Source organism: Streptomyces sp. HUAS YS2 (assembly GCF_033343995.1).
In the GTDB taxonomy this organism is placed as follows: Bacteria; Actinomycetota; Actinomycetes; order Streptomycetales; family Streptomycetaceae; genus Streptomyces; species Streptomyces solicathayae.
In genome coordinates this window covers 4,522,888-4,633,470 of the sequence record NZ_CP137573.1, presented here as the reverse complement: position 1 = coordinate 4,633,470, position 110,583 = coordinate 4,522,888, and the positions used below count along the sequence as shown (strand labels likewise).

The 110,583-nt window shown below is 72.8% G+C and carries 108 protein-coding genes (1 of these 108 only partly in view); 48 read left to right on the top strand and 60 right to left on the bottom strand.

All coding sequences use genetic code 11. The features are described 5' to 3' along the window. Window positions 1-10: 10 nt before the first annotated feature. Window positions 11-844, bottom strand: coding sequence for an LLM class F420-dependent oxidoreductase (locus R2D22_RS21495; RefSeq protein ID WP_318106099.1), 834 nt, complete (start codon window positions 842-844; stop codon window positions 11-13). A 100-nt stretch (window positions 845-944) separates the two neighbouring features. Here R2D22_RS21495 and R2D22_RS21490 point away from each other — a divergent pair, with 100 nt between their 5' ends. The 3 genes from R2D22_RS21490 to R2D22_RS21480 all read left to right on the top strand — a co-directional run bounded on the left by R2D22_RS21490 (window position 945) and on the right by R2D22_RS21480 (window position 5,340). After that, a complete protein-coding gene (locus R2D22_RS21490; protein WP_318106097.1) occupies window positions 945-2,423 on the top strand; it encodes a CehA/McbA family metallohydrolase in 1,479 nt (492 codons plus the stop codon). 181 nt (window positions 2,424-2,604) lie between these two features. Continuing rightward, a complete protein-coding gene (locus tag R2D22_RS21485) occupies window positions 2,605-4,731 on the top strand; it encodes an FG-GAP repeat domain-containing protein (protein WP_318106094.1) in 2,127 nt (708 codons plus the stop codon). Window positions 4,732-4,869: 138 nt separating this feature from the next. Continuing rightward, window positions 4,870-5,340 (top strand): carboxymuconolactone decarboxylase family protein, encoded by a 471-nt coding sequence (locus R2D22_RS21480; protein ID WP_318106091.1) that lies wholly within the window; start codon window positions 4,870-4,872, stop codon window positions 5,338-5,340. Between the two features lie 83 nt (window positions 5,341-5,423). On the opposite strand, the gene R2D22_RS21475 is transcribed toward R2D22_RS21480, so the two are convergent. From R2D22_RS21475 to R2D22_RS21435, 9 genes are all read right to left on the bottom strand, one after another. Then, a complete protein-coding gene (locus R2D22_RS21475; protein WP_318106088.1) occupies window positions 5,424-6,995 on the bottom strand; it encodes an APC family permease in 1,572 nt (523 codons plus the stop codon). A gap of 237 nt (window positions 6,996-7,232) precedes the next feature. Continuing rightward, window positions 7,233-8,696: an aldehyde dehydrogenase family protein gene (locus R2D22_RS21470; protein ID WP_318106085.1), complete on the bottom strand. Its 1,464-nt coding sequence runs from the start codon at window positions 8,694-8,696 to the stop codon at window positions 7,233-7,235. Continuing rightward, window positions 8,693-10,420 carry an N-acyl-D-amino-acid deacylase family protein gene (locus R2D22_RS21465; protein ID WP_318106081.1) on the bottom strand — a complete coding sequence of 576 codons (1,728 nt, stop codon included), beginning with the start codon at window positions 10,418-10,420 and terminating at the stop codon, window positions 8,693-8,695. Before R2D22_RS21465 ends, R2D22_RS21470 begins: the two co-directional genes overlap by 4 nt. Window positions 10,421-10,618: 198 nt before the next feature. Then, a complete protein-coding gene (locus tag R2D22_RS21460) occupies window positions 10,619-11,743 on the bottom strand; it encodes an LLM class flavin-dependent oxidoreductase (RefSeq protein WP_318106078.1) in 1,125 nt (374 codons plus the stop codon). Between the two features lie 119 nt (window positions 11,744-11,862). Then, the gene (locus tag R2D22_RS21455) at window positions 11,863-12,624 is read right to left on the bottom strand and encodes an SDR family NAD(P)-dependent oxidoreductase (protein WP_318106075.1); all 762 of its coding nucleotides are present in this window, start codon (window positions 12,622-12,624) and stop codon (window positions 11,863-11,865) included. A gap of 14 nt (window positions 12,625-12,638) precedes the next feature. Continuing rightward, window positions 12,639-13,559 carry an LLM class F420-dependent oxidoreductase gene (locus R2D22_RS21450; protein ID WP_318106073.1) on the bottom strand — a complete coding sequence of 307 codons (921 nt, stop codon included), beginning with the start codon at window positions 13,557-13,559 and terminating at the stop codon, window positions 12,639-12,641. Between the two features lie 145 nt (window positions 13,560-13,704). Further along, entirely contained in the window at window positions 13,705-14,883 is a 1,179-nt protein-coding gene (locus R2D22_RS21445) for a hypothetical protein (protein ID WP_318106070.1), read from the bottom strand. Further along, window positions 14,880-15,710, bottom strand: a complete 831-nt coding sequence (locus R2D22_RS21440) for a class I SAM-dependent methyltransferase (protein ID WP_318106066.1) — start codon at window positions 15,708-15,710, stop codon at window positions 14,880-14,882. Before R2D22_RS21440 ends, R2D22_RS21445 begins: the two co-directional genes overlap by 4 nt. A 110-nt stretch (window positions 15,711-15,820) precedes the next feature. After that, window positions 15,821-17,041, bottom strand: coding sequence for an amidohydrolase family protein (locus R2D22_RS21435; RefSeq protein ID WP_318106063.1), 1,221 nt, complete (start codon window positions 17,039-17,041; stop codon window positions 15,821-15,823). Window positions 17,042-17,205: 164 nt separating this feature from the next. On the opposite strand from R2D22_RS21435, the gene afsR reads away from it, so the two are divergent. The 3 genes from afsR (at window position 17,206) to R2D22_RS21420 (ending at window position 21,060) form a co-directional block, all read left to right on the top strand. Beyond that, the gene (gene afsR / locus R2D22_RS21430; protein WP_318106059.1) at window positions 17,206-20,211 is read left to right on the top strand and encodes an SARP-family global regulator AfsR; all 3,006 of its coding nucleotides are present in this window, start codon (window positions 17,206-17,208) and stop codon (window positions 20,209-20,211) included. 197 nt (window positions 20,212-20,408) lie between these two features. Next, a complete protein-coding gene (locus R2D22_RS21425; protein ID WP_318106057.1) occupies window positions 20,409-20,609 on the top strand; it encodes a hypothetical protein in 201 nt (66 codons plus the stop codon). Between the two features lie 316 nt (window positions 20,610-20,925). Beyond that, window positions 20,926-21,060, top strand: coding sequence for a hypothetical protein (locus R2D22_RS21420; RefSeq protein WP_318106055.1), 135 nt, complete (start codon window positions 20,926-20,928; stop codon window positions 21,058-21,060). Between the two features lie 9 nt (window positions 21,061-21,069). On the opposite strand, the gene R2D22_RS21415 is transcribed toward R2D22_RS21420, so the two are convergent. The 3 genes from R2D22_RS21415 to R2D22_RS21405 are packed head-to-tail and all read right to left on the bottom strand — an operon-like array spanning window position 21,070 to window position 24,081. Continuing rightward, entirely contained in the window at window positions 21,070-21,825 is a 756-nt protein-coding gene (locus tag R2D22_RS21415; RefSeq protein WP_318106053.1) for an LppU/SCO3897 family protein, read from the bottom strand. Window positions 21,826-21,878: 53 nt separating this feature from the next. Continuing rightward, window positions 21,879-23,414 (bottom strand): sensor histidine kinase, encoded by a 1,536-nt coding sequence (locus R2D22_RS21410; protein WP_318106050.1) that lies wholly within the window; start codon window positions 23,412-23,414, stop codon window positions 21,879-21,881. Next, window positions 23,407-24,081 (bottom strand): response regulator transcription factor, encoded by a 675-nt coding sequence (locus R2D22_RS21405; RefSeq protein WP_318106049.1) that lies wholly within the window; start codon window positions 24,079-24,081, stop codon window positions 23,407-23,409. Before R2D22_RS21405 ends, R2D22_RS21410 begins: the two co-directional genes overlap by 8 nt. Window positions 24,082-24,176: 95 nt before the next feature. On the opposite strand from R2D22_RS21405, the gene R2D22_RS21400 reads away from it, so the two are divergent. Beyond that, on the top strand, window positions 24,177-25,592 hold the full coding sequence (locus R2D22_RS21400) for a DUF2079 domain-containing protein (protein ID WP_318106046.1): 1,416 nt from the start codon (window positions 24,177-24,179) through the stop codon (window positions 25,590-25,592). A gap of 7 nt (window positions 25,593-25,599) precedes the next feature. Here the strand turns inward: R2D22_RS21400 and R2D22_RS21395 are convergent, their stop codons facing one another. Beyond that, window positions 25,600-27,150, bottom strand: a complete 1,551-nt coding sequence (locus tag R2D22_RS21395) for a FadD3 family acyl-CoA ligase (protein ID WP_318106044.1) — start codon at window positions 27,148-27,150, stop codon at window positions 25,600-25,602. A gap of 86 nt (window positions 27,151-27,236) precedes the next feature. Here R2D22_RS21395 and R2D22_RS21390 point away from each other — a divergent pair, with 86 nt between their 5' ends. The 3 genes from R2D22_RS21390 to R2D22_RS21380 are packed head-to-tail and all read left to right on the top strand — an operon-like array spanning window position 27,237 to window position 29,605. Then, window positions 27,237-28,379 carry a lipid-transfer protein gene (locus R2D22_RS21390; RefSeq protein WP_318106042.1) on the top strand — a complete coding sequence of 381 codons (1,143 nt, stop codon included), beginning with the start codon at window positions 27,237-27,239 and terminating at the stop codon, window positions 28,377-28,379. Window positions 28,380-28,385: 6 nt separating this feature from the next. Beyond that, a complete protein-coding gene (locus R2D22_RS21385; RefSeq protein WP_318106040.1) occupies window positions 28,386-28,817 on the top strand; it encodes a Zn-ribbon domain-containing OB-fold protein in 432 nt (143 codons plus the stop codon). Beyond that, window positions 28,814-29,605 carry an enoyl-CoA hydratase/isomerase family protein gene (locus R2D22_RS21380; protein WP_318106038.1) on the top strand — a complete coding sequence of 264 codons (792 nt, stop codon included), beginning with the start codon at window positions 28,814-28,816 and terminating at the stop codon, window positions 29,603-29,605. Before R2D22_RS21385 ends, R2D22_RS21380 begins: the two co-directional genes overlap by 4 nt. Before the next feature lie 72 nt (window positions 29,606-29,677). Here R2D22_RS21380 and R2D22_RS21375 read toward each other — a convergent pair whose 3' ends face one another. Both R2D22_RS21375 and R2D22_RS21370 read right to left on the bottom strand, forming a co-directional pair. Then, a complete protein-coding gene (locus R2D22_RS21375; protein WP_318106037.1) occupies window positions 29,678-30,184 on the bottom strand; it encodes a hypothetical protein in 507 nt (168 codons plus the stop codon). Window positions 30,185-30,247: 63 nt separating this feature from the next. Continuing rightward, on the bottom strand, window positions 30,248-30,817 hold the full coding sequence (locus R2D22_RS21370; RefSeq protein WP_318106036.1) for a hypothetical protein: 570 nt from the start codon (window positions 30,815-30,817) through the stop codon (window positions 30,248-30,250). Between the two features lie 134 nt (window positions 30,818-30,951). Here R2D22_RS21370 and R2D22_RS21365 point away from each other — a divergent pair, with 134 nt between their 5' ends. Then, window positions 30,952-31,566, top strand: coding sequence for a hypothetical protein (locus tag R2D22_RS21365; RefSeq protein ID WP_318106034.1), 615 nt, complete (start codon window positions 30,952-30,954; stop codon window positions 31,564-31,566). A gap of 48 nt (window positions 31,567-31,614) precedes the next feature. On the opposite strand, the gene afsK is transcribed toward R2D22_RS21365, so the two are convergent. Beyond that, complete coding sequence (gene afsK, locus R2D22_RS21360; protein ID WP_318106031.1) at window positions 31,615-34,023, bottom strand: protein serine/threonine kinase AfsK; 2,409 nt, start codon at window positions 34,021-34,023, stop codon at window positions 31,615-31,617. Between the two features lie 106 nt (window positions 34,024-34,129). Next, window positions 34,130-35,020: a VOC family protein gene (locus tag R2D22_RS21355; protein WP_318106028.1), complete on the bottom strand. Its 891-nt coding sequence runs from the start codon at window positions 35,018-35,020 to the stop codon at window positions 34,130-34,132. A gap of 253 nt (window positions 35,021-35,273) precedes the next feature. On the opposite strand from R2D22_RS21355, the gene R2D22_RS21350 reads away from it, so the two are divergent. After that, the gene (locus R2D22_RS21350; RefSeq protein WP_318106027.1) at window positions 35,274-35,921 is read left to right on the top strand and encodes a TetR family transcriptional regulator; all 648 of its coding nucleotides are present in this window, start codon (window positions 35,274-35,276) and stop codon (window positions 35,919-35,921) included. 102 nt (window positions 35,922-36,023) lie between these two features. Here the strand turns inward: R2D22_RS21350 and R2D22_RS21345 are convergent, their stop codons facing one another. Beyond that, on the bottom strand, window positions 36,024-36,497 hold the full coding sequence (locus tag R2D22_RS21345) for a nitroreductase family deazaflavin-dependent oxidoreductase (RefSeq protein WP_318106026.1): 474 nt from the start codon (window positions 36,495-36,497) through the stop codon (window positions 36,024-36,026). Beyond that, the gene (locus tag R2D22_RS21340) at window positions 36,497-37,708 is read right to left on the bottom strand and encodes an acyl-CoA dehydrogenase family protein (protein WP_318106023.1); all 1,212 of its coding nucleotides are present in this window, start codon (window positions 37,706-37,708) and stop codon (window positions 36,497-36,499) included. The genes R2D22_RS21345 and R2D22_RS21340 overlap by 1 nt, the downstream gene beginning before the upstream one ends. Window positions 37,709-37,850: 142 nt before the next feature. On the opposite strand from R2D22_RS21340, the gene R2D22_RS21335 reads away from it, so the two are divergent. The 3 genes from R2D22_RS21335 to R2D22_RS21325 all read left to right on the top strand — a co-directional run bounded on the left by R2D22_RS21335 (window position 37,851) and on the right by R2D22_RS21325 (window position 41,079). Then, window positions 37,851-39,038, top strand: a complete 1,188-nt coding sequence (locus R2D22_RS21335; RefSeq protein WP_318106021.1) for a thiolase C-terminal domain-containing protein — start codon at window positions 37,851-37,853, stop codon at window positions 39,036-39,038. A gap of 122 nt (window positions 39,039-39,160) precedes the next feature. Further along, complete coding sequence (locus R2D22_RS21330) at window positions 39,161-40,390, top strand: FAD-dependent monooxygenase (protein ID WP_318106019.1); 1,230 nt, start codon at window positions 39,161-39,163, stop codon at window positions 40,388-40,390. An 8-nt stretch (window positions 40,391-40,398) separates the two neighbouring features. Continuing rightward, the gene (locus R2D22_RS21325) at window positions 40,399-41,079 is read left to right on the top strand and encodes a pyridoxine/pyridoxamine 5'-phosphate oxidase (RefSeq protein ID WP_318106017.1); all 681 of its coding nucleotides are present in this window, start codon (window positions 40,399-40,401) and stop codon (window positions 41,077-41,079) included. 21 nt (window positions 41,080-41,100) lie between these two features. On the opposite strand, the gene R2D22_RS21320 is transcribed toward R2D22_RS21325, so the two are convergent. Both R2D22_RS21320 and R2D22_RS21315 read right to left on the bottom strand, forming a co-directional pair. Continuing rightward, window positions 41,101-41,529 (bottom strand): Zn-ribbon domain-containing OB-fold protein, encoded by a 429-nt coding sequence (locus R2D22_RS21320; protein ID WP_318106015.1) that lies wholly within the window; start codon window positions 41,527-41,529, stop codon window positions 41,101-41,103. Next, the gene (locus tag R2D22_RS21315; RefSeq protein WP_318106012.1) at window positions 41,529-41,978 is read right to left on the bottom strand and encodes a DoxX family membrane protein; all 450 of its coding nucleotides are present in this window, start codon (window positions 41,976-41,978) and stop codon (window positions 41,529-41,531) included. Before R2D22_RS21315 ends, R2D22_RS21320 begins: the two co-directional genes overlap by 1 nt. Before the next feature lie 172 nt (window positions 41,979-42,150). Between R2D22_RS21315 and R2D22_RS21310 the strand changes: the two genes are divergently transcribed. Beyond that, a complete protein-coding gene (locus R2D22_RS21310) occupies window positions 42,151-43,317 on the top strand; it encodes a flavin-containing monooxygenase (protein ID WP_318106011.1) in 1,167 nt (388 codons plus the stop codon). Here R2D22_RS21310 and R2D22_RS21305 read toward each other — a convergent pair. Further along, window positions 43,314-43,856: an SMI1/KNR4 family protein gene (locus R2D22_RS21305; protein WP_318106009.1), complete on the bottom strand. Its 543-nt coding sequence runs from the start codon at window positions 43,854-43,856 to the stop codon at window positions 43,314-43,316. The two genes, R2D22_RS21310 and R2D22_RS21305, sit on opposite strands and share 4 nt — an antisense overlap. A gap of 216 nt (window positions 43,857-44,072) precedes the next feature. Between R2D22_RS21305 and R2D22_RS21300 the strand changes: the two genes are divergently transcribed. Next, window positions 44,073-46,295: an acetate--CoA ligase family protein gene (locus R2D22_RS21300; protein ID WP_318106007.1), complete on the top strand. Its 2,223-nt coding sequence runs from the start codon at window positions 44,073-44,075 to the stop codon at window positions 46,293-46,295. Window positions 46,296-46,387: 92 nt separating this feature from the next. After that, window positions 46,388-47,110, top strand: a complete 723-nt coding sequence (locus R2D22_RS21295; protein ID WP_318109908.1) for an enoyl-CoA hydratase/isomerase family protein — start codon at window positions 46,388-46,390, stop codon at window positions 47,108-47,110. Window positions 47,111-47,247: 137 nt separating this feature from the next. Here the strand turns inward: R2D22_RS21295 and R2D22_RS36145 are convergent, their stop codons facing one another. Further along, entirely contained in the window at window positions 47,248-49,731 is a 2,484-nt protein-coding gene (locus tag R2D22_RS36145) for a bifunctional serine/threonine protein kinase/MFS transporter (protein WP_411977057.1), read from the bottom strand. Window positions 49,732-49,825: 94 nt separating this feature from the next. Further along, window positions 49,826-50,434: a phosphoribosylanthranilate isomerase gene (locus R2D22_RS21280; RefSeq protein WP_318106005.1), complete on the bottom strand. Its 609-nt coding sequence runs from the start codon at window positions 50,432-50,434 to the stop codon at window positions 49,826-49,828. Window positions 50,435-50,538: 104 nt separating this feature from the next. On the opposite strand from R2D22_RS21280, the gene R2D22_RS21275 reads away from it, so the two are divergent. From R2D22_RS21275 to R2D22_RS21265, 3 genes are all read left to right on the top strand, one after another. Next, window positions 50,539-51,120, top strand: coding sequence for a flavin reductase family protein (locus R2D22_RS21275; RefSeq protein ID WP_318109904.1), 582 nt, complete (start codon window positions 50,539-50,541; stop codon window positions 51,118-51,120). A gap of 96 nt (window positions 51,121-51,216) precedes the next feature. Next, the gene (locus R2D22_RS21270; RefSeq protein ID WP_318106003.1) at window positions 51,217-51,888 is read left to right on the top strand and encodes an RNA polymerase sigma factor; all 672 of its coding nucleotides are present in this window, start codon (window positions 51,217-51,219) and stop codon (window positions 51,886-51,888) included. Next, window positions 51,885-52,898 carry a CU044_5270 family protein gene (locus R2D22_RS21265; protein ID WP_318105999.1) on the top strand — a complete coding sequence of 338 codons (1,014 nt, stop codon included), beginning with the start codon at window positions 51,885-51,887 and terminating at the stop codon, window positions 52,896-52,898. Before R2D22_RS21270 ends, R2D22_RS21265 begins: the two co-directional genes overlap by 4 nt. Here the strand turns inward: R2D22_RS21265 and R2D22_RS21260 are convergent. The 3 genes from R2D22_RS21260 to R2D22_RS21250 all read right to left on the bottom strand — a co-directional run bounded on the left by R2D22_RS21260 (window position 52,895) and on the right by R2D22_RS21250 (window position 56,533). After that, window positions 52,895-53,785 carry a hypothetical protein gene (locus R2D22_RS21260; RefSeq protein ID WP_318105996.1) on the bottom strand — a complete coding sequence of 297 codons (891 nt, stop codon included), beginning with the start codon at window positions 53,783-53,785 and terminating at the stop codon, window positions 52,895-52,897. The two genes, R2D22_RS21265 and R2D22_RS21260, sit on opposite strands and share 4 nt — an antisense overlap. A 61-nt stretch (window positions 53,786-53,846) precedes the next feature. Next, window positions 53,847-55,148, bottom strand: coding sequence for an MFS transporter (locus R2D22_RS21255; protein ID WP_318105992.1), 1,302 nt, complete (start codon window positions 55,146-55,148; stop codon window positions 53,847-53,849). 125 nt (window positions 55,149-55,273) lie between these two features. Beyond that, the gene (locus R2D22_RS21250; protein WP_411977056.1) at window positions 55,274-56,533 is read right to left on the bottom strand and encodes an MFS transporter; all 1,260 of its coding nucleotides are present in this window, start codon (window positions 56,531-56,533) and stop codon (window positions 55,274-55,276) included. Window positions 56,534-56,613: 80 nt separating this feature from the next. On the opposite strand from R2D22_RS21250, the gene R2D22_RS21245 reads away from it, so the two are divergent. Continuing rightward, window positions 56,614-57,615, top strand: a complete 1,002-nt coding sequence (locus R2D22_RS21245) for a GlxA family transcriptional regulator (protein ID WP_318105990.1) — start codon at window positions 56,614-56,616, stop codon at window positions 57,613-57,615. A gap of 265 nt (window positions 57,616-57,880) precedes the next feature. On the opposite strand, the gene R2D22_RS21240 is transcribed toward R2D22_RS21245, so the two are convergent. The 6 genes from R2D22_RS21240 to R2D22_RS21215 form a co-directional block, all read right to left on the bottom strand. Continuing rightward, on the bottom strand, window positions 57,881-59,158 hold the full coding sequence (locus tag R2D22_RS21240; RefSeq protein WP_318105986.1) for an MFS transporter: 1,278 nt from the start codon (window positions 59,156-59,158) through the stop codon (window positions 57,881-57,883). 33 nt (window positions 59,159-59,191) lie between these two features. After that, a complete protein-coding gene (locus tag R2D22_RS21235; protein WP_318105984.1) occupies window positions 59,192-59,584 on the bottom strand; it encodes a hypothetical protein in 393 nt (130 codons plus the stop codon). An 87-nt stretch (window positions 59,585-59,671) separates the two neighbouring features. After that, window positions 59,672-61,063, bottom strand: a complete 1,392-nt coding sequence (locus tag R2D22_RS21230) for an FAD-binding oxidoreductase (RefSeq protein ID WP_318105982.1) — start codon at window positions 61,061-61,063, stop codon at window positions 59,672-59,674. A gap of 114 nt (window positions 61,064-61,177) precedes the next feature. Then, a complete protein-coding gene (locus tag R2D22_RS21225) occupies window positions 61,178-62,227 on the bottom strand; it encodes a Zn-dependent alcohol dehydrogenase (protein WP_318105979.1) in 1,050 nt (349 codons plus the stop codon). Continuing rightward, entirely contained in the window at window positions 62,224-63,369 is a 1,146-nt protein-coding gene (locus R2D22_RS21220; protein ID WP_318105976.1) for an acyl-CoA dehydrogenase family protein, read from the bottom strand. Before R2D22_RS21220 ends, R2D22_RS21225 begins: the two co-directional genes overlap by 4 nt. Window positions 63,370-63,615: 246 nt before the next feature. Next, window positions 63,616-64,530 (bottom strand): SDR family NAD(P)-dependent oxidoreductase, encoded by a 915-nt coding sequence (locus R2D22_RS21215; RefSeq protein ID WP_318105973.1) that lies wholly within the window; start codon window positions 64,528-64,530, stop codon window positions 63,616-63,618. A gap of 96 nt (window positions 64,531-64,626) precedes the next feature. On the opposite strand from R2D22_RS21215, the gene R2D22_RS21210 reads away from it, so the two are divergent. Continuing rightward, window positions 64,627-65,565 (top strand): cyclase family protein, encoded by a 939-nt coding sequence (locus R2D22_RS21210; protein ID WP_318105972.1) that lies wholly within the window; start codon window positions 64,627-64,629, stop codon window positions 65,563-65,565. Window positions 65,566-65,765: 200 nt separating this feature from the next. Here R2D22_RS21210 and R2D22_RS21205 read toward each other — a convergent pair whose 3' ends face one another. From R2D22_RS21205 to R2D22_RS21190, 4 genes are all read right to left on the bottom strand, one after another. Beyond that, the gene (locus tag R2D22_RS21205; RefSeq protein ID WP_318105969.1) at window positions 65,766-66,224 is read right to left on the bottom strand and encodes an ATP-binding protein; all 459 of its coding nucleotides are present in this window, start codon (window positions 66,222-66,224) and stop codon (window positions 65,766-65,768) included. Window positions 66,225-66,644: 420 nt separating this feature from the next. Further along, a complete protein-coding gene (locus tag R2D22_RS21200; RefSeq protein WP_318105967.1) occupies window positions 66,645-67,526 on the bottom strand; it encodes an acyl-CoA dehydrogenase family protein in 882 nt (293 codons plus the stop codon). A gap of 7 nt (window positions 67,527-67,533) precedes the next feature. After that, window positions 67,534-68,667, bottom strand: a complete 1,134-nt coding sequence (locus R2D22_RS21195) for an acyl-CoA dehydrogenase family protein (protein WP_318105965.1) — start codon at window positions 68,665-68,667, stop codon at window positions 67,534-67,536. Further along, a complete protein-coding gene (locus R2D22_RS21190; RefSeq protein WP_318105962.1) occupies window positions 68,667-69,857 on the bottom strand; it encodes an amidohydrolase family protein in 1,191 nt (396 codons plus the stop codon). The genes R2D22_RS21195 and R2D22_RS21190 overlap by 1 nt, the downstream gene beginning before the upstream one ends. A 157-nt stretch (window positions 69,858-70,014) precedes the next feature. On the opposite strand from R2D22_RS21190, the gene R2D22_RS21185 reads away from it, so the two are divergent. Continuing rightward, the gene (locus tag R2D22_RS21185; protein WP_318105961.1) at window positions 70,015-71,517 is read left to right on the top strand and encodes a class I adenylate-forming enzyme family protein; all 1,503 of its coding nucleotides are present in this window, start codon (window positions 70,015-70,017) and stop codon (window positions 71,515-71,517) included. A 6-nt stretch (window positions 71,518-71,523) separates the two neighbouring features. Here the strand turns inward: R2D22_RS21185 and R2D22_RS21180 are convergent, their stop codons facing one another. Then, the gene (locus R2D22_RS21180; RefSeq protein ID WP_318105958.1) at window positions 71,524-72,045 is read right to left on the bottom strand and encodes an EF-hand domain-containing protein; all 522 of its coding nucleotides are present in this window, start codon (window positions 72,043-72,045) and stop codon (window positions 71,524-71,526) included. Between the two features lie 68 nt (window positions 72,046-72,113). Beyond that, window positions 72,114-72,488 carry an STAS domain-containing protein gene (locus R2D22_RS21175; protein WP_318105956.1) on the bottom strand — a complete coding sequence of 125 codons (375 nt, stop codon included), beginning with the start codon at window positions 72,486-72,488 and terminating at the stop codon, window positions 72,114-72,116. A 222-nt stretch (window positions 72,489-72,710) separates the two neighbouring features. Between R2D22_RS21175 and R2D22_RS21170 the strand changes: the two genes are divergently transcribed. Further along, complete coding sequence (locus tag R2D22_RS21170; RefSeq protein ID WP_318105949.1) at window positions 72,711-73,283, top strand: sigma-70 family RNA polymerase sigma factor; 573 nt, start codon at window positions 72,711-72,713, stop codon at window positions 73,281-73,283. Further along, window positions 73,280-74,587, top strand: a complete 1,308-nt coding sequence (locus tag R2D22_RS21165) for a zf-HC2 domain-containing protein (RefSeq protein WP_411977055.1) — start codon at window positions 73,280-73,282, stop codon at window positions 74,585-74,587. The genes R2D22_RS21170 and R2D22_RS21165 overlap by 4 nt, the downstream gene beginning before the upstream one ends. Window positions 74,588-74,645: 58 nt before the next feature. Here the strand turns inward: R2D22_RS21165 and purU are convergent, their stop codons facing one another. Beyond that, on the bottom strand, window positions 74,646-75,497 hold the full coding sequence (gene purU, locus R2D22_RS21160) for a formyltetrahydrofolate deformylase (RefSeq protein WP_318105947.1): 852 nt from the start codon (window positions 75,495-75,497) through the stop codon (window positions 74,646-74,648). Between the two features lie 46 nt (window positions 75,498-75,543). Beyond that, entirely contained in the window at window positions 75,544-75,990 is a 447-nt protein-coding gene (locus tag R2D22_RS21155) for an SCO4402 family protein (protein ID WP_318109898.1), read from the bottom strand. 203 nt (window positions 75,991-76,193) lie between these two features. Between R2D22_RS21155 and R2D22_RS21150 the strand changes: the two genes are divergently transcribed. Continuing rightward, window positions 76,194-77,444 (top strand): ABC transporter substrate-binding protein, encoded by a 1,251-nt coding sequence (locus tag R2D22_RS21150; RefSeq protein ID WP_318105945.1) that lies wholly within the window; start codon window positions 76,194-76,196, stop codon window positions 77,442-77,444. Window positions 77,445-77,706: 262 nt separating this feature from the next. On the opposite strand, the gene R2D22_RS21145 is transcribed toward R2D22_RS21150, so the two are convergent. Next, complete coding sequence (locus tag R2D22_RS21145; RefSeq protein WP_318105943.1) at window positions 77,707-79,080, bottom strand: hypothetical protein; 1,374 nt, start codon at window positions 79,078-79,080, stop codon at window positions 77,707-77,709. Between the two features lie 207 nt (window positions 79,081-79,287). Then, window positions 79,288-80,670: an NsdA family TPR-like regulatory protein gene (locus R2D22_RS21140; protein ID WP_318105941.1), complete on the bottom strand. Its 1,383-nt coding sequence runs from the start codon at window positions 80,668-80,670 to the stop codon at window positions 79,288-79,290. 278 nt (window positions 80,671-80,948) lie between these two features. On the opposite strand from R2D22_RS21140, the gene R2D22_RS21135 reads away from it, so the two are divergent. The 6 genes from R2D22_RS21135 (at window position 80,949) to R2D22_RS21110 (ending at window position 86,381) form a co-directional block, all read left to right on the top strand. Beyond that, window positions 80,949-81,614 carry a bifunctional DNA primase/polymerase gene (locus R2D22_RS21135; RefSeq protein ID WP_318105939.1) on the top strand — a complete coding sequence of 222 codons (666 nt, stop codon included), beginning with the start codon at window positions 80,949-80,951 and terminating at the stop codon, window positions 81,612-81,614. 57 nt (window positions 81,615-81,671) lie between these two features. Continuing rightward, window positions 81,672-82,586 (top strand): ABC transporter ATP-binding protein, encoded by a 915-nt coding sequence (locus tag R2D22_RS21130; protein ID WP_318105937.1) that lies wholly within the window; start codon window positions 81,672-81,674, stop codon window positions 82,584-82,586. After that, on the top strand, window positions 82,583-84,166 hold the full coding sequence (locus R2D22_RS21125) for a transporter (RefSeq protein ID WP_318105935.1): 1,584 nt from the start codon (window positions 82,583-82,585) through the stop codon (window positions 84,164-84,166). Before R2D22_RS21130 ends, R2D22_RS21125 begins: the two co-directional genes overlap by 4 nt. 270 nt (window positions 84,167-84,436) lie before the next feature. Then, the gene (locus R2D22_RS21120) at window positions 84,437-84,931 is read left to right on the top strand and encodes a phospholipase (RefSeq protein WP_318105932.1); all 495 of its coding nucleotides are present in this window, start codon (window positions 84,437-84,439) and stop codon (window positions 84,929-84,931) included. A 312-nt stretch (window positions 84,932-85,243) separates the two neighbouring features. Beyond that, window positions 85,244-85,687, top strand: a complete 444-nt coding sequence (locus tag R2D22_RS21115) for a subtilase-type protease inhibitor (RefSeq protein WP_318105930.1) — start codon at window positions 85,244-85,246, stop codon at window positions 85,685-85,687. Window positions 85,688-85,730: 43 nt separating this feature from the next. After that, window positions 85,731-86,381: a hypothetical protein gene (locus tag R2D22_RS21110; protein WP_318105928.1), complete on the top strand. Its 651-nt coding sequence runs from the start codon at window positions 85,731-85,733 to the stop codon at window positions 86,379-86,381. Between the two features lie 114 nt (window positions 86,382-86,495). On the opposite strand, the gene R2D22_RS21105 is transcribed toward R2D22_RS21110, so the two are convergent. Then, window positions 86,496-87,374 carry an NAD(P)-dependent oxidoreductase gene (locus tag R2D22_RS21105; RefSeq protein WP_318105925.1) on the bottom strand — a complete coding sequence of 293 codons (879 nt, stop codon included), beginning with the start codon at window positions 87,372-87,374 and terminating at the stop codon, window positions 86,496-86,498. Window positions 87,375-87,537: 163 nt separating this feature from the next. Between R2D22_RS21105 and R2D22_RS21100 the strand changes: the two genes are divergently transcribed. Both R2D22_RS21100 and R2D22_RS21095 read left to right on the top strand, forming a co-directional pair. Next, complete coding sequence (locus R2D22_RS21100; protein ID WP_318105921.1) at window positions 87,538-87,930, top strand: winged helix-turn-helix transcriptional regulator; 393 nt, start codon at window positions 87,538-87,540, stop codon at window positions 87,928-87,930. A 4-nt stretch (window positions 87,931-87,934) separates the two neighbouring features. Then, window positions 87,935-88,534: an SMI1/KNR4 family protein gene (locus tag R2D22_RS21095; RefSeq protein ID WP_318105918.1), complete on the top strand. Its 600-nt coding sequence runs from the start codon at window positions 87,935-87,937 to the stop codon at window positions 88,532-88,534. Here R2D22_RS21095 and R2D22_RS21090 read toward each other — a convergent pair. The 3 genes from R2D22_RS21090 to R2D22_RS21080 form a co-directional block, all read right to left on the bottom strand. Further along, complete coding sequence (locus tag R2D22_RS21090; protein WP_318105915.1) at window positions 88,524-89,114, bottom strand: GNAT family N-acetyltransferase; 591 nt, start codon at window positions 89,112-89,114, stop codon at window positions 88,524-88,526. The genes R2D22_RS21095 and R2D22_RS21090 overlap by 11 nt on opposite strands. Window positions 89,115-89,149: 35 nt before the next feature. Further along, window positions 89,150-89,689 carry a hypothetical protein gene (locus tag R2D22_RS21085; RefSeq protein ID WP_318105912.1) on the bottom strand — a complete coding sequence of 180 codons (540 nt, stop codon included), beginning with the start codon at window positions 89,687-89,689 and terminating at the stop codon, window positions 89,150-89,152. Between the two features lie 65 nt (window positions 89,690-89,754). Beyond that, window positions 89,755-90,159, bottom strand: a complete 405-nt coding sequence (locus tag R2D22_RS21080) for an SgcJ/EcaC family oxidoreductase (protein ID WP_318105911.1) — start codon at window positions 90,157-90,159, stop codon at window positions 89,755-89,757. 263 nt (window positions 90,160-90,422) lie between these two features. Between R2D22_RS21080 and R2D22_RS21075 the strand changes: the two genes are divergently transcribed. Continuing rightward, window positions 90,423-90,743, top strand: coding sequence for an immunity 53 family protein (locus R2D22_RS21075; protein WP_318105909.1), 321 nt, complete (start codon window positions 90,423-90,425; stop codon window positions 90,741-90,743). A gap of 229 nt (window positions 90,744-90,972) precedes the next feature. Next, window positions 90,973-91,704, top strand: a complete 732-nt coding sequence (locus R2D22_RS21070) for a hypothetical protein (RefSeq protein ID WP_318105907.1) — start codon at window positions 90,973-90,975, stop codon at window positions 91,702-91,704. Window positions 91,705-92,106: 402 nt separating this feature from the next. Here R2D22_RS21070 and R2D22_RS21065 read toward each other — a convergent pair whose 3' ends face one another. Further along, entirely contained in the window at window positions 92,107-93,339 is a 1,233-nt protein-coding gene (locus R2D22_RS21065; protein ID WP_411977054.1) for an MFS transporter, read from the bottom strand. 246 nt (window positions 93,340-93,585) lie between these two features. Here R2D22_RS21065 and R2D22_RS21060 point away from each other — a divergent pair, with 246 nt between their 5' ends. The 3 genes from R2D22_RS21060 to R2D22_RS21050 all read left to right on the top strand — a co-directional run bounded on the left by R2D22_RS21060 (window position 93,586) and on the right by R2D22_RS21050 (window position 94,754). Next, entirely contained in the window at window positions 93,586-93,999 is a 414-nt protein-coding gene (locus R2D22_RS21060) for a nuclear transport factor 2 family protein (protein ID WP_318105904.1), read from the top strand. A gap of 63 nt (window positions 94,000-94,062) precedes the next feature. Next, window positions 94,063-94,533, top strand: coding sequence for a DUF2975 domain-containing protein (locus R2D22_RS21055; protein ID WP_318105897.1), 471 nt, complete (start codon window positions 94,063-94,065; stop codon window positions 94,531-94,533). Continuing rightward, window positions 94,533-94,754, top strand: coding sequence for a helix-turn-helix domain-containing protein (locus R2D22_RS21050; RefSeq protein WP_318105894.1), 222 nt, complete (start codon window positions 94,533-94,535; stop codon window positions 94,752-94,754). The genes R2D22_RS21055 and R2D22_RS21050 overlap by 1 nt, the downstream gene beginning before the upstream one ends. Window positions 94,755-94,807: 53 nt before the next feature. Here the strand turns inward: R2D22_RS21050 and R2D22_RS21045 are convergent, their stop codons facing one another. The 4 genes from R2D22_RS21045 to R2D22_RS21030 all read right to left on the bottom strand — a co-directional run bounded on the left by R2D22_RS21045 (window position 94,808) and on the right by R2D22_RS21030 (window position 98,450). Beyond that, window positions 94,808-95,716, bottom strand: a complete 909-nt coding sequence (locus R2D22_RS21045) for an aminoglycoside phosphotransferase family protein (protein WP_318105892.1) — start codon at window positions 95,714-95,716, stop codon at window positions 94,808-94,810. An 18-nt stretch (window positions 95,717-95,734) separates the two neighbouring features. Beyond that, complete coding sequence (locus R2D22_RS21040) at window positions 95,735-96,283, bottom strand: GNAT family N-acetyltransferase (protein WP_318105889.1); 549 nt, start codon at window positions 96,281-96,283, stop codon at window positions 95,735-95,737. Window positions 96,284-96,337: 54 nt separating this feature from the next. Then, the gene (locus R2D22_RS21035; protein WP_318105887.1) at window positions 96,338-97,213 is read right to left on the bottom strand and encodes an alpha/beta fold hydrolase; all 876 of its coding nucleotides are present in this window, start codon (window positions 97,211-97,213) and stop codon (window positions 96,338-96,340) included. Window positions 97,214-97,769: 556 nt separating this feature from the next. Next, a complete protein-coding gene (locus tag R2D22_RS21030; protein ID WP_318105884.1) occupies window positions 97,770-98,450 on the bottom strand; it encodes a TetR/AcrR family transcriptional regulator C-terminal domain-containing protein in 681 nt (226 codons plus the stop codon). A gap of 95 nt (window positions 98,451-98,545) precedes the next feature. Between R2D22_RS21030 and R2D22_RS21025 the strand changes: the two genes are divergently transcribed. Next, window positions 98,546-100,114: an FAD-dependent oxidoreductase gene (locus R2D22_RS21025; protein ID WP_318105883.1), complete on the top strand. Its 1,569-nt coding sequence runs from the start codon at window positions 98,546-98,548 to the stop codon at window positions 100,112-100,114. On the opposite strand, the gene R2D22_RS21020 is transcribed toward R2D22_RS21025, so the two are convergent. Then, entirely contained in the window at window positions 100,115-100,807 is a 693-nt protein-coding gene (locus R2D22_RS21020) for an iron-dependent transcriptional repressor DtxR (RefSeq protein WP_318105878.1), read from the bottom strand. A 162-nt stretch (window positions 100,808-100,969) separates the two neighbouring features. Between R2D22_RS21020 and R2D22_RS21015 the strand changes: the two genes are divergently transcribed. Further along, window positions 100,970-101,761, top strand: a complete 792-nt coding sequence (locus R2D22_RS21015; protein ID WP_318105875.1) for an SIS domain-containing protein — start codon at window positions 100,970-100,972, stop codon at window positions 101,759-101,761. Between the two features lie 18 nt (window positions 101,762-101,779). Here the strand turns inward: R2D22_RS21015 and R2D22_RS21010 are convergent, their stop codons facing one another. Together R2D22_RS21010 and R2D22_RS21005 are read right to left on the bottom strand one after the other, a co-directional pair. Beyond that, entirely contained in the window at window positions 101,780-102,070 is a 291-nt protein-coding gene (locus R2D22_RS21010; RefSeq protein ID WP_318105873.1) for a hypothetical protein, read from the bottom strand. Further along, window positions 102,067-103,416, bottom strand: coding sequence for a PAS domain-containing protein (locus tag R2D22_RS21005; protein WP_318105869.1), 1,350 nt, complete (start codon window positions 103,414-103,416; stop codon window positions 102,067-102,069). The genes R2D22_RS21010 and R2D22_RS21005 overlap by 4 nt, the downstream gene beginning before the upstream one ends. 119 nt (window positions 103,417-103,535) lie before the next feature. Here R2D22_RS21005 and R2D22_RS21000 point away from each other — a divergent pair, with 119 nt between their 5' ends. From R2D22_RS21000 to R2D22_RS20985, 4 genes are all read left to right on the top strand, one after another. Continuing rightward, window positions 103,536-104,192, top strand: coding sequence for a hypothetical protein (locus tag R2D22_RS21000; protein ID WP_318105866.1), 657 nt, complete (start codon window positions 103,536-103,538; stop codon window positions 104,190-104,192). A 343-nt stretch (window positions 104,193-104,535) separates the two neighbouring features. Continuing rightward, complete coding sequence (locus tag R2D22_RS20995; RefSeq protein ID WP_318105864.1) at window positions 104,536-104,976, top strand: DUF3995 domain-containing protein; 441 nt, start codon at window positions 104,536-104,538, stop codon at window positions 104,974-104,976. Then, a complete protein-coding gene (locus R2D22_RS20990) occupies window positions 104,960-105,478 on the top strand; it encodes an RNA polymerase sigma factor (protein WP_318105862.1) in 519 nt (172 codons plus the stop codon). The genes R2D22_RS20995 and R2D22_RS20990 overlap by 17 nt, the downstream gene beginning before the upstream one ends. After that, window positions 105,475-105,918: a hypothetical protein gene (locus R2D22_RS20985; RefSeq protein WP_318105860.1), complete on the top strand. Its 444-nt coding sequence runs from the start codon at window positions 105,475-105,477 to the stop codon at window positions 105,916-105,918. Before R2D22_RS20990 ends, R2D22_RS20985 begins: the two co-directional genes overlap by 4 nt. Before the next feature lie 13 nt (window positions 105,919-105,931). On the opposite strand, the gene R2D22_RS20980 is transcribed toward R2D22_RS20985, so the two are convergent. The 3 genes from R2D22_RS20980 to R2D22_RS20970 are packed head-to-tail and all read right to left on the bottom strand — an operon-like array spanning window position 105,932 to window position 108,582. After that, entirely contained in the window at window positions 105,932-106,765 is an 834-nt protein-coding gene (locus tag R2D22_RS20980; protein ID WP_318105858.1) for an ABC transporter permease, read from the bottom strand. Beyond that, on the bottom strand, window positions 106,762-107,769 hold the full coding sequence (locus R2D22_RS20975) for an ABC transporter ATP-binding protein (RefSeq protein ID WP_318105857.1): 1,008 nt from the start codon (window positions 107,767-107,769) through the stop codon (window positions 106,762-106,764). Before R2D22_RS20975 ends, R2D22_RS20980 begins: the two co-directional genes overlap by 4 nt. 3 nt (window positions 107,770-107,772) lie before the next feature. Then, window positions 107,773-108,582, bottom strand: a complete 810-nt coding sequence (locus tag R2D22_RS20970; RefSeq protein ID WP_318105855.1) for an ABC transporter permease — start codon at window positions 108,580-108,582, stop codon at window positions 107,773-107,775. 130 nt (window positions 108,583-108,712) lie between these two features. Between R2D22_RS20970 and R2D22_RS20965 the strand changes: the two genes are divergently transcribed. Then, the gene (locus tag R2D22_RS20965) at window positions 108,713-109,600 is read left to right on the top strand and encodes a winged helix-turn-helix transcriptional regulator (RefSeq protein ID WP_318105854.1); all 888 of its coding nucleotides are present in this window, start codon (window positions 108,713-108,715) and stop codon (window positions 109,598-109,600) included. 4 nt (window positions 109,601-109,604) lie between these two features. Here the strand turns inward: R2D22_RS20965 and pdxH are convergent, their stop codons facing one another. Continuing rightward, on the bottom strand, window positions 109,605-110,267 hold the full coding sequence (gene pdxH, locus R2D22_RS20960; RefSeq protein WP_318109894.1) for a pyridoxamine 5'-phosphate oxidase: 663 nt from the start codon (window positions 110,265-110,267) through the stop codon (window positions 109,605-109,607). 261 nt (window positions 110,268-110,528) lie between these two features. On the opposite strand from pdxH, the gene R2D22_RS20955 reads away from it, so the two are divergent. After that, window positions 110,529-110,583, top strand: the start of a protein-coding gene (locus R2D22_RS20955) for a citrate synthase 2 (protein ID WP_318105851.1). It continues 1,046 nt past the right edge of the window; the window shows 55 of its 1,101 coding nt (coding positions 1-55); it begins with the start codon at window positions 110,529-110,531; the stop codon falls past the right edge of the window.

Genomic DNA, 110,583 nt, shown 5'->3' with positions numbered 1-110,583 from the left:
GAGAGCACGGTCACTGGACATACCGGGCGAACTCGTCCAGCACCCCCAGCACCTCCGCCTCACCCCCCGGCGGCAGCTGAAGGACCACCTCGGGGCAGCCCAGTTCCTCGTAGTGCTCGAGTTTGCCGGGGTTGGGGAGGACCGCGTACGGGACGACCTGGAGGGCCTCCGGGTCGCGGCCGGCCTTCTCCCAGGTCTCCCTGAGGACCGGCATCGTGGCCGTCAGGCCGCGGCCGCCGATCGGCATCCAGCCGTCCGCGTACTCGGCGATCTGCGCGAACAGCTTGGGGCCCGCGGCGCCGCCGAGGAGGGTGCGCGGGGCGCCACCGACCGGTTTGGGGTACGCGAACGAGGCCCCGACGGAGGCGAACTCGCCCTCGTACGCGGTCGGTTCGGCGGCCCACAGGGCGCGCATCAGGTGCATCCGGTCGCGGCCGAGTTCGCGCCGGGTCGCCCACCGGACGCCGTGGTCGGCGGCCTCCTCCTTGTTCCAGCCGAAGCCGACGCCGAGGGTGAAGCGCCCGCCGGAGAGGTGGTCGAGGGTGGCGATCTGCTTGGCGAGGACGATCGGATCGTGCTCGGCGATCAGCGTCACGCCGGTGCCGAGGCCGAGGCGCTCGGTGACCGCCGCGGCCTGGCCGAGGGCGACGAACGGGTCGAGGATGCGGCCGTACTCCGGGGGCAGCTCGTCGCCCGCCGCCGGGTAGGGCGTGGTCCGCTCGATGGGGATGTGGGTGTGCTCGGGCAGGTAGAGCCCTGCGAAGCCGCGCTGCTCCAGCTCGCGGGCGAGCCGCACCGGGCCGATGGTCTCGTCGGTCAGGAAGATCGTGGTCGAGATCCGCATAGGCGCAACGTAGGGGCTGGCGCGTGGATTTCCGAGAGGTGCGACACGAGGGCGTCTTGCGTTGTCCGGGAGTTCATGGCCTTCTACCAGGGTGCCGGACATGAGCGAACCGAGCAGACGAGCGCTCCTGGCGACGGGCGTCGCCTCCGCCCTTACCTTGGGGACCGTGAGCTTCGCGCACGCGGACACCCCCGACGGCGACCGGACGGAGACCGTCCGGGGCACGCTGCCGCCCGGCTCCCCCGACTTCGTGTACCTGCCCTTCGAGGTGCCGGAGGGGGTGCGGGAGATCCACGTCTCGTACACGTACGAGCGGCCCGCCGTGCCCGCCGGCACGCAGGGCAACGCCCTCGACATCGGCCTCTTCGACGAACGCGGCACCGAGCTCGGCGGGAAGGGTTTCCGGGGCTGGTCCGGAGGCGCGCGCAAGGAGTTCTTCGTGCGCGCTGACGACGCCACTCCGGGGTACGTCGCCGGGCCGGTGCGCGCCGGGACCTGGTACGTCGCGCTCGGCCCGTACACGGTCGCGCCGCAGGGGCTCGCGTACACCGTGACGATCACGCTCCGGTTCGGCGCGGCCGCGCCCGCGCCGAGGCCCGCGTACCCGCCGGAGCGGGCGAAGGGGCGGGGCCGGGCCTGGTACCGGGGCGACTGCCATCTGCACACCGTGTACTCCGACGGTCGCCGCACGCCCGCCGAGGTCGCCGCCCTCGCGCGCGCCGCGGGCCTCGACTTCGTCACCACCACCGAGCACAACACGCACGCCGGGCACGGCGCGTGGGCCGACCTCGCCGGGGAGGACCTGCTGATCCTGCTGGGCGAGGAGGTGACGACCCGCAACGGCCACGTCCTGGCGCTCGGCACCGACCCGGGGACCTTCGTCGACTGGCGCTACCGGGCCCGCGAGAACCGCTTCGGCCGCTTCGCCCGGGAGATCCGCCGGGCCGGCGGGCTGGTCGTCCCGGCCCATCCGCACGCCACCTGCATCGGCTGCAACTGGAAGTTCGGCCTCGGCGACGCGGACGCGGTCGAGGTGTGGAACGGCCCCTGGACCCCGGACGACGAGGTGTCGCTCCAGGCCTGGGACGCGGCCCTCGCGCAGGGCCGCTGGACCCCGGCGACGGGCAACAGCGACGCGCACCGGGACCCGGACGCGGTGGGCACGCCGCAGACCGTGGTCCTCGCCGACGACCTGACCCGCGAGGCGATCCTGGCGGGCCTGCGCGCGGGCCGCTCGTACGTCGCCGAGTCCTCGGCGGTCTCCCTGGAGCTCACGGTCACGGACGCCCGGGGCCGCACGGCGGGCCTCGGCGAGCGCCTGCGCACCGCCCCCGACACCCCGGTGACGGTCCGCCTCGCGGTCACCGGCGCCCCGGGCCGCACCGCCCGCCTCGTCACCGACCAGGGCGTCCTGCACACGGCGACGCTGCCGGCGGAGGGCCCCGGCACGGTGGAGTGGGTGACGACGAGCGCCTACGCGACCTACGTCCGCGCGGAGGTCCGCCACCCGGCGACCTGGCCGCCGCTGCCGGGGGCGATGGCGGCTTTCACCAATCCGTTGTTCCTGGAACGGGATTGAGCAGGCATCCCGGCAATTCGCATGTGCGGTCGAGGCGCCCTTGTTAGGCTCGGTGATCATTCGCCGGGGCGGGGGGAACGCCGGAGCGGGGAACCGGTTGCGGATGTCACCGGCGGGTGCGCGGCGTAGGCGCGCCCGCCTCCCGGCCCTGCCCGCATGCCTTCAGCAGGGGGATCTCTCAATGCGCAGGACCAAGAAGACGATCGTCGGCGCGGCACTGCTGCCCACGCTCACGCTGACCCTGGGGGTCGTCGGCGCGGGCCTGGCGACGACCCTCGTGACAGCGGCCCCGGCCGCGGCGACCGACCGGACGTGGGGCGCGCCGGCGGCCCTGACCGGGGAGCGGAACACGAGCGCCGGCGTGGTGGTCACCACGGACGGCACGGCCGTCACCGTGTGGACCAGCGGCACGTACGGCGACGGGCAGGAGCTCTGGGGCGCCACCCGCGCGGCGGGCGCCACGGCATGGAGCGCGCCGGTTCGCATCGCCGCCGGCCAGAGCAGGGTGCAGGGCGTGCACCTGGTCTCCGGTGACGACGGTTCCGCCACACTCGCCTGGGACCGCTACGACACCGAGAACCTCGCCGCGCACCAGACCTCGACGCTCCGCCCGGGGGCCACTGCGTGGACGGCGCCGGCACGGATCACGTCGGCACCGTCCGCCTACGAGCTCACGCTGGTGAGCGGCCCCGGTGGCCGCCTCACCGCCGTATGGCTGGGCGACCCGACCCCGGGAGAGAACGACGCGGACCAGGGGCTGTACGCCGCCGACCTGGCGTCGCCCGACGGCACGTGGTCCGAGGCAGTCATGATCGGCGCCGGTTACGCCTACGCGTTCAAGGCGACGGCCGACGCCGACGGCATGGTGACGGTCGCCTGGCAGCCAGGCGTCGTGGGCACGGACTCGCTGAACGTCTCGACCCGCGCGGCGGGTTCGGACCAGTGGAGCGCCCCCAAGGTCGGCGCCGTCGGAACCGGATACGTGGGCGAACTCGACCTCCGGACGGCCGCGAACGGCGCCACGCTGCTCAGCTGGACCCAGGACGGAGACCGTGCCTTCCTCCTCCGCCCGGCCGGCAGCACGACGTGGGGCCCGAGGGAGTACCTCCCGGCCGACCAGGACCGCACGGGCACCGCAGTGCCCCAGCTGGAGGCCGACGGCCGGGTGACGGCCGTATGGTCCGGCTACCGGAAGCTGCGGACGGCCACCCGTGCCGTGGACGGCACGTGGTCGCAGCCCCGGTCGCTGACCGAGAGCACCTCCGTGTCCAGGATCTGGGCCCCGGCCGCCGGCCGTGACGGCTCGCTCGCGGTGCTGTGGACGACGCTCGAGGACGAGCTCTGGGCCGTCACGCGCTCGGACGGCGCCTGGGGACGGCCCACGCCGCTGGGCCAGGTCGCCCCCTACACACGGCCGGGTTCCGTCGCCGCCGGCGCGGACGGCCGGGCCGTCGCCGCGTGGGACAAGCGGCTCGGGACGACCAGCGACCACCACGAGATCAACCAGGTGTGGTCGGCGGCCACCGGCGCCGCGAAGCAGCCGGCGAAGCGCCGGGACCACGTCGGCAACGACGGCTTCCCGGATCTGTACGCGCGCCGCACCGACGGCACGCTCGCGGTGTACCGGGGCAACGCGGTCGGGACGGTCTCGGCGAAGGTGGAGGCGGGCTTCTGGGGCACGACCTCCACGCTGGTCCCGTTCGGCGACCTGAACGGCGACGGGGTGAACGACACGATCGTCACCGACTACGGCGGCGCGATGTACCGCTACACGCCCGACCGCGGTCAGCCGGTCACCTCCCAGACCCCGTCCACGAAGATCGGCACCGGCTGGAGCGCCTTCGACGGACTCACCTACTCCGGCGACTTCACCGCCGACGGCCTGCCGGACCTGGTGGCCCGCCAGATCTCCACCGGCGACCTGTACCTGTACGCGGGAACGAAGTCCGGCGGCTTCCTGCGCACCGGCAAGATCGGCACCAGCTGGAAGTCCCTGACCATCGTCGGCGCCGGCGACCTCAACGGCGACAAGCACGCCGACCTGGTGGCCCGCACGGCGACCGGCGACCTGTACCGCTACTACGGCACCGGAAGGTCCACGATCGGCTCGGGCACGAAGATCGGTTCGGGCTGGGGCGGGATGGTCGACTTCGTCGGCATCGGCGACCTCACCGGCGACGGCAAGGACGACATCCTCGGTCGCACCACCGCCGGCGACCTTTACCGCTACGCGGGCAACGGTACGGGCGGCATCGGCTCCGGGGTGAAGATCGGCAGCGGCTGGAAGTCCTTCACGAGCATCCGCTGACGCGCCGGAGCGCGTGAGAAGACGCGCGCGAGACGCTGAAGAAGTTTCCCCGGGGCTGTCACATCCGTGTCGCGCGTTCCGTCAATTGCAGTGAGGCCGCCACCGGGGCGGCCGTACGGACCGCTGAGGAGCGATTCCATGCTGCACGAGCCGAAGGCCCGGATGACGAACCCCGCCTATGTCCTGCCCGGCGTCGGGCAGGCCGTCCAGGGCCTGATCGAGGCCGCCCGGCAGGGTGGTGTCCCGCAGGAGACGCTGGAGCTGGTGCATCTGCGGGCCAGCCAGATCAACGGCTGCGGGTTCTGCGTCGACTACGGGGTCAAGAGCGCGCGGAAGGCCGAGGTGTCGGACGAGAAGCTGTTCGCCGTCGCCGCCTGGCGCGAGGCGCCGTACTTCACCGAGGAGGAGCGGGCCGCTCTCGCGCTGGCCGAGTACGCGACCCGGCTGGCCGACACCCCGGACGCCGTGCCGGACGCGGTCTGGGACGCGGCCGCCGACCACTACGACGAGAAGCAGCTCGCGTCGATCGTCCTGATGATCGCCGTCACGAACTTCTTCAACCGGCTCAACGTCACCATCCGCCAGCCCGCCGGTGTCGGCCTGTCGTAGCCGGCCCGGCCGGACACGTGAAGAGACCCGCGCCGGGCGGGCGCGGGTCTCTCGTACGACTCAGGGGGCGGGAGTGGCGGCGGTCAGTCCTCGACCACCAGGGACGGGGTGTCCTTGGTGAGGACCTCGCCGCGGAAGAAGGCGGGGCTCTTGCGCTGCATGATCAGCATGAGCACCACGCCGAGCAGCAGCAGACCCACGCCGATGACGAAGACCGAGCCGACGCCGAAGACGGCGGAGCCGGAGCCGTAGGCCGGGTCCCACATGTCGTACAGCGTCTTGCCGAAGACGCCGGTCAGCATGAGGCCGCCGAGGGCCGGCAGGACGCCCTTGTAGATCGCGTCGCGGGCGGAGTTCGTCAGCTCGCGGCGGAAGTACCAGACGCAGGCGAACGCGGTCAGCGCGTAGTAGAAGCAGATCATCAGGCCGAGCGCGTAGATCGTGTCGACCAGGACGTTCTCGCTGAGCAGCGTCATGGTGGTGTAGAAGACGCCGGTGCCGACGCCCGCGACGATCGTGGCCTTGCCGGGGACCTTGTGCTTCGGGTGCACCTTGGCGTACGAGGCCGGCATGGCCTCGTAGGTGGCCATCGACAGGACCGTGCGGGCCACCGGGATGAACGTGGTCTGCAGGCTGGCCGCGGCGGAGGCGAGCACGGCGACGAAGAGCAGGATGCCGAGGGCCGGTCCCATGACCGGGCCGGCGAGGGCGGCGAAGACGTTGTCGGAGGTCTCCGGGTTGGCGAGGCCGAGGCCCTTGTCACCGGAGCCGACGAGCATCTGCGAGGCGATGGCGGTGGCCAGGTAGGAGCCGACCAGGACGATCATCGAGATCATCGCGGCGCGGCCGGGGGTCTTGGCGCTGCCGACGGTCTCCTCGTTCGCGGTGAGGCAGGTGTCCCAGCCCCAGTACATGAAGATCGACAGCGAGAGGCCGGCGGTGAAGGCGGCGAACGATCCGACGGCGAACGGGTTCAGCCAGGACCACGAGAAGTCGACGCCGGTGGTGAACTCGGCGCTGCCCGCCTTCTGGAAGGCCATGACCGTGAAGACGGCCAGGACCACGAGCTGCAGGCCGACCAGGGCGTACTGGATGCCCTTCGTCGCGGTCATGCCTCGGTAACTGATGGCCGTGGCGACGGCGACCAGGACGAGGACGGTCGCGATGTGCGCGAACTTGTTGCCGTCGAGGGCGGCGATCTGCTCACTGCCGGTGATCTCACCGGCGAGCAGCCAGAAGTAGGTGGTCGCGACGCCGGCGAGGTTCGAGAGCACGATGATCGTCGCGATCAGCAGGCCCCAGCCGCACATCCAGCCGACCTTGGGGCCGAAGGCCTTCACGGTCCACGTGAAGGAGGTGCCGCAGTCCGGCATGACCTTGTTGAGTTCCCGGTACGCGAATGCGACGAGGAGCATCGGCAGGAAGCCGGCGAGGAACACGGCGGGCATCTGGAGTCCGACCTCGCCCGCGGTGGAGCCGAGCGTGGAGGTCAGGCAGTAGACCGGGGCGACGGTGGAGATGCCGATGACGGCACTGCCCATGAGGCCGACGGAGTTCCCGCCGAGGCCCTTGCCGCGCACACCGTTGTCGTCACCCTGGGCGGCGACGCCCCTTACCGTGTCTCCGGCCTGGGGCCGTACATCCACCTGAGTCATGAACGGAACGTTAAGTGCTGCGGTTTCCACATCCGGAAGATCGCAATCCGCTCGGCCGGCCGATCTTCACCTTGCATTGCGAGGCGAAAGCGGACCGCTGCCCGATGATTGAAAGATCGACGATCCAACACGCCGGCCGATTGACCGGCATTCTCGATCACGTCCGATATACGGGAACCGCAGCACTGCCCTGAATGTCCGGTTTCAAATTTTCCCGAACTGGTTTTCCGCCGGCCGTCAGCCCGGCCAGACCACCGCCTGCGTCTCGCTGTACGCGTGCAGCGCGTACGAGCCCACGTCCCGCCCCACACCGCTCTTCTTGAAGCCGCCGAACGGCGCCTCCATGTTCCGGCCGACGGTGTTGATCCCCACCCCGCCGGCCCGCAGCCGGGCCGCGATGCGGAATGCGCGGGCGACGTCCCCGGACCACACGTAGTCGAGCAGTCCGTAGTCGCTGTCGTTCGCGAGCGCGACGCCCTCCTCCTCGTCGTCGAAGGGCACGACCACCACCACCGGGCCGAAGATCTCCTCCCGGACCACCCGCATGTCGTTGGTGCAGTCCGCGAGCAGCGTGGGCGCCACGTAGAAGCCGCGCTCGAGGCCGGGGCCGGACGGCCGCTCGCCGCCCGCGACGACCCGCGCGCCCTCCTTGCGGCCCAGCTCGATGTACGACTCCACCCGGTCGCGGTGCGCGGCCGAGATCACCGGGCCGACCACCGTGCCCTTCGCCCGCGGGTCGCCCACCTTCATGAAGGCCAGATAGCCGGTGAGCTTCTCGATCAGCTGCTCGTAGATCCCGCGCTGGGCCAGCACCCGGGTCGGGGCGGTGCAGATCTGGCCGCTGTAGAAGGCGAAGGTCGTCCCGATGCCCATCACCGCCGAGTCCAGGTCGGCGTCGTCCAGGACCAGCGCCGCGCCCTTGCCGCCCAGCTCCATCAGCTGCCGCTTCAGGGACTTCCCGCACACCTCGCCGATCGCCTGCCCGACGGCCGTCGATCCGGTGAAGGAGACCATGTCCACGTCCGGGGAGTCCACGGCCGCAGCCCCGACCGCCGGGGCGGAGCCGGTGACCACGTTGACCACGCCGGGCGGGACACCCGCCTCCTCCAGGGCCCGGGCCATCGCGTACACCGACAGCGGGTCCTGCGGGGCCGGCTTCACCAGCACCGTGTTGCCCATGGCCAGCGCCGGGGCGACCTTGCCCGCCGGGTTGGCCCAGGGGTTGTTGTACGAGGTGATGCAGGTGACCACGCCCACCGGGCGGCGCACCGCGACCGCGCCGAAGACCCCGGCCCTGCCCATCGGGCCGGCCTCGTTGATCTGCGGCGGCAGCGCCTGCTCGACCGGTTCCATGGCGCCGCGCGCGTAGCGCTTGAAGCGGGAGACGCCGACGGCGACCTGCATGCCGCGTGCGGTGCCGGTCGTCGCGCCGGTCTCCGCCTGGGCGAGGACCGTGTTCGCGTCGGCGTCCCGGGCCATGATGTCGGCGGCCCGGTCCAGGATCGCGGCCCGCTCCTCCGGCTTCGTACGGGACCAGGCGTCGAAGGCGTCCCGGGCCGCCGCGGCGGCCTCGTGCACCTGGACCCGGGAGGCCTCCGGCGCGAGGCCGACGATCTCCTCACTGGCCGGGTCGACCACCTCGTAGTGCCCGCCGTGCGGCTCGACCCACTCGCCGCCGATGAACAGCTTCTCGGTCCTCATCGCGTGGCCACCGTCCTCGTGTCACGGCCGGAGCGGAGCACCATCCCCGGCACCTCCCCCGTCACCTCGTCGTCCCGGATCGTCTCGACGCCGTTGACCCGTACCGACACCACGCCGATCGCCCTCGAGTCCAGCCGCGGGCTGTCGCCGGGCAGGTCGTGGACGAGGGTCGCCGGGCCGGCGTCGATCCGCTCGGGGTCGAACAGGACCAGGTCGGCGTGGTAGCCCTCGGCGATCCGGCCGCGCTCGCGCAGCCCGAACAGCCTGGCCGGGTCGTCGGTCAGCATCTTCACCGCCTGCTCCAGGCCGAGCAGCTTCCGGCCGCGCAGGCAGTCGCCGAGGAAGCGGGTGGTGTACGGCGCTCCGCACATCCGGTCCAGGTGCGCGCCGGCGTCCGAGCCGCCGAGCATCACGTCCTCGTGCTCCCAGGTCTCGCGGCGCAGGGCCCAGGAGTCCGGGTCGTTGTCGGTCGGCATCGGCCACAGGACGGTGCGCAGCTCGTCGTTGGCGCAGATCTCGACGAGGCACTGGAAGGCGTCCTGGCCGCGCTCGGCGGCGATGTCGCGGACGACGCGGCCGGTGAGGCCCTCGTTCTCGGGGCTGTACGTGTCGCCGATGACGTACCGGTCGAACTTGGCGAGCCTGCGGAAGACGCCGGCCTCCTTGGAGTCGGCGCGGCGCAGCATCTCGGCGCGGACGTCCGGGTCGCGGAGCTTCACGATCCGCTCGGGGACGGGAAGGCCCAGGATCTCGCCCCACCCCGGGATGAGGTTGAGCGCGCAGAACGTGCCCAGGGACATGTTCATGGGGGTGAGGATCGGCATGGTGAGGGCGACGATCCGGCCGCCGGCCTTGCGGGCCCGCTCGGAGGCGGTGAGCTGGCGCGGGACGCGTTCGGGGACGGCGGCGTCGATGGTGAGGACGTTCCAGTTGAGGGGCCGCCCGGCGGCGGCGGTCATCTCGACGAACAGCTCGATCTCGTCGTCGGAGAACTGGTCGAGGCAGCCGGCGAGGATGGCTTCGAGCTGGGTGCCCTCGTGCTCGCCGACGGCCTTCGACAGGGCGATCAGTTCTGCGGGGGCGGCGTGCCGGGAGGCGACGGGGGCGCCGTCGCCGTCGGAGTGGGTGGCGGACTGGGTGGTGGACAGCCCCCAGGCCCCGGCGCGCATCGCCTCGCGCAGCAGCTCGACCATCTGCTCCAGCTGCTCGGCGGTGGGCTCCCCGCCGACGGCGTCCGCCCCCATCACGTACCGGCGCAGCGCGCAGTGCCCCACCATGAACCCCGCGTTGACGGCGATCCGCCCGTCGAGCGCGTCGAGGTACTCGGCGAACGACGACCACGACCAGTCGACGCCCTCCTCCAGGGCCTTGAGGGCCATGCCCTCGACCTTGGACATCATGCGGCGGGTGTAGTCGGCGTCCTCGGGCCGGTCCGGGTGGAGCGGGGCGAGGGTGAAGCCGCAGTTGCCGCCGGCGACGGTGGTGACGCCGTGGTTCATGGACGGGGTGGCGTAGGGGTCCCAGAAGAGCTGGGCGTCGTAGTGCGTGTGCGGGTCGACGAACCCGGGCGCGAGTACGAGCCCGGTCGCGTCCTCGCTGGTACGGGCGGCGGCGCCGGGCTCGGGGAGGACGATCCGTCCGTCGCGGATCCCCACGTCGGCGGTGAAGGCGGGGGCGCCGGTGCCGTCCACGACGGTGGCGCCCTTGATCAGGTGATCGAGCATGACGGTCCTTTCTGCGCGTGGACACGGGCGTGCCCCGGCCGGCGCCGCCGCGGAACGGCCGCCGGCCGGGGCCGGTACGAGGCGGCGGTCCGGGAAGACACCACCCCGCGCTCGTGGGGGCGGGGAGATTCCCCCGGCGGCGCGCCGGGAGCGGGGTTCTCGGCGAAGCCCCGAAGGCGACCCGCCCCCGTCGCTCCCCTAGTTCCCTGCCGCCCCGCGGAAGCGGGTCGTGCGGTGCACCGGGTCGGTGTCGATCTCGGGGATGACGTGTTCGCCGATGAGCTTGATCGAGTTCATCGTGTCCTCGTAGGACACCCCGATCGGCAGGCCGAACGACAGCTGGTCCGCGCCCGCCTGCTCCCAGCGCTTGCACTGGGCCAGCACCTCGCTCGGGTCGCCGCAGATCATCAGCTCCTCCTGGATGAGGAGTTCGATGATCTCCGCCGAGTACTCCGGCAGCAGCTCCGGCCACTCCGGGATGCCCTCGGGCCGCGGGAACGTGTCGTGGTAGCGGAAGAGCAGCGACTGCAGGTAGTTCAGCCCGCCGCCGACCGCGATCTCGACCGCCTTCTCGTGCGTCTCCGCACAGATCGCCGTCGACGTCACCATGACGTTGTCGTTGACGAAGTCACCGATCGCCTTGGCCTCCTTGATCGCCGTCTTGTACGACTCGACGACCCACTCCATGTCGGAGACCTTCTGCACGCTGAAGCCGAGCACGCCCAGCCCCTTCTTGCCGGCCATCGCGTACGAGGACGGCGAGCCGGCCGCGTACCACATCGCCGGGTGGGACTTCCCGTACGGCTTGGGCAGGATCTTGCGCGGCGGCAGGGACCAGTGCTTGCCCTGGAAGCCGGCGTACTCGTCCTGGAGCCACATCTTGGGGAACTCGGCGATCGTCTCTTCCCAGAGTTCCTTGGTGTGGTTCATGTCCGTGATGCCGGGGAAGAAGCCCAGGATCTCGTGGGAGCCGGCGCCGCGTCCGGAGCCGAACTCGAAGCGCCCGCCGGAGAGGTGGTCGAGCATCGCGACCTTCTCGGCGACCTTGACCGGGTGGTTGACGGGGGCGAGCGGGTTGAAGATGCCCGAGCCCAGGTGGATGCGTTCCGTCGCGTGGGCGAGATACCCGAGGTAGACGTCGTTCGCCGAGAGGTGCGAGTACTCCTCCAGGAAGTGGTGCTCGGAGGCCCAGGCGTACTTGAACCCGGACTTGTCCGCCTGGATGACGTACTCGGTCTCCTCCATCAGCGCCTTGTGCTCGGCCTCGGGATCGGTCTCGGCGCGCTTGCCGACGTATCCCTGTACGAAGATCCCGAATTCCAAGGGGGTTCACCGTCCTCGTGATTTCTGACGTACCGTCAGATCCTTGATGTGCCCGACTGTCGCACCGCACGGCGGGTGCGTCAATAGCTGATGAAGCGTCAGATGATTCGACGCGAGGGTCAGAAGAGCTTGACGCCGGCCAGCCAGCCGCCGTCGATCACGAACGGCTGTCCCGTGATGTACGCCGAGTCCTCCGAGGTCAGGAACAGCGCGAGCGCCGCGACCTCCTCCGGCTTCCCGATCCGGCCCAGCGGCACCAGGCTCCGGTACAGCTCCGCCGTCGCCGCCGGATCCACGCCCTCCGGGTTGCTCATCGGGGTGTCGATGGCGCCCGGGCAGACCGCGTTCACCCGGATGTTCTTCCCCGCCAGCTCCACCGCCGCGACCCGGGTCAGGCCGAGCACCGCGTGCTTGGTCGCCGCGTACGCGCCCACCCCGGCCATGCCGGTCACCCCGGTGTACGAGGAGGTGTTGACGATCGTGCCGCCGCCGGCCGCCTCGATCTCGGGCGCGACCGTACGGATCCCCAGGAAGCAGCCGATCTGGTTGACCTGGATGATCGCCTGGAACTCCTCAAGCGGCGTCGACACCAGCTCGTTGAACCGCAGGATCCCCGCGTTGTTGACGAGGCCGTCGATCCGCCCGAACCTCTCCTTGGCCCGCGCGACCGCCGCCGTCCAGTCCGTCTCGCGCGTCACGTCGAGGTGGACGTACGCCGCCCGGTCCTCGCCCAGCTCCTTCGCCAGCGCCTCTCCGGCGTCGTCGAGCACGTCACCGAGGACCACCCGGGCCCCCTCGGCGGCGAACAGCCGGGCCTCCTGCTCGCCCTGCCCGCGCGCCGCGCCCGTCACGATCACGACGCGCCCGTCCAGCTTGCCCATGCCTGCCACGCTCCTCAGCTCAGGTGTGGTGCGACCTCCGCGGCGAACGCCGCCATCTGGTCGGTGAGTTCGGTACGGCTCCGGGACCGGAACCGGACCTGGATCTGGTGCACGCCCATCTCCCCGTAGGCCCGCAGCGAGGCCGCCAGCGCCTCCGGCGCGCCCGTCAGGGTGCGCCGGCCGACGTCCCAGCCGGCCTCCCCGACGTACAGCGCCTCGGTGATCGCGCCGACGGTGAACGGCGCCTCGATGCCGGCCTCCTCGCGCAGCGCGCGGAGCTTCGCGATCTTCTCCGGCAGCTTGTCGCGCGGGTCGCCCTGCGGCAGCCAGCCGTCGCCGCGCAGCGCGGCGCGCCGCACGGCGGCCGGCGAGGAGCCGCCCACCCAGAGCGGCACCCGCTGCTGCACGGGCCGGGGCTGCTGCCCCAGGTCCTTGAAGGAGAAGCGCTCGCCGCCGAACTCCGGGTACTCCTCCGGGCCCAGCGCGGCCCGGAGCGCGTCGATCGTCTCGTCGAGCAGCGCACCGCGCCGGGCGAAGTCCGCGCCGACCGCCTCGAACTCCTCCTGCACGTGCCCGGCGCCGACGCCGAGGATCAGCCGGCCGCCGGACAGGCGGTCGAGGGTCGCGTACGCCTTGGCGGAGACCAGCGGGTGACGCAGGCCGACGATGGCGACGTGCGACATCAGCCGGACCCGCTCGGTGGCGGCGGCGAGGTAGGAGAGCGTGGCGACCGGGTCGTACCAGATCGTGCTCATCGCCCCGGCGAGCCGCCGCGGGATGGCGACGTGGTCGCAGGAGGCGAGGTAGCCGAAGCCGGTCCGGTCGGCGACCCGGGCGATCTCCACCAGGTCGGCGGGGCCCGCGGCGGCCTCCCAGGACTCGGCGTACAGGGCGCTCTGCGACTGGACCGGGAGCTGCATCCCGTACATGACCATGGGAAACCCACCCCTCGACCGCGAGCCTGACGGCTCGTCAGATATGGACGCGAGCCCCCATCGTCGTCACTGACGGACCGTCAGGCAAGGGGTGGGACACGAGGGGGCTGCCGGGAACCGGGCCGGGCGGCCGTCCGGCGGCAACTCAGGAACCGGGCTGGGCGGACCTCCGGCGGCGGCGCTCCCGCGCCCGCGGGTGGATCGTGGCGTACAGCCCGGCCGAGCCCGCGGCGATCACGCCGACGACGGCGGCGAGCCGTCCCCACAGGGGTCCGTCCTCGCCGATCAGGAAGACCGCCGCGTCCAGCGCGAAGGCCACGACGGTGAACACGGCGAGCGCGGAGGCGACCCGGTTGAGCCGGTTGTCCAGCTCCTCGGTGCGCTGCATCGCCGACGCCACCATCGAGCTGCTCACGTAACTGAGCAGCTTGTCCGCCCGCTCCTGGGTGCCGTCGAGCCCGATGACCTCGCGCGCCGCGAGATAGGTGGCCCGGTGGTCCTGCGCGGACTCGATGCGGTAGCTGTCCAGGTGGTAGAAGCCGGCCCAGATGCCGTCCAGGAAGTGCCGGAAGGCGTGCACGTCGGCCCGGTCGGGATGGGTCCCGGCCAGGTCGACGAGGATCTCCCGGCCGGCCAGCAGCGCGCCGGCGAGCAGCGACTGCTGCGCCACCGCGATGTCGGTCGGCTCGGTCATGGTGAGCAGGTCGCCGATGGGGGCGCGCGGGTCCAGGTCCCAGGCGTACGTGAACGGGAGCAGGACCCGGCAGGCCGGGCCCATGATGAGCTCCGGCACCCGGGGGTCGGTGCCCCACGGCGGGTCCTGCGTCACGAAGTGGCAGTTGTAGCGGACCGAGCGGCGGTCGGTCGGCGACTCGTCGCCGTCCAGCATCCGGTCCGGCCGCAGCCGCAGGCCCCGCACGAGCCCGCTGCCGACGGAGGCGGTGAGCATCGCGGACAGGATCGGCGCGTCCGCCTCTCGCAGCGCGTTGTTGACCCGGGCGTCCAGCGCGTCGAGCTCGAACAGCGACAGCCCCCGCAGGTCCCGCTCGTGCCGCAGCGCGTAGACGACCAGCACCGACCCGCCGCTCAGGATGCGGGCGTGGCAGCCAGCTATCTCTATGCCCGGCAGGGATATCCCGGCCAGTGCCATGTCGGTGAGGTCTATCTCGATGGTCGCGTCGTGGTTGTACGCCAGCGACCCGAGCCGGCCCGCGACCGGCCGTAACTCGCCGTGCCCCGGGACCAGGACGGAGCCCTGGGTGAGGTCGGGCGAGCTGTAGTGGAGGGGGTACGCCCTGCTCTGCAGGTGCAGTACCTCCGTCATCTCTCACCGGCCCAGGACACCGCGACGTACTCGGGGATCAGATCGCTCTCCGGGACCTCCACGCGGTCCAGGTAGCGGCGCTGCAGGGACTCCGGCCCGTGGTCCTCGACCTGGGCGCCGCCGAGGAGGCCGGGCAGCTCGCCGTGGGTCAGGTAGCTGGCGTCCTCCGGGACGGAGCGGCGCCGGAACCAGAGCCGCTGGTCGGCGAGGACCCGGTTGTCCTCGGCCCAGTCCGGCCAGTAGCTGACGGCGGTGACCGCGTGGTCCCCGAACTCGGCGCCGAGCCGGGCGACCGCCCGGGCGTCGTCCGGCGACAGGTAGAAGACCAGGCCCTCGGCCACGTACGCGACCGGCCGCCCGGCGGCGAGCTCGCGCACCGCCGCGGCGACGGCCTCGCGGCCGGCCGGGGTGCCGAGGTCGGCGGCCAGGTGGTGCACGTCGCGGCGCGGGATCGCGCCCGCGTCCATCAGCTCGGCGGCACGCTGCCGCTTGGCCTCGATCATGGTGGGCAGGTCGACCTCGAGGGCCGTGCGGAAGGGCAGCAGCCAGGGGTACGAGGAGAAACCGGCGCCGCAGACGACGAGCACGGTGTCGGGGTCCAGCTCCAGGGCGCGTTCGAGCGTGTCCGCGATGTATCTGCCGCGCAGCGAGACCACCAGGTCGTCGTGCGGGTAGACGTCGCCGGCGAACTCCTCCCACAGGGCGCGGACGCCGCCCCGCTCTCCGTCCGGGATCCAGGCGGCTGCCAGGGGATCGCGGGCGAGTTCGGGCCGACGGGCCCGGGACTCGTTGACGAGGTACGCGGTCTGCTCCACTCCGGTGTGCATACACGTATGCAATCACGCGGGAGATCATTGTCAACCGGGCGCAGAATGCCGTCAGTTGTGGCGGAAGCGGGGCGCGCGCCGCGGTCCGGCACGCGCCCCCGACGTCCTTCCTACGCGCCCGGCCAGAGGCCGTCCTTCGTCAGCTGGAGCAGGTCGATGGCGTTGCCGCGCACGATCCGGTCCACGGTCGCCGGGTCCAGGTGCCCCATCTGGGCCTCGCCGACCTCGCGGGACTTGGGCCAGGTGGAGTCGGAGTGCGGGTAGTCCGTCTCGTACAGGACGTTGCCCACGCCGATCGCGTCCAGGTTCTTCAGGCCGAACGCGTCGTCGAAGAAGCAGCCGTACACGTGGTTCGCGAACAGCTCGGACGGCGGGCGCAGCACCTTGTCGGCGACGCCGCCCCAGCCGCGGTTCTCCTCCCAGACCACGTCGGCGCGCTCCAGGATGTACGGGATCCAGCCGATCTGGCCCTCCGCGTACATGATCTTCAGGTTGGGGAAGCGCTCGAACTTGCCGCTCATCAGCCAGTCGACCATCGAGAAGCAGCAGTTCGCGAAGGTGATCGTGGAGCCGACGGCGGGCGGCGCGTCCGCCGAGGTGGACGGCATCCGGCTGGAGGAGCCGATGTGCATGGCGACGACGGTCCCGGTCTCGTCGCAGGCGGCGAGGAACGGGTCCCAGTAGTCGGTGTGGATCGACGGCAGGCCCAGGTGCGGCGGTATCTCGGAGAACGCCACGGCGCGCACGCCGCGGGCGGCGTTGCGCCGGACCTCCTCGGCGGCGAGGTGCGCGTCCCAGAGCGGGACGAGGGTGAGCGGGATGAGCCGGCCCCGCGCCTCGGGACCGCACCACTCCTCCACCATCCAGTCGTTGTACGCGCGCACGCCGAGCAGTCCCAGTTCGCGGTCTGACGCCTCGGTGAACGTCTGGCCGCAGAAGCGGGGGAAGGTGGGGAAACAGAGGGCGGACTGGACGTGGTTGACGTCCATGTCGGCGAGCCGGTCGGGGACGGACCAGGAGCCCGGCCGCATCTGCTCGTACGTGATGACCTCGAGCTTGATCTCGTCCCTGTCGTAGCCGACGGCGGTGTCGAGCCGGGTCAGCGGGCGGTGCAGGTCCTCGTACACCCACCAGTCGCCGATCGGCCCGTCGTCGCCCTTGGCGCCCATGACGGGCGCGAACTTCCCGCCCAGGAAGGTCATTTCCTTCAGGGGGGCGCGGACGATGCGGGGGCCGACGTCGCGGTACTTGGACGGGAGCCGGTCCCGCCAGACGCTGGGGGGCTCCACGGTGTGGTCGTCCACCGAGATGATCTTCGGGAAGGTCTCCATGCTTTCACGGTAGCGCTGATCTGACGCTCCGTCAGCTCCCCGTCCGCCACCGGTTCGTGATCGGTGCGGCAGATCCTGTGCAGACAGTCACCCGATGCTGACGCGCCCCCTCCGGACAAGGCAGACTGTCTTGGGCGAAACCAGCGGTACGGGCAGGGGGAGCTATGGACCGTGAGAACGGCCCGCGAGTGCCGGAGCAGAGAGCTCCGCGAACGGGTCCCGAGGACGCGGAGCGCGGTGGCGTGCCCGAAGGCGCGCCCGGCGCCCCGGAACCGGTATCGGACCTGCGCTTCGCCGTGCTCGGACCCGTCCGCGCCTGGCGGGACGGCGAACAGCTGCCGTCCGGCTCCCCGCAGCAGCGGGCGCTTCTCGCCGCGCTGTTGCTGCGCGACGGCCGGACCGCCACCGCCGGGGAGCTGATCGACGGGATCTGGGGCGAGGAGCCGCCGTCGCAGGCGCTCGCCGCGCTCCGCACGTACGCCTCCCGGCTGCGCAAGGTCCTCGACCCGGGCGTGCTGGTCAGCGACGCCGGCGGGTACGCGATCCGCACCCACCGCGGGGCCCTCGACCTCGACGTCGCCCAGGACCTGGCCGCCGAGGCCGAGAAACTGTGGGCGTCGGGCGAGCGCAGCGAGGCACGCGCCCTGATCAACAAGTCGCTCGGACTGTGGGACGGCGAGGTGCTGGCCTCCGTACCGGGCCCGTACGCCGAGAACCAGCGGGCCCGCCTGGAGGAGTGGCGGCTCACCCTCCTGGAGACCCGGCTCGACATGGACCTGGAGATCGGCAACCACGCGGAGGCCGTCTCCGAGCTGACCGCTCTCACGGCCGCGCACCCGCTCCGCGAGCGGCTGCGCGAGCTGCTGATGCTCGCGCTGTACCGCAGCGGCCGGCAGGCCGAGGCGCTCGCCGTGTACGCGGACACCCGGCGGCTCCTCGCGGACGAGCTGGGCGTCGACCCGTGCCCCGAACTCTCCCGGCTCCAGCAGCGGATCCTCCAGGCGGACTCGGAACTCGCCCGCCCGGTCGAGGAGTCCGCGCCGGCCCCGGCGACCGTCTCACGGCCCGCCCAGCTCCCCGCGACCGTAGCCGACTTCACCGGCCGCGCCGCCTTCGTCCGGGAACTCGGGGACCAGCTCGCCACGGCGGAGGGCTCCGTCATGGCGGTCTCCGCGCTCGCGGGCATCGGCGGCGTCGGCAAGACGACCCTCGCGGTGCACGTCGCCCACGCGGCCCGCCCGCACTTCCCCGACGGCCAGCTGTACGTCGACCTCCAGGGCGCGGGGGCGCGGGCGGCGGCGCCGGAGACGGTCCTGGGCGCGTTCCTGCGCGCCCTGGGTGCGCCGGACTCCGCGATCCCCGACTCGCTCGACGAGCGGGCGGCGCTGTACCGCTCGACGCTGGACGGCCGCCGGGTCCTGGTCCTCCTCGACAACGCGCGCGACGCCGCCCAGATCCGGCCGCTGCTGCCGGGCACGGCGGGCTGCGCGGCGCTGGTGACCAGCCGGATCCGGATGGTGGACCTGGCCGGGGCGCATCTGGTGGACCTGGACGTGATGTCCCCGGAGGAGGCGCTCCAGCTCTTCACGAAGATCGTGGGCGAGGAGCGGGTCTCCGCGGAGCGGGAGGCGGCGCTGGACGTGGTGGCGGCGTGCGGCTTCCTGCCGCTGGCCATCCGCATCGCGGCGTCCCGGCTGGCGGCCCGCCGCACGTGGACCGTGTCGGTCCTCGCGGCGAAGCTCGCCGACGAGCGGCGCCGCCTGGACGAGCTCCAGGCGGGCGACCTCGCGGTCAAGGCGACGTTCGAGCTGGGTTACGGCCAGCTGGAGCCGGCCCAGGCCCGCGCCTTCCGTCTCCTCGGCCTCGCGGACGGCCCCGACATCTCCCTGTCGGCCGCCGCGGCGGTCCTGGACCTCCCGCCCCACGACGCCGAGGACCTCCTGGAGGCCCTCGTCGACACGTCCCTCCTGGAGTCCGCCGCGCCGGGCCGGTACCGCTACCACGACCTCGTCCGCCTCTACGCGCGTGCATGCGCGGAGCGCGACGAACAGCCCCCGTCGGAACGCGAGGCGGCGCTCTCGCGCCTGCTGGACTTCTACCTGTCGACGGCGGCGGGGGTGTACGCGATCGAGCGACCGGGCGACCGCCTGGTCGACCACTTGGAGCCGCCGTCCTACGAGGGCCTGACGTTCACGGACCGCCACGAGGCCCAGGACTGGCTGTACCGGGAGGCGAACTGCCTCCTGGCGTGCGTCCGGCAGTCGGCGGGCGCCGCAACGCTGCGGCGTGCGGTCGATCTGCTGTGGGCGTCGATCGACATCGGCGAGTCCGGCGCCAACTCCAAGCAGTACGAGTCCGCGGCGGCTGCGTTGCGCGAGGCCGCGCACGAGACCGGTGACGAGCACGCCGAGGCGCGGGCGCTGATGGCACTCAGCAACGTCCACGCCCACACCGGACGCTTCGACGACGCCGACCGCGACGCGGAACTCGCGGCCGGACTGGCCGACCGGACCGAGGACGCCCTCACGCTGGCCTGGGCGGCCAACTCCCGGGGCATCGTGGCGATCTACCAGAGTCGCCACGCCGACGGCGAAGTGCACCTGACCCATGCCATCGACTGGTTCCGGGCGGACGGGAACCGGCCGAGCGAGGCCAGCGCGTTGTGCAACCTGTCGCGCATCCACCTGGCGATGGGGCGGCTGACGAGCGCCGTCTCGCTGGCGGAGCGCGGGATCGCCATCTACGACTCCACGGGCAACTCGTTCCGGGGTGCCAACGGTCGGTACGCGCTGGGGATGGCTCTCACCGAAAGTGGCCAGCACGCGCAGGGCGCGGAGGCGCTGCGCGAGGCGCTGGCGGTGTTCCGGGACAGTCGGCAGCGTCTGTGGGAGGGCATGACCCTGTACCGCCTGGCGGAGCTCGAACTCTCCGCACGGCGGCCGGCCCAGGCGGCCGCGTTGGCCGAGCAGGCGCTCGCGGTGCTGAACGGTGTCGGCGGGGACTGGCGGCGCGCCAACGTCCTGACCGTGCTCGGCCGGGCACTGCAGGGCATAGGGCAGACGGGACGCTCCCGCGTCTGCTGGAGCGATGCGCTGGCCACGTACGACGACCTCGGCTCTCCCGAGGCGGATCACGTGCGCGCCCTGCTCCACCCGGCGGCGGTCGCCTGACCGACCTGGGCGTTCATCAATCGTTTATCGCCGCACGGCACTCTCATGCATGTCGATCCGTCGCGTCGGGGGGCAGACGGTTCGTCACGAGGCCTCACCGTTATGGTGATCGGCCCTGGACGTCCGCCCGGCGATCCACGGGGGAGTTGCCGGGCGGACGTTCCCGTCCCACAGGCCCAACCACTTCAGGAGCTTCCATGGCCGACAACCTCAAGCCCGCCGACCAGCACGCGACGGGCGAGGAGATCACGACGCTGGACCAGCACGCGACGACCGAGCCGATCAAGCCGCTGGACCAGCACGCCACGGGTGGCGACATCACGACCCTGGACCAGCACGCCACCGGCGCGCCGATCAAGCCGCTCGACCAGCACGCGACGACCGAGCCGGCCAAGTAGCCACTCCCCCACGGGGTACGGCCGCGGCGGCGCCAACGGGGGAGCCGCCGGGGCCGTAGCGTCCGGCCGATCGGACGCACGCGCTCGGGGGACGCTCATCCGGTTCGGGGGATCCGGATGAGCTGAGCGCGAAGCGCGACGGCGGGATGCAGAAGAAGAGGGGCCGGGCAGATGCCCGGCCCCTCTTCTTGTGCCCAGCATTCCCTGCTTCAGCGAATATCAGGCCGCACATTGGCTGGTAGTGCACGCAACCATGGAATTGGCGTACGCAAATCAGAAAGCTTGCCGCGTACCCAGACATCACGAGGAGTCGGACATGACCCGCACCAAGCGTTTTCTCGCCTGCTTCTTCCTCGCCGCCACGGTCGCGGCCGGCACCGCGACCCCGGCCCTGGCGGACCAGCACGTCACCGACGTCGACGGGATCCACGTCACCGTCGTCGATGTCTGAGGCAGTCCCTCAGCGCGCGTAGGACCCCAGCCCCACCAAGCAGTACACGTACTCGTTGATCGTCGCGCCGTTGATCGTGTAGCGGGACGAGAAGGCGTACTGGGTCCGGGGGTTGTCGCGGCAACGGTTCATGTCCGAGGTGAACGGGAACGTCTGGATCACCTTGTAGTGCGCGTCCGAGGCCGAGCAGGGGACCTCGTCGACGTCGCTCACGCTCTGCGGCCCGTCGGAGGTCGGGAGTGAGCCGTTCAGGCACGTTCCCGTGGTGTACGGGTCCGGCGGGGCCTCGGTCGTGGGGTCCGGGTCCGGGTACGAGGACGAGTCGTCCGTGTCGTCCTCGGTCGGCTCGTCCGTCGGGGTGTAGGACGAGCCGTACGACGGTTCGTCCGTCGGTGACGGGTCGTACGAGGAGCCGTACGACGGGCCCGCCGACGGATCCTCGTCGCCCTCGTCGCCGCCGGCCAGGATCACTGCCGCCATCACCGCGCCCACCAGGCACAGTGCCACGATGGCCCCCACCGCCCCCGACTTCTGCCCAGGCGCCGCCGGGCCGGGCACGGGCATCGGCGCCGTCGCCGGGCCGCCCGGGACGCTGATGAGCAGCCGGACCGGGCCGGACGCCGTCGTGAGGCGCAGGACTTCGCCGTCCCGCACGCCCGGCGGGATGTCCACATGGGCCTGGTCGCCGGACGGCAGGTCGACCGAGAGGCCGACGCCGACGGCTGCCTGCTGGGGCGTGAGGGACAGCGGGATCTCGATTTCCACCGGACCGCTCCAGAGTCGTGAAGGGGGAGGTTACGCGAGGGCAACTCCTCATATCACGTACGGGCAACGGGAGTTGGTTGCGCACTCGCACTCGGACCCGCCCCCGGCACCCCCGGCTCCCCGGCCGTCGGGAAGCTCGCCAACAGGCGGGCGCCCCGCTCCGTCGCCGCGATCACCAGCGTGCCGCCGTGACGAGTGGCGATGTCGCGCGCGATCGGGAGGCCCAGGCCCGCGCCGCCGGCCGTGCGCGTGCGGGACTCGTCGAGGCGCGTGAAGCGGCCGAAGACGCGGGCGCGGTCCTCGGGCGGGATGCCCGGGCCGTCGTCGTGGACCTCCAGGACGACCGCTCCGTCGGCCACCCGGACCGTCACGTCGACCACCGCCGCCGCGTGGCGACAGGCGTTGCCGAGGAGGTTCCGCAGCAGCCGCTCCAGCTGCGTCGCGCTGCCGTCGACGACGGCCGGGGTCACGGCCGCGCAGGCGATTCGGAGGCGGGCGGATTCCGGGAGGTGCTGGTACTCGCGGACGAGGTCCTCCGCCAGCGCCGCGAGGTCGACCGGCTCCGCCGCCCGGCTCCGGTGCCGCGTGCCGTCCAGGCTCGCCAGGAGCAGGAGGTCGTCGGCCAGCGCCTGGAGCCGGACGACGTCGGCGGCGGCGTCCGCCACGACGGCCGGCCAGGCGACCGAGTCCGGGTGCCGGAGCGCCGATTCGAGCTGGGCGCGCAGGGCGGCCAGCGGGCTGCGCAGCTCGTGGGCGGCGTCGGCCACGAACTGCTGCTGCCGCGCCGACGCCTGCTCGAGCCGGTCGAGCGTGTCGTTCGTGGTGCGGGCGAGACGCGCGATCGCGTCCTCGGTCGGCGGCACCGGAACCCGGCGGTCCAGCGACTGGCCGGTGATGTCGGCGAGTTCGCGCCGGATCGCCTCGACCGGACGCAGGGCGCGCGCCACCGAGACATGCACGAGCACCCCGGTGAGCAGGGTGATCAGAGGCACCCCGGTGGTCATCGCGATCCAGAAGATCAGATTGGCGTCCTGCGCGAGCTGGGCCCGCCGGAGCAGCACGAGCCCGCCCAGGGAGAGCGCGCCGGTGGCGCCGGCCGCCGCGAGGGCCAGGCGGCTCCGGAAGGACAGCCCGCCGCCCCGTCCGAGCGCCGCCCACACGGCCGCCGCCGTCAGCAGCCCGGCCGACGGGGCGATGCATGCCAGCCCCCAGCGGAGGGCCTCCTCGGCCACGAGCCACGGCTTGACCTCGTTCTCCGTCCTGAGCCACGCGCAGTACGTGGTGAACAGGATGCCCGAGACCGCCCCCGCGACCACCGCCGTCCGCAGGCGAACGGCCCGCGGGTGGGCCCTCCCCGCCCACCAGCACGCGGCGGCGACGCACAGCGCCCCCGCGACCGCGCCGCCGCCCGCGATCAGCTCGACCTGGGGGCCGACGCGGTCGTCGCGGATGAGCACGGCGATCACCGGCGAGCGCGGGCCCGCCCTGCCGTCCGCGTACGCCAGCCAGCACACCGCGACCACCACGACGAACGCCGCCGCGAGCCCCGACGCCCACACCGGGCCGTACCGGCGCCGCCGCTCAGCCACGGCCCACCACCCGGTATCCCGCCCCGCGCACCGTCTCGATCGTCTCCCGCCCGAACGGCGCGTCGATCTTCTTCCGCACGGCGCGGATGTAGACGTGCACGATGTTCGGGTCGCCCGTGAAGTCCGCCGACCACACCTCGTCGAGGACGTCCAGCGTCGGCACCACCTCGTCCACGCGCGCCATCAGGCAGTGCAGCACGGCGAACTCCTTCGGCGTCAGCCGGACGACGGTCCCGCCCCGCCCACAGGTCCGGCGCGCGGGGTCGAGCCAGAGGTCCCCGCACTCCAGAAGCGTGCGGGCGCGGGCCCCGCCACGGCGCAGCAGGGCCCGCAGCCGGGCCTCCAGGACGACGTACGAGAAGGGCTTCGCCAGGTAGTCGTCGGCTCCGGTGTCCAGGCCCTCGGCCTCGTCGTACTCGCCGTTCTTGGCCGTCAGCATCATCACCGGCACGTCGTTGTCCTCGGCGCGGAGCCGGGAACAGACCTGGTAGCCGTTGAGGCCGGGCAGCATGAGGTCGAGCAGGACCGCCGCGTAGCGGTGCTCACGCGCCAGGTGCAGCCCGGTGACGCCGTCGTGGGCCACGTCGACGGTGTAGCCGACGGCCGACAGGCCGCGCCGCAGCGAGGCGGCGATCCGTTCCTCGTCCTCGATCACCAGTACGCGCATGCGGCCGAGTATCGCCCGCGGGCCGGACGTGCGGCTGAGGAAATCCTCAGCCTCCTTCAGGCGCTCCTCAGCGGCCGTGGCCGAGGGTCCTGCGCATGCTCACGCTCCCCGCTCCCGCACGCAGGCCCGCGCCGCCGACCGCCGCCGCGGCCGCACCCCGCACCGCCCCCGCTCTGCTCGCCGCGGTCCTCTTCGTGCTGTACACGGCGTACGCGCTGCGCGAGCACGCCCGGTTCCGGACGACCGGCTACGACCTGGGGATCTTCGGGCAGGCGGTGCGCGCGTACGCCGAGGGCCGCGCACCGGCCTCGGAGATCCGTACGGCGACCGCCCCGCCCGGCTTCACGGGCGACGCGTTCCCGCTGCTCGGCGACCACTTCCATCCCGTACTCGCCGTGCTCGCCCCGCTCTACCGGCTCGCGCCGCACGTGGAGACGCTGCTGGTGGCGCAGGCGGGGCTCGTCTCCCTGTCCGTGTACGTGATCGCGCGCACGGCCCAACGCCATCTGCCGGAGCAGCGGTTCGCGCCGACGGCCGTGGGCGCGGCCGCCGGCCTGTGCTGGGGAGTGCAGCAGCTCGTCGGCTTCGACTTCCACGAGGTGGCGTTCGCGGTCCCGTTGCTGGCGCTGGCCTGCCGGGCCCACCTCGACGGCCGGCCCCGGGCCGCCGCGTGGTGGGCCGCAGCCCTGCTGCTCGTGAAGGAGGACCTGGGCGCGACGGCGTTCGTGTGCGGACTGCTGCTGGTGCACCGCAACCGCCACGACCCCCGGAACCGCCGTGCCGGTCTCGCACTGTGCGCGTTCGCCGCCGCGGGCAGTGCCCTCGTCGTGTGCGCGGTGCTCCCGGCCCTGGCGCCGGACGGCCGGTACGGGTACCTGGACCAGGCGGCCTCCCCGTACGGCGTCCTCGACGGCTGGCCGGGGAAGTCGGAGACCCTGCTCGTGCTGTTGGCCGCGACCGGCGGGCTGGTGCTGCGCAGCCCCCTCGCTCTCCTGCTGCTGCCCACCCTGGTGTGGCGGTTCACCTCGTCCAACCCGGCCTACTGGGGACCCGGCCTGCACTACTCGGCGGTCCTCGCGCCGATCGCCTTCGCCGCCCTGATCGACGCGCTGCGACGCGGGGCGCGGCTGCCGCTCGCCGTTCCCCTGGCGGTCGCCCTCGTGATGCTGCCGGCGCAGCCGCTGAGCGACCTGGCGAGGCCCGGTTTCTGGCAGCAGGATCCGCGGGAGGCCGCCGCCCGCGCGGCGCTGCGGCTCGTACCCGACGGCGCGCCGGTGGCGGCGAGCAACGGCCTCGTGCCGCATCTGACCGACCGAACCCGGCCGTACCTGGTCGCGGACGGGGTCCTCGAACGCCGCCCGGAGCTGGAGTGGATCGTGGCCGACCGGACGGACCCGTTCCCCTGGGGCGCCGTGGACGCCGTCGTCCGGCGGGCGGAGGAGCTCGGCTGGCGGCGGGTCCGGGAGGAGAGCGGCATCATCGTGCTCACCCGCGTGCCCGCGTCGCCCTAGCGTCGCCTCAGGCGCCCGTCCGCTCCCGCAGTTCGCCCTTCACGACCTTCCCGCTGGCGTTGCGCGGGAGTTCGGTGACGAACTCGACCTCGCGCGGGACCTTGTAGTTCGCCATCTCGCGACGCGACCAGGCGATCAGGTCGTCCGCCGTCACCGTCGCGCCCGGGCGGCGGACGGCGAAGGCCTTGCCGACCTCGCCGAGGCGGGGGTCGCTGATGCCGATCACCGCCACGTCCGCGATGTCCGGGTGCAGGCCCAGGAGTTGTTCGATCTCCGCCGGGTACGCGTTGAAGCCGCCGACGATGAACATGTCCTTGATCCGGTCGGTGATCCGCAGGTTGCCCGCCTCGTCGAGGACGCCCACGTCGCCGGTGTGGAGCCAGCCGTCCGCGTCGATCGCCTCGCTCGTGGCCGAGGCGTCCTCGAAGTAGCCGGTCATCACGTTGTGGCCGCGGACCAGGACCTCGCCCGCCTCCGAGAGGCGGACCTCGGTGTCCGGGATCGCCCGGCCCGACGTCGTGGCGATGACCTCCGCCGCGTCGCCCTGCCGGCACATCGTGACGATGCCGCTGGCCTCCGACAGGCCGTACGCCGTCAGCACCGTCCCCACGCCCAGCTCCCCGCGCAGCCGCTCGACCAGCCGCAACGGCACGACCGCCGCGCCCGTGACCACCAGCCGCAGCGCCGACAGGTCGTACGAGGAGCGGGACGGGTGGTCCAGGAGCGACTGGTGGAGCGTCGGCGGGCCGGGCAGCACCGAGACGCGCTCCGAGGCGATGTTGGCGAGCACCGTGTCCACGTTGAACACCGGCTGCGGGATCATCACCGCGCCCCGCATCAGGCAGGCGATGATGCCGGCCTTGTAGCCGAAGGTGTGGAAGAACGGGTTCACGATCAGGTAGCGGTCGCCCTGTCGCAGCCCGGCCAGCTCCGACCAGACGTCGTAGCAGCGCAGGGTCTGGGCGTGGGTGATCACCGCGCCCTTGGGCGCGCCCGTCGTGCCCGAGGTGTAGATGATGTCCGAGGGGGCCGAGCTGTCCACCGCGTCCGCCCGTTCCCGTACCTCCGCCGCGCTCACCGTGTCCCCCGCGGCCAGGAACTCCTTCCAGGTCGTGTAGTCGTCAGGGGCGCCGTCGCCGAAGACCACCACCCGTTCCAGGTCGGGGAGTTCGACCCCGGAGCGGCGCAGCGACGCCACGTACGAGGTGCCGAGGAAGGTGCCGGTGATGAACAGCAGCCGGGCCCGCGACCGGGCCAGTACGTACGCCGCCTCCGCCCCCTTGAAGCGGGTGTTCAGGGGGACGAGCACCGCCCCGGCCGTCACCGCGCCGAGCGCGGAGACGATCCAGTCGAGGGTGTTGGGGGCCCAGAGGGCGACCCGGTCGCCGGGCCGGACGCCCGCCGCGATGCACGCGGCCGCCGCGCGTTCGACGCGTTCGCCCAGCTCGGCGTACGAGACGCGGGTGCGGCCCTCGACGACCGCCTCCTGTGCCCCGTACCGTTCCGCCGCCGAGCGCACGAGCCTCGGTATCGAGCCCCACTCCAGGTCGCCGCGCATCTGCACCCCTCCAAAGAGCTGACTGTCCGTCAGATTAGCTGTAGCCTGACGCGCTGTCAGCAGTGGGGACGACCGAAGGGGTTGCCGTGCTCAAGGACCGCACAGCCATCGTGGGGATCGGGCAGACACCCTTCGCCAAACAACTGCCCGAGTCCGAGAGAACACTCGCCTGCCGGGCGATCCTCGCCGCTCTGGACGACGCGGGCATCGCACCCTCCGAGGTGGACGCGTTCGCCTCGTACACGATGGAGGAGACCGACGAGGTCGAGGTCGCCAAGGCGATCGGGGCGGGCGACGTCACCTTCTTCAGCAAGGTGGGGTACGGCGGCGGCGGTTCCTGCGCCACCGTCGGGCACCTCGCCGCCGCCATCGCCTCCGGGCAGGCCTCCGTCGGCGTCGCCTGGCGGTCCCGCAAGCGCGGCTCCGGGCCCCGGCCCTGGAAGAACACCGCCGTCCAGCTGCCCACGCCCGGCCAGTGGACCCGGCCGTTCGGGCTGCTGCGGCCCGCCGACGAGATCGGCATGCTCGCCCGCCGCTACATGCACGAGTACGGCGCCACCCGCGACCACCTCTTCAACGTCGCGCTCGCCTGCCGCAACCGGGCCAACCAGAACCCCGACGCGATCATGTACGAACGCCCGCTGACCCGCGAGATGTACATGACCGCCCGCTGGATCAGCGAGCCGCTCTGCCTCTTCGACAACTGCCTGGAGACCGACGGCGCGCTGGCCTGTGTGATCGTCTCCGCCGAACGGGCCCGCGACTGCCGGCAGAAGCCGGTGTACGTCCACTCCGCCGCCCAGGGACTGCCCGCCCAGCACCACGGCATGGTCAACTACTGGAACGACGACCCGCTCACCGGCCCCGCCTGGACGGCCGCCCGACACCTGTGGAAGCAGGCCGACTTCGGGCCCCAGGACGTCGACGTCGCCCAGATCTACGACGCCTTCACCCCGCTCGTCCCGCTCTCCCTGGAGGGGTACGGGTTCTGCGGACGCGGCGAGGGCGGCGCGTTCACCGAGGGCGGCGCGCTGGAGATCGGCGGGCGGCTGCCCCTCAACACCGGCGGCGGCGGGCTCTCGGAGGCGTACGTGCACGGCTTCAACCTCATCAACGAGGGCGTGAAGCAACTGCGCGGCACCTCCACCGCCCAGGTCCCCGACGCCGCCACCTGCCTCGTCACCGCCGGCGAGGGCGTCCCCACATCCGCCGTCCTGCTGAGGAGTTGATCCGTCATGCTGAGTCCCGTCGTCGACGAGGACGGCGCGCCCTTCTGGGAGTACGCCGCCCGGGGCGAGCTGCGCGTCCAGGCCTGCGCGGCCCCCGACTGCGGCGAGCTGCGCTTCCCGCCCCGCCCCTGCTGCCCGCACTGCCAGTCCTTCGACAGCGAGTGGCGGCTGATGTCCGGCCGCGGCCGGATCTGGTCGTACGTGATCCCGCATCCGCCGCTGCTGCCCGACTACGCCGCCCAGGCCCCGTACAACGCGGTCCTCGTCGAGCTCGCCGACGCGCCCCGCATCCGGCTGGCCGGCAACGTCGTCGCCGCGCCCGACGCCGCGCTGAACTCCGTGGACCCGGCCCGGCTGCGGATCGGCGCGGCGGTGAAGGTGGCGTTCACCGAGATCGACGGGATGACCGTGCCCCGCTGGCTGCTGGAGCGCGGATGAGCGTCCCCGGCATCACCGTCGACCGCGACAAGGAGACCGGGGTCGCCGTCGTCACCCTCGACCGGGCCGAGAAGCACAACGCGATCACCCTGGAGATGGCGCGCGAGCTGGGCGAGGTGTGGCGCGGGTTCCGGTACGAGGACGAGGTCCGCGCGATCGTCGTCACCGGGGCGGGCGGCCGGGCGTTCTGCACCGGCATCGACCGGAAGGCCGCGACCGAGGTCCCGCAGCCCTCGTCGCCGTACACGATCGACGATCCGCTGGTCGCGATCGGACCCAAGGCGAACGACCTGTGGAAACCGGTGGTGGCGGCGGTGGAGGGGATGGCCTGCGGCGGGGCGTTCTATCTGATCGGCGAGGCGGAGTTCGTGATCGCCGGCCAGGACGCGACCTTCTTCGACCCGCACACGACGTACGGAATGGTCTCCGCGTTCGAGACCGTCCACATGGCGCAGAAGATGCCGTTCGGGGAAGTCGCCCGGATGGCCCTCATGGGCACGGCCGAACGGGTCTCCGCGCGGCGTGCGTACGAGACGGGCCTGGTCAGCGAGGTGACCGAGACCGGTGGGGCGCTGACCGCCGCGCGGGCGGCGGCGGCCGTCGTGGCCTCGTACCCGACGGAGGCGGTGCAGGGCACGGTCCGCGCGCTCTGGTCCGCGAAGGAGGCGGCGCGGGCGGCGGCCCTCGCCCACGCCCCGCACCTGGTGGCGCTCGGGAACCTGCCGCCGGAGCGGCAGGCCGAGCTGTTCACCGGACGGGGCGGGAGCGGCGGCTTCCGGCTCCGCTAGAGCGGTGGCCGGCAGAGCCGCGTCACCAGGCGGAGCGTGTCAGCCGATGGGGCCGCAGCCGATGGACGTGCGTCAGCCGATGGAGCGGTCCGCCGTGACGACGACGCACTTCGTGTACTCGGAGCCGTCGCCGGTGCCGGTGTACGGGGTGGTCGCCTCGGTGGACTGCGAGGCGCCGCCCTCGACCCGCAGGTCGTCGACGTTCGCCATGGCGATGTTGGCGCTCGCGTCGCCCTTGAACTGCAGGCTGACGTCGTAGAGGTACGCCGTCGAGTCGCTGTTGGTGATGGTGATCTTGGCGACCAGGTTCTTGCGGTCGTCGCTCAGCTTGCACTCGTCGATGCGGATGTCGCGCTGGGCCTTGTCGCGGGAGGAGCCGCCGACGCCGCTGACGCTGCCCGTGGACGACCCACCGGAGGTGCTGTCGGAGCCGCTGGAGCTGGAGCCACCGGAGCTGCTGGAGCTGCTCGACGAGCCGTGGCTGCCGCCGCAGCTGGCGCCGTGCGAGCCGCGGGCTCCGGTGAGAGCGACGACGGCGATTCCGAAGACGGCGACAGCGCGGACATGACGAAGCTTCACGCTTCAACCCCCGTTGAGTGTGTGCAGAGTGAAAGGGCCCGACCTTGACGGGCGCACGTCACCCTACTGGACGCTGACACCCTCGACGACACACTTCCGCACCCGGTCGACCATCGTCGGCGCGTCCGTCAGCACGTCGAAGGTCTCGGTCGCGCCCGGCTCGACGGTGACGTCCTTGTACCCTTCACCCCGCTCCGTACCGGCCGCGTCCTGGAACTCCAGCTTCACGCGGAAGGTCTCCGTGACCGTCTCCCGCGAGGTGATCCGCACGCTCGCGGTGTAGTCCGCCTTCCGGGCCGGCCGGCCCTTGCGCTTCTTCTGCGCAGGCTTCACACAGTCCACGACCACGACGTCCACAAGCGCGGTGGAGGTGGCGATGGGCGTCGGAGTGGGGCCGGTGGTGTACGAGCCGGAGCCGCTGCTGTCGTCGTAGGAGTCTTCGTCGTCGTGGTCGTAGTCGTGGTTCTTCTTCTTGGAGCTGGAGCAGCCGCCACCGCTGCTCTTGCCGCTGCTCTTGCCGCTCCGGCTCTTGCCGCCGCTGCCGCCGCTGCTCTTGCCCGTCTGGAAGCCCGTCAGTGCCAGCACGACCGCCACGAGCACCGCCGAGAACCGCAGCTGTCGCCCTGCCCTCACCGCGAACCGCCCCTTTCGAACCGTCGATTTCGAACCACACGCCTGTCGTGTCCGCGCCACCCTAGCGCCGCGTGGCGGGCCCCCCGCACCCGGCGTAGCGTCGGGACCGGGAGCCGGACCGAGGAGGCCGCACGATGATCCGCAACATCGTCGGTTCGGTGCTGGCGCTCGCCGGAGCGACGGCCGCCGTATGGAGCCCCTTCCGTGCCTGGTACGACGGCCGTCACGGCAGCGACTATCCGATCGAGGACCTGTTCGGCGGGATCACCGACGTCCGGGCCGAGGTGATCGGGTCGATGCTGCTGCCGTTCGCCTTCGCCGCCCTGGTCACCCTGATCGGGGTGGTGCTGCGCTCCCGCCTCCTCGTCGCCCTCGCCGGGCTGATCGTGCTCGGCTTCAGCGTCCTGTGGATGGTCCGGGTCGGGCAGTTCGAGGGCAGCCTGACCGTCAGCGGCGACGGGACAGGGCTGGGCATCGGTGTCGGGATGGCCGTGGGCGGCGGGTTCCTGCTGCTCCTGGCCGCGGTCGTCATGTCGGGCCGCCACGCCCCGCACGCGACCCGGCTCCCGGAGCCTGCGCCCACGCACCCGACGCTCGACGGACAGGGACACCGGCCGGAGCCGGAGCCGGAGCCCTACGCGTATCCGTACCAGCCGCCGGACCCGTACGAGACGCCCACGCGGACCATGGAGGCCCCGGAGCCGCCCCCGGGCCAGGACCCCGGCCGGCATCCCGACCAGGGCCGCTAGGACCGCGGAACCGGCGAGGGCCTCGGAACCGCCGGGCCCTCCCCACCGCTACGCCCTCGGCGCGGCGCTCCCCCGGCCCGTCGCCGTGCCCTTCACCGCGTCCAGCGCGTACACGCAGCGGTCCTTGCTGCACGCGTACACGACGCCGTTCCGGGCCACCGGCGACCCGGTGATCTCGCCGCCGGTCGCGAGCTTCCAGCGCAGCTGGCCGCCGGCCGCGTCCAGCGTGTACAGCACGTGGTCCGCCGAGCCGAAGTGCAGCCGGCCCTCGGCCACCACCGGTGTGCCGACGAGCTCGCCGCCCGCCGCGAACCGCCACTTCGGCGTGCCCGTGACGGCGTCCAGCGTGTACAGCGCGCTGCCGCTGGCCACGTGCACGTTGCCCGCCTCGACGAGCACCGGCTCGTTCGACTGGCGCTGCTCGGTCGCGATCCGCCAGCGGTCCTGGCCGGTCGTCGCGTCGAGCGCGTACACGGTGCCGAGGTAGTCGGCGAGGTACACGCCGCCGCCGGTCACCGCCGGGCCGGGCGCGAACGCGGGCGGGGAGAGGAAGACCGCGGGCGCCTCGAAGTGCCAGCGGACGTGCCCGCCCGCGATGTCGATGCAGAGCACCCGGGTGCCGGCCGCCACGTACACGCAGCCGTCCTCCGCGGGGGCCACCCGGACGGGGACGTTGCCGCAGGAGGCGGCGTCCCCGATCGGGTACGACCAGCGCTCGGTGCCGGTCCGCGCGTCCAGCGCCTGGAGGCGGGCGTCCCGCCACACGTACACGGTGTCGCCGTGCACGGCAGGGCCCGCCTCGGGGGTCTCGAACTCGGTCTGCGCCCCGCCGAGCTCCCAGAGCTTGGCGCCGTTGGACGCCTCCCAGGCCTGGACGCCGCCGCCGCGCGTACCGGTGACGACGGTGCCCCGGTCGACCTTGAGCGAGTACACCCAGGCGTCCGTGTTCAGCCGCCAGCGCTCGCTGCCGTCGGAGGCGTCGAGCGCGTACAGCGTGGGCCCGTCGGAGCCGTGGATACGGCCCTGGGCGACGGCCATCGACCAGGCGACGTCCCGGGTCTTGAACTGGCGTCGGCCGCTCCCGGTGTCCAGGGCGTGCACCTCGAAGGAGGTGACGTAGAGCAGGTTGCCGTCGACGACCGGGGTGCCCCAGACGTCGTTCGACATACGGAACCGCCAGGGCCGCCAGTGGCCGGGCTCGGCCGCGGCCGGCGGCTCCGCCGGGCGGGCGGGAGCCGGAAGCGGACGGGAGCCGGGGGCCGGGCCGGGCTCGGCGCCGGGCCGGCGGATCCAGCCGGTGGCCGGGCCGGTGTCGGCGACGATCGAGGCCCGGGTGTCGGCGACCCGGGGGCCGGGGCCGATCGGCACCGCCGCGCCGGCCAGCCGCACCGGGCCGCCCGCGGGCGCGGGCTCCGGGCGGCCGGCGTGCTTGCCGCCGCCCGCCGGGGCGGGAGCGGGCGTGCGCGGGTCGCCCCACTCGGGCGCGGGCCGGGGCGGGCGGGGCGGCGCCGGGGGCGCCGGCGGGGCGGAGGCGGGGCCGGAGGACGGGGCGGGCGGGTTGGGCCGGCCGCCGCGGCGGGCCTCGATCATGGCGGTGGCGCGCTGCGGCAGCCAGGCCGAGGCGGTGCCGCTGTCGTCGCTGCCGGAGCCGAAGAGGTGCGGGGCGAGCTGGGCCTGCAGGTCGGCCGGGGTGGGCCGGAGCGAGACGTCCATCTGCATGCAGGACTCGATCAGCGGCCGCAGCTCGTCGGGCAGACCGGCCAGGTCCGGGCCCTCGCGGAGCAGCATGAAGACCGTCTCGACCGGGTTGGCACCGTGGTACGGCGCGTGGCCGGTGGCGGCGAAGACCAGCATCGAGCCCAGCGAGAACACGTCGCTGGCGCCGGTGACGCTGCGCGAGTCGCGGGCCTGCTCGGGCGACATGTACGCGGGCGTGCCGACGGCGACGTTGGTCATGGTCAGCCGGGTGTTGGAGACGCCGGACGCGATGCCGAAGTCGATCACCCGGGGGCCGTCCTCGACGACGAGGACGTTGGACGGCTTGAGGTCGCGGTGGACCAGGCCCGCGCCGTGGATGGACTGCAGGGCCTCGGCCACGCCGGCCGCCAGCCAGCGCACCGCCTGGGCCGGCAGCGGCCCGCACTCGTTCACTATCTCTTCGAGGGAGGGCGCCGGGACGTACGCGGTGGCCAGCCAGGGCACGGCGGCCCGGGGGTCGGCGTCCACCACGGCCGCGGTGTAGAACCCGGAGACCGCGCGGGCGGCCTCGACCTCGCGGGTGAACCGGACACGGAACAGCTGGTCCTCGGCGAGCTCCGTCCGCACGGTCTTGATCGCCACCCGCCGGCCGGACGCCGAGCGCGCGAGATAGACCAGGCCCATGCCTCCGGCACCGAGCCGGCCCAGCACCTCGAAGGGACCGATCCGCCTCGGGTCGTGCTGCGTCAGCTGCTCCACTTGCCTTGCCACCTCCCCGTACGGGCCATGAGAGTACGGCCCCGTCGCACCCTGATTCTTCCTGTCCGGGGCGGTGGTTGCGAACCCGGGGGCGGATCGGGGTGTCCTAGGTCATATCGTCGGGCTTTTCAGCGGACTTTTCGGCCGTTTCCGCGTCGTCCTCGGCCCTGGAACCCCCGCCACCCGCTTTGTCCCCTTCTTTCGTGGGCTCCTTCGCACGCGCTTTCGCGGGCTCCTCCTCGGGCTCCGCGAGGACCGCGAACCGCGCGCCCTGGTTGTCGGTGAGGACGGCGATGCGACCGTGCGGGGTGTCGAAGGGTGCGTTGGTGATCCGGCCGCCCATCCGCACCGTCGCCTCGCAGGCCGCGTCGCAGTCGGCGACCGCGAAGTAGACGAGGACATGGCCGGGCATCTCGGCCGGGAACGCCTCGGTGATCACCGCACGGCCGCCGAACGCGGTGTCGTCGCCGGGCCGCGAGCCGGGCGGGGACCAGACCCGGTAGTCGAGACTGCCTTCGGTGAGGTCCTGGGCGACGTACCCGAAGACGGCCGCGTAGAAGGTGTCCACGGCGTCCTTCTCGCGGGTGTAGACCTCCATCCAGCAGAAGGAACCGGGCTCCATCTCCGTCTGGAGTCCGTCGTCGAGGTCGCCGCCCTGGCGCAGCCCGAACACGGCCCCGCCCGGGTCGGCGGCGAGCGCCACGACGCCGTACGGCCCGACGGGATACGGCTCCATGACCATCTGGCCGCCGGCCGCCCTGATCCGGGCGGCGAGTGCGCCGGCGTCCGGGGTGGCCAGGTAGACGGTCCAGGTGGTGGGCATCCGCCCGTCCCGCTTGGGGACGAGACCGGCGGCCCGCCGGCCGCCGACCCTCGCCTCGCCGGTGACCGCGTCGAAGGTCCAGCCGAAGAGCTCGCCGTAGAAACGCTTGCCCGCTTCGAGGTCGGGGAGCTGGGCGTCCACCCAGCACGGCGTGCCCTCTGCGAATGCGGCCATGGGCGTGGTTCCTTCCAGATACCGGTATCCGGTGTCCACGCTAGGTCGGGGCGAATCACCCCGCACCCCATGAAATCGAACAGATGGATGCATGGTTATCCACCAAAGTTGTCCACAGGCTGTTAATAAGCCTATTCGCATGACCCGAGGCCGGCCCAGCCCCCGGAAGGGCCCCGGAGCCCAGTCGCGTGGGGTGCACCCCATTTGCAGTCGGCCGAATCGCGCCCCGATCACCCCTCGGTAAGCTGACGGCATGACAGGACAAGTACGCACCGTCGACGGCCGCGTGGCCGGTCGACGAGGTCAGGCGACGCGGCAGAAGCTGCTCGACTGCCTCAGCGAGATGCTCAGCTCCTCTCCCTACCGGGACGTCAAGGTCATCGACGTGGCCCGGAAGGCGGGTACTTCGCCCGCGACGTTCTACCAGTACTTCCCCGACGTGGAGGGCGCCGTCCTCGAGATCGCCGAGGAAATGGCCAAGGAGGGCGCAGGGTTGACCGAACTGGTCTCCGGTCGCTCCTGGGTCGGCAAGGCGGGCTGGCAGACCTCCGAGGACCTCGTCGAGGGATTCCTCGACTTCTGGCGCAAGCACGACGCCATCCTCCGGGTGGTGGACCTGGGCGCCGCGGAGGGCGACAAACGGTTCTACAAGATCCGCATGAAGATCCTGAACTCGGTCACCAACTCCCTTACGGATGCGGTGAAGGAGCTCCAGGCCAAGGGCAAGGTCGACAAGGACGTCAGCCCGGCGGCGATGGCCGGTTCGCTCGTGGCGATGCTCGCGTCGGTGGCCGGGCACCAGAAGGGCTTCCAGACCTGGGGCGTCAAGCAGGCCGAACTCAAGCCCAACCTGGCCCTTTTGGTCCACCTCGGGATCACGGGCAAGAAGCCGGTGAAGTAACCCCACGGCTCCGGGGCGCACGCCCCACCACCTCTCGTCCTGTCGCGCCGGCGGCGGTCCGCACCACGACCGCCGCCGGCGTTCCCGTCCCCGCCCCGCGACTCAACGCCGCGTGAGGCGGAACAGCCGGATCTCGCGCTCCACCCGGGCCTGGTACGTCGCGTACGGGGGCCAGAAGGCGAGTACGGCCTTCCAGGCGGCCGCCCGCTCCTCCCCCGCCAGCAGCTCCGCGCGCACCGGGATCGTCTCGCCGCGCCAGCTCACCTCCGCGTCCGGGTGGGCCTTCAGGTTCGCCGTCCACGCCGGGTGCCCCGGTCGGCCGAAGTTCGAGCCGATGAGGATCCAGGTCGCGCCGGACTCCTCCGGCATGCAGGCCAGCGGGGTGGTGCGCGGAACCCCCGACCTGGCCCCGCGCGCCGTCAGGATCACCCCGGGCAGCATCTGGGCGCTCAGCATCACCTTGCCGCGGGTCAGCCGGTGGACCGTGCGGTCCATCGCGGGGATGAAGTGCGGCGCGATCTTGGCGAAGGTGCGCGTCGAGGACACCTTCTGCATCAGGCGCAGTCCGACCGGCATCAGGCCGCCGCCCCCTTTCCGGTTCCGTGCGGTGCGAGGAGTCCGGTCGCCTGCGCCGCGGCCGCCCGGAGCCGGTGCACCGGCCCGAAGAGCAGCTCGTCGGCGCTCGCCCGTTTGAAGTACAGGTGGGCCTCGTGCTCCCAGGTGAAGCCGATGCCGCCGTGCAGCTGGATCGTCTCGCCGGTGACCGCCCGGGCGGTCTCCAGGCACTGGGCGAGCGCGAGCTGCGCCGCCCCGGGTTCGCCCGGGCCCGGGCGTCCCGCGTCCCAGGCGGCGTAGCAGGCGGCCGAGCGGGCCGCCTGGAGCTGGACGTACAGGTCGGCGAGCCGGTGCTTCACGGCCTGGAAGGAGCCGACGGGGCGCCCGAACTGCTCGCGGGCGCGGACGTGTTCGACCGTACGGTCCAGGCAGTGCGCCGCCGCGCCGACCGCCTCGGCGGCGACGACGGCGGCCGCGGTCCGGCCGGCCGCGGTCAGCGCGCCGGCCACGTCCGCCGGATCGGTGCCGAGCAACTCGGCCGGTACGTCGCGCAGTTCGACGGTCGCCTGCGGCCGGGTGTCGTCCAGCGAGGTGCGCCGGGTGCGGGTGAGCCCGTCGGCGTCCGCGCGGACCAGGAAGAGCAGGGTGCGGCTGCGGGCGAAGCCGCCGGTGTGCGCGGCGACGAGGAGCAGGTCGGCGCTGTGCCCGTCGAGGACCTGGCCGGCCTCGCCGTAGAGCGTCCAGCCGTCCCGTACCGGCCGGGCCTGCACACCGCCCGCGCGGCCGTCGCCGGACCAGTGCGCCTCCGCTCCCTCGCCGGTCAGCCCGAGGGCGACGGCGAGGGAGCCGCCGGGCACGGCGAGCGCGGCGGTGAGGGTGCCGGCGGCGATCTCGGGCAGCAGCTCGGCACGCTGCGGCTCGGTGCCGAGCGCGGCGATCAGCGGGGCGGCCAGCACCGCGGTGGCGAGCAGCGGCGAGGGGGCGAGGGCGCGGCCGGTCTCCTCGCAGGCGAGGGCGAGTTCGGCGGGCCCGCAGCCGACGCCTCCGTACTCCTCGGGCAGGGCGAGTCCGGGCAGCCCGAGCCGCTCGGCGAGCTGGGTCCACAGCTCGGGGTCGTGTCCGGCGGCGGTGGCGACCGCCGCCCGGACCTCGTCGGGTCCGGACCGTTTGGCGAGCAGTTCCCGCAGGGTGCGGCGGATCTCTTCCTGCTCGTCGGTGAAGGCGGCGTCCATGGAGCTCCCCTCCGTATCTGACGGGCCGTCATGTTAGGGCGGTGCGGCCGGGATGCCCAGGGGTAGGGCGGGACGGATCGACGGCGACGACCGGCCGGACGAGGCGGCACCGGAACGCCATATCTGATGTACCGTCAGATTCATGCCCACCACTTCACGGAACCGCCCCGGTCGCCGCGTCGCCGTCGTCGGCATATCGCTCTCCGACGGCGGACGGGTCGACGAGGCGACGCCCTACGCCCTGCACGCCCAGGCCGCCCGCCGCGCCCTCGCCGACAGCGGGCTCGACCGCTCGCTGATCGACGGCTTCGCCTCGGCCGGGCTCGGCACGCTCGCGCCCGTCGAGGTCGCCGAGTACCTGGGGCTGCGGCCCCGCTGGGTGGACTCGACCGCCGTCGGCGGCGCCACCTGGGAGGTCATGGCCGGCCACGCCGCCGACGCCATCGCCGCCGGCCACGCCAACGCCGTCCTGCTGGTGTACGGCTCCACCGCGCGCGCCGACATCAAGGCTCGTCGGCGCACCTCCAACCTCTCGTTCGGCGCCCGCGGGCCGCTGCAGTTCGAGGTCCCGTACGGCCACACACTCATCGCCAAGTACGCGATGGCGGCTCGTCGGCACATGCACGAGTACGGCACGACGCTGGAGCAGCTCGCCGAGGTCGCGGTGCAGGCACGGGCGAACGCCGCGCTCAATCCGGACGCGATGTTCCGCGACCCGATCACCGTCGACGACGTGCTGGCCGGGCCGATGATCGCCGACCCGTTCACCAAGCTGCACTGCTGCATCCGCAGCGACGGCGGCTGCGCGGTGCTGCTCGTCGCCGAGGAGTACGTGCCGGACACGGCGAAGGCGCCGGTCTGGGTGCTCGGCGCCGGCGAGCACGTCTCGCACACCACGATGTCGGAGTGGGAGGACTTCACGGTCTCCCCGGCGGCGGTCAGCGGCCGGCTGGCCTTCGAACGCGCGGGCGTCTCGCCCGCCGACATCGACCTCGCCCAGATCTACGACGCCTTCACCTACATGACCCTGGTGACCCTGGAGGACCTGGGCTTCTGCGCGAAGGGCGAGGGGGGCGCGTTCGTCGAGAAGAACCGGCTCACGGTCGGCGGCGGCGGGCTGCCGGTGAACACCGACGGCGGCGGCCTGTCGGCCTGCCATCCCGGCATGCGGGGGCTGTTCCTGCTGGTGGAGGCGGTGCGGCAGCTGCGCGGCGAGGCGGACGGGCGGCAGGTGCGGCGGGCGGACGGGAGCCTGCCGGAGCTGGCGGTGGCGTCCGGGACGGGCGGTTGGTTCTGCTCCTCGGGAACGGTGGTGCTGGGCCGGGACTGAGGCCCTGCGGGCAGCGCCCCGAAGTATCTATACAAACGTCATAGACAATCGTGTAGGACATCCGTATAGTCGTTGGTGCGGGCAGGGGAACCGGCCCGCACCACCCGACAAGGAGTCCTGCCATGACGCACACCACCGCCAAGACCGTCCTGATCTCCGGCGCCTCGATCGCCGGCCCGGCCCTCGCGTACTGGCTCCACGAGTACGGCTTCACCCCGACCGTCGTCGAGCGCGCCCCCGAACTGCGCACGGGCGGCTACAAGGTCGACATCCGCGGCACCGCGATCGAGGTCTGCCGGCGGATGGGGATCCTCGACGAGATCCGCACCAACTCGACGGACATGGACGGCGGTTCGTACGTGGACGAGGCCGGCCGCACCATCGGGGAGATGCCGGCCGAGATCTTCGGCGGCCGGGTCGAGGGCGACGACGAGATCATGCGCGGCGAACTGGCCCGGATCATGTACGAGCGGACCCGCGACGACGTCGAGTACCTCTTCGGCGACTCGATCGCCACCCTGGCGGAGGACGCGGACGGCGTAGAGGTCACCTTCGAGAGCGGCCTCCGCCGCCGCTTCGACCTCGTCGTCGGCGCCGACGGCATGCACTCCCACACCCGGCGCCTCGTCTTCGGCGACGAGCGGCAGTTCAAGCGCCACCTCGGCGCGTACATCTCGATCTTCACCGCGCCGAACCACCTCGGCCTGGAGCGCTGGGAGACCTACCACGCCTCCCCCGGCCGGCTGACCTGCGTCTACAGCTCGGCCGGCGAGACCGACGCCAAGAACATGTTCGTCTTCGCCTCGCCCGAGCTCTCCTACGACCACCGGGACGTCGCCACGCAGAAGCGGATGCTCGCCGACGCCTCGGCGGGCGGCCGGTGGGAGATCCCGCGGCTGATGCGGCACGCGGCGGACGCCGACGACTTCTACTTCGACTCCATCGCGCTGGTGGAGATGGACCGCTGGTCCAAGGGCCGGGTCGTGCTGCTCGGCGACGCCGCGCACTGCGCCTCCCCCGCATCCGGCCAGGGCACCGGGCTCGCCCTGCTCGGCGCGTACACGCTGGCCGGCGAGCTGGCGGCGGCGGGCGGCGACCACCGGGTGGCGTTCGAGGCCTACGAGCGGGTGATGCGGCCCGGCGTGGAGCGGAACCAGAAGATGGCGGAGGGCTTCGTCAAGGAGCTGACGGTCGACCGCAAGTGGAAGATCGCCCTGCGCATGTTCATGGTCCGCACGCTGCCGAAGACCCCCTGGAAGAACCTCATCGCGAAGAAGATCCGCGACGAGATCCAGGCGGCGGCCCGCGCGGTGCCGGTCACGGAGTACGGAACCCTCGCGCACGCCGCATGATGGTCCCCATGACTCCCGCGAACGCCCCGAACGACTCGCTGTTCACCCGGGCCCTCCACTCCCAGCGGGTCTGGGCGACCGCACTCCCCGCCTTCGACCCGGCCACCGCTCCCGCCGAGCCGGTCGCGCTCTTCCGGGACTGGTTCGTCGAGGCGGCCGGGGCCGGGGTGGTCGAGCCGCACACGATGCACCTGGCGACCGTGGACGAGGCCGGGCGGCCGGACGTACGGACGCTGATGATGCACGACGCCGACGACCGCGGCTGGCACTTCGCCTCGCACGCGACCAGCGCGAAGGGGCGGCAGCTCGCGGCCCGCCCGGACGCGGCGCTCGGGTTCTACTGGCCCGCGCAGGGCCGCCAGGTCCGGATCCGGGGCCGGGTCGCCACCGGCACCGCCGAGGAGGCGTACGCCGACCTCCACGCCCGCTCGACCGGCGCCCTCGCCGCGGCCCTGGTCGGCCGGCAGAGCGAGCCCCTGCCCGACCTGGCCACGCTCTCCGAGGCGAGCGACGCGGCATGGGAGCGGGCGGGGCGGGAGCCGGCGGCGGACGTGAAGACCTGGACGGCGTACGTCCTGGAGCCGCGCGAGGTCGAGTTCTTCCAGGGCGACGAGCGGCGGCGGCACGTACGGCTCCGGTACCGCCGGGAGGACGGACCGGGCTGGACGCGCGAACTGCTCTGGCCTTAGCGGCGGTCCGGTCCGCGCCCGCTAGGCGGGACCGGCGCCTTCGTCCGCCGGCGCGAACACCGCGACCGCGGGGCCCTCGTCCGCCGCCCGGAACGCCACTTGTAGTGGCATCCCGATCCGCAGCTCCGCCTCCGGGCAGTCGACCACCTCGGTCATCATCCGCGGCCCCTCGTCGAGGTCGACGACGGCGGCCGTGTACGGCACCCGCTCGCCGAACGGCGGCAGGTCGTTGCGGTGCACGACGGACCAGGTGTAGAGCGTGGCCCGGCCGCTCGCCGGCTCCCAGACCACGTCCTCGCTCCAGCAGAACGGGCAGAACTCGCGCGGGTAGTGGTGAGCCTTCCCGCACGCCCCGCAGCGCCGGATCAGCAGTCGGCCGTCGGCCGCCGCGTCCCAGTACGGACGGGTGAACGCGTCGACGTCGGGCAGGTCGTAACGGGTCGCGGCCATCAGAACCATCCGATCACATGGTCGAGGGACCAGGTCTGCCAGGACAGCGCGAACAGGGCGACCAGCGAGATGAGCGCCATCATCGCGTTCTGCCCCTGCTCGGCCCAGTCGTGGATCATCAGGACGAGGTAGAGCAGGTTCAGGAGCAGCCCGCCGACCAGGGCGACCGGGGTGAGGAAGCCGGCGACGAGGCCGAGCCCGAGGGCGAGTTCGGCGTAGACGACGACATAGGCCATCAGCTTGGGCCGGGGCGCGACGACCTTCTCGAAGCCGGTGCGCACGGCGCCCCAGCGGTGCTTGCCCGCGACGTCCGCCGCCCAGGCGATGCCGGTGCCGCGCTCGAACCAGCCCTTCCTGTCCTTGTGGCGCCAGCTCTCGAGCCACCACAGGCCGAGGCCGATGCGGAGGACGGCGAGCCACTCGGCGCCGGTGAGCCAGACGGTCTGCATCCCGGTCCCCTCCCTGCCATATCTGACGATACGTCAGTTCACCGGAAGGCAGGGCCCGGGCGCAAGGGGTACGCAGGAGGCACACGGAAGCCGCACGAGCGTGACCGATTCGCAACCGATTCCCGTCTTGACCGAGACCCATGAGGTGATCACGTCATTACGCTCGGCAGTCATGGCCACCACCTCCCACGACCACCCCGTCTACGTCATCGGCGGCGGGCCGGGCGGACTCGCCGCGGCCGCCGCGCTCCGCAGCCGGGGCGTACGCGCCGTCGTCCTCGAGAAGTCCGACGCCGTCGGCGCGTCCTGGCGTTCGCACTACGACCGCCTCCACCTGCACACCACCCGCAGGCTGTCCGCGCTGCCCGGACTCCCCATGCCCCGCTCCTTCGGCCGCTGGGTCGCCCGCGCCGACCTGGTGCGGTACCTGGAGAAGTACGCCGAGTTCCACGAACTGGAGATCGTGACCGGTGTCGAGGTCGACCGGGTCGAGCGCGCGGACGACGGCACCTGGCTGCTCCACGCGACCGGCGGGCGGCGGCTGACCGGCCGCGCGGTCGTGGTCGCGACGGGCTTCAACCACACGCCGCGACTGCCCGACTGGCCGGGCCTGGAGGCGTACGGGGGCGACCTGCTGCACGCGAGCGCGTACCGCAACCCGGAGCCGTACGCGGGCAAGGACGTGCTGGTCGTCGGCGTCGGCAACACCGGCGCGGAGATCGCCGCCGACCTCGCCGAGGGCGGCGCGGCGCGGGTCCGGCTCGCGGTGCGCACCGTCCCGCACATCGTGCGCCGCTCCACGGCCGGCTGGCCCGCCCAGCGCACCGGCATCCTGGTCCGCCGACTGCCGGTCGGCCTGGTGGACAAGTGTGGCGAGCTGATGGCCCGCCTCGCCGTCCCCGACCTCTCCGCCCACGGCCTGCCCCGCCCGGACACCGGCCTGTACTCCCGGGTCCGCGAGGGCGCGATCCCGGTCCAGGACGTCGGCCTGATCGACGCGATCCGCGCGGGCCGGGTCGAACCGGTCGCCGCGGTCGAGTCGTTCGAGCCCGGAAAGGTCGTCCTGGCCGACGGCACCCACCTGTCCCCGGACTCGGTGATCGCCGCCACCGGCTACCGCCGCGCCCTGGAGCCGCTCCTCGGCCACCTGGACGTCCTGGACGACCGAGGACGCCCGAGGACCACCGGACCCAAGTCCCCGCCGAACGCCGCCGGCCTGTACTTCACCGGCTTCACGAACCCGATCAGCGGCATGCTCCGCGAGATCGCGATCGACGCGGAACGCATCGCGAAGCACCTCGCGAAGCCCCACGAGAAGCGGGTCGCGTCGAAGGGTTAGCGGTTCCGCCAGTTCACGAAGGTCGCCCCGTCCTTCACAACCACGCTGATCGCCTCGTCCTGGAACTCCTCGTCGGTCAGGAGCCGGAGGAGAAACTCGGCCATGCCGAGGCGGTGCAGCTGCATCTCGGGGCTGGTGTGCCGCCCGCAGACCAGGACCGGCCACCGGTCCGGGTCGTCGTCCGTCGTCACCCAGCAGTAGATGTCCGCCCCCGACGTCACGCCCCACGCCACGATCGACTCGGGGGCGACGTCGAAGCCGGCGTCGTCGCGGCACATCTCCCAGGTGGCGCGGGCGTTCTCCGTCTCCTCCTCCAGGCCCGAGGTGTACGGGTACCCGTCCGCCTGCGGCGCCGGCAGCAGGATGCCGATCACGTCGCCGACCTCGCCCGACCCGTACACCTCCATGAAGCGGACGTAGTCCGAGGGGAACCGGGTCCCCCAGGCCGCCTCGACCTCGCTCCAGTCGATCCGCTCGTCGACGCCGAGAGCCACCGGCATGAGCTCGGAAAGTGCCGCTACCGCATCCGTCCCGCGCATGTTCCGCCTTCCGTCCCGCCGCTCGCGCGGCGTGGCATGTCCGGGGACCCAACCTAGATGGACCGCCCTCGCGCAGGGTGCCCGGGCACCCCGGACCCCGTCAGGATCCGGTGCCGCTCCCAGACATCCGCTGCACGACTGTTCCTGACACAGCGTCAGACTTGTAATCTGACTATGCGTCAGGTCAGTTGGAGTCAGAGCGGCGAGGGCGGAACGATGCTTGGATCGACCCACGGCACCTTCACCACCGATCTCCGCGCCCGCGTGGTCGCCTGCGGGGAGCAGCCCGGGAACGTCGTGCACGGTGTGGCGGCCGTGCCCGGGGACAGCGACGTCAGCGGGCGACCGCTGCACGCGGCCGTGCCGGATCTCGACCGGTTCTTCCGGCCGGAGTCCGTCGCCGTCGTCGGGGCGTCCGACGCCGAGGGGCGGCCGAACACCGGGATCACCCGGCAGCTCGTCGCCTGGGCCGAGCGGGTGGGGGCGCGGCTGCATCCCGTGCATCCGACGCGGGAGACCGTCTTCGGCATGCCGTGCGTGCCGTCCGTCGGCGCGCTGCCCGAGCCGGTCGACCTCGCCGTGCTGCTGGTCGCCGACCCGCTGCCGCTGGTCGCCGAACTCGCCGAGGCCAAGGTGCGGTTCGCCGTCGCCTTCGCCTCCGGGTTCGCCGAGACCGGGGCGGACGGGGCCGCCGCGCAGGCGCGGCTGGCCGAGGCGGTCAAGGGGGCCGGGCTGCGGCTGCTCGGCCCGAACACCAATCTCAACGCCTTCGAGAAGTTCCGCGACGACCTCGAGGGCCCGGCCGTCGCGCTCATCACCCAGTCCGGCCACCAGGGCCGCCCCGTCTTCACGATGCAGGAGCTCGGCGTACGGCTCTCCCACTGGGCGCCCACCGGCAACGAGGCCGACCTGGAGACCGCGGACTTCATCTCGTACTTCTCGCAGCGCCCCGAGGTCGGGTCCATAGCCTGCTACGTCGAGGGGCTCAAGGACGGCCGGTCCTTCCTGCTCGCCGCCGACCGGGCCGCCCGGGCCGGCGTCCCGGTCGTCGCGGTCAAGGTCGGCCGCACCGAGACCGGCGCCCGCACCGCCGCCTCCCACACCGGCAAGCTGACCGGCGCGGACCAGGTCGTCGACGCGGCCATGCGACAGTTCGGGGTGATACGGGTGGACGGGCTCGACGAGCTCCAGGACACCGCGGCCCTCCTCGCCCGCGCCCGCAGGCCCGTCGCGGACGGCGTCGTCGTGTACTCGATCTCCGGCGGCACCGGCGCCCACTTCGCCGACCTCGCCACCGCCGCCGGCCTGAGCCTCCCGACCCTGAGCGACGCCAAGCAGGACGAGCTGCACCAGTGGATCCCGGAGTACCTGAACGTCGCCAACCCGGTCGACAACGGGGGCCACCCGGTGGGCGACTGGCGCGGCCGGAAGATCATCGACGCGATCCTCGCGGATCCGGAGGTGGGGGTGCTGATCTGCCCGATCACCGGCCCGTTCCCGCCCATGAGCGACAAGCTCGCCCAGGACCTGGTCGACGCCGCCGAGGCCACCGACAAGCTGGTCTGCGTGGTGTGGGGCTCCCCGGTCGGCACGGAGGACGCGTACCGCCACACCCTGCTCGGCTCCTCCCGGGTCGCCACCTTCCGCACCTTCGCGAACTGCATCACCGCCGTCCGCGCCCACCTCGACCACCACCGCTTCACCACCGCCTACCGCTCCCCCTTCGACGAGGCCCCGCGCACCCCGTCGCCCTCCTTCCGCAAGGCCCAGGCCCTGATGCGGCCCGGCCGGCGGCTCAGCGAGCACGGCGCGAAGCAGCTGCTGCGCGCGTACGGGATCCGGGTGCCGCGCGAGCAGCTGGTCACCAGCGCGGCGGCGGCGGTCCGCGCGGCCGGTCTGGTCGGCTACCCGGTGGTGATGAAGGCGTCCGGCGCGCAGCTCGCGCACAAGACGGAGCTGGGCCTGGTGAAGGTCGGGCTGACCTCCGCGAGCCAGGTCCGCGACGCGTACCGCGAGCTCACCGACATCGCCCGCTACGAGGACATCGACCTCGACGGCATCCTGGTCTGCCAGATGGTCGCCAGGGGCGTCGAGATGGTGGTGGGCGTGACGCAGGACGCCCTGTTCGGGCCGACGGTGACCGTGGGCCTGGGCGGCGTGCTCGTCGAGGTGCTGAACGACACGGCGGTACGGGTGCCGCCGTTCGGCGAGGCCCAGGCCCGCGACATGCTCGGCGAACTCCGCGGCCACGCCCTCCTGGAGGGCGTGCGCGGCGCGCCGCCGGCCGACGTGGACGCGCTGGTGGAGGTCGTGCTCCGGGTGCAGCGCATGGCCCTGGAACTGGACGGGGAACTGTCCGAGCTGGACATCAATCCGCTGATGGTGCTGCCGCGCGGGCAGGGCGCGGTGGCGCTGGACGCGCTGGCCGTGTGCCGCTGAGAAAGGGACCGTACGTGGACGAGCACGTGGACGAGGTACTGCACGCCGTCGAGAACGGCGTCTCCTGGATCACCCTCAACCGCCCCGAGGCGATGAACGCCGTCACCTGGGACCAGCGGGAGCGGATCATGGAGCTGCTCGCGGACGCCTCGGCCGACCCGGACGTACGGGCCGTGGTCGTCACCGCGACCGGCAAGGGCTTCTGCGCGGGCGCGGACCTCAGGGGCACGCCCCCGGCGTCGGGCGAGCGCGTCGCGGGGGACGTGGCGCGGACCATCCGGCGCGGCGCGCAGCGCTTCATCGCGGCGGTCCTGGACTGCGAGAAGCCGGTGATCGCGGCGGTCAACGGCACCGCGGCCGGGATCGGCGCGCATCTCGCCCTCGCCTGCGACCTGGTGATCGCGGCGGAGGGCGCGCGGTTCATCGAGGTGTTCGTACGGCGCGGTCTGGTGCCGGACGGCGGTGGGGCGTACCTGCTGCCGCGGCTGATCGGCCCGCAGCGGGCGAAGGAGCTGATGTTCTTCGGCGACGCGCTCCCGGCGGCGGAAGCGGAGCGCCTCGGGCTCGTGAACCGGGTGGTGCCGGCGGAGGAGTTGGAGAAGACCGCCCGTGAGTGGGCCGAGCGCCTCGCCCAGGGCCCGACGCGCGCCCTGACCCTGACGAAGCAGCTCGTCAACGCCTCCCTGGACTCCGACCGCGCCACCGCCTTCGCGGCGGAGGCGGCGGCCCAGGAGATCAACATGACCACCCGCGACGCCAACGAGGGCGTCGCGAGCTTCGTCGAGCGCCGCGCCCCGGAGTACCGGGGGCGGTAGGGGTACCGGGCGGAGGCCCCGGCGGAGGTCGTGCGCCGGGGCCTGCCCGAGGGACCGGTGTCGGCCGGTCCGCCGGGCAGGGTGAGCCGCACCGCAGACGCCGGGCGCCGCGGCCCCGGCCGTGATCCGGGCCGCTACTAGCGGTTCGCCCCCGCCGGGGGCCTCTTCGTGAGGGTCGTGCCCGCCACCACGGCGGCGACGAGCAGGGCGCCCGCGGCGCACCAGAGGGGGACGGGGCTGGGGCCCAGCAGTCTGTAGTAACCGTTCCCGTCCGGCTCCGAGAGCACCGGGGGCGAACTGGCCAGCAGCGCCCCGCCGATCGTCTCGCCGATCCCCTGGGCCGCGACGGCGGTCGCCGCGGCCGAGCCCGCGAACGGCAGGGGGACGCCGGCGGTCGCGACGTCGAGGAGCGGGCCGAGGGCGAGACCGACGCCGAGGCCCACGACGATCAAGCCGGGCAGGACCCAGCCCACGTACCCGCCGCTGCCCGCGTCGAGCCGGGTCAGCAGCGCCAGGCCGAGCGCCGCCGCGACCAGGCCCCCGGTGACCGGCACGCGCTGCGGGACCCGGTCCGCGAGACGGGCGGCCACGAAGCAGCCGATCGCGAGCGCGGCGGCCATGGGCAGGAGGGCGGTCCCGGCCGCCACCGGGGCCATGCCGAGGGCGTGCTGCAGGTGGATGCTCAGGCTCCAGAACGTCACCGCGACGGCGGCGCCGACCATGACCAGGCCCACGAGACCGCCCACCCGGTCGGCGGTCCTGACCTCGGACCCGGTGGCGAAGCCGCCCGGCATCGTGAACTGCCGTACCAGGAAGCCCGCGAGCAGACCGATGCCCGCCACGGTAGGAACCACCGTCAACAGGGACGGCCCCCCGCTCATGCCGGTGCCGGTGCCGAAGGCGTCGAGCGTGACGCCGTAGGTGAGCGCCAGCATTCCGGCGCAGCCGAGCAGCGTGCCGGCCATGTCGAACGGGACGCGGTTCGGGCCGTCCGCCGGCAGCGTGCGCGCGAGGATCAGCGCGGTGACGGCGAACGGGAGGGCGGCGAGCAGCACGACGCGCCAGCCCACGAACTCGGTGAGGAGACCGCCCACGGTCATGGCGAGGACCGTGCCGCCGACGGCGACCGCGGCGTAGACGCCGAAGGCCCGGCCGCGTTCCTTCGGGTCCGTGAAGCCCCCGACCACCAGGGACAGTCCCGCCGACACCACCAGCGCGGCGGAGGCGCCCTGCAGGGCGCGGGCCACGAGCATCGTCGTGGAGTCGGGGAGGAAGCCGACGACCGCGGAGACCGCGATGTATCCGGCCAGGCCGATGGTCAGCGTCCGCCGGGCCCCGCGGACGTCCGCGAGATGCCCGCCGAGCAGGAGCAGCCCGCCGAAGGCAAGGGCGTAGAGGCCGGAGAGCGGGTTGACGGAGCCGAGCCCCAGATCGCTCTGGATCTCCGGGATCGCCATGGCGAACGCCAATGTGGCGAACAGGACCGAGAACTGCGCGAACGCGGCCACCACCAGGCCCCGCCGGCGCCTGGGGTCGGCGCCCGGGGTGTCGGGATGCGGGGACGGGTACGCCGCCGGCGGGCCGAAGCCCTGCGGCGGGCCGAATCCCGCCGGGGCCGTCGGCGCGTACGCGGGCGGCATGGGCGCGGCGGCCTTGGCGAGGTCGATGCGCGGGTCCGACGGTACGTCCGGCACTGTCGCGGGCGGCCGGACGGCGGCGTCCGTCGGCGCGTAGTCCAGCAACCGGGCGGCGTGCCGTCCGAGTTGGGCGAGGACCGCGCCGGGCAGCCACTCCTCCGTGGCGTCCGTCACCGTGAGTTCGGCGATCTGCTCCGGGGTGGGCCGCCGGGCAGGGTCCTTCTGCAGGCACTCCCGTACGAGCGGCAGCAGCGTCCCCGGTACGCCGGTCAGGTCCGGCTCGTCCTCGGCGATCTTGAACAGGTGCGCGCTCAGACCGGTGTCCGTCGCGCCGAACAGGAGCCGCCCGGTCGCCGCGTACACCAGGACCGCGCCCAGGCAGAACACGTCGCTCGCGGGGGTGAGTTCGAGGCCGCGGACCTGCTCCGGCGACATGAAGCCGGGCGAGCCGATCAGCATGCCGGTACGGGTGTGCAGGCTGTCGCCGCCGAGGCTGTCCATCGCGCGCGCGATGCCGAAGTCGATGACGCGGGGGCCGTCGACGGTGACGAGGACGTTGGACGGCTTGAGGTCGCGGTGGATCAGGCCCGCGTCGTGCACGGTCCGCAGCGCCAGGGCTAGCCGGTTGGCGAGCACCCGGACCGAGTGCTCGGGCAGCGGCCCGAAGTCCTCGGCGACCACCGTGGTCAGGTCGGGGCCCGGGATGTACTGGGTCGCCACCCAGGGCACGGCCGCCTCGGGGTCGGCGTCGAGCACGGCCGCCGTCCAGTCCCCGCCCACCCGCCGCGCGGCGGCGACCTCGCGGGCGAAGCGGCGGCGGAACTCGGGGTGCCCGGCGTGCTCGGCCTGGACGACCTTGACGGCCACGGTGCGGCCGCCTTCGGAGCGGCCCAGATAGACCAGGCCCATCCCGCCGGCGCCGAGGCGGGCGATCAGGCGGTACGCGCCGATATGGGTGGGGTCTTCACCGGTCAACTGATCCACACGGGAAAGATAGTCCAACTCTCCAGTGCAGACGGGAGATTCACGAAAGCCCCGCCACCCCTACTCCTCCGCGCGGCTCACGCCTCCGCGCGGCTCACGCCTCCGCGCGGGCCGCCGCCAGGAAGGCGCGGATCAGTGCCGGGTCCTTCACGCCGCGGCTCGCCTCGATGCCGCTGGAGACGTCGACGCCCCAGGGGCGGGCGGCCCGGATCGCCGCGCCGACGTTCGCCGGCGTGAGTCCGCCGGCGAGGAGCCAGCGGACGTCGGGGCCCGGGAGCCGCTTTCCGGTGAGGTCCCAGGTCTCGCCGGCGCCGGGGACCGGCGCGTCGAGGAGCAGGACGTCCTCGCCGCGCTCGCCGTGGGGCGGGGCCTCGTCACGTACGGACGCGGCGCGGATCAGGGTCCGGCCGGTGGGCAGGAAGGCGCGCACGGCGTCGAAGTAGCCGAGGTCCTCGTGGCCGTGCAGCTGGACGGCGCGCACACCGGTCGCCTCGACCAGGTCCCGTACATCGTCCAGCGGCTGGTCGCGGAAGACGCCGACGGTCAGGATCCCGTCCGGCACGCGCGCGGCGAGCCGGCGGGCGGTGTCGGCGTCGATGCGGCGCGGGCTCTCGGCGAAGACGAAACCGATGGCGTCGGCGCCGGCCTCGACGGCGGTGTCGACGTCGGGCTCGGTGCGCAGACCGCAGACTTTGACGAACATGCGGGCCACTCTACGCAGGCGGGTACGGCGCTTCCGGAGGGTCCGCGGGGGTTCCCATCTGATGACCCGTCAGTTTCAATGGTGGTGTGATGGGACACGCTGGGATGGCGGCCACCGCCGTCCGATACCTCCGGTCGGTCGGCGCCCCGACGGGCGTCGAGACGCTGCCGCGCCCGGAACTGCGGGCCGTACGGGAGGACGAGCGTGCGCCCGTCGATCCCGCCGAGTTCCGCCGCGTCCTCGGACACTTCGCGAGCGGGGTCACGATCGTCACGGCCCTGGACGAGGACGGACCGGCCGGCTTCGCCTGCCAGTCGTTCGCCTCGCTCTCCCTGGACCCGCCGCTCGTCGCGTTCATGGTGGCCCGCACGTCGACGACCTGGCCGCGGATCGCGCGTGCCGGGGCGTTCTGCGTGAACGTGCTGGGCGCCGACCAGGGCGAGCTGTGCCGGGGCTTCGCGGTGAGCGGCGCCGACAAGTTCGCCGGTGTCGCGCACGCCCCCGCCCCGGTGACCGGCGCGCCCCGGCTCGCCGGGGTCCCGGCCTGGATCGACTGCACGATCCGCACCGTCCACACCGGGGGCGACCACCTGATCGTCGTCGGCGCGGTCGAGGCCCTGGGCGCGGAGGACGACGGCGCGCCGCTGCTGTTCCACCGCGGCCGCTTCGGCCGCTTCACCGCGTAACCGCCTCCGCTTCTCCACCACCTCCGCCCCGGCGGCGTGACGCAGGTCACCGGAACCCGCGCAACGCCCGCGGCAGTGCAGAGTGTGGAAGCAAACATGAGGAACCGATTCCGCCGCGGCGATCCCGACGCCCTGGCGGAGCTGTACGACGAGCACGCCGACGTGCTCTACCGCTATGCCCTGCGCGTCACGGGCAATTGGGCGGAGGCCGAGGACGTCGTCTCGGCGACCTTCCTGGAGGCCTGGCGCGGCCGGGAGAAGCTGCGGCCCGAGGGCGACGGGCTACGGCCCTGGCTGCTCGGCATCGCCACCAACGTCATGCGCCGCGGCGCCCGCTCCCGCCGGCTCCGCGACATCGCGCTGGCCCGGATCCCCGAGCGCGGCTCGGTGCCGGACTTCTCCGACGACGTCGTCGCGCAGCTCGCCGACAGCGAGCAACTGCGCGCCGCGCACGCCGCGCTGGCCCGCCTGCGGCGGCGCGACCGCGAGGTCTTCATGCTGGTGGTCTGGGCGGGCCTGGACTACGCCGCGGCGGCCGAGGCACTCGGCGTCCCGGTCGGCACCGTCCGCTCCCGGCTGTCCCGCGCCCGTACCCGGCTGCGCGAACTCGCCGCCGGCGAGCAGCGCCGAACGCCCCGGACGCAACGGACGCAACAGACGCAACGGGCGCCCCGCCCGGCCGACCCCCCGCGCGTCGCCGTCTCTCCCTCCCCCTCCCCCGCCCCTGCCGGGTCGCCCCGGTCGCTGCCCCAGGAGAACCACCGATGACCGCCGCCCCGAGCAGCCGTACCCCGCAGCGCCGCCCCTCCGACGAGGCCGACCGGATCGCGCTCACCGATCTGCTGCCCCCGCCGGCCGTCCCCGGCCTGCCCCGCGACCGCGCCCCGCTGCTGAAGCAGGCGCTGCTCCACCAGGCCGCGCGGCCCGCCCCCGCCCGCCGCGCCCGTCCCCTCCTCGTGCGCTTCGCCGCGCCGGCGGTCGCCTGCGCCCTCGCCGTCGGGGGTGTGATCGCCCTGGACCTCGGCGAGACCGACACCGGCACCGCCCCCCGGAAAGGCGGCGGCGTGCATGAAGCCGCCGCTCCCGAGGCGACCCGGCTGCTCGACCGCATCGCCCTCGCCGCCGCCTCCGCGACACCGCCGGCCGTCCGGGCCGACCAGTTCCTGTACGTCGAGAGCAAGGTCGCGTACGCCGGTCAGAGCGCCGGCGGCGGCCCGGCGACCCTGTCCCCGGTCCGCACCCGTCAGGTCTGGCTCTCCGCCGACGGCAGCCGTCCCGGCCTCGTCAGGCAGGAGGGCGACGCCGACTCCACGGTCGTCACCATGGGTTCCGGCGACGCGTCCGTCACGAACCCGACCCACGTGTACGTCTCCTCGCTGCCCACCGACCCGGACGCCCTGCTCGCCCTGATCCGCAAGGAGACCCGCGGCCAGGGCCAGGACCCGGACCAGCGCGCGTTCACCGCGATCGGCGAGCTGCTCGCCGAGACCTGGGCCCCGCCGCAGGTGTCCGCCGCGCTCTACCGGGCGGCGGCGAAGATCCCCGGGGTGACGGTGGCCGGGACCGCTGAGGACGCGGCGGGCCGGGAGGGCGTCACCGTCGCCCGTACCGTGCACGGGCAGCAGACCCAGTGGATCTTCGACCGGACCACGTACGCGTACCTCGGGGAGCGCACCGTCCTCGTCGAGTCGACGGACGCCGGCCCGGCCGGGACCGTCACCGGCGCGTCCGCGGTGCTGACGACGGCCGCGGCCGAGCGCGCGGGTGAGGCTCCCTAGCCGCGGCGTTCGAGCTCGTACGTGTCCCAGGAGTCGGGGTCACCGATGTAGGAGAAGAGCCTCGGTTGTTCCTCCGTGCCGTAGAACTCCCACGAGAACCCGCTCTCGCAGCCCTCCACCGTCACCCCGACCCCCTGGTCCCAGGCGCCCCCACCCGGTTGGTACGACCAACTCCCCGCGCCCGAGCACTCCTCCTTCGTCCCCTCGAAGTCGTACATGTTCAGGCCGGTCGCCGTCGCCCGGCCGTCCTTCCCGAGGACCAGCGTGCCGCCCTCGCCGTCCGTCCACGTGCCGGCGAGGCGCTCCACGCTCATCCGCGGCGGCTCGTACCCGATCCCGGCCCACCGGCCGATGCCCGCCAGCGCGACGGCGGTCACGACCGCGAGCGTCCCGTACAGAGCCAGCCACCCGAACATCGCGCCGCCGCCGATCCGCGGCCGGTCCGGCAACAACAGCCGCCGTACGACCAGCGCCGGGACCGCCCACCCCGCCGCTGCCGCCAGCCACATCCCGAGCGCCCCCCGGAAGCCCGCGTGGTGCGCCAGCGCCCAGCCGAACACCGGCGCCAGCGACACCGAGGCCGCGACCACCGGGATCCACCACCAGGCCCGGCCGAGCCACCCGGCCACCTGCGCCAACGGGATCACCAGTCCGACCGACGCCACCGCGATCGCGACCACCCCGACCACCGCGAGGACCACCGCCATCACGGCCCAGAAGACGTAATTCATCGCGTTGTACGGCAGATCCGGGCTCACCTGCGTCCAGGTCCACACCGTCAGCGCGATCCCGCCGAGCACCGCCTCCAGGATCAGCACCGTGATCGACGCCGTCAGCAGGGCGCCGTACCGCTCCCGTGCCCGGATCAGCCGCATTTCTGAACGCATTCAAATCCCCTCCCGCAGGGCATCATGCACCCTGCGGGAGGGGTCGCGCACACCGGGGCCCCTACGCGACCGCGGGCGCCGGAGCCGTCCCCCGCCGCCGGATCACCAGGGCCATCAGGGCCGCCGCCGCGCACAGCGCGCCGGAGGCGTACCAGACCACGTCGTACGAGCCGGTGAGGTCGCGGGCCACGCCGCCGGCGAAGGCTACGACCGCCGCGCCGACCTGGTGGGAGGCGAGGACCCAGCCGAAGACGATCGCGCTGTCCTCGCCGTAGTGCTCGCGGCACAGGGCGATGGTCGGCGGGACGGTGGCCACCCAGTCCAGGCCGTAGAACACGATGAAGAAGACCATCGGCGGGTGCACGGACGGGGCGAGCAGCATCGGCAGGAAGAGCAGCGAGACGCCGCGCAGCGCGTAGTACACGGCGAGCAGCCGGCGGGCGTCGAAGCGGTCGGTGAACCAGCCCGACGCGATCGTGCCGACGACGTCGAAGACGCCGATCACCGCGAGCAGCGAGGCCGCCGCCGTGATGGGCATGCCGTGGTCGTGCGCGGCGGGCACGAAGTGGGTCTGGACGAGGCCGTTGGTCGAGGCGCCGCAGATCGCGAAGGTGCCGGCGAGCAGCCAGAACGGGCCGGTCCTGGCGGCCTTGAACAGGACCGTGACCGTACGCCGGGCGGCGCCCGGCACCGGCGGCGGCTTCGGGACGAACTCCTTCGCGCCGTACGGGGCGAGGCCGACGTCCGCCGGGTGGTCGCGCAGCAGCAGCCAGACGAACGGGACGACGAGGAGCGCGGCGAGCGCGACGGTGACGGCGGCGGGACGCCAGCGGTACTCGTCCACGATCCACGCCAGCGTCGGCAGGAAGATCAGCTGACCGGAGGCCGAGGCGGCGGTCAGGATGCCGGTGACCAGGCCGCGGCGTTCGGTGAACCAGCGGTTGGTGACGGTCGCGGCGAAGGCGAGCGCCATCGAGCCGGTGCCGAGGCCGACGAGCAGGCCCCAGCAGAGCAGCAACTGCCAGGGGGCCGTCATCCACACGGTGAGGCCGGAGCCGAGGGCGATGATCGTGAGCGCGGCGGCGACGACCTTCCGGATGCCGTACTTGTCCATCAGCGCGGCGGCGAACGGCGCGGTGAGCCCGTACAGCGCGAGGTTGATGGAGACGGCGAGTCCGATGAGACCGCGCGACCAGCCGAAGTCCTCGTTCAGCGGGTCGATCAGGAGGCCGGGCAGGGAGCGGAAGGCGGCCGCGCCGATGATCGTGACGAAGGCGACCGTCGCGACGAACCAGGCGCGGTGGACGCGTGGGGTGCGGACGGGGGGACGGGTCTCGGCGGGGGTCTCGGTTGTCTGTGCCACGCCAAGAGCATGGCGTGTACACGGTCCCGCCGACCATTGGCCCGACTGCCAGCTTTCGCACGGATCGGGCCATGGATCGGGCCATGGGGGTCGGGCCACGGATCGGGCGACCGCCGCCGTCGCCCTCAGGTCCCGTGCGCCCGCCCCAGCGTCCGGATCGGCCGGACCACCAGCAGCGCGCCCACCACAAGGACCGCGATCCCCGCCCCCACCAGCAGCACGTGCTCCGCGCCCACCGCCTCCGCGACCGGCCCGGCGAGCGCCCGGCCCGCGGCCATCATCAGCAGCGATCCGGCCACGTCGTACGCGTGCATGCGGTTGAGGGCCTCCTGCGGCACGTGCGTCTGGACCGAGGTCGACCACATGACCAGCCAGAACGCGAACGCCGCGCCGGCGATGAACTGGCCCGCGCCGAGCAGTGCCACGGACGCGCCCGACCCGAGCAGGTACAGGTTCACCGGCAGGCCGAGCAGGGCCACCGCGCCCGCCGCCAGCGGGCGGCGCGGCCGCAGCCGCAGGGCGAGCAGGCCGCCGGCCGCGTTGCCGGCCCCGTTGACGGCCATCAGCACGCCGTACGTGGACGAGCCGTGGTCGCCGGTCACCAGGGTCGCGGTCAGGGTCGTCATGGGGCCGGCGACGGTCAGGCCGTACACGGTCCAGATCGCGATGACCCCCCACAGCCAGTTCCGTGCCGTGAACTCGCGCCAGCCGATCGCCAGTTCGGCCCGCATGGAGCCGCGCGCGATGCGGTCGTGGGCGAGGGCCGGGATGCGCATCAGGGCGAGGCAGAGGGCGCTGACGCCGAAGGTCGCGGCGTTGACCGCGAAGACGGTGCCGACGTCCGAGAACGCGAGGAGCAGGCCCGCCAGGGCGGGTCCGGCCATGGTCATCAGCGACTCGACGACCCGCAGCACGGCGTTGGCGCGCTGCACGTCGGAGGCGATGCGCGGGATCGTCGAGGCGACGCCGGGCTGGAAGAGCGCCGCGCCGACACCGCTGAGCGCGGAGAGCGCGTACACGGACCACAGCGGCGGGCTGCCGACGGTGAACGCGACGGCGAGGACGGCGGCGCCGGGCAGCCGCAGCAGGTCCGCGATGATCATCATCCGGCGGGCGGTGAAGCGGTCCGCGAGCACCCCGCCGAAGAGGACGAGCGCGGCGAAGGTGCCGATCCACGCGCCGAGCGCGTAGCCGACGGAGGAGTCCGGCCGGCCGTCGCCGAGGAGTCCGGCGGCGAGGCCGACCGGGACCATGCCCTCACCGAGGACGGCGACGGCCCGGGCCACGAAGAACAGCCGGAAGTTACGGTTCCAGAGCGGGGGCGGCCCGGCCGGCAGGGGAATGTGCTCGGGGGCCTCAGACTTGTACGTGTACTTGTCCGTCACGGGCCGACATCTACCACCCGAGTGGTCTGGACCACCAGGGATTATTCGAGGGTCTACGAGGACTTTCCGGAGGGAACACCATGCCGCAGCCGCCGCTGGAGCCGGAGCACCGGCCGCACCGCGTCGCGGTCCTCGCCCTGCACGGACTGCTGCCCTTCGAACTCGGCATCCCGCACCGGATCTTCGGCCGCGCCAAGGACACCGCAGGCCGGCCGCTGTACGAGATCGTCACCTGCGCCCCGACGGCGGGCCGGGTCCAGACGGACGCGGACTTCGCCGTCGACGTGGAGCACGGCCCGGAGGCGCTGGCGACCGCGGACACCGTCGTCGTCCCGGCCTCGTACGAGCTCGGACCGGTCTACGAGGAGGGCCGGCTGACCGGCGAACTCGCCGCGGCCCTCGCGCACATCCGGCCCGGCACCCGCCTGGTCGCGATCTGCACCGGCGGGTACGTGCTGGCCGCGGCCGGCTTCCTCGACGGGCGCCCGGCCACCACGCACTGGGCCTCGGCCGAGCACTTCCAGCGGCTGTTCCCTTCGGTCCGGGTCGACGCGGACGTGCTGTTCGTCGACGACGGGGACGTGATGACCTCGGCGGGCGTCGCGGCCGGGCTCGACCTGTGCCTGCACATCGTCCGCAAGGACCACGGCACGGCCGTCGCCAACGAGGTGGCCCGCCGCACGGTCGTCCCGCCGCACCGGGACGGCGGGCAGGCCCAGTTCATCGCGCGGCCCGTCCCCGAGGCGGGCACGTCGACCACCACGAGCGCCCGCGCGTGGGCGCTGGCGCACCTGCACGAGCCGATCCAGCTGCGGGACCTGGCGGTGCGGGAGGCGATGAGCGTACGGACGTTCACGCGCCGGTTCCGCGAGGAGGTCGGCATCAGCCCGGGCCAGTGGCTGACCCAGCAGCGCGTGGAACGCGCCCGCCACCTGCTCGAATCGTCCGACCTCCCGGTCGACCAGGTCGCCCGCGACGCCGGCTTCGGCACCCCGCAGTCCCTCCGCGTCCACCTCCAGACCGCCATCGGCGTCACCCCGACCGCCTACCGCCGCACCTTCCGCACGACGCCCGCACGCTGAGGGGGCCGGGCGGGGGGACAGCGACCGGGCCGGGGGACGACAACCGGGCCGGGCGGGGGGACGGCGACCAGGCCGAACCGGCCGCGCAAGCAGGCCGAGTGCGCAGGCCGGGCAGGCCGGACGAGGGAACGGCGACCAAGCCGAACCGGCCGCGCGAGCAGCCGAGCCGGGGGAGCGAGCAGGCCGGGCGGGCGAGGGGCGGCGCTGGGCGCCCAACCGCCTATTGGGCCGCGTCGCGGCCTGTCGCGGCGGCGGGTGGAGGGCGCTAGGGCGTCCTCGCGCCGCCGTCCGCGGCGGCCCCGGCGTCGCCGACGGCCTCGGCAGGCGTGCCGGCGGCGGTCGGCGCACCGCCGTGGCCGGCCTGCGCGCCGGCCGCCGCCGGCCGGCGCATCCGCCGCTCGCCCGCCGCGCCGATCAAGGTCAGCAGCAGCGTCAGGCCGACGCCGCAGAGGATCGCGGTCGACGGGGCGACCACCTGGAGCAGGCCGCCCGCCAGCGAGCCGCTGGCCGCGTAGCCCGCGCCGACGGCGGCGTACATCACCGAGTAGCCGGCGGCCAGCGCACTCGGCGGGAGCGCCTCGCGCAGCGCGAGGTTCCGGGTGAGCATCGCGGGGGCCTGGAGCAGGCCGGCGAGGACCAGCGCCGCTCCGATGGCCGCCGTGTACGGCAGGACGGCGGTGAGCGCGACCAGCGCCGCGACGCTCAGCACGAGCACCAGGCTCTGCACGGGCAGCCGCCCCGGCCAGCGGGAGCGCAGCCCGTACACGAACGCGCCGACCGCCGAGGCGATCGAGAACCCGGCGAGCAGCGGCCCGGCCCAGCCGATCCCGATGCCTCGCTGTTCGAGCAGCGCGGGCAGGATCAGCTCGGCCAGCGCAAGAAGGGTGAGGCTGCCGGCGCCCATCGCGTACACCGGCCAGGCCCGGGCGAGGATCCGGGTCATCGACTCGCCGCCGCCTTCGGAGGGCTCGGCCTGCCAGCCGGCGGGCAGCGCCCACAGCCCGGCGACGGACGCGGCCATCAGCGCGGCCTGGAGCAGCAGCGGCAGTGTCGGGTCGACGCCGAGGGCGAGTCCGGTCACCAGCGCGGGCGCGGCCGCCCAGACCGCGAAGACCAGCATCGACTCCAGGCTCATCGCCTGGGACACCGCCCGTTGCGGCACCATCTCGGTGAGCAGGGCGCGCATCGCGCCCGACACGGCGGCCGGTGCGAAGCCCGCGACGAACGCGCACCCGCCGAGGAACACCGGATGCGCGCCGGGCGCCAGGCCGAGCCCGGCGAAGCCGAGCGCGCCGAATCCGCAGCCGAACGCGAGCGCGGGCCGGGCCCGTACGGGGTTCAGCCGCACCCCGAGCAGCGGCGCTCCGACGATCTCGCCGATCACGTACACGGCGGCGAGCGCCGCTCCGAGGCTGTACCCGCCGGGCCGCTCGCGGACCAGGAACACCACGGCCAGCGGCGCCATCGCGACCGGCAGCCGCGCGCCGGCGGTCACCGCGCACCAGACGAGGACGGGCCGGGTGACGATCTCGCGATAGGACATGGTCACGACCGTAGGCGACCCGCGGTCGTGGTCCTAAGCCCTTTTCTGCCGCAGGGCGCCCGCAGCGGCGGTCACGGCGGTCGTGCCGACCATGCTGCCGACCGCGATCATCCCCACGCCGATCACGAACAGCCCGCTCGCGTCGTCCGACCAGTCGGCGAACGCGGCCACGGTCAGCCCGGCAGTGGTGCCGAGCACCGCGGCCACGAACCACCCCATGGCGGCCGTCCCGTACGTCGCCACGAGCAGCGTCACGCCGAGTCCGATCACCTGCCACGCCTCGTAGGGGCCGCTGACCGAGCCGTCGGGGTGGACGTCGCGCTGCTGGTCCCAGCCCAGCCACGCGGCCCACAGACCGGCCGCCACTACGGCCGTGACCAAGGTCGCCACCAGGTGGACAACGGTCTTGTTCGTTCCTTCGCTCATGGCACCAGTGTTCGCGCCCCGCCGCGGGCCGGACAGGGTACGGATACTCAACTCCACCCGAGTACGCCGACGTTCGGTCCGAGGAGTTCAGGCCGCCGGCAGGATGTCCTGCGTGTTCCGGAAGAAGTTGTCCGGGTCGTACTCGCGCTTGATCCCCGCGAGCCGGTCGTAGTGGCCGCGGTACGTGGCGCGGACCCGCTCCTGGCCCTCGTCCGCGCCGATGAAGTTCACGTACGAGCCGCCCATCGACTGCGTGTGCAGGGCGTCCCAGTAGTCCACGCACCACTGCCTGATCGTGTCCGCCTGTCCCGGGTAGGGGCTGATCCCGGCGATCACCCCGGACCAGACGGCGTCCCGGTACGCCCAGGCCGTGTCGTCCGGGCCGACGTCGCGTGCCGCGCCGTCCACCGGGTACAGGTGCATGAGCGACAGTTCCGTCGGCATGCTGTCCAGGTACGCGGCGTGCACGTCGATCGACTCGTCCGTGATCCGGTCGAAGAAGTCCCCGCGCCAGTACCACTGCAGACCCTTCGGGATCAGGTGGTCGTTCAGGGACTGCAGCGCCGGGTAGGGGATGGGCGTCGCGAAGTGGAAGGCCGGCGGGGCGGGCTCGTTCACCTCGGCGAACACGTCCGTCAGCCGGTCCTCGTCCGGGTTCTCCCCGGTGTAGCACCACACCACGCCGAACACCTTCCGCCCGTGCAGCTCTTCGGGGAACGGTGGTTCCGGGGGCACCACGAGGGTCGCGAGGAACCCGTTCAGGTCGCGCGGCGCGGCTGGCAGGAACTCCCGGTACCAGCGCGCCACCTCGCTCATCTGCTCCGGCAGCCACACCGTCACGCCGAGGCCGACCGTGTCCACCGGGTGCATCCGGAACGTGAACGAGGTCACGACGCCGAAGTTCCCGCCGCCACCGCGCAGCGCCCAGAACAGTTCCGGGTGCTCCTCTTGTGAGGCCGTCACGAACGAGCCGTCGGAAAGGACCACGTCCGCGGCGAGCAGGTTGTCCACGGTCAGGCCGTACGCCCGGGTCAGGTGGCCGTGGCCGCCGCCGAGGGTCAGCCCGCCGACACCGGTGGTCGACATGATCCCTGCCGGGGTCGCCAGGCCGAAGCCGTGCGCCTCGTGGTCGAGGTCGCCGAGCTGCGCCCCGCCGCCCACCCTGGCGGTCCGGGACGCGGGATCGACGTGCACCCAGCGCAGTCCGCCGGAGAGGTCGAGCGTGAGTCCGCCGTCGATCAGGCCCAGGCCGGCGCCGCTGTGGCCGCCGCCCTGCACCCCGAACTCCACCCCGGTGTCGCGGGCGAACCGCACCGTCGCCCGCACGTCCGTCGTGTCGGCGGCCCGCACGATCGCGGCGGGCCGTTTGTCGACCATCGCGTTGTAGATCGAGCGGGCCTCGTCGTAGCCCTCGTCCTGCGGTCCGATCACCTCGCCGCGCAGCGCCTCGCGCAGGGTGTCCAGTGCCGTGCCATCCATGGGAACTCCTCGATCGGACTGCCGAACAGGCTCGATCGTCCCCGGCCGCGCTACATCACCAGTCTCCCCCCGCGCCCGCCGGGCCGCACGCCCGGAGCAGTCGGCCCGGAAGGCTCAGAACGTGAGCACGCCCCGCGCGACCCGCCCCTGGTGGGCGTCCTCGGCGGCCTTGGCGAAGTCCTCCACCGGGTAGGTCTCGGTGACGAGTTCGTCGAGCAGCAGCCGCCCCTGCCGGTACAGCTCCGCGTACAGGGCGAGGTCGCGCTGCGGCCGGGAGGAGCCGTACCGGCAGCCGAGGATCGACTTGTCCAGGAACATCGCGGCGGGCAGGAACGTCGCCTCGGCCTTCGGCGAGGTCATGCCGAGCAGGATCGCCTGGCCGTGCCGGTCGAGCAGGTCGATCGCCTGCCGGACGAGACCGGTGTGGCCGACGCACTCGAAGACGTGGTCGGCGCCGGTCGGCAGGACGTCCCGTACGGCGTCGGCGGAGGTGAGGAAGTGCGTCGCGCCGAACTGCAGGGCGACCTCCTCCTTCGCGGGGTTGGTGTCGACCGCGACGATCACGGACGCGGCGGCGATCCGGGCGCCCTGCAGCACGTTGAGGCCGATCCCGCCGGTGCCGATCACGACGACGGTGTCGCCGGGTTCGACCTTGGCCCGGTTGAGGACGGCACCGACGCCGGTGAGGACACCGCATCCCATCAGGGCGGCGGAGGTCAGCGGGATGTCGGCGGGGATCTTCACGGCCTGGACGGCCTTGACGATCGTCCGTTCCGCGAAGGCGGAGTTCGAGGCGAACTGGAAGATCGGCTTCCCGCCCCGGGAGAACGGCTGCCCGGGCATCCCGATCGCCTTGCGGCACATCGTCGGCCGGCCCCGGTCGCAGTCGGCGCAGGCGCCGCAGCTCGCGAGGGTGGACAGGGCCACGTGGTCGCCGGGGGCGACGTGCGTGACGCCCGCGCCGACGGCCTCGACGACCCCGGCGCCCTCGTGGCCGAGGACCACCGGCGGCGGGAACGGGATGGTCCCGTCGATGACGGACAGGTCGCTGTGGCACAGTCCGGCCGCGGCGATCGCGACGAGCACCTCGCCGGGGCCGGGGTCGCGTATCTCCAGATCATCGACGACCAGGGCCTCCTTGCCGTCGAACACGACACCTCTCATCGGCTCTCCTCCTTCGCTTCCCTCGGCAGGCCGAGCACGCGCTCGGCGATGATGTTGCGCTGGATCTCGTCCGAGCCGCCGTAGATGGTGTCGGCCCGGCTGAAGAGGAACATCCGCTGCTGGTCGTCGAGTTCGTACGCGCCGTCCCACGGCCCGGGCCCGCTGGTCGCGGCGGCGCCGCGCACCGCCATCGCCAGCTCCCCGAGCCGACGGTGCCAGCCGCCCCACAGCAGCTTGGCGACGCTGGGCGCGCCGGGGTCGTCGGTGCGGCCGAGGGTGCGCAGGGCGTTCCACCGCATGACGCGCAGCTCGGCCCACTGTCGGACGAGCCGCTCGGCGAGGACGGGATCTCGAACGGCGCCGTTACGGACGGCCGTCCGGATCACATCCTCCAACTCGACGGCGAACCCGACCTGCTGGACGAGGGTGGACACCCCGCGCTCCAGGGCGAGCAGCCCCATGGCGACGCGCCAGCCGTCGCCCTCGGCGCCGACGAGGTCCCGGGCGTGGGCGACGGCGCCGTCGAAGAAGACCTCGTTGAACTCGCTGGTCCCGGACATCTGCCGGATGGGCCGCACCTCGATGCGACCGGGCTGGTCCATGGGAACGAGCAGGAAGGACAGCCCCCGATGTCTGACGGACCCTTCCTCGGTCCGGGCGAGCACGAAACACCAGTCGGCGTCGAGGGCGAGCGAGGTCCAGATCTTCTGCCCACTGATCAGGTACCGGTCCCCGTCCCGCACGGCGCGGGTCCGCACCCCGGCGAGATCGGACCCGGCCCCGGGCTCGGAGTACCCCTGACACCACAGCTCCTCGCCGCGGGCGATGGGGGGAAGGAACCGCCGCCGCTGCTCCTCGGTCCCATGAGCGAGCAGGGTCGGCGCGAGCAGGTTCTCCCCGATGTGCCCGAGCCGGGTCGGCCCGCCGGCCCGCGCGTACTCCTCGCCCCAGACGACCTGCTGGGTCAGCGAGGCGGTTCGATTCCCGAACCCGCCGGCCCCCCACCCGATCCCGACCCACCCCCCGGCACCGAGCTCCCGCTCCCACGCGCGCGGGTCGCCGCGCTGCGGCGGATGCGCGTGAAACCACTCCCGAGCCTCCGACCTGAACGCCTCGTCCTCCACCCCGAACTCGAAGTCCACGCCTGCCTCCTCTCCACCACCGTTGTGGGCATTCACTCCGCTGGGGCGATGGGGGTCCCCCTGCTCGAGCGCCTCCGCCCCAAGCTCGTACCCGCACCCCGTACCCGGCCCGCTCTCCAGGTGCACCGCCCCGTGGCGCGGGCAGGAACACGTGCGGAACGCGCCCGCCAGGGCGCCGTCCCGTGTGCCCACCCGTCCCGCCCCAGCGGGACGATTGCCCACACGGGGGACCACCCCGCGGCGCCGCTACCCGTTCGGCCGGTCTCCCGAGGCCGCGGCCTTTGCCATTTCCTCCAGCATCGCCAGCATCGGCATCGGGTCCACCCCCACCGTCCCCGGCAGGAAGTCCGCGATGCGTTCCGGGGTCCACGCGCCCGACTCCGCGTAGCCGGCGCGCAGTTCCCTGGGCTGGGCCCAGACCGCGATCTTCGGGCCGGCGATCGTGTACACCTGGCCGGTGATCCTCTCCGCCCTCGCCCGCTCGGAGAGCAGGTAGACGACGAGCGCCGCCACGTCCTCCGGCTCGCCGATCTCCTTCAGTTCCATCGGTACGTTCGCCGACATCCGGGTCCGCGCCACCGGCGCGACCGCGTTCGCGGTCACCCCGTACTTGTGCAGCCCGAGCGCCGCGCTCCGGACGAGCGAGATGATCCCGCCCTTCGCCGCCGAGTAGTTCGCCTGCGCGACGGAGCCCTGGTGGTTGCCGCTGGTGAAGCCGATCAGCGTGCCGCCGCCCTGCTTCCGCATGACCGCGGAGGCCGCCCGGAAGACGGTGAAGGTGCCCTTGAGGTGGGTGGCGACCACCGGGTCCCACTCCTCCTCGGACATGTTGAAGAGCATCCGTTCGCGCAGGATGCCCGCCACGCACACGACCCCGTCGATCCGCCCGTACTCCGCGAGCGCCGTGTCGACGACCCGCTGTCCACCGGCCATCGTCGAGATGTCGTCGGCGACGGCGACGGCCGAACCGCCCGCCTCCTCGATCTCCTTCACCACGGACAGCGCCACGTCCGAGGTCGGCTCGCCGCCCTCGATCGACACCCCGTAGTCGTTGACGACGACCTTCGCGCCCTCCGCCGCACATGCGAGGGCGACGGCACGGCCGATGCCCCGTCCCGCTCCGGTGACGGCGACGACCTTGCCTGCCAAGAAGTTCCCCACGCCCGGCCCCTTCCCGAGGTTTCTGACGGTCCGTTAGATTCGCCTTCTGGATTCTATGGCCCGTCAGATACCGGAAAACAAGACCCCGGAGGCCCGATGTCTGTCCCCGCCCCTCTCCCCGCCGAGTTCCACGACATCGCCAAGCGCGTCAACAACTGGGGCCGCTGGGGCGCCGACGACGAGATCGGGACGCTCAACCTCATCACCGACGAGGTGGTCCGGGAGGCCGCCCGCACCGTCCGCTCCGGCCTCCGCGTGCCGCTCGCGCTGGACCTGGTGCAGGACGGCGTGCAGACCGGCATGATCCCGGGCCGCGTCAACCCGCTGCACGTCATGGTGCAGATCAATCAGGAGCTGTTCGGCCCCGGCACCATCGCCACCAGCGACGACGCCGTGACCCTCGGACTGCAGGCGGCCACCCACTGGGACGCCCTCACCCACGTCTCGCACTCGGGCCGGATCTACAACGGCCGCCCCGCCGGCTCCATCACCCCGCACGGGCGTTCCGAGTTCAGCGGCATCCACACCGCCCGGCACCTCGTGAGCCGGGGCGTACTGCTCGACGTCGCCGCCGCGAAGGGCGTCGACCGGCTCCCCGGCGACCACGCGGTGACGCCGGAGGACCTGGACGAGGCGGCGGAGTTCGGCGGGGTCACGGTCGGGGCCGGCGACATCGTGCTGGTACGGACCGGGCAGGTCCAGGCGTATCTGGCCGGCGACAAGCACGGGTACGCGTTCCCGTCCCCCGGCCTGTCGATCCGTACGCCGGAGTGGTTCCACGCCCGTGACGTCGCCGCCGTCGCGAACGACACCCTCACGTTCGAGATCTTCCCGCCGGAGGTCGAGAACCTGTGGCTGCCGGTGCACGGTCTCGACCTCGTCGAGATGGGAATGCTGCAGGGCCAGAACTGGAACCTGGAAAACTTGTCCACAGCCTGTGCACAAGAGCGGCGGTACGCGTTCCTGCTCTCCGCGACACCCGAACCCTTCGTCGGCGGCACGGGAAGCCCGGTGGCGCCGGTGGCGATCCTGTAGGACGGGGCGCTCGATCTCCGGGTGGCGGCCCACCTGCGCACCCCGAGCACGGCAGGGGGAGCCGCCACCCCGCCACGACCCGCACTCGTCGAGGGCGCAGCCGTACGGGCGCGTCCCTCGTCGTCCCCTCGCAACGAATCGCTCACCCCAGGGTGATCACCCGGACACGATCCGTCAACGGGGCCTCGGGGCTTCACCCGTCACGCGTGGCGCGTGACGACTCCCAACGGCTCGCGCACCGCGCTCCCGGTCATCGGGGCGCCGCGGTCCACCTCGCACCAGATCCGCTTGCCGGCGCCCTCCGGCTGCCAGCCCCAGCGGTCCGCGAGCCCGTCGACCAGCTCCAGGCCGCGGCCGTTGGTGTCGTCACCGCCCGCGCGCCGCGGGCGGGGCGGGCAGTCGCTCGCGTCGGCGACCTCCACCCGTACCGTCCCGGCCTCGGCCGCGCCCGCTCCGAAGAGCATCCGCAGCACAGCCGGACAGCCCGTGTGCACCACGGCGTTGGTCACCAGCTCGGAGATGAGCAGTACCAGCGTCTCGGAAAGCGGTTCGTCATCCCCGATGCCCGAACCCTCGAGCCTCGACCGGGCCCAGCGCCGGGCACGTCCCACCTCAGCCGGGTCCGGCCCGACCTCCAACTGAACCTGAAGCACCTGCACCGCTCACACCATCCGAACCGGCGGACACATCGCCTCGCGCCTCACAGACAACGGCGTCATCACGGAACGTGATTCCCTTGTGAGACAGCATGGTTGACGTACAGTCACCGCAACAAGCGCTTCGGGCATATTCCAGCGCGAAGGAGTACGCGTGGTGCATACTGTGCGACGCACGCTGCGGGGAGTCGAACAGGAGGGCGCAGAACGCCTCCACGGGCCACGAGCGGCGGGCATTCCCGGGAGCGATGCCGCCGCTGGGGCGACACCGGCGGGTACCGGGCTGAGAACCACTCGCATCCCACGGAGCGTACCGGAGCCGGGGCTCGACTCCGGCCCGTGACGGCCCCCGCCGAGGACACAACCCGATATCGACGCTCCGTGAGCGCCCGGGCCGCCCCGGTCACCGTGCCGCCGCCCCGGTCACAGCGCCGCCGCCACCGCCTCCTCGGCGGCCGCGGCCGGCATCCACCGCTCGGCCCGCACCCAGGCCCGTTTCAGGTGCAGGTGCACGTCCGCCTCCCAGGTGAAGCCCATCCCGCCGTGCACCTGCAGGCAGTCCCGCGCGCCCCGCACCGCCGCCTCGTCGGCGAGCAGCTTGGCCCCGGCGATCTCGACGGGGTCCGCGGTGACGGCCGCCGCGTACACGGCGGCCCGCGCCAGCTCGGTCCGTACGAGCATCCCGGCGCACAGGTGCTTGACGGCCTGGAACCCGCCGATCGCCTGCCCGAACTGGATCCGGTCCTTGGCGTACGCGACGGCCATGTCCGTGGTCGCGGAGGCGCTGCCGAGCTGCTCGGCGGCGCTGAGCAGGGCCGCCGCGCCGGCCCGCGGGGCCACCGAGACCGCGGTTCCCGCCGCCGACGGCACCCGGTGCAGCGGCGTGAGCGGGTCCACCGACCGTACGGGCACGGCCTCACCGGTCTCGCCGAGCACCACGTCCGCCGCGTCCAGCCACTCCACCAGGGCGCCGTCCCGCGCCGTGACCACGACCTCACCCTCCGCCGCACCCGGCACCTCCCCCGCCGCCAGGTGCGTGGCGATCAGCGGCCCCGGCAGCAGCGCCCGGCCCGCCTCCTCGAAGAGCAGCACGGCCTCGGGCAGCCCGAGCCCGACGCCGCCCGCCTCCTCGGGGAGCCGCAGCGCGAAGAAGCCCGCCGCGCCGAGCTCCCGCCACAGCGCGCGGTCGAGCGTCCCGCCCGCGTCGACGGCGGCCCGCAGCGCGTCGCGGTCGAAGCGCCGGGCGAGCAGCTCCCGCACGCCCGCCCGCAGCGCCTTCTGGTCCTCGGTGAGCCGGAAGTCCATGGCTGGGTCACCGCCCCTTCGGCAGGCCGAGGATGCGCTCGGCGACGATGTTCCGCTGGATCTGCGAGGTGCCCGCGGCGATCGTGTACGACAGCGAGGACAGCCGGTCCACGTTCCACTCCTGCCCGAGGTCCAGCGCGTCCGGCCCGAGCACCTCCGCCGCCATGTCGTAGAGCTCCTGCCGCGCGTGCGAGTACTGGAGCTTGAACACCGACCCGCCGACCCCCGGCACCCCGCCGCTCGCCTGCGCCTCGCTGACGTTCCACTGGGTGAGCCGCCACAGCGCGGCGAACTCGGCGGCCAGCCTGCCGAGCCGGCGCCGGATCACCGGGTCGTCCCAGGAGCCGTTCTCCCGGGCCGCGCGGGCCAGTTCGCCGAGGGTGCGGCGGCAGGCGACGACCTCGCCCACGAAGGCGGTGCCGCGTTCGAACGACAGGGTCACCATGGTGACCCGCCAGCCGTCGTTCTCCGCGCCGACCCGGTTGCCGACCGGCACCCGCACCTCGTCGAGGAACATCTCCGCGAACTCGGTCGAGCCGGCCAGCGTCCGCAGCGGTCGCACGGTGATCCCGGGGCTGGTCATCGGCATGGCGAGCCAGCTGATGCCGCGGTGCTTCGGCGCGTCGGGGTCGGTGCGGACCAGCAGTTCGCACCAGTCGGCGACCTCGGCGTGCGAGGTCCAGATCTTCGACCCGGTCACGACGTACGCGTCGCCGTCCCGGACCGCCCGGGTGCGCAGGGAGGCCAGGTCGGAACCGGCGTCGGGTTCGCTGAAGCCCTGGCACCACACCTCGTCGCCGCTGAGCACGCCCGGCAGCCAGCGCGCCCGCTGCTCCTCGGTGCCCTCGGCGGCGATCGTGGGCCCGGCGTGCAGGAGTCCGACGAAGTTCGCGCCGACGTACGGGGCTCCGGCGCGCTCGGTCTCCTCCAGGAAGATCAGCCGCTGGGTGGGGGACGCGTCCCAGTGCACGTCGGCGTAGCCGGCGTCGTACAGCAGCCGCTGCCAGCCGGTGTCGTACGCGCGCCGCCCGGGCCAGTCGAGCGGATCGGGCCGCGGCGGCAGTTTGGGCAGGACGGTGCCGAGCCAGTCCCGCAGCCGGGCCCGGAACTCCTCCTCCTCGGCCGTGTACGTCAGGTCCATCAGACGAGGTCCAGGCCCAGCATCCGGATGGCGTTGCCGCGCATCAGTTTGTAGATCGTCTCGTCGTCCAGTCCCTTGACGTGGTCGAGGGCGACCTCCTTGGTGTGCGGGAAGGTCGAGTCGACGTGCGGGTAGTCGGTCTCGAACGTGGCGTTGTCCCGCCCGACCACGTCCAGCGAGGCGATGCCGTGCTTGTCGCGGAAGAAGCAGCAGAAGATCTGCCGGTAGTAGTACGTGGACGGCGGCTCGGGGATCAGGTCGCGCACCCCGCCCCAGGCGCGGTGCTCCTCCCACACGTCGTCGGCCCGCTCCAGGGCGTACGGGATCCACCCCATCTGGCCCTCGCTGTACGCCAGCTTCAGCCGCGGGAACTTCACCAGGACGCCGCTGAACAGGAAGTCCATCATCGACGCCATCGCGTTGTTGAAGCTGAGCGAGGCCTGGACGGCGGGCGGCGCGTCCGGGGACGCGGCCGGCATCTGCGAGGACGACCCGATGTGCATGTTCACGACGGTGCCGGTCTCCTGGCAGACCGCGAAGAACGGGTCCCAGTACCCGGAGTGGATGGACGGGAGTCCGAGGTGGGTGGGGATCTCCGAGAACGTGACCGCCCGCACGCCGCGCGCCGCGTTGCGCCGGATCTCCGCCACGGCCAGGTCGATGTCCCAGAGCGGGATGATGCACAGCGGGATGAGCCGGCCGCCGCTGTCGCCGCACCACTCCTCGACCATCCAGTCGTTGTAGGCGCGGACGCAGGCGAGCGCGACCTCCTTGTCCTTGGCCTCGGCGAAGGTCTGGCCGCAGAAGCGCGGGAAGGTCGGGAAGCAGAGCGACGCCTCGACATGGTTGAGGTCCATGTCCTTGAGCCGCGCGGCGGGGTCCCAGCAGCCGCGGCGCATCTCCTCGCGGGTGATTCCCTCCAGCGTCATGTCGTCGCGGTCGAAGCCGACGGCGGCGATGTTCCGCTTGTACGGGAACTTGAGGTCCTCGTAGATCCACCAGTCGGTCGGCGGACCGTCGGGGTCCATGGTGATCTGGTACTTGCCGCCGACGTAGGCCAGCTCGCCGATGCCGGCGGTCAGCGGCTTGGGGCCGCGGTCCCGGTACTTGGCGGGCAGCCAGGTCTCGAAGAGATGGGCCGGCTCGATCACGTGGTCGTCGACGCTGACGATCCGCGGCAGTTCTGTCATGGGACGCCTCCGTGGCACGTACGTAGTCCACCCTTATCTGATGACCCGTCAGAACGCAGGCTAGCCCCGCACCCCTGGACCGACAAGGAGGAGGGGCCTACGCTCTGCGCACGATCTGACGCCACGTCAGGTCGGCCCGACCGACCGAGGGAGCGCCGTGACCGACACCGCCCACGCCCTCGGCGAGTCCCGCACGCTCTGGGAGCTCGTCGAACGCCGCGCCGCACTCACCCCCGACCGCCCCGTCCTGCTCCAGGGCGACCGCACCCTCACCTTCGGCGAGCTGCGGGACCGCGCCGAACGGGTGGCCGCCGGCCTGCACGACCGGGGCGTACGCCCCGGCACGGTCGTCGCCTGGCAGCTGCCCACCCGGATCGAGACCGCGCTGCTCTCGTTCGCCCTGGCCCGCCTGGGCGCCGTGCAGTCCCCGGTGATCCCGTTCTACCGGGACCGCGAGGTCGGCTTCGCGCTGCGCGAGTCCCGCGCCGAGTACTTCGCCGTGCCCGGCGTGTGGCGCGGCTACGACCACACCGCGCTGGCCGAGCGGCTCGGTGCGCGCGGGGTCTTCGAGGCGTACGAGACCCTGCCCGAGGGCGACCCGGCGGTGCTCCCGCCACCGCCGTCCTCCGGCGAGGAGGTCCGCTGGATCTACTGGACCTCGGGCACCACCTCCGACCCCAAGGGCGTGCTGCACACCGACCGGTCCCTCATCGCGGGCGGCTCCTGCCTCGCCCACGCGCTGCGGCTGACGCCGGACGACGTCGGCTCGATGGCCTTCCCGTTCGCCCACATCGCCGGGCCCGACTACACGGTGATGCTGCTGCTGTACGGATTCCCGGCCGTCATGTTCGAACAGTTCGCGCTTCCGGACGCCCTGGAGGAGTACCGCAAGCACGGCGTCACCGTGGCCGGCGGCTCCACCGCGTTCTACTCGATGTTCCTCGCCGAACAGCGCAAACAGCCCGGCGAGAAGGTCATCCCTACGCTCCGGCTGCTGGCCGGCGGCGGGGCCCCCAAGCCCCCGGAGATCTACCACTCCGTGGTCCGTGAGATGGGCTGCCGGCTCACCCACGGCTACGGCATGACCGAGGTCCCCATGATCACCATGGGCGACCCGGAGGACACCGCGGAGAACCTCGCGACGACCGAGGGCAGGCCGCCGGCGGGGATGGAGATACGCATCGCGGAGGACGGCGAGGTGCGGCTGCGCGGCGAGGCCGTCTGCCGCGGCTACCTCGACCCGGAACAGACCGCCGCCGCCTTCGACGAGGACGGCTTCCTGATCACCGGGGACGTCGGGCATCTCACGGAGAGCGGCCACCTCGTCCTCACCGGACGGATCAAGGACATCATCATCCGCAAGGGCGAGAACATCTCGGCCAAGGAGATCGAGGACCTGCTGCACACCCACCCGGACGTCGGCGACGCCGCCGTGATCGGGCTGCCGGACGCCGAGCGCGGCGAGCGGGTGTGCGCGGTGGTGGAACAGCCCGCGGGGGCCGCCGAGCTGACGCTGCGAGGGCTCGGCGCGTACCTGCGCGAGCAGGGCCTCGCCGTCCACAAGCTGCCGGAACAGCTGGAGGTGGTCGACGCCCTGCCGCGCAACAAGACCCTGCGCAAGGTCCTGAAGTACAAGCTCAGGGAGCGGTACGGGTCGTGACGACGCTCAGTTCGTCATGAAGTAGCGGGCGAAGGCGGTGACGGCCTCCTCTTCCTCCACCGTGCCGGAGCGGTCGGTGTCGAGCGACTCGGCGCTCAGCGCGGCGATGTGCGGCTCGATGCCGAGGACCACCAGGGCCTTCTCCACGTCGCCGGTCGTCGCCCGGCCGTCGCCTTCGGTGTCGGCGACCGCGAGCAGCGCGTGCAGGAACGGGCGGGCGATCTCGGCGAACCGCTCGGGGTGGTCGTGCAGCCGCTTCACCGCGCCACCGACGAACTCCTCGTGACTGACCTTCTGGTCGCCGTCCACGTCGGCGATCCCGGCCATGCCCTGCCAGAACGCCTCCGCGCCGCTCCACAGGGCCTGGCCCTTGTCGGAGCGGAAGGGGACGTCGAAGGCGGCGAGGACCCGCTTGGCCGCGGTGGTGAAGTCCTCGCGCGAGATGGTCCCGTCGCCGTCCTGGTCGAAGGCGGCGAACCGGTTCGCGATCCGGCGTTGGTACAGCGCGTCGGCATCCGTGGAGTCCATGGAGCGGAGCGTACGACGCGGAGGGCCGCTCTGCCGAGAGGGGCGACTGTGCATCGCCTGTGCTCCCACTATGCGGACAGCGGCTGCGCCCGTTCGCCGGTCGCGGCGGCCACGTCCTCGTACACGTCGAACAGCCGGCGCACGCCCAGCGCGGCGAGCACCCGGTTGACGTGCGACCCGGTGGGCGCGCCCTGCGCGGGCAGGATCAGCCGCAGCCGGCCGCGGCAGGAGTACATGAGGCGGCGGGCGGCGATGAGCACGCCGACCCCGCTGGAGTCGCAGAACCGCACGGCGGACAGGTCCAGGACCACGTCGTGCCGGCCGATGGCCACGGCCTCGTGGACTCTGCGGCGGATCACCGGCGAGGTCGCCAGGTCCAGTTCGCCGCTGATGTGGAGCACGGTCCAGGAACCCTGCTCGTCGACGTCGACCTTGAGCGTCACGGTGGGGACCTTTCCAGAGGTGAAGGCAAGCGGAGGATGCCCTTCCTGTGCCCTCCCGCTGCCCCGTTCCGCCGGGCCGAAACTCCTTCGGCGCAGTCTGACGCTTTCCTTACCATCGCTCCACAGGGCGGGGGCGCACTTGCCCCAAAGGGGAGTGCAGGTCGGCGGCGCGCATTACATTCGAGGGACAGTCGGGTCGGGAGGGCTGCCGGGAGGGCTCATATGGCGAAGGACACACCACCGCGCTGGGACCGCCGGATGCAGCAGCGACTGGCCCGCGGCGAGGCGGCTGCCCTCGGCGAGCTGTACGACCGCTACGCCTCCCTCGTCCACAACCTCGCCCACCGGGTGCTCGACGACGACGACGCGGCCGACCGGATCACCCGCGAGGTGTTCGGCTACGTCTGGGAGAACCCCGACGCGTACGACCCGAAGCAGGGGAACCTGCGGGCCTGGGTCGCGTATCTGACCCGCCGCCAGGCGGTGCAGCGGCTGCGGCAGGTGGAGGCGGCGGCGCTCGCGGAGTCCGGCGAGGGGTCCGCGGAGGAGCTGGAGCAGAAGGTGCTCCGGGCGTCGGCCGCCGCCCGGGCCGACTACATCGTCACCTCCATGCCCGCCCCGCTGCGGGCCGCGCTGGACCTCGCGTACCGCCGGCGTCGCGACTACCGGCAGACGGCGGCGGACCTCGGGGTGACCGAGGAGGAGGCGCGCCGGCGGCTGCGGCTCGGGCTGCAGCTGCTGTCGACGGCGAACGGCGGGCCGCCGGGCCCGCCGGGCTACGGACGTGCGCTGTGACCCGGCCCTGGAACGGGCCCGGGGGTCCCGACGAGCCGGACGAGCCGAAGGGCCCGGACGGGCCGGACGGGCCCGAGGAGGTGGCCCGCGTCCCGCGCATACCGGGACCCCGGTGGGCGGCCGACGACCACGCGGACCTCACGTCGCGGCCCGCCGATTCGCCGCAGCCGGCCGAGGAGTCGGCGGCGGCGCCGCTCGTGCTGCCCCACGGCGTGCTGAAGTCGCTGCTCGGCGCGTGGGCGCTCTCGGCGTGCTCGGCGGAGGAGACCCGAGCGCTGGAGGACCACCTCACGTCGTGCGCGCCGTGCGCGGAGGAGGCGCTGCGGCTGCGGGACGCGGTGGCGCTGCTGCACGAGGACCGCGACCTGGACCTGGACCCGCTGCTGCGGTCCCGGGTCCTGGAGAGCTGCCTGGGCCGTCGGCCGGCCCGCATCCCGGTGCCCGACTGGGCGGCGTCGTACGACGCGGAGACCGCGCGGCTCGACGCGCTGCTGCGGGACATCGGGGACTCGGAGTGGCACGCGCCGGTCCGGCTGAAGTGGTTCGAGGGCGAGCAGCAGGTGACCCGGCGGACGACGGTCGCCGGGGTGATCGGGCATCTGATGGCCGTGGACGGCCTGGTCGCCCGTGCGCTCGGCCTCGACGACCCGCTGGGAGCCCTGGCCGGGACGGCCGGCGCCTCGCCGACCGAGCGCACGGAGGCGTTCTGGCAGGACGGGGACTGGCCGGCGACCCGGAAGATCCGGGTCCCCTGGCGGGACCAGAGCCACACGCTGGTGCGGACGGTGTCGTTCGCCGGGCGGGGCGTGGCGGACCTGACGGTGACGTACGGGGACTTCGCGCTGCCGCTGCGGGACGCGCTGCTCGACCGGGCCTTCGAGTGCTGGCTGCACGCGGACGACATCGCGAGCGCGGTGGACTACCCGTACGCGCCGCCCAGCGGGGCGCATCTGCGCGGCATGATCGACCTGGCCGCCCGGCTGCTGCCGGCCGCCCTGGCGGACCGCCGCCGCGCGGGGCTCGCGTCCCCGGCGCGCCATCTGGTCGCGGCGGGCTCCCCCGGCCGCTCGCTGCACCTGGAGATCGAGGGCTCGGGCGGCGGCCACTGGTACATCGCCCTGGACTCGCCCGCGGCCCTGGGCACGGCGGACCGCTCGGTGGCCCAGGTCGCGATGGACGGCGTCGAGTTCTGCCGCCTGATGGCCGGCCACATCTCCCCCGAGGAGGCCGCGGCGGGCCAGGACGGCGACCGCGAAGCCATCCACGACGTCCTCTCGGCAGCGGCCGGCCTGAGCCGGCTGTAGCCCCTACGCCCCGTTGTGCGTCCCGCCCGGCGGGACGCACGACCGCGGCGGAGCGCCCCTACGCGAACACGACCGTCCGGCGCCCGTTCAGGAGAATCCGTCGCTCCGAGTGCCACTTGACCGCCCGCGCCAGCGCCTGGCACTCCACGTCGCGGCCGATGGCGACCAACTGGTCCGGGGTGACCTGGTGGCCGACCCGCTCGACCTCCTGCTCGATGATCGGGCCCTCGTCCAGGTCGGCCGTCACGTAGTGCGCCGTCGCACCGATCAGTTTCACGCCACGCGCGTGCGCCTGGTGGTAGGGCTTCGCGCCCTTGAAGCTCGGCAGGAACGAGTGGTGGATGTTGATGATCCGGCCCGACAGCTGCTTGCACAGGTCGTCCGAGAGCACCTGCATGTAGCGGGCCAGCACGACCAGCTCGACGTTCTCCTCGCGCACCAGCGCGAGCAGTTCCGCCTCCGCCTCCGGCTTGTTCTCCTTCGTCACCGGGATGTGCCGGAACGGGATGTTGTACGAGCCCACCAGCTCCGCGAAGTCCGTGTGGTTCGACACCACCGCGACGATCTCCACCGGCAGCGCGCCGGTGGACGAGCGGAACAGCAGGTCGTTCAGGCAGTGGCCGAACTTCGACACCATCAGCACGACGCGCATCCGCTCGTCGGCCCGGTGGATCTGCCAGTCCATCGTGTACGAGTCGCCCACCGCGGCGAAGCTCGCCCGCAGCTTCTCCACGGTGACCGGATCCTCGGCGGAGAAGTGGACCCGCATGAAGAAGAGACCCGTGTCACGGTCTCCGAACTGCTGACTGTCCTCGATGTTGCATCCGGTGATGAACAGGTAGCTCGACACGGCGTGCACGATGCCCTTTTTGTCCGGGCAGGAGAGCGTGAGGACGTACTGGTCAGTCATCCTCATAGGCTCCCACAGGTCGTGTGCCCCGAACGCTCGCCGTCCGTCAGGCGGACCGCGTCATGATCCGCAGCACGTCCAGCGAGCGCGGCGGCGCGTCCGGGTCGTCCCCGTCCGCCGTCGCCATCCGGACGTGCGCCTCGCGTGCGGCCCGCACCGCCTCCGGCCACCCGTGGTGCTCCAGGTAGGCGGAGACCGGCGCGTCCGCGCCGGCCTGGTGCATGATCCGGAGCACCCGGAGCACGGCGACGTCGACCAGCGCGGCCTCGCCGGAGTCGCGGAAGATCGTTCCGACGTACTTCTCGGCGGACCAGTTGTCCAGCCAGGTGTCCTCGACCAGGCGGTACACGGCGTCGGTGACGTCCCCGTACCCCTCGTGGCCGGCCAGCCAGGTCTCCTGGTGGAAGACGGGATCGGAAAGCATGTGCAGCGCCGAACGCACGTTGCTGCGCCAGCGCCACCACGGCATGTCGTTGAGCGGCATGCCGCCCATGGTGGAGGAGCGACGGCCGCGACGGGAAGAGTTCACCGAACCGGAAACAGGACTGGACACCGTTCGATCGTACGTTCCCCTGTGGATCAAGCGGACGAGCCCCCTCCCAGACCCCGCCCGGCCCCCGCAATTCACCTGGACGTCACCGTGCGTTGAACCACCCACACTCCCGCGTTACCCATAAGGCGGAATTGTGCATGCCCATGACCGGTAGGCGACTGACCTCACTCCTCGCGTATCTCACCACCGCGGCGGCCGGAGCGTCGCTGCTCACCGGGTGCGGTGTCATCCCTGGGGCCACGGGGGGCTCCAGGGAGCCCGTCACCGTGATGACCTGGGCACCGGACGGAACGCGTGCCACCAACATGCCCGGCATGCCGGCGATGGCGCAGGCGTACGCCCGCTGGGTCAACGCCAAGGGCGGCATCGACGGCCACCAGCTCCGCGTCCTGACCTGCAACGAGGAGAACTCGCCCTCCGGCGCATCGGCCTGCGCCCGTCGCGCCGTCCGCGAGAACGTCACCGCCGTCGTCGGCTCGTACAGCCAGCACGGCCGCGCCTTCATGGCCCCGCTGGAGGCCGCCGGCATCCCGTACATCGGCGGCTACGGGATCTCCGAGGACGAGTTCACCAGCCACCTGTCCTACCCGGTCAACGGCGGTCAGGCCTCGCTCGTCGCCGGACACGGCATGCAGCTCGCCGAGTCCTGCCGCCGGGTCTCCCTCGTCCGGCCCGACACCGTCGCCGGCGACCGGCTGCCCGAGCTGCTCAACTCCGGACTGCAGCGGGGCCAGCACCGCACCGCGACCGACATCCCGGCCGTCGAGGACGCCGGCGAGTACAGCGAGCAGGCCGGCCAGGCCCGGGAGCGGGCCGGACGCGACAAGGGGTGCGTGGCCGCCGTACTCGGCGAGCGCACCCAGACCTTCTTCGACTCCTTCCGCCGGCTGCCCGAGTCCGACGCCGAGGTCCGGATCTCCTCGGTGCTCGGCAGCGTCGGCCAACCGCTGGTCGACCGCAGCGGCGGCTCCCGCAGCCCGTTCGAGGGCGCGCTCGTCACCGGCTGGTACCCGGACGCGGGCGACCCGCGCTGGAATCCGATGCGCAAGGTAATCCAGCAGCAGGCCTTCGAGGACACGCGGATCGACCCCGCCGACGCGGGCGTCCAGACGACGTGGATCGCCTACACGGTCTTCGCCCAGGTCGTGAAGGCGGTGGGCACCGACGAGATCAACGCCCGGCACGTCGCCCGGGCCCTCGACGGCGGCGTCAAGGTCGACACCGGCGGCCTCACCCCGCCGCTGCGCTGGCGGTACGAGGACATGCTCGGCGCGACCGGGCTCGCGCGGGTCGTGAACCCCGAGGTGACCTTCCAAGTGGTCCGCCAGGGACGACTGGTGGCGCAGCGCCCCGGCTTCGTCAACGTCGGCGAGACGGTCCGCACCGCGCCGTGAGGCGGGGCGCGCCGCGGGGGGGTGCGGTGGTGTTGGTGGTCGGTGCCGTGGGGGCCGTTCCGGGGGGCGCATTCGGGACTGCATGATTTACGGCGCGTTCGGGTGCCCTGAGCGCGAAGCGCTTCCCGTGCGCCACAAATCACGCTCTACGTCCCGAACGCGACCCCCTCCACGTCCCCCACTCCCGTCCGTGGGTGTCCCCCGCACCCCGGGCATTTGGGTAGGTTTCCGCCGCGCCCGGTGGGCCCGGCCGCGGGTGGGGTTACAGCTGGGTCGGCTGGCGCTTGGTGAGGCCGTACTTGTCGGCGGTCGGGTTCCACAGCCCGGCCGCCTCGCGCTTCGCGGTGGTGGCCTCGCCGCTCTTCGCATCCGCAGCGGCGGTCTGGGCGGTGCGGCGGGCGTGGCCGCCCTTGCACGCCTTCTTGCCCTTCATCTGGTCCGCCCAGGCCGCGTAGTGGTCGTCCGCCGAGGCGGAGGCCTGCCACGCCTTGGTGAGCGCCGCGGTCAGCTCGCCGTTCTTCGGGAGCTGGTCGACCGTGAGCGTCTGGAGCCGGGTCACCAGGCCCCGGCGCTGCTCGGCCGCGCCGCGCAGGTCGCTCGCGGCCTCGTCGAGGCTCTTGCACTGCCGGATGTTGCCGACCGAGCGGATCACCGCGTCCCGGCTGTTGTTGCTGTCCGCAAGGAGCTTGTCCAGCGCCTTGGCCTGGGTCTCCGCCGGGTCCTCGCCCTTCGCCGGGGACGGCTGCTGCCCGGTCGGGGCGGAGGAGGACGCCGCCACGTTCTTGCCGGTGTCCTTGTCGTCGTCACCGCCGCTGAGCACCGCGCCCGCGCCGAGGCCGAGCACGGCGCAGCCGATGACGACGGCGGCGATCGCCGCGACGGGGGGCTTGCGGCGCGGCTCGGGGTCGTAGCCGTAGTCCCGGTCGTCCTGCTGGTAGCCGCCGTACGGGGGCTGCTGCGGCGGCTGCTGGCCGTACTGCGGCTGCTGGTGCTGCGGGGGCATCTGGGGCAGCTGCTGCGTGCTGTCGCTGCGGAAGAGGTTGTCGAACTCGGCCGGCGGCTGCGTCCGCTCGCCCTGCGGCTGCGCGGGGATCGGCGCGATGTACTGCGTCGCCTCGGCGTCGGCGCCCCCAGCGGGGACCGCGCCAGGTCCGGCCCCGTGGCGCAGCGGGCCGGTGCCCAGGAACTGCGTGGAGTCCCCGTCGTGCGCCTGCACCGGGGGTATGTGCTGGGTGGCCTGCATGTCGGCCACGGGGCCCGGCGCGCCCGGTCCTGGGTACCCGTACCCGCCCTGCGGCTGCGCCGGCGCGCCCGCACCGGGCCCGGGGTAGCCGTACCCGCCCTGCGGCGGCATGGCGCCGGGCGTCCCGCCCGGCACCGGGGCTATGTACTGCGTGGCCTGCATGTCCGCGGCACCGCCGGGGACCGCCTCCGGCGGCAGCGGCTGGGCGACCGGCGGCATGGCGGGCGCCGGCGGCTGTCCCGCGCCCGGCCCCCAGGCCCCGCCCCACGGCTGGCCTCCGGTCGGGCCGCCGCCGGGCGCGCCCTGTACGCCGCCCTCTGCGGGCAGCACGACACCCTCGTGCGTGGGCCGCACCGCGGGATGCGGTTCCGGACCCTGTCCGCTCTGCGTCACCGGGACTCCTACTGATCTGCCTGACCTACTTACGGAAGCGTCGGTTCACGCTACCGGGTGCGTCCCGCGCTCCGCACACGTGTGTGGTCCCGGTCACTCCAGGGGCGTGACCCAGGTCACCAACAGGCAGTCCAGCGAAGGCCGATGCGCCTCAGAAGCGCCCCATAGGGGGCGCAGGGGGCAGGGCGTCGGAAGTCCCACGGAGCGTCACGCCGCCTGGATCTCCAGCCGCGCGCCGAACTCCCGCACCGCGGGCTCCGCCGCGTACGGCTCGAGACGCTGCTGCAGGTCGTCCAGGTACTCCGCGCCGCGCGACGACCGCAGCGTGCCCAGGAGTTCGAGCGCGCGGGTGCCGGTGTGGCAGGCATGCTCGACCTCGCGCTGCTGCACCTGCGCCGACGCCAGCAGCACCAGACCGATCGCCCGCCGCCGCGCCCGCGACTCGGGCAGCCCGCGCAGCGCCTCCTCCGCCGACCGCGCCGACTCCACCGGCCGGCCCAGATCCCGGTGACCGTGGGCCAGTTCGTCCGCGAGGTACGCCGCGTCGAAGTGCGCGATCCACGCCGGGTCGTCGCCGGACTCCGGATCGGCCTGCTCCAGCGCCGCCACCGCCCGCCCCGCGACCTCGTCGAACGTCCGCCCGTCGCCGAGCAGCGCGTGCCCGCGCGCCTCGGCCGCCAGGAACATCGCCTGCGCCCGCGGCGTCACCCGCCCCCGCGCGCCCTCCTGCGCCGCCCGCGCCAACTGCGCGATCTCCCGCGGGTTGCCGAGCTGCGCGGCCAGATGACTCATCGAGGCGGCCAGCACGTACCCGCCGTACCCGCGGTCCCCGGCCGCCTGCGCGAGGCGCAGCGCCTGGATGTAGTACCGCTGCGCGAGCCCCGGCTGTCCGGTGTCCACCGCCATGTACCCGGCCAGTTCGGTCAGTCGGGCCACGGCCGCGAACAACTCCCGTCCCACCGACTCCCGGTAGGCCCCCGCGAGCATCCCCGCGACCACGCTGTTCAGGTAGTGCACCACCACCGGCCGTACGTGCCCGCTGCCGAACCGGTGGTCCAGGTCGACCAGGGCGCTGGTCATCGCCCGTACCGCCGCCACGTCCGAGGCCCCGACCCGCGCCCCCGCCGACCGCGCCACCTGCGCGTCCGCGCCCGTGATCAGCCAGTCCCGGCTCGGCTCGACGAGGGCCGACGCGGCGACCGCCGAACCCGACAGGAAGTCCCGCCGGCCCACGTCGCTCCGCCACAGCTCGCAGACCTGCTCGATCGCCCCGACCACGGTCGGCGAGAACTGCAGGCCGACGCCCGACGCCAGGTTCTTGCCGTTCGCCATCCCGATCTCGTCGATGGTGACCGTGCGGCCCAGTTTGCGGCCCAGCGCCTCCGCGATGATCCCCGGCGCCCGGCCGCGCGGCTGCTGTCCGCGCAGCCAGCGGGCGACCGACGTCTTGTCGTACCGCAGGTCGAGGCCGCGCTCCGCGCCGACCATGTTGACCCGCCGGGCGAGGCCGGCGTTGGAACACCCGGCTTCCTGGATGAGCGCCTGCAACCGTTCGTTGGGCTGACGGGCGACGAGAGGCCTGGCTGCCATGATGAACCCCCTGAGGCCGTGCATGATCATTGAACTGATCACTGCCCGGCAGATATCCGGTCAATGCCGATGTGAACACGCGAAACCGGACGCATCGACCATGGCGTGCGCGTCGACGCCCCCCGACTCTGGCTACCCACCCGCCGCTCCCCGGCCCCATGCGCGCCCCCGCCCGTGCACCCATGCGCCCCGCATGCAGGATCGATGCGCCAGGCCGCTCACCGTGACGCCCGTAACCCCAGGTGGCGGCGGGAGTTGAGAGGGGCGTGGAAGAGACCATGGGAGTCACGGAAGCCGCACAGATCCCCAAGCAGCGCGGCGAACAGCTGCTGGACAGTGCCGTGCGGTATGCGGAAGAGCGGCACTGGGACGTGTTCCCCGGCACCTGGCTGGAGGCGGTGGAGGGCGCCGAGCGGTGCTCGTGCGGCGCCGCCGACTGCGCCGCGCCCGGAGCGCACCCGGCCAGACCGGACTGGGCGACGCAGGCCACCGGCAGCGCCGTTGCGGCGCGCCGGATCTGGGGCAAGCAGCCCAAGGCCTCGATCCTGCTGCCGACCGGCCGCACCTTCGACGTCCTCGACGTGCCCGAGTCGGCCGGCTTCCTCGCCCTCGCCCGCATGGAGCGGATGGAACTCACCCTCGGCCCGGTCACCTGCACCCCCGACCGCCGCATGATGTTCTTCGTGCTGCCCGGCGCCGCCGCGAAGGTCCCCGACCTGGTGCGCAAGCTCGGCTGGGTGCCCAGCTCCCTCGACCTGGTCGCCCGCGGCGAGGGCCACTACGTCGCCGCCCCGCCCACCCGGGTCGGCGGCAGCGGCGCGGTCCAGTGGGCCCGCCGGCCCACCCCGGCCAACCGCTGGCTGCCGGATGCCGAGGAGCTGATCAGCCCGCTCGCGTACGCCTGCGGGCGCGAGGCGGCGGCGGCGCGCGCCCGGCGTTCCTGAGGGCGCTCGGCCTAAGGTTGTCCCGGACCGACGGGGACGACCGAGAGGCTGTGCGCCATGCCCGACCCGACAACCGTGGAAGGCTTCGAGACGGCGGGCGGCGGCCCCTCCGGGGGCGTGCCGCCCGCCGTCCGCATCGAGGGACTGTGGAAGCGGTTCGGGCAGCAGATCGCCGTCGCCGGCGTCGATCTCACGCTGCCCGCGGGCCGGTTCATCGGCCTGGTCGGCCCCAACGGCGCCGGCAAGACCACCACCCTCTCGATGGCGACCGGTCTGCTCCGGCCCGACCACGGCCGGGTCGAGGTCGCCGGCCACGACGTGTGGCAGGACCCGGCCGCGGTGAAGGCCCGGATCGGCATCCTGCCGGAGGGCCTGCGGCTCTTCGAGCGGCTGTCGGGCCGCGAACTCCTCGCGTACACCGGGCGGCTGCGGGGGCTGCCCGGCGACGAGGTCGACCGGCGCGCCGCCCAGCTGCTCGACGTTCTCGACCTCGCGGGCGCGCAGCACAAGCTCGTCGTCGACTACTCGACCGGCATGCGCAAGAAGATCGGTCTCGCGGCGGCGCTGCTGCACAACCCCGAGGTCCTGTTCCTGGACGAGCCGTTCGAGGGCGTCGACCCGGTCTCCGCGCAGACCATCCGCGGCGTCCTGGAGCGGTACACCGGCTCGGGAGCGACGGTCGTGTTCTCCAGTCATGTGATGGAGCTCGTCGAGTCGCTGTGCGACTGGGTCGCCGTGATGGCCGCGGGGCAGATCCGCGCCCACGGCCCCCTGGAGGACGTACGGGGCGAGGCGCCGTCGCTGCAGGCCGCGTTCCTCGAACTGGTCGGCGCGAACGGGCGGGACGCGGGGACGACGCTGGACTGGCTGGGCGGCGGGACGGGCGGCGCGGCGGGCGGCAACCGGACGGGCGGTACGGCGGGCGGTGCGACCGGCGGTGGGGCGCGCGGCACGGCGGGCGGCGGCCGGTGAGTGCCGCGGAGGGCCTGACGCCCGTCTTCGTACGCCTCAAGTGGGCGCTGCTGCGCAACGGACTCCGGCAGTCCGCCGGCCGGGCCACCGCGTTTGCCGTCTCACTGGCCGCGGCGCTGCTCGTCGCGGCGGCGCTCCTGCTCGCCTTCGTCCTGATGCGCGGCAGCGCGGACGTCGACACGATCGCGGTACTCCTGACCGCGCTGCTGGCGCTCGGCTGGGCGGTGATGCCGTTGTTCGTGCCGAGCGGCGACGAGACGCTGGACCCGTCCCGGCTGGTGATGCTGCCGCTGCAGCCCCGACCACTGGTGCGGGCGCTGCTCGTGGCCTCGCTCGTCGGGATCGGCCCGCTGTTCACGTTCTGCCTCGCTCTCGGCGGCGCGCTGGCGCTCGCCCACGGCGCCGCGGGGGTGCTGGCCGCGGTGCTCGCGGTGCCGCTGACGGTCCTGTGCTGCGTGGCGCTGTCGCGGGCGGTCGCGGCGGCCAACATCCGGCTGCTGACCTCGCGCAAGGGCCGCGACCTGGCGGTCCTCAGCGGCCTGCTGATCGCGGTCGGCATCCAGGTGGTCAACTTCGGCGCGCAGCGCCTGGGACAGGCGGGCAGCCTGTCGGTCCTGGACCCGGTCGCCGACGTCGTCGGCTGGGTCCCGCCGGCCTCGGCGATCGCGGCCGTCGACGCGGCGAGCGAGGGCGCGTACGGGAGGGCCGCGGCGGGCCTGCTGCTCGCCGGGGCGGCCCTGTGGGCGCTGCTGCTCTGGTGGCGGGCGAGCCTGGTGAAGCTGATGACCGCGCCGGACGGCTCCACGATCGAGGCGGCGGGGGTACGGGGGACGACCGGAGGCGCGGGCGGCTGGGAGGGCCGTACGGGCGCGGTCATGCAGCGCAGCCTGCGGTACGTGTGGCGGGACCCGAAGACGAAGGCGGCGTGGGTGACGTCGCTGGCGATCGGCGCGATCGTCCCCCTCTTCAACGCCCTGCAGGGAACGGGCACGATCTACTTCGCGTGCTTCGCGTCGGGGATGCTCGGCATCCAGATGTACAACCAGTTCGGCCAGGACACCTCGGCGTTCTGGATGGTGGCGCAGACGATCGCGTCGACCGAGGACGCGTACGCGGAGCTACGGGCGCGGGCCCTGGCGCTGCTCGCGATCACGCTGCCGTACACGGCGCTGGTGACGGTGGCGACGGCGGCGGCCCTCGGTGACTGGACGGCCCTGCCGGACGCGCTGGGCGTGGCGTTCGCCCTGCTCGGCGCGATGGTCGCGACGGGCGCGGTGGCGTCGGCGAACTTCCCGTACTCGATCCCGCAGGACAGCGCGTACAAGAACGTCGCGCCGGGCCAGGGCGGGCTGGCCTGGATCTCCATCCTCGGCGGCATGGTCGCCGCGGCGCTCCTGTCGGCCCCGGTCGTCGCCGCGACGATCACGCTCCACCTCACCGGCGGGCGCGACTGGCTGTGGCTGATCCTCCCGTTCGGCACGGCCTGGGGCGCGCTGATCGCGTGGGCGGGCCTGCGCATGGCGGCCCCGCGCACGGCGGGCCGGCTGCCGGAGATCCTGACGGCGGTGAGCAAGGGGTAGGACGGGGCAGGGTGGGGTGGGGTGAGGTGGGGCGAGGTGGGGCGGCAGCTGCCGGGCAGGGCCGGGTGGGGTAGGGCCGGGTTCGGCGGGGCGGGGTAATTCGCGTACCGCGAAACGGAATTGCGGAAGTGTGCATTCCGGGCTGTCGCGCGTACGAGAAATTCACCGCGGATTTCGTACCCGCACCCTCGCGAAACGCGTGCGGGGTGACAGGATCTGGCCGCTCCGCAAACACGCAAGGCTTCCACCCCCCACATTCGGAGGTCCCTCATGCGTCGTCGATTCGCGCTGCCCTTCGGAGCAGTCGCCCTGACGCTCACCGCCACCTTCCTCTCCGCGTCCGCGGCCTCGGCCGAAGGCCCGGGCAAGGAACAACTCCTCAGCTCCTGGACCCAGGCCGACGCGGGCAGCCAGAGCGCCTGGCTCGCCGCCCGGAACGACCAGGGCCAGTACGCCGAGCACGGCTTCGACTGGTCGACGGACTACTGCAGTTACTCCCCCGACAACCCGGGCGGATTCCCTTTTTCAAACGCCTGCGCCCGGCATGACTTCGGCTACCGGAACCACAAGGCGGCGGGCACCTTCGAAGCCAACAAGGCCCGCTTGGACAACGCCTTCCACGAGGACATGAAGCGCGTCTGCGCCGGCTATTCCGCCGAACAGCGCACGTCGTGCGAGAAGACGGCCTGGTACTACTACCAGGCCGTTTCGTGGCTCGGCGTCGCGAAGACCCAGGGGGCCGCCACCCCGCAGGCCGCGGTCTGACCCGACGCCCTCCCCAGCCGCCCGTCACGGAGCAGGATTCCGTGGCGGGCGGCGTGTGTTTCCGGTCGACCGGATGCGGATTCGATTCCTCCAATACGCAACCAATTTCGCGTTCTCGCAGGTCAGTTGGCCGTTAATGGTTGAACCACTGGAGGCAGGAAGGGCCCCGAAGTCCCGTACGACCAGTCGGTCGGGGGGTTTCGCGGGTGTGCGGCCGGAAAGGCGCGGGCGACGTGCGATCACCCTGTGCGTCGGCAAGACTCCGGTCCGCCATCAACCACCCTCGCACTGACTTCCGAAGGGGACACCTCCGTGCGCTACGTCAGCCGCTCGTTCGCCCTCACCGCGCTCGCCACCGCCACCGGCCTCGCACTCCTCGGGACCGCCACCTCCGGCATCGCACAGGCCGCGACCTCCGGGCTGTACCCGCCGTCCTCGCTCGTGCTCACCATCGGCGCCGGCGAGACCGCGGAGACCGCCACGGTCCTCCGCGCGGTGACCTTGACCTGCGCCCCCACCCACGGCGGCAGCCACCCGGCCGCCGCCTCGGCCTGCGCCGAACTGAGCGCGGTCGGCGGCAACTTCACGGACCTGACCGCGGACGCCCCCACCCGCTCATGTACGCGCCAGTGGGCGCCGGTCACGATCACCGGCGACGGCGTCTGGCAGGGCAGGCGCGTCAGCTGGCAGGCCACGTACGCCAACCCCTGCGAGCTGCGCTCCGCGATGACGGACGGCCCGGTCTTCGCGTTCTGACGGCCGCCTGAGAACTGTCGGAGGCGCCCTCTACGCTCGGGCCATGACTGCGCTCTCCGGCTTCGCCGCCGCCCTGCCCGAGCCGGCCCGGCTCCGCGAGCGGCTCCGTACCCTCACCCTCCTGGAGGCGGCCTTCGGGTCCCGGTGGCCGCGGTACGCCTACGCGGCCGCCGGCGAGGACGGGTTCGAGTACTTCCGGTACGAGAACGGCGGCGGCGACGACTACCGCGTCTTCCTCGGCCGGTCCTCGGCCTTCCTCCGCGCCTTCGACCACGAGTCGTCCCTGAGCCCGTACGACGAGGAGGCCGTCTGGCCCGGCCTGCTCGACGGCCTCCCCGACGACCTCGTACCGCTGACTCAGCTCGACGACGACGAACCGGAGTTCCCCGCCCTCACGCTCGCGCTGTGGCACGGGCACGACGGCACCGGCTGGCGCCACGGCGCACCGGAACCCCAGGACGGCGCGGAGGCCGAGCTGACCGCCTGGATGCTCGAACCGCTCACCCTCTTCACCCCCGCCGCCGTCGGTGAGGACCTCAGCCACTACTACTCCCGCCCGGTGGACGCGGCGACGATCGAGGCCGTCCTGGACGGCGAGCCCCTGAGCAGGACACTCGTCGAACGCCTCGCCTCGGGAACGGTCTGGGACCCGGTCGAGGAACTCGCCCACCGCCTGGGCGCCGGGTCCGCCTGAGCGGAGTGGACCCGACCGGAGGTGCGGGGCAGCCGGTTGGCGGCGCGCCGCCCATTTCGCGCGCGATGCCGCGCACGGGCCGCGACCTGGCCGATCCGGCCCGGACCGGACCGCTCAGGCCGCCGGCCGCCTGATGCTCTCGAAGATCCGGGCGAACCCCTCCCCACCATGGCCCGCGTCGACCTGACGCTGGATGAGCCGCTGCACCATCGCGATGGGCTCTGCACTCACGCCTTGCTCGACACTCGCCTCGATGAACAGCCCGAGGTCCGAGAACTCCAGGCTCTGCTGCCCCGGGACCGTGTAGTCCCCGCCGTCGATGACCTCGGCGAACCCCGCGAAGCCGCCGGTCATCGCCGTCAGCCACGGTGCGGCCAGCTTCGCGAACTCCCCCGCGGACACCCCGGCGGGCGCCAGCAGGGCCGCACCGTGCAGGAACCCCGCGAACATCACGTACATCCCCGACAGCAGCGCGAAGTCGTAGAGCGACGCCAGACCGGCGTCCTCGCCGTAGTACGTGCTGGTCGCCCACACATCAAGCAGCGCCTCGTGCTCGCGGAACGCCTCGGCCGAGCCGCTGTAGAGGATCGAGGCCCCCGGCTGCCCGATCATGGACGGCACCGCCATGATGCCGCCGTCGAGGTACGTGATCCCCGCCTCGGCCGCCCACGCGGCCAGCTCCCGCGCGTGCTCCGGCTTCGTCGTCGTCAGGTTGACCAGCGTCCGCCCGGCCAGATCTCCGACCAGCGGGTCCAGCACCTCGTGCACCGAGTCGTGGTCGAAGAGGCACACGACCACCAGCCGACTCGCCCGGACGGCCTCGGCGGCCGAACCGGCCTCCGTCGCCCCCAGGGCGACGAGGGCGTCCGCCTTGCCGGGCGAACGGTTCCAGAGGGTGGGGGTGTGGCCGGCCTTGAGAAGCGTCTCGGCGAGAGCGGCACCCATCGCGCCGAGGCCGAGGAGGCTGACCTGGATGCTTTCGTTCTCCGTCATCTGCGGAACTCCGTCGCGTTCGTCGAATGCGTCAACAACTGAATCCTCGGCAGCGCCAGTAGAGTTGACCAGTACGGACTAATTAGTGCGGTACCCACCAGAAGGTAAGTACGGCTCGGAGTGCAGCTCGGAGCACGGCGCGGAGTGCAGCCCGGAGGAACGCATGGCGACGTCGGCGCGACAAGGACCCTATTTCTGCGGCATCGACGCGGCGATGGACGTCGTCGCCGGCAAATGGAAGTCCCTGATCCTCTGGGAACTCCACCACCACGGCACCCGCCGCTTCTCCGAGCTCCGCCGCGGCCTGCCCGGCGTGAGCGAGAAGATGCTCGTCCAGCACCTCCGGGAGATGGAGGAGGACGGCCTGGTCGACCGCGAGGTGTACCCGGTGGTGCCGCCGAAGGTCGAGTACTCCCTGACCGAGCACGGCATCTCTCTCAACGCCGCGCTCGCCTCCCTGTCGGCATGGGGAGGCGAGCGGATCCGGCGAATCGGCGCGGAGAAGATCACCCTGGACGAGCCCACCGCCGTCGAGGTCGACGTCGAGGTCGGCTAGCTCTATGAGCAGCGACGTGCACCGACTGATCGAAGGTCTGCGCAGCCGCGCGCACGACCCGGCCCGGCGGCGGGACGAGGTGGCAGTGCCGCTGGAGTGGCTGGAGGGGATGTACGGCGCGGACGTGGTGGACAGGGCCCTGTTCCTGAGCTACCTGGACGACGGCCTGGTGGCGTACCTGCCCTCGGGCGCCGAGGAGGCCTCCGCGTACTACGCGGACGCCTCGCGCGGCCCGCTGCACCCGCCGGTTCCGGTCGCGGAATGGGAACAGGCGGAGGCCGCGATCGGTCGCCGCCTGCCCGAGCTGCTGCGACGCGTGTACACGGAGGTGGGGGACGGGGGCTTCGGTCCGGACTACGGACTGCACCCACTCGCGGAGCTTGTGGAGATCCACCGGAAGGAGCGGGAAGCGGGCGATCTCCCGCCCACATGGCTGCAGTTGGTCGCATGCGGCTGCGCGACCGCGTGGTACGTCGCGCTGGACGAGGCGGCCGAGAGCCCGGTCGTCCGGTACGAGGACGACGGCCGGGGCTTCGACCGAGGCATCGTCCACACCACGCTCCCCCTCCACGCGTGGCTGCACGCCTGGACCGTCAGCGAGTGACGGTCGCCTCCGCCGCTCGGGACAGCGGCTTCTGGAACCAGGCAACGTCCCAGAACTGCCCGAACTTCCGACCGACTTGCTCGAAGCGGCCGGCGGGGCGGAATCCGAAGCGCTCGTGGAGTCGTTGGGACGCCTCGTTGGGAACGGTGATCCCGGCGAGCGCGACATGGACCTCCTCACGCTCCAGCACCTCGAAGAGCGCGGCGTACAGCAGGCTCCCGACACCGCGGCCCGGGTGTGCGGGCGCCAGGTAGACACTGGTCTCCACGGACGTCGCGTACGCCTGCTTCGGGCGGAACGCGCTGCTGGTCGCGTAGCCGAGGAGCTTTCCGCCCTCCTCTGCCACAAGGAGCCGGTGCGGACCGGAGTCGGGATGGGTCAGCAGCCACGGCCGGCGCTGATCGACGGTGAGCGGCTCGATGTCGAAGGTGATCGGGGTCTCGAGGACGTAGTGGTTGTAGATACGCGTCAGCTCACCGAGATCGTCTTCGGTGCCGGACCGGACCTCTGTCTGCAGGTTCGAGTCGACACCGTTCCCGTTCCCGTTCCCGTTCCCGTGCCTGTTCGCCTTCGCGCTCATGCGCCGCACGGTACGTGGCGCGCGTTGCGAGGCTGTTAGACCCGAACCGCTCCATCCACGACAGCCGCCAGCTCGTCGGCCGACTCCGGGGTCAGGCGGTAGAAGCCCTGGAGACTGACCGAGCGCTCGAGGCGGCCGTCCACGACGTACTTCAGACCGCGGGTCCGGCCCCGGGCGTTGCGCCAGGTCAGGCGGGACAGCAGGTCGCCGGGGATCGGCACGTCGAAGCGGACGGGCGTCGCGTCCACGTGGACCGCCATGGCGCCGCAGCCGCCGGCGCCGAGGGCCGACCAGTCGCCGTGCCCGGGGTACGCGGGGTCGTCCCATGCTGCGGGGGCGGCGCCGCAGCAGTCGTGGCGCTCGATGTCGAGCATCCGCATCCGGCTGACGACGAACACCTCGCACCGGTTGACGTGCAGCGCGTACACGTCGTCCCCCGGAGCAGCACCTATCCACGCGGGCAGGGAGGAATGAAGGCCGCTGAAGGCGACCGGCGGCCGCTCGCCCACGCGGCCCGCCTTGCGCAGGGCACGGCAGGTGTCGTGGGTCCACAGGACGGTGAAGGCGTCGGACATGCGCTGATCGTAGGGGCGGGCACTGACACCTCCGGCCGGCGGCGGCCGCGCGACGGCCGCGTCGATCAGCCGGCGACGACGCCCGTGTTCTGGCAGGCGGTCAGCAGCCAACGGCCGTCGTCCTGCTGGGACATCACGTACAGCGGGGCGCCTTCGCTCTCGTCGTCCGGGGACAGGTACCGCTGACGGACCTTGACGGCCGCGACGTCGGGGCGGATGAAGAGCACGTGGGCCACCTCGTAGGTGACCTTGCCGTCCCACTCGGCCGCGGGGAGCACCTTGCGGGTGAACTCGGAGATCGCGTCGAGGCCGATGAGCACCTTGCCGTGGGCGGTGGTCCAGATCGCGTCGGGGTGGAAGAGGGTGAGGAACTCGTCGGGGTCCTTGTTCTGCTGGGAGTGCTCGACGGTGGCGACGATCTGACGGATGGCTTCGATGGCTGCGGCGCGGGCCGCGGAGTCTGTGTCCATGCCGACCATGCTGCAACCTCAAGTGCGCTTGAGATCCAGTGCGTTCCGAGGTTCGGGGTCTTGGGGTGGGCCGGGTCGTTGAGAGACGGGTGGGACCGCCCTCTCTCCGAGAGTCGCACCTTCCAGTCGGGGCGTCTGGTCGCTCCGCAAGGCACCGCGCGAACGCAACAGAGCCATTAACGCCCGGACGTCGCCTCGCGAGTCGCACGACACAACAAATGCCCCACCCGTGACCTATCTCGTCTCTCTTAAGATCTGCGTCCATGTCCGAACCCGAGCACGTCCTTGACTGGTTGCAGCACTGGTACGCCTCCCAATGCGATGGTGAGTGGGAGCACGAATGGGGCGTGACGATCGGCACGCTCGACAACCCGGGCTGGACCGTCAGGATCAGCCTGGAAGAGACGGACTTGGAGGACCGGGAGTACCCCCGGCAGCAGGTCACCCGGGGTGAGCATGACTGGGTGATGGCCTGGACGTCAGAGAAGACGTTCCAGATCGCGTGTGGGCCCGGCAACCTGACCGAGGCCCTGACGCTGTTCCGCGCCTGGACTTCGGAGGCTGGGGCCGGCGCAGGTGTGTGATCATCAACGGGTCGCGTTCCTTCGCCCGTGAGGTGATTTCTTGACGAAGGTGGCACTGCGTTCCCACGCACTGTTGCCTCGGCAGTACGACGAGCGGAAAGTACTGGCCTCCACGATCGATCCGTGGGGCCGGGCTCTCTGGCTGATCTGCCCTGATGCCCGATTTCCCCGCAGGTGGGCCGGCCGGGACGTCCCGGCACCCTTGAATCTTCCTTTCGACGCCCTCGTCGTGATCAGTGACCGGGGCAGGATCCTGGAACAGTCGCTGCACGACGTGGCCGTGGACCCGGCTGCTCTCGACGCCCTTCCGGGCGGCGGGTTCGTCGTCTCCGGCAGCGAGGGACCGAACGCATTGTCCGGCCAGGTCTTCGGCCCGGACGGTCGCTCTCGGCGCCGGTTCCCGCTGGGAACCCGGCTGACGCACCTGGTCGCGGACCGCCGGACCGGCTTTTGGACCGGGTACGCCGACGAGGGGGTGTACAGCGGTGATCACGTCAGCGCGGGCGGGCTGGTCCGCTGGGACAGCAGGGGCAACCGCGCCTGGTCCCTACGCCCGCCGGCGCCGTATCACCACGTGACGGAGGTGAACACCATCAACGTCTCCGGCTCCACCGCCCACACCGTGTACTGGCCTGCCGCCCCGCTCGTCGAAACAGGGCCCAGCGGGATACTCCGTATCCGCGACCTGCCGGTCTCGGACCCCGCCGGCCTCGCGATCCGCGACAACCGGCTGCTCCTGCTCGGAGGAACCGAGCCACGCATCGACTCCGGTGCACGAAGGAGTGTCGTCCACCACCTCCGACTGACGGACGAGGGAGCAGTCGTCGTCGGCCGCGGAGATCTCGTCTTCCCGAACGGTGACCCTGTCAGACGCTACGCCCGCCCCGTCTGCCGGGGTCCGAACGTCTTCCTGCACACGCGCCGCACGTTGCGACAGTGGTGGGTACTGACGTTGCCTTAGCCCTCGCGCCCTACGGAGTGGCTTGCGCCCGGCCGGACCCCCACCGGACATCGACCAGCGGGGCATGATGCCCGACCCCGCGACGGCGGCCGGCCGCCGAGACGGAAATGGGCACCCCATACAACGCCCGCGCAGCTCTGACCCGCACTCGCCTCCCTCACCCCCCGCGCACGACGGCGCGCCCGCGTGGACCCGTCCCCACGGGCCGCCCTCCGAGTGTGAAAAGGCGTGCTCCGGTGGTGGGTCAAGGGTGGAGCGAAGCGAAATCGCGAAGCGACGCGACGCAGGAGCGCCCTTGACGCGGCACCGGAGCACGCCACACTCGGAAAGAGGGCGGCCCCACCAGAAGCGGGCAAGACCGTCCACCCCTAGCGCCTCACCCCGGCCCGCACCCAACACGGCTCAACTGAGCTGCCTCAGCGCCCTGCTGAAAACCCGCACCGTCACCATCATGAGGATCGCGGCCAGCCCGCCCAGCGTCATCGCCGCAGACGTCGAGGTGGAGTCCACCACCGCCCCGCCCGCCAGTGCGCCGAGGGACAAGGTCGCCTGGAACGACGACGTGAAGAGCACGGACGCCGCCTCCTGTGCCTGCGGTGCCGACGTCAGGAACCATGTCTGGGAACAGACCGGCACCGCGCCGTACGCGAGCCCCCAGACCACCAGCAGCACGATCGCGCCGGGCTTCCCCGTGCCGATGACCGGCAGCAGGAGCGTCGCCGTCGCGAGCATGCCCGCGGCGGCGGTGAACGTCGCGCGCAGCGCGCGCCTCGCCGTCGTGCCCGCGACGAAGTTGCCGACGATCCCGGCGACGCCGTACGCCAGCAGGGATGCGGTGATGAACTCAGGGCCGGCTTGCGTCACGTCCTCCAGGAACGGGGTGACATACGTGTACGTGCCGAAGTGCGCCATCACGATCAGGAAGGTCACGAACAGCCCCACCCGGATCCGGGTGGCGCCGAGCAGGTCCCGCAGTACGGAGAGTCGGGTGACACCCCGCGGCGGCAGCGGGGGCAGCAGCACGACGAGGGCGGCGAACACGGCCAGCGTCAGGATTCCCATGGCGACGAAGGCCGTCCGCCATCCCGCGAGATTTCCGAGGAAGACCCCGGCGGGCACACCGAGCACGGAACCGAGCGGGACGGCGGAGAAGATCACCGCGGTCGCCGCACCGACCTGCCCCTCGGGCACCAGCCGGGAGGCGAGGCCCGCGGCGATCGACCAGAAGCCGCCGATGACGAGTCCGACCAGGACCCGTGAGACCAGCATGACCCAGTAGGAGGGTGCGACCGCCGCGAGGAGGTCCGCCGACGCGAGCACCAGCATCAGAACGCAGAGCATGACGCGCCGATCCACCCGCCCGGTCGCGACGGTCACGGTGGGCGCGGCGACGGCGGCGAGGATCCCGGGCAGGGTCATCATCAGGCCGGCCGTACCGTCCGAGACACCGAAGGTGTCGCCGATGGGTGTCAGCAGGCCGATCGGCAGGATCTCGGTGGTGACGATGGAGAAGATCCCCATCATCACGGAGACGACGGCGAGCCAGCCGATCACCGGCGACGGAGCGGCGGCAGCAAGGTTGCCGGTGGGATCGGTGGAAGTGGCGCCGTCGGCGGGGGTGGTCAATGCGGGCATGGTTCCTGTCCTGTCGTCATGACGCCAGTGGCAATACGCCCGAGTTCAGCAGTCGTCCACGGTCAGGGTCTGGCACAAATGCGACATGTAGGTCGCACGGCAGGACGGCCGGACGGCCGGACGGCCGGACGGGAGACGGTCGGTCGGCTGTCGGTCGTGGACGGCGGACTGTCGGCGCTTTGTCGGCGGGCGCTGCGACGTTGGGGAGGTAGGCGGAACGGAACCAGCGACGAGGGAGAGCCGATCGTGGATCAATCGCTTGTGGATCGTATGTGGGAGTACCTGAACGCCGGCCTGGCCATGGACGTGGAGGGGCTGGACGCCCTCTACGACCCGGGTTTCGAGAACGTGCGGTTCGACGAGGAGGGTCGGGTGGTGACGCTGACCAAGGACCAGTTCATGGCGCGCTTCCGCGCTCTGCGGGACCAGGGGATGAAGGTGGGTGAGTCACTCGACGACCTCAGCCTTCTGGCCACCAGCGTGTACGACGGCCATGGGTCGATCATCGTGCGCCGCGTGAAGGACGACGTCCCGGTGCTCTACAACTTCGTCTGGCGGCGGCAGGACGGGCGCTGGACCACGCTGGTGCGTGAGTTCACCTTCCACAAGGACATCACCGACCTGGTCAGGATGATCGAGTCCCAGAGCTCGCCCACCTGACCCTCTTGCCGCATCTATCGAAACTCGATAGATTTCCATCGTAACTCGATGGGAGGTTGGGCCATGGGAAAGCTGACCGTGCGCGCGCTGCGCGCCGTGCTCGTGGTGGTGCTCACCGGCACCGTGTTCGTCCAGGCGTTGATGGTCTGGACGTTGATCAGTGGGAACGACCCCGAGGACGGGTCGCTCCCGCTGACCCCGCTGCGCCTGATCACGATCCTGGGCATGGTGTCGGCCCAGGTCGCCCTGGTCTGCGTGTGGCGGCTGGTGACGATGGTGCGACGCGGAACGGTGTTCTCCCACGCAGCCTTCCGGTACGTGGACGGCGTGATCGGCTCGATCGTGGCGGCCGCCCTCGTGTGGTTCGCGGTCACGGCCATCAACGCGCCGGGCCAGCGCGAGGACCCGGGCGTCACCGTCATCATGGCCGGGATCGGCGTGGCCATCCTGGGGGTCGCGCTCATCGTGCTCGTGCTGCGCATGCTGCTCGCCCAGGCGGCGCGGATGCGGGCCGAGTTGGACGAGGTGATCTGATGCCGATCGCCGTCGACATCGACGTGATGCTGGCCAGGCGGAAGATGTCCGTGGGCGAACTCGCGGACCGCGTCGGTATCACACCCGCCAACCTGGCGGTGCTCAAGAACGGACGCGCCAAGGCGGTGCGCTTCGCGACGCTCGCCGCGCTCTGCGAGGTACTCGAGTGCCAGCCGGGCGACCTGCTGCGCTGGGAGACCGAGGACGCCGCGGACGGATGAGACCCGCCGCGGCGCTGAGCCCGTCAAGGCGTGGAGCGTCCATGCTCCGCTGGTCAGCCGGCCGCCCCGATCGGCGCCAGCACCCTGTCGAGCGCCGCGCGGCCGGCTGGGCCCCAGGTGGGTTTGCCGCCGGGGAGGTTCTGGTCGCCGGCGCGGCCTACGAGGATGAGGGCGAGGCACTTCCCGGCGGCCAGGCCTCGGGCGCGGCGGATCGTCGGCTCGTCCGCCTGTGCGTACGCGGCGAAGAAGCGCGCGGCCGCCCCGGCGGGGAGGAGCACCCAGGCGGCGGCGAGATCCACCGCCGGGTCGCCGGCGCACATGTCGCCGAAGTCGACGACGCCGGTGAGTGTGCCGTCCGAGACGACGACGTTGGCCGGGTGCAGGTCGCCGTGCAGCCATAGCGGCGGGCCCTCCCAGTCGGGCGCTGCGACGGCCTGCTCCCAGATGTCCCGGACCCTTCGGAGTTCGGCGAAGTCGCCTCCGGAGGCGACTTCCTCCAGGCCCTGCTCGAAGCCGTCCGCGAGCTGTTCGAGGGGGACGCCGCGGTCCTCGCCGACCGGTGCGTCCGGGGGCGCCTGCACGTGGAGGGCCCTGAGGAAGCCCGCCAGGGTGTCGGCCGCGGCGGCGTGGCTGATCGGGGCGCGGTCGGCCGGTTCGCCGGGGACCCAGGTCGCGATGGTCCATGGGCGCGGGAAGCGGGCGGACGGTTCCCCGAGGCGTACGGGGGTCGGGACCGGGAGCGGGAGACGCGGGGCCAGGGCGGGCAGCCACCGGTGCTCCTTGCGCAGGAGGGACGGCGCGCGCTCCGTGCGGGGCATGCGCACGGCCAACCCATCGCCCAGCCGCCACAGTTGGTTGTCCCAACCGCCGATCACCTCGCGCACGTCGAGCCCTGCGAGGTCCGGATGCTGCTCTCGCACCAGCGAGCGCACCAGGTTCTCGTCGATCTCGATGCTCTCCATGAGCCGTCGTCCGTCCCGTCAGGCGTCCGCGCCCGCGGTCCGCGCGCCGAACCACTGCTCCGCGCCGTACTCCTCGAAACGGGCGACCTCGACGAACCCCAGCTTCGTCGCGAGGCGCATCGCGCGGGTGTTGGCGGTCTGGGTGGTGAGCACCACGGGCTCACCCGGGAGCGTGGCGGTGAACCAGTCGAGGGCCGCCGCGGAGGCCTCGGCGGCGTACCCGCGCCCCCAGGCCTCCGGCAGGAGCATGTAGCCGAGCTCGGTCTCGCCGCCCTCCGGGCGGACCCGGCCGGGGCGCTCCGCGTCGCGCCGGTCGAGCGTGATCATGCCGATCATCGCTCCGTCGAGATCGATCACGAAGAGGCCGGGCCGCTGCCCGGGCACCTCGGGCATCGCGCGCTCCAGCTCGTCACGCGGGCGAGCGCCACCGACGTACGTGCCCACCTCCGGCGAGGCGAACAGCTCGACGAACGCGGCCCGGTCCCGGGCCTCGGACGCGCGGAGGACGAGCCGCTCGGTCTCGATCGGGGCGGTCGGCGGCCAGGCGACGGTTCCGGGTTCAGTCATGCCGTCAACCCAACCAGCAGGTTCGGCGGTGATCAAGGGATCCTGGCGCCGACCCTACGGCGTCAACACGCCGTTCAGGAAAGGCTCGATGGCCGTGCGCCAGGCGTCCGGGTGGTCGTAGTGGACGAGGTGGCCGGCGTCGGGAACCTCGGCGTACGCGCCGTGCGGGAGGACGCGGACCATCTCCTGGGCCTCGGCGCGGCCCAGTTCGCCGTCCAGGCCGCGGACGACGAGCGTGGGGCAGCGGACCTGGGCGAGGGAGTCCCAGTGCGCGTCGTGGACCCAGGTCTCGCGGGAGGTGAGCATCTGCGCCGGGTCGAACACCGGCCGCCAGCCGTCCGCCGATTCGGCCATCACCTCGGCGAAGAACTCGCCGCGCGCGGGGTTCGGGCGTTCGACCCACGGGTCGTCCTCGCCGAACCACTTCCGTACGTCCGCGAGCGTCGCGAACGGCACCGGCCAGGTACGGAACCAGTCCGCCCACTCGCGCTGCGAAGCGGCGCCGAGGGCGGAGGCCCGCATGTCGCAGATGACCAGCGCGCGGACGAGGTCGGGCCGTTCGGCGGCCAGCTGCCAGGCGGTCAGGGCGCCCATGGAGTGGCCGACGAGCGTCACCGGGCCGAGCCCGAGCTGTTCGACCGCCGCCGCCGCGTCGGCGACGTACGCCTCGCGGGTGAAGGGCCCCGCGGCGGGCTTCGCGCTGCGGCCGTGTCCGCGCTGGTCGAGCGCGACCGCGCGGTGCCGCTCGGCGAGCCAGCGGGCGGTGGGCGCCCAGTGCGAGGCGCGGCCCATCAGGCCGTGCAGCAGTAAGACACCGGGGGCTGGCGCTGGGTGCGCGGGCTCCTGGCCGTACGCCTTGGGCGGCTCGGCGAACTCCCAGGCCGCCAGGCGTACGCCGTCGGCTCCGGTCACGTCGATGCGTCGCACCATGTCCCTGGCACCCCCTCTTTTCCCGCGTTCCGGTCGAGCGATGTCGAGCGATGTCGAGCGCTGTCGAACTCCGCCAGACTATCGAACCTGTATTCGAAAATGCGGTTCTGCCATGCAACACCCCTCGTTCGAGTGACCTCGCTCAAGGATTGACGCGCGCCGCCGAGGGGAGATCTTCTGCGGGAGGCGGACCGCTCGGGGAAAACGGTCCGAGGGGAATGACCCTGGGAGCTCGGGGCTCCGGGTCAGCACAGGGGAGGACAGGCCCCGGCGCCCATGGGCGCCGGGGCCCTCTGTCGCCTCAGCCCTCGCGGACCCGGCCGCACACACGAGCCACGCCGCGCCCAGCCGATCCGTACGCCGCGTCGCCGGCATCCTCCGGCCCCCTCCCCGACCCGACCACCCCGACCGCCCCGGTCCTGTTCAGACCAGCGTGGCACGACCGGGGTGCGGGCGTGGCCATTCCGACGTAAACCGGGCTGTCCAGTTATGGACGGGACGGCTGTCCGGTTACGGACGGGGCGGCTGTCCGGTTACGGACGGGGCGGCTGTCCGGTTACGGATGGCGCGGCTGCCCGGTTCCGGACGGCGCGTACGTCGCCTCGATGCCGGCGACGATCAGCCGCAGCCCCTCCTCGAACCCGGCGTCGAAGTCGGTGAACAGCTCCGCGCCGGCCGCCGCCGCCAGCGGGTAGTCCGCCAGCCGCTCCGCGCGCTCCTCGACGTCGAAGCCCTCGCGGGCCTCGCCGGGTGTCGGCTGCGCGCCCTGCTCCTCCGTGACGAAGCCGAGCGTGAACATGTACGCGGTGGTTCCCGCCCGGACCGCCTCGCGCGGCGAGAAGCCCGCGGCGGCGAGCGCGCGGAGCTGGCGCTCCATGTCGGCGGCGAAGTCGACGCCGGTGAAGCGGGCGCCGCTGTACACCTTCGCCCCGTCGCGGTACCGCAGCAGCGCGGCACGCAGGCCGCGGTTGGTCGCGAGGATCAGCTCCTGCCAGGTCAGGTCGCCGGTGGGGTGGGCGACGGGGTCGGCCACCATCTGCCGGTACATCACCGTCGCCATCTCGTCGAGCAGCGCCTGCTTGTTCTTGAAGTGCCAGTAGAGCGCGGGGGCCTGCACGTTCAGCTCTTTGGCGATGGCCCGCAGGGTCAGCCCCTCGAGCCCCCGCTCGTTCAGGAGACCCAGGGCGACCTCCGCCACCTGCGCGGGGTCGATCCGGGCCGTCTTCTTCGTCGCCACGCCGCCACCGTATCCCCTTGACAACTTAACGGCGTTAAGGAGATGCTCCGGGAGTCAGGAACTTAACGCCGTTAAGGAACGCGGAGGGCACAGCCATGGACACGCACACGCACACCCGCACCGACATCACCACCACCGACGTCGTCGTCGTCGGAGCCGGACCCACCGGACTCGTGCTCGCCATCGACCTCGCCCGCCGGGGCGTGCGCACCGTGCTCCTGGAGAAGGCCGACGGCCTCTTCCCCGGCTCGCGCGGCAAGGGGCTGCAGCCGCGCAGCCAGGAGGTCCTCGACGACCTCGGCGTGCTGCCCGCGATCCACGTCTCCGGCACCGGCTACCCGCGGATGCTGGCCTGGGACGGCGCCGAGCGGCAGCACGAGTTCGACATGGTGAAGACCTCCGAGCCCACCGAGCAGGTCCCGTACGCAAACCTGCTGCTCATCCCGCAGGCCCGCACCCAGGAGGTCCTGTACGACAGGCTGGTGGAGCTCGGCGGCAGCGTCCGGTTCGGCGCCGCGCTCACCGGGCTCCGCCAGGACGCGGACGGGGTCGAGGCGGACCTCTCCACCGGCGCGACGGTACGCGCGGCCTACCTGGTCGCCGCCGACGGCGGGCGCTCGACGGTCCGCCGCGCGCTCGGCATCGGCATGACGGGCGAGAGCGTCGACCCGCGCCCGGTGCTCGTCGCGGACGTGCGTCTCTCACCGGACGCGCTCGTCGACCGCGGCAATTGGCACATCTGGCCGAAGGCGGAGGGCGGCGGCACGGCGCTGTGCCCGCTGCCCGGCGGCGACGGCGACCTGTTCCAGCTCATGGCCGGCTTCGAGGACGAGACGGCCGTCATCGACACCTCGGCCGAGGCGGTGCGCCGGCTCGTCGCCGCCCGCACCCCGCTGACCGAGGCGGACGTCACCGAGGTGCTGTGGGCGTCGGACTTCCGGGCCAGTGCGGCCATGGCCGACCGGTTCCGCGAGGGCCGGGTCTTCCTGGCCGGCGACGCGGCCCACATCCACTCCCCCGCGGGCGGCCAAGGGCTGAACACCAGCATCCAGGACGCGTACAACCTCGGCTGGAAGCTCGGCCAGGTCCTCCGGCACGGCGCCCCGGCCGCGCTGCTCGACACGTACGAGGCGGAACGGCTGCCGATCGCCGCGGACGTGCTCGGCATCAGCACCCGCATCCACCGGGCCGCCGCCGAAGGGAAGGGGACCCAGCGCGGCGAGGAGGTCCAGCAGCTCGGGCTCGGGTACCGGGACTCGTCGCTCACCGTGGAGACCCGTACGGGGCGGGCGGACGACGCGCTGCGCGCGGGCGACCGCGCGCCGGACGGACCGCACGACGGGGCACGTCTCTTCGACGCCTTCCGCGGCCCGCACTTCACGCTGCTCGCGATCGGCACGGACGTCCCCGCGTGGGCGGCCGGCGAGACGCTCCCCGCCACCGTCCGTACCGCCCGCCTCGACGCGTACGAGGCCTACGGCACCGGTCTGTTCCTGATCCGCCCCGACGGGTACGTGGGCTGGGCGGGCGAAGGCAACAGCGACCGCGACATCAACACCGGCAACGGCAGCGGCAGCGGCAGCGGCAGCGGCAGCGGCAACACGACGGCGCCCGGCACGCTCGGCGCGTACCTGGCCGCCGTCGGCGTCCGTACCGCGGACTAGCTAGCGCTTCGCCACGAACACGTGGGACGCGATGTCCGCGTCCAGCTCCGCCGCCTCACCGCCGCTGCCGACGAGGACACCGCCGGGCGAGTCGGTCACGCTCACGACCGAGCCGGGCTGCACGCCCGCCCGGCGCAGCGTGTACATCAGCTGGGCGTCCGTCTGGATCGGCTCGCCGATCCGGCGGACGATCACCGTCTTGCCCTCGGTGCCGGCCTCCAGGTCGGCGAGCGAGACCATCGAGTCGTCGAGGAACGCCTCTGTCTCGGCCTTCTCGCCCAGCTCCTCCAGGCCCGGGATCGGGTTGCCGTACGGCGACTCCGTCGGGTGGCGCAGCAGCTCCAGGACGCGCCGCTCGACCGCCTCGCTCATCACGTGCTCCCAGCGGCAGGCCTCGGCGTGGACCTGCTCCCACTCCAGGCCGATCACGTCGACGAGCAGGCACTCCGCGAGGCGGTGCTTGCGCATCACGCGGGTGGCGAGACGGCGGCCCTCGTCGGTGAGCTCCAGGTGCCGGTCGCTGGCGACGGCCACCAGGCCGTCCCGCTCCATCCGGGCCACGGTCTGGCTGACCGTCGGGCCGCTCTGGTCGAGCCGCTCGGCGATCCGGGCACGCATCGGGACCACACCTTCTTCCTCCAGCTCGAGGATGGTGCGGAGATACATCTCCGTGGTGTCGATCAGTCCGGACATACGTGCCCCTCGATTGAGTCGTGCGCTGGCCCTGCACCAATTCTGACGCATGACACCGACAACCGTGTCTCGCCGGGGGGAAGGAGGGTAGGCACGGTATTGACAGAGCAATGGTCCAGACCGCACCGTGATCGGCGACCACGACGAGAAGGAGCTTCGGGCATGGGCGAGAGCGGGCGCGTGAGCAACGGGGCCGGCGGCGGGGAGAGCAAGCTGGCCGGGCAGTTCTTCGACGCCGCGATCGGCCTGCTCCAGCAGGTACGGGACGAGGACGCGGCCGAGATCGCCGCGGCCGGCGCCGCGATCGCCGAGACCGTCGCGGCCGGGGGCCGACTGTTCGCCTTCGGCGCGGGCCACTCGTCGCTCGCCGCGCAGGACGTCGTCTACCGGGCGGGCGGCTTCGCGCTGATGAACCTGCTCGCGGTCCCGGGCGTGGTGGGCGTCGACGTCATGCCGGCGACGCTGGGCTCCGCGCTGGAGCGGGTGGACGGGCTCGCGAGCGCCGTGCTCGACTCATCCCCGGCGCAGGAGGGCGACCTCCTGATCATCATCTCGCTCTCCGGCCGCAACGCGCTGCCGGTGGAGATGGCGATGAACGCGCGCGCCCTCGGCCTCACGGTGATCGGTGTGACGTCGGTGGCGTACGCGACGGAGACGAAGTCGCGGCACGTCTCGGGGACGTACCTGAAGGACCACTGCGACATCGTGCTCGACTCGAAGATCGCGATCGGCGACGCGGAGCTGACCCACGAGGGCATCGAGGCCCCGTTCGCCCCGGCGTCGACCGTCGTCACCAGCGCGCTGATGCAGGCCACGATGGCCGCCGCCGCGGAGGAGCTGGTGGCCCGCGGCATCGAGCCGCCGCTGCTGCGCTCGGGCAACGTGGACGGCGGCCACGAGTGGAACGGCCGGGTGATGACGGAGTACCGGGACAGGATCTTCTTCCGGCACTAGGTGGGGGCCAGGCGGGGGCTAGGCCGGGACTCTCGACACGACGACCAGGCCGGTGCCGGCGAGGAAGGGGACGGCGCCCGCGGCGAGCAGCAGGGGGAGCGTGTCCCCGGTCGGGGCGAAGGTGACGACGGACGCCGGCCGGCACAGCCCGCTCCCCACAAGCAGCAGGCCGATGCCGTGCGGCACGGGCCGGATGACGTTCGGTCGCTCCCAGGGATGGATCCAGCCGGTGAGGAGTTCGACGGCCCCGCCGACGGCGAGGGCCACGGCGAACGCGATCAGCACCCCGCCGACCAGGTACCCCGTCACTCCCCCTTCGTCACTCCTGCCAGATCCAGCGACGCCGCGAGCCGAGTCGTCACCGTCTCCGCGTAGACCGCGTCGGGGCGTTCGAAGGCGGGGCGGGCGGAGGAGCGGAGGAACGTCGCGATGCCGAGGGTGCGGCCGCGGCTGCGGAGCGGGATGCACAGGGCGTGGGCGGCGTCGCGCGGCCAGCGGCGTTCGGACGCCCAGTCCTCGCCCGCGCGCGGCCGGGCCGCCGCGGTGGCGGAGGCACGGACGGGGCCGGTGCGGGCCAGGGCCTGGAGCGCGGGGTGGTTGTCCGCGTACGGGACGGGGACGCCGCCGCCCGCGACCGGGGCGACCGGGCCGGGCGCCCCGGCCGGGGTGGCCGCGGCGCGTACGAGTCGCTGTTCGTCCGCGGTGACGTCGAGCAGCGCGTGGTCGGCGAAGCCGGCGACGGCGAAGTCCAGGAGTACGGTCGCGGCCTCCATCGGGTCCTCGCACTCCGCCGCGGCGGCCCCGGCGCGGTGCAGCTGGCTGCACCGGAAGCGGAGCCGGTCGGCCTCCTGCTCGGCGAGCTTGGCCTCGGTGACGTCCTGGAACAGCCAGCCGACACCGAGCGGCACGGGCTCCTCGGCGAGCGGCGAGGCCAGCCGCACGAACCCGCTGCGCCAGCAGCGGCGCCGGTCGTCGCCGTCGCCGCCGCGCAGCGTCACCCACAGCTCGACGAGGCCGCGCGGCGCGCCCTCGGCGAGTACGTGCTGCAGCGCGCCCTCCACCTCCTCGACGCCCTGGGTGATCAGCTCGCCGAGCGGCCGGCCGAGCGCGGTGGTGCGGCCGGTGCCCATGGCGCGGGCGGCGCGGGTGTTGACGACGGCGGGGCGCAGATCGACGTCGACGAGGACGACGCCCCAGGACGCGTCCTCGAACAGCGCCTCGCTGAGCGCGATCGACCGCTCCAGGTCGATCTGCGCGTGCACCTCGCTGAACGCGCAGTAGACACCGGCGGGCTGCCCGTCCGCGCCGCGCACGCCCGCGGCCTGGATCCGTACGAGGACCCGGCCGCCGTCCTTGCGCAGCAGCGCGAACTCGTGGACCTGGCGGCCCGGCGCGTGCATCGCGGCCATGAGCCGCTCCCGCACCTCGTCCGCGTCCGCCCGGCGCGCCGCCCAGCCGGAGAACCCCCGCTTCCCGACGGCCTGTTCGGCCGACCAGCCGAGGATCCGCTCGGCCTCCCGGTTCCAGTGGGTGACGGTCCCCTCGGCGTCGAAGGCACAGAGCGCCGCGTCCATCCCGTCGAGCAGCGCGGCCAGCAGGTCACCCCCGGCCCCTTCGGCCGGCCGCTCCGCGGTCCCACTCCTGGCAGCACTCATCCCGGACCCCCTGCAGGACGGTGTACGCGTACGCCCGAACCGCACGCCGTGGCCATTCAACTCGAATGTGACCCAGGGCACACCGGGTTCGCCGAAATCGATACATCGCGGAAACGAACATGGGGAGCCATGCACACCGACACGTCCTGCGGGGCCTGGGATCCAACCCCGCGCTCCCCGCCGAGCTGCTGCGCCCGCTGCTGGAGTGCAAGGTCCCGGGGCGAGTGGCCGCCCACCTGCGCGAGAACCTGCCGGACTGGCTTGCGGAGGAGTTCGCCGCCTCGGAACACGAGGAGGTCCTGCTCTGGCTGGCCGGGACACCGAACCTCCCGGCCGAGGTCCACCGCGCCCTCGCGCCGCACCCCGAGGCCGCGGTCCGGTGGCGACTGACCCGGGTGGCAGACGAGCTGCCCCCGGACGTCCTCGACGTGCTGGTGACCGACCCCGACTCGCAGGTACGGCAGTTCCTCGCCAAGTACGCACCGGCCGGCCCCCTCGCCCGCCTCGCCGAGGACCCCGACCCCCGCATCCGCGAGCTCGCGCCCCGCGATCCCGAGCTGCCGGACGGGCTCCTGGAGGAGCTGGCGACCGACCCCGAGGCGCGGGTGCGCCGGGCCTTCGCCGGCCACCCCCGGCTGCCGCTCACGTACCTGCTCGCTCTCCTCGCGGACGACGACGCGCGGACCGCCGAAGCCGCAGGTGGGAACCCCTCGCTCCCGGTCTCGGAAATGGCGCGGATCATCGCCGCGGCAGGCCTCGGGAAATCCGTCGAATAAATCGGTTGAGCCGTCCCGGACCCGCTCCTACTGTGGGGGCACACGCGAAAGGAGGTGATCCGAGAAATGATTTCTTTTCGGATTCGTGAGGTGACTGCGGGCTAAGGCCTGCCGTCGCACGATGTGCACCTCGGCAGGCCGTCTGCCGAAACCCAAGCAGTCACCCGACCCGTGGGCCGCCGGTGTCCGACCGGCTCCCGTCCGAACTCGAGCGGACGGGAACAAGGCCCACGGGTCGTCTGCGTTTCCGGGGCCGTACGCACTGTGGTGCGGGTCACAGGGAACGTTCGCCCTCCTCGGCGCCTCCCCCTGGTGTCGGCTTTCGCTTCGGAGGGGACTCGCCATGGTTGTCGCAGCCACCGCACCGCAGCCCGTGATCAGCGCCGCACGGGCAGGGGCCTTCCTGCTCGGCGTGCTCGCGCTCGTGCATGTCTACTGGGCCGCCGGTGCGACCTGGCCCGCCGCGGACGAGCGGGGGCTCTCGCTCGCCGTGCTCGGGAGTGTGGTGTCGTTCGGGCCCGCGGTCACGCTGCCGCTCGCCGTGTTGGAGGGGGTCGCGTGTGTGGGGGTGTTCGCGTTCGTACGCGATCCCGGCGCCAGGTTTCCGCGGCTCGTCACCTCCGCCTTCACCGCCGGGCTGCTGCTGCGCGGGGCCGTGGGGGTCTGGTGGGTCCTGCTCGGGAAGGACGGTTCCGGGGACGTGTTCCCGTGGCTGAACGCGCTCGCGTACACGCCTCTGTGCCTGGGGCTCGGCTGGGCGGTGCTGCGTGAGCTCCGGCGCTGATCGGGGGCGCGAGCGCGGCGTCGCGCTGGCGCGGGCCGCGCGGCGCGGGGACACCCTCGCGCTGCACGATCTGCTCGACCACCTGACCCCGTACATCTCCCGCGTCTGCGGCCCGATCGCGCTCGACGACGGGCCGGACGCGACGCAGGAGGCGCTGGTCGCCGTGTTCCGGTCGCTGCGGTCGCTGCGCGAGCCGGAGGCGCTGTACGGGTGGGTGCGGGCGATCGCCGTACGGGAGGCGGTCCGGGTGGCCGAGCGGGCGGGCCGGGCCCGGCCGGCGGAGCTGGCCGAGGTGCCCGCGCCGGGCGATCCCCAACTCGCCGCCGACGTACGGGACGTGCTGTCCCGGCTGGCGCCCGGCCATCGTGCCGTCCTCGTCCTGCGGGACGTGGAGGGTCTGGACGAGGAGGCCGCGGCGGCCGTCCTCGGTGTTCCCACCGGCACCGCCAAGTCCCGGCTGCACCGGGCCCGGCGGAGTTTTCGAAAGGCGTGGTCGGCGTGAGGACTGAAACCATCGACGCCGTACGGCGGTTGCGTGTCATGGGCGCGGCCGTGCGCGGCGCGCGGGTCGTCGAGCGGGTACTGCCCGCCTCTCCGGACGAGGTCTGGGCGGTGATGGGCGACCTGGAGGGCGGGTTCGGCAGGTTCCAGCCGGACATGCGGTCCGTACGCGTCGTACGGGTCGACGGCGATCGGGTCGAGGCGCTGGCGCGCAGCCGGTACGGGCTGCGGGCCCGCTTCCACGGGGTGCTGCGGCCGGGGTGGTGCTGGCTGCAGAGCCGGTTCCTGATCATCGGGATGGCCGCGACGGCCGAGCCCGGCGGCGGGACCCGGGTCGCGCTGACCGGCGGCGTACGGGTCCCTGGCCGCGCCGCGATCCTCCCCGGCGCGCGGCGCGAGCTGCGGCGGGCGATGGACCGGCTGGCCGCCGAACTCCCGTGATCAGCAGGGGTGTTCAGGCCATCGCCAGGCCGCCGGTGCGCTGCGCCCGGGCCTCGCCCGCGCGCAGGATCAGGGCCGCCGCGCCCAGCAGCAGGGCGCTCAGGGCTGCCAGGCCGGTCAGCGGCAGGGCCAGTTCCGTGAGGGTGCGGTGTTCCAGGAGCGCGCCGCGCAGGGCGACCAGGCTGCCGGTGAGCGGGAAGACCGCGCCGACGACCTGGACGGCCGCCGGGAGGGCGAAGTTCGGCAGCCGGACGCCGGCGACGAACCAGAGCGGCTCGTCGAGGATCGTGTACAGGAACGTCGAGTCGCGCGAGAAGACCAGCAGGCTGTTCAGGAACGCGCCCCAGGCGACCGCCGGGACCAGCAGGGCCAGGAGGACGACGCCGTACATCCACCAGGCCGACACGGACAGCACGCCGAAGCCGGTCAGGGCGGCGACGGTGAAGCAGGTGAGCAGCCAGGCGTTCTGCATCAGCGCGCCCGCCCCGTTGGCGATCATGAGAGTGAGCCGGCCCGCCGGGGAGAGGAAGAGCAGTTCCAGCGTGCCGGTGGTGCGCTCGAAGGCGAAGTGCCAGGCGGACTGGACGAGCGAGAAGAAGAACGCGTACGCGAGGGTGCCCGTGGCCAGGAACGCGAGCAGGCGCTCCGGGTCGGCGGCGAGCGGCCAGTTCGCGGCGGCCGGTGAGGCGGTCGCGACGGGGCGCAGCGTGTAGTAGGTGGTGGCCAGTTGGAGCACCGGCCAGACCAGCATCGAGAAGACGACGAGGGGCTGGCCGAAGAGCCGCCGATGCTGCTTGAGCGCCTCGGCGGCGAAGATCCGCAGGGCGTGCCGGAGACCGAGACTCACTGGGCCGCCACCGCCTCCGCGCCCGCCTCGGGGGCGGCGACGACCGCGTCCCCGTCCGCCAGTCGCAGGATCGCGTCCTCCAGGCTGGCCTCGGTGATCTCCAGGCCGCCGATCGAGCCGCCCGCCTCGACGATCGCCGCGGCCAGCGGGCCTGCGATGTCGTCCGGGTGGCGCAGCACGATCGTCTCGCCGCCGCCCGGCCGGGGTTCGCGGGTCGCGCCGAAGCGGGCGGCGACGGCGGCGGTCCGCTCGTCCGGGTTCGACACGGTCACCCGGACCGTCCGGTGACTGCCGGTCGCCGTCTTCAGCTCGGCGGGGCTGCCCTGGGCGAGGTGCCGGCCCCCGGAGATCACGTACACATGGCCGCACAGCTCCTCGACCTCGGTGAGGTAGTGCGAGGTGAGCAGCACGCCCGTGCCGGCAGCGGCCAGTTCGGCGACGACCCGGCGCAGGTCGCGGGCGATCGGCGCGTCCAGGCCGAGGGTGGGCTCGTCGAGGAGCAGGTGGGCGGGGCGGTTGATCAGGCCGCGGGCGATGGCGAGGCGCTGGGTCATGCCGCGGGAGTACCGCTCGACGGCGGTGTCGGCCGCGTCCGCCAGGCCGACGAGGTCGAGGAGTTCGTCGATGCGGGTGCGCAGTTCGGCCTTGGGGACGTCGTAGAGCTGGCCGAAGTACCAGAGGTTCTCGCGGCCGGTCATGCGGGCGTAGACCATGCGCTCGCCGCCCGCGATGAGGTTGATCCTGCGGCGTACGGCGCGGGCGTCGGCGACGCTGTCGAGGCCGTCGACGGTGACCGTGCCGGCGCTGGGCCGCAGCAGGGTGGCGAGGATCTTGATGGTGGTGGTCTTGCCGGCTCCGTTGAGGCCGAGCAGGCCGGTGATCCGGCCGCGCGGGATGTCGAGGTCGAGGCCGTCGACGGCCCGCTTGACGCCGCGCGGCCCGAAGAGGCCCTTGTCCCGCACGGGGAAGTCCTTGACCAGTCCGCGGACCTGGATGCCCGTCATCGTTCAGTACGTCCTTTCCACGGCGCGGGCCTCGGCCCGCGGCAGGTACAGCAGGCCCAGGAGGAGGTAGCCGGCGGCGACGAGCACGCAGACCCCGAGCCTGGGGAGGAGGTCGGCGAGGCTCTGCCCGCCGGTGGTGGCGCCGTGCAGGACGTCCACCGCGGCGGTGGTGGGCAGCAGTTCGGCGCACCACCGGGCCCATTCGGGCAGGTAGGAGCGGGGGAAGGTGTAGCCGCCGAGCAGCCCGAGCAGGATGAAGACGGTGTTCTGCGAGATGTGCGCCTCGCCGGCCGCGATCATCAGTCCGCCGAGGCCGACGGAGAGCGCGAACACCGTGGTGACCAGGGCGAGTGCGCCGAGCAGCAGGCCGAGCGGCGAGGAGACCGGGATCGCGATGCCGAAGGCGGCGATCACGACGCCCAGGGCGAGGAACTCGACCAGGCTGCTGGTGAGCGCGAAGCCGGTGAAGCCGAGCAGGTACGGGAAGCGGCCGGCGGGCGCGACGAGCAGTGCGCCGAGGGTGCCCTCGCGCTGTTCGGTGATGAGCGCCTTGGCGGACCAGAGGATCAGCCGGACGGTGAACTGGAAGGCCGTCGCGCCGACGGCGATGTAGGCGAGGTAGGCGGTGGTGCCGGCGCCGGCGGTGAAGTCGTCGGCGACGGTGCCGGCGCCGACGGCGTGGTAGCCGAGGTAGGCGAGCGCGATGGCGAGCGCGGCGGGCAGCACCGTGCCGATCGCGTACGACCACGGATAGGCGCGGCGGGTCATCTGCCAGGTGCGCCATGCGGTTGCCCAGGCGACGGGCACGGACATCCCCCCAGGGAGTTCGACGGTGAGAGGAGTGAGTCTCTTTCAGGAACTCACTCGTGGATGAGAGAGTTTCTATCGGGAACTCACTCCGTGGCGCAAGATGGGTCCGCCGGATCCGAAGGAGACGAAGAACATGGCGCGAGCCGTACCCGACCGCGACACCGCCTGCGCCATCGCCCAGGCGGCGGCCGTCATCGGCGACTGGTGGAGCCTGCTGATCGTCCGGGAGACCGCCCGCGGCCGGCACCGCTTCGACGAGCTCCAGAGCGAGCTGGGCATCTCCCGCAAGGTCCTCACCGAGCGGCTGGCCCACCTCGTCGACAGCCACGTCCTGGACAAGGTCCCGTACCAGCAGGGTCCGGTGCGGTACGAGTACCGGCTCAGCGCGGCCGGCAGCGCACTGCTGCCCGTCCTGGTCTCGATGCAGGACTGGGCCGACCGCTGGGTCCTCGGCGACGGCGCCCTCACCGCCACCGCCGACGAGGACGCCGCCGAGACGCTCCGCGTCCACACCCTGCCGGGCACCCGGCTGCCCCGGCTCACCCTGCCCGCCCACACCGGCGGCGAGCTCGACCCGGTCGACCCGGACGCCGCCGCGACGGTCGTGTTCTGCTATCCGGCCACCGGCCGGCCCAGCCCCTTGCCCGAGGGCTGGAACGACATCCCCGGCACCGTCGGCTGCACCCTGGAGAACCGGCTGTTCCGGGACGCGCACGACACGTTCACCGCGGCCGGGGTCGCCGTACGCGGCGTCTCCACGCAGCGCCCCGACGAGCAGCGGGCCTTCGCCGCCACCGAGGAGATCCCCTTCCCGCTGCTCTCCGACACCGACACCCGCCTCACGGCCGCGCTGCGGCTGCCGACCTTCCGGGCCGGGCAGATGCTGCGGCTCAAGCGGCTGGTGCTGGTCGTGGACCGGGAGCGGACGGTCCGGCACGTCCAGTTCCCGGTCACCGACATCCCGTCGGCCGTGACCACCGCACTGGCCCTGGGCCGCGCCCTGGCGGAGGACACGGCCTGAGGACTCACGGCGACAGTCGCTCCACCCGCCAGCCCGCGCCCGGCCCCCCGGCCTCGCCCGCGCCCCCGCCGTCACCCGTCCGGACGTACCGCAGCCGGTCGTGCAGCCGGTTCTCGTGGCCCTGCCAGAACTCCACCGCCTCCGGCACCACCCGGAACCCGCCCCACTCCGGCGGCACCGGCACCTGCTCGTCCGCCGGGTAGCGCGCGGCCAGCTCCTCGTAGCGAGCCAGCAGCTCCTCGCGCGAGTCGATCACCGAGGACTGCGCGCTCGCCCAGGCGCCCAGCTGGGAGCCGTGCGGCCGGGTGCGGAAGTACGCGACCGTCTCGTCCCGCCCGGTCCGTACGGCCCTGCCGGTCACGATCACCTGGCGGGCGACCGGGTGCCAGGGGAAGAGCAGCGAGACGTACGGGTTGGCGGCCAGCTCGCCGCCCTTGCGGGACCCGTAGTTGGTGAAGAAGACGAAGCCGGCGTCGTCGTAGTGCTTGAGCAGCACCGTGCGGGAGGACGGCCGGCCGTCGGGCGTGGCCGTCGAGACGACCATCGCGTTCGGCTCGTGGATCTCGGGGTGCTCGGCCGCCTCCTCGAACCAGCGGGCGAACTGTTCGACGGGGTCCGGCGCGAGGTCCTCCACGTGCAGCTCCTTGGTGCGGTACTGCTCGCGCATGTCTGCGGGATCGAGGATGTGAGTCACGGGTCTCATCCTGCCGTAGCGCCGCGGGCCGCCCCGCATGTCGGCGCAGCAGTCTGCCCGGGACGGCGGCTCTCCAATCCTCTGTCGCCGGATCGGCGGAGTGTGCCGGATGTCACGCTTCCCCGCATCATCGGAACCGTACAGACTCTTGGGCTGGACGACTGTTACTTCCCCACGACAAGACCAGACAGCTGATTGATCATCGATCAACCACCCATCACGAGGAGCCGCCTGATGTCCGACTTCGTACCCGGACTCGAGGGAGTCGTCGCGTTCGAAACGGAGATCG

What these genes read in the sequence shown, in the direction of transcription:
- R2D22_RS21495 (WP_318106099.1), bottom strand. Translation starts at nt 844, where the DNA reads ATGCGGATCTCGACCACGATCTTCCTGACCGACGAGACCATCGGCCCG.
- R2D22_RS21490 (WP_318106097.1), top strand. Translation starts at nt 945, where the DNA reads ATGAGCGAACCGAGCAGACGAGCGCTCCTGGCGACGGGCGTCGCCTCC.
- R2D22_RS21485 (WP_318106094.1), top strand. Translation starts at nt 2,605, where the DNA reads ATGCGCAGGACCAAGAAGACGATCGTCGGCGCGGCACTGCTGCCCACG.
- R2D22_RS21480 (WP_318106091.1), top strand. Translation starts at nt 4,870, where the DNA reads ATGCTGCACGAGCCGAAGGCCCGGATGACGAACCCCGCCTATGTCCTG.
- R2D22_RS21475 (WP_318106088.1), bottom strand. Translation starts at nt 6,995, where the DNA reads ATGACTCAGGTGGATGTACGGCCCCAGGCCGGAGACACGGTAAGGGGC.
- R2D22_RS21470 (WP_318106085.1), bottom strand. Translation starts at nt 8,696, where the DNA reads ATGAGGACCGAGAAGCTGTTCATCGGCGGCGAGTGGGTCGAGCCGCAC.
- R2D22_RS21465 (WP_318106081.1), bottom strand. Translation starts at nt 10,420, where the DNA reads ATGCTCGATCACCTGATCAAGGGCGCCACCGTCGTGGACGGCACCGGC.
- R2D22_RS21455 (WP_318106075.1), bottom strand. Translation starts at nt 12,624, where the DNA reads ATGGGCAAGCTGGACGGGCGCGTCGTGATCGTGACGGGCGCGGCGCGC.
- R2D22_RS21450 (WP_318106073.1), bottom strand. Translation starts at nt 13,559, where the DNA reads ATGGTCATGTACGGGATGCAGCTCCCGGTCCAGTCGCAGAGCGCCCTG.
- R2D22_RS21445 (WP_318106070.1), bottom strand. Translation starts at nt 14,883, where the DNA reads ATGACGGAGGTACTGCACCTGCAGAGCAGGGCGTACCCCCTCCACTAC.
- R2D22_RS21440 (WP_318106066.1), bottom strand. Translation starts at nt 15,710, where the DNA reads ATGCACACCGGAGTGGAGCAGACCGCGTACCTCGTCAACGAGTCCCGG.
- R2D22_RS21435 (WP_318106063.1), bottom strand. Translation starts at nt 17,041, where the DNA reads ATGGAGACCTTCCCGAAGATCATCTCGGTGGACGACCACACCGTGGAG.
- afsR (WP_318106059.1), top strand. Translation starts at nt 17,206, where the DNA reads ATGGACCGTGAGAACGGCCCGCGAGTGCCGGAGCAGAGAGCTCCGCGA.
- R2D22_RS21425 (WP_318106057.1), top strand. Translation starts at nt 20,409, where the DNA reads ATGGCCGACAACCTCAAGCCCGCCGACCAGCACGCGACGGGCGAGGAG.
- R2D22_RS21420 (WP_318106055.1), top strand. Translation starts at nt 20,926, where the DNA reads ATGACCCGCACCAAGCGTTTTCTCGCCTGCTTCTTCCTCGCCGCCACG.
- R2D22_RS21405 (WP_318106049.1), bottom strand. Translation starts at nt 24,081, where the DNA reads ATGCGCGTACTGGTGATCGAGGACGAGGAACGGATCGCCGCCTCGCTG.
- R2D22_RS21400 (WP_318106046.1), top strand. Translation starts at nt 24,177, where the DNA reads ATGCTCACGCTCCCCGCTCCCGCACGCAGGCCCGCGCCGCCGACCGCC.
- R2D22_RS21395 (WP_318106044.1), bottom strand. Translation starts at nt 27,150, where the DNA reads ATGCGCGGCGACCTGGAGTGGGGCTCGATACCGAGGCTCGTGCGCTCG.
- R2D22_RS21385 (WP_318106040.1), top strand. Translation starts at nt 28,386, where the DNA reads ATGCTGAGTCCCGTCGTCGACGAGGACGGCGCGCCCTTCTGGGAGTAC.
- R2D22_RS21380 (WP_318106038.1), top strand. Translation starts at nt 28,814, where the DNA reads ATGAGCGTCCCCGGCATCACCGTCGACCGCGACAAGGAGACCGGGGTC.
- R2D22_RS21365 (WP_318106034.1), top strand. Translation starts at nt 30,952, where the DNA reads ATGATCCGCAACATCGTCGGTTCGGTGCTGGCGCTCGCCGGAGCGACG.
- R2D22_RS21355 (WP_318106028.1), bottom strand. Translation starts at nt 35,020, where the DNA reads ATGGCCGCATTCGCAGAGGGCACGCCGTGCTGGGTGGACGCCCAGCTC.
- R2D22_RS21350 (WP_318106027.1), top strand. Translation starts at nt 35,274, where the DNA reads ATGACAGGACAAGTACGCACCGTCGACGGCCGCGTGGCCGGTCGACGA.
- R2D22_RS21345 (WP_318106026.1), bottom strand. Translation starts at nt 36,497, where the DNA reads ATGCCGGTCGGACTGCGCCTGATGCAGAAGGTGTCCTCGACGCGCACC.
- R2D22_RS21340 (WP_318106023.1), bottom strand. Translation starts at nt 37,708, where the DNA reads ATGGACGCCGCCTTCACCGACGAGCAGGAAGAGATCCGCCGCACCCTG.
- R2D22_RS21335 (WP_318106021.1), top strand. Translation starts at nt 37,851, where the DNA reads ATGCCCACCACTTCACGGAACCGCCCCGGTCGCCGCGTCGCCGTCGTC.
- R2D22_RS21330 (WP_318106019.1), top strand. Translation starts at nt 39,161, where the DNA reads ATGACGCACACCACCGCCAAGACCGTCCTGATCTCCGGCGCCTCGATC.
- R2D22_RS21325 (WP_318106017.1), top strand. Translation starts at nt 40,399, where the DNA reads ATGACTCCCGCGAACGCCCCGAACGACTCGCTGTTCACCCGGGCCCTC.
- R2D22_RS21320 (WP_318106015.1), bottom strand. Translation starts at nt 41,529, where the DNA reads ATGGCCGCGACCCGTTACGACCTGCCCGACGTCGACGCGTTCACCCGT.
- R2D22_RS21315 (WP_318106012.1), bottom strand. Translation starts at nt 41,978, where the DNA reads ATGCAGACCGTCTGGCTCACCGGCGCCGAGTGGCTCGCCGTCCTCCGC.
- R2D22_RS21310 (WP_318106011.1), top strand. Translation starts at nt 42,151, where the DNA reads ATGGCCACCACCTCCCACGACCACCCCGTCTACGTCATCGGCGGCGGG.
- R2D22_RS21305 (WP_318106009.1), bottom strand. Translation starts at nt 43,856, where the DNA reads ATGCGCGGGACGGATGCGGTAGCGGCACTTTCCGAGCTCATGCCGGTG.
- R2D22_RS21300 (WP_318106007.1), top strand. Translation starts at nt 44,073, where the DNA reads ATGCTTGGATCGACCCACGGCACCTTCACCACCGATCTCCGCGCCCGC.
- R2D22_RS21295 (WP_318109908.1), top strand. Translation starts at nt 46,388, where the DNA reads ATGAACGCCGTCACCTGGGACCAGCGGGAGCGGATCATGGAGCTGCTC.
- R2D22_RS21280 (WP_318106005.1), bottom strand. Translation starts at nt 50,434, where the DNA reads ATGTTCGTCAAAGTCTGCGGTCTGCGCACCGAGCCCGACGTCGACACC.
- R2D22_RS21275 (WP_318109904.1), top strand. Translation starts at nt 50,539, where the DNA reads ATGGCGGCCACCGCCGTCCGATACCTCCGGTCGGTCGGCGCCCCGACG.
- R2D22_RS21270 (WP_318106003.1), top strand. Translation starts at nt 51,217, where the DNA reads ATGAGGAACCGATTCCGCCGCGGCGATCCCGACGCCCTGGCGGAGCTG.
- R2D22_RS21265 (WP_318105999.1), top strand. Translation starts at nt 51,885, where the DNA reads ATGACCGCCGCCCCGAGCAGCCGTACCCCGCAGCGCCGCCCCTCCGAC.
- R2D22_RS21260 (WP_318105996.1), bottom strand. Translation starts at nt 53,785, where the DNA reads ATGCGTTCAGAAATGCGGCTGATCCGGGCACGGGAGCGGTACGGCGCC.
- R2D22_RS21245 (WP_318105990.1), top strand. Translation starts at nt 56,614, where the DNA reads ATGCCGCAGCCGCCGCTGGAGCCGGAGCACCGGCCGCACCGCGTCGCG.
- R2D22_RS21240 (WP_318105986.1), bottom strand. Translation starts at nt 59,158, where the DNA reads ATGTCCTATCGCGAGATCGTCACCCGGCCCGTCCTCGTCTGGTGCGCG.
- R2D22_RS21235 (WP_318105984.1), bottom strand. Translation starts at nt 59,584, where the DNA reads ATGAGCGAAGGAACGAACAAGACCGTTGTCCACCTGGTGGCGACCTTG.
- R2D22_RS21230 (WP_318105982.1), bottom strand. Translation starts at nt 61,063, where the DNA reads ATGGATGGCACGGCACTGGACACCCTGCGCGAGGCGCTGCGCGGCGAG.
- R2D22_RS21225 (WP_318105979.1), bottom strand. Translation starts at nt 62,227, where the DNA reads ATGAGAGGTGTCGTGTTCGACGGCAAGGAGGCCCTGGTCGTCGATGAT.
- R2D22_RS21210 (WP_318105972.1), top strand. Translation starts at nt 64,627, where the DNA reads ATGTCTGTCCCCGCCCCTCTCCCCGCCGAGTTCCACGACATCGCCAAG.
- R2D22_RS21200 (WP_318105967.1), bottom strand. Translation starts at nt 67,526, where the DNA reads ATGGACTTCCGGCTCACCGAGGACCAGAAGGCGCTGCGGGCGGGCGTG.
- R2D22_RS21195 (WP_318105965.1), bottom strand. Translation starts at nt 68,667, where the DNA reads ATGGACCTGACGTACACGGCCGAGGAGGAGGAGTTCCGGGCCCGGCTG.
- R2D22_RS21190 (WP_318105962.1), bottom strand. Translation starts at nt 69,857, where the DNA reads ATGACAGAACTGCCGCGGATCGTCAGCGTCGACGACCACGTGATCGAG.
- R2D22_RS21180 (WP_318105958.1), bottom strand. Translation starts at nt 72,045, where the DNA reads ATGGACTCCACGGATGCCGACGCGCTGTACCAACGCCGGATCGCGAAC.
- R2D22_RS21170 (WP_318105949.1), top strand. Translation starts at nt 72,711, where the DNA reads ATGGCGAAGGACACACCACCGCGCTGGGACCGCCGGATGCAGCAGCGA.
- purU (WP_318105947.1), bottom strand. Translation starts at nt 75,497, where the DNA reads ATGACTGACCAGTACGTCCTCACGCTCTCCTGCCCGGACAAAAAGGGC.
- R2D22_RS21155 (WP_318109898.1), bottom strand. Translation starts at nt 75,990, where the DNA reads ATGGGCGGCATGCCGCTCAACGACATGCCGTGGTGGCGCTGGCGCAGC.
- R2D22_RS21150 (WP_318105945.1), top strand. Translation starts at nt 76,194, where the DNA reads ATGACCGGTAGGCGACTGACCTCACTCCTCGCGTATCTCACCACCGCG.
- R2D22_RS21140 (WP_318105941.1), bottom strand. Translation starts at nt 80,670, where the DNA reads ATGGCAGCCAGGCCTCTCGTCGCCCGTCAGCCCAACGAACGGTTGCAG.
- R2D22_RS21135 (WP_318105939.1), top strand. Translation starts at nt 80,949, where the DNA reads ATGGGAGTCACGGAAGCCGCACAGATCCCCAAGCAGCGCGGCGAACAG.
- R2D22_RS21130 (WP_318105937.1), top strand. Translation starts at nt 81,672, where the DNA reads ATGCCCGACCCGACAACCGTGGAAGGCTTCGAGACGGCGGGCGGCGGC.
- R2D22_RS21120 (WP_318105932.1), top strand. Translation starts at nt 84,437, where the DNA reads ATGCGTCGTCGATTCGCGCTGCCCTTCGGAGCAGTCGCCCTGACGCTC.
- R2D22_RS21110 (WP_318105928.1), top strand. Translation starts at nt 85,731, where the DNA reads ATGACTGCGCTCTCCGGCTTCGCCGCCGCCCTGCCCGAGCCGGCCCGG.
- R2D22_RS21105 (WP_318105925.1), bottom strand. Translation starts at nt 87,374, where the DNA reads ATGACGGAGAACGAAAGCATCCAGGTCAGCCTCCTCGGCCTCGGCGCG.
- R2D22_RS21100 (WP_318105921.1), top strand. Translation starts at nt 87,538, where the DNA reads ATGGCGACGTCGGCGCGACAAGGACCCTATTTCTGCGGCATCGACGCG.
- R2D22_RS21095 (WP_318105918.1), top strand. Translation starts at nt 87,935, where the DNA reads ATGAGCAGCGACGTGCACCGACTGATCGAAGGTCTGCGCAGCCGCGCG.
- R2D22_RS21090 (WP_318105915.1), bottom strand. Translation starts at nt 89,114, where the DNA reads ATGAGCGCGAAGGCGAACAGGCACGGGAACGGGAACGGGAACGGGAAC.
- R2D22_RS21085 (WP_318105912.1), bottom strand. Translation starts at nt 89,689, where the DNA reads ATGTCCGACGCCTTCACCGTCCTGTGGACCCACGACACCTGCCGTGCC.
- R2D22_RS21080 (WP_318105911.1), bottom strand. Translation starts at nt 90,159, where the DNA reads ATGGACACAGACTCCGCGGCCCGCGCCGCAGCCATCGAAGCCATCCGT.
- R2D22_RS21075 (WP_318105909.1), top strand. Translation starts at nt 90,423, where the DNA reads ATGTCCGAACCCGAGCACGTCCTTGACTGGTTGCAGCACTGGTACGCC.
- R2D22_RS21065 (WP_411977054.1), bottom strand. Translation starts at nt 93,339, where the DNA reads ATGCCCGCATTGACCACCCCCGCCGACGGCGCCACTTCCACCGATCCC.
- R2D22_RS21055 (WP_318105897.1), top strand. Translation starts at nt 94,063, where the DNA reads ATGGGAAAGCTGACCGTGCGCGCGCTGCGCGCCGTGCTCGTGGTGGTG.
- R2D22_RS21050 (WP_318105894.1), top strand. Translation starts at nt 94,533, where the DNA reads ATGCCGATCGCCGTCGACATCGACGTGATGCTGGCCAGGCGGAAGATG.
- R2D22_RS21045 (WP_318105892.1), bottom strand. Translation starts at nt 95,716, where the DNA reads ATGGAGAGCATCGAGATCGACGAGAACCTGGTGCGCTCGCTGGTGCGA.
- R2D22_RS21040 (WP_318105889.1), bottom strand. Translation starts at nt 96,283, where the DNA reads ATGACTGAACCCGGAACCGTCGCCTGGCCGCCGACCGCCCCGATCGAG.
- R2D22_RS21035 (WP_318105887.1), bottom strand. Translation starts at nt 97,213, where the DNA reads ATGGTGCGACGCATCGACGTGACCGGAGCCGACGGCGTACGCCTGGCG.
- R2D22_RS21025 (WP_318105883.1), top strand. Translation starts at nt 98,546, where the DNA reads ATGGACACGCACACGCACACCCGCACCGACATCACCACCACCGACGTC.
- R2D22_RS21020 (WP_318105878.1), bottom strand. Translation starts at nt 100,807, where the DNA reads ATGTCCGGACTGATCGACACCACGGAGATGTATCTCCGCACCATCCTC.
- R2D22_RS21015 (WP_318105875.1), top strand. Translation starts at nt 100,970, where the DNA reads ATGGGCGAGAGCGGGCGCGTGAGCAACGGGGCCGGCGGCGGGGAGAGC.
- R2D22_RS21005 (WP_318105869.1), bottom strand. Translation starts at nt 103,416, where the DNA reads ATGAGTGCTGCCAGGAGTGGGACCGCGGAGCGGCCGGCCGAAGGGGCC.
- R2D22_RS21000 (WP_318105866.1), top strand. Translation starts at nt 103,536, where the DNA reads ATGGGGAGCCATGCACACCGACACGTCCTGCGGGGCCTGGGATCCAAC.
- R2D22_RS20995 (WP_318105864.1), top strand. Translation starts at nt 104,536, where the DNA reads ATGGTTGTCGCAGCCACCGCACCGCAGCCCGTGATCAGCGCCGCACGG.
- R2D22_RS20975 (WP_318105857.1), bottom strand. Translation starts at nt 107,769, where the DNA reads ATGACGGGCATCCAGGTCCGCGGACTGGTCAAGGACTTCCCCGTGCGG.
- R2D22_RS20970 (WP_318105855.1), bottom strand. Translation starts at nt 108,582, where the DNA reads ATGTCCGTGCCCGTCGCCTGGGCAACCGCATGGCGCACCTGGCAGATG.
- R2D22_RS20965 (WP_318105854.1), top strand. Translation starts at nt 108,713, where the DNA reads ATGGCGCGAGCCGTACCCGACCGCGACACCGCCTGCGCCATCGCCCAG.
- pdxH (WP_318109894.1), bottom strand. Translation starts at nt 110,267, where the DNA reads ATGCGCGAGCAGTACCGCACCAAGGAGCTGCACGTGGAGGACCTCGCG.